Raw genomic sequence first — 115,343 nt, forward strand, 5'->3', positions numbered from 1 at the left:
GCTCGTTCCCTTCTTATGAGGTGAAAAATCTGAAGCGGCAGGCCGCCCGATGCCGATCATTGTGGGCGCGCGGGTGCACAGGCTCAATGCACATTCCTGCCGATGTCTTGCCTGTTTCTCTATCTGGCTGGAGAAATGTCACAAAAGTTTGCACACTAGAGCGGTTAAAACTGGCCGCCGGAGTGGCAAACCATGAACCGTGAAGCGATCTGCCTGCATCTGACTGAAAAAGTTAAAATACTGAAAAATAATGAAAATAGACTGAGCACGCTGCTGCCGGATATTCGTCTGCTCTATGGTACGCAGCCCGGTACCCGTACGCCGGTGATGTATCAGCCGGGGATCGTGTTTCTCTTTTCCGGCCATAAAATCGGGTATATCAACGAGCGCGTCTTTCGCTATGACACCAACGAATATTTGCTGTTAACGGTGCCGCTGCCCTTCGAGTGTGAAACCTTTGCCACGCCGGAGGTGCCGCTGGCGGGCATTCGCCTTAATGTCGACATCCTGCAATTGCAGGAGCTGCTGATGGATATCGGTGAAGATGAGCATTTTCGCCCGGAGAACGCCGCCAGCGGCATTAACTCGGCGGTGTTATCGGAGGAGATCCTCTGTGCGGCGGAGCGTCTGCTGGATGTGATGGAGCGGCCGCTGGACGCGCGCATTCTGGGTAAACAGATTATCCGCGAGATGCTCTACCACGTGCTGACCGGCCCGCGCGGCGGTGCGCTGCTGGCGCTGGTGAGCCGTCAGACCCACTTCAGCCTGATTAGCCATGTCTTAAAGCGCATTGAGAGCCAGTACACCGAAAACCTCAGCGTCGACCAGTTAGCGGCGGAAGCAAACATGAGCGTCTCGGCGTTTCACCATAACTTCAAATCGGTGACCAGCACCTCGCCGCTGCAATATCTGAAAACCTACCGGCTGCACAAAGCGCGGATACTGATGGTGCACGATGGCATGAAAGCGAGCGCGGCGGCGATGCGTGTCGGCTATGAGAGCCCATCGCAGTTCAGCCGCGAATTTAAGCGTTATTTCGGCGTGACGCCGGGAGAGGATTTGGCGCGCATTCGCACCATGCAGGGGGCATAAAACTGGCCCTCTTCATGGAAGAGGGCGGTGGCTCAGGCGTTGCTGAACTTCTTCTTTAGCACGACGGTGACGGCACCAATCAGGCCGACCACCAGCAGGAACAGCGGCAGCACCATTAAAAAGGTCATCACCTGATCTTCGTGGCGCTTCACAAATGGGATCATGCTAATGGCGTAGCCGAGCGAGATCACCACGCCGACCCACAGCAGCGCGCTCAGCCAGTTAAAGAGCTGAAAGCGGCGGTTCGACAGGCCAGAGATACCGGCCATCGTCGGCAACAGGGTGCGGATAAAGGCCAGAAAACGCCCGGCCAGCAGCGCCAGCAGGCCGTGACGGTCAAACATGCAGGTGGCGCGCTCGTGATACTTCACCGGCAGCTGTGCCAGCCAGCTTTTGACGATACGCGTATTGCCCAGCCAGCGACCCTGGACATAGCTCAGCCAGCAGCCAAGGCTGGCGGCAGAGGTGAGGATCAGCAGCGTTGAGACGAAGTCCATGCAGCCGCGCGCAATCAGCGCCCCGGCGAGCAGCAGTAAGCTGTCGCCCGGTAAAAATGAGGCAGGAAGCAGGCCGTTCTCTAAAAAGAGCGTGGCAAACATCACGAGATAGACAACGCCGACAACGTGCGGATCGGCCAGCGCAGCAAAGTCGTGATGCCAGAGCGCAGCAATAATATCTTGAATAACAGCCATGGGCTTTCCTGTGGAACCGCGTAGAGGAGGCTATTGTACTCCACTTCGCCAAAAAGACCTCGATCCGGGGCGCAACAAAGGGAGAATATTCTTACTTTTTGCCCCGTTAATCATGGTTTACACGATGCGCTGAAAGCCTGCCACTAAATCACCGATAAGATCATCAACGTTTTCTAAACCAATGTGCAATCGGATCAGCGTGCTGTCGAAGTCGACACGGCCTTCCGGGCGAATAGCGGCGATATGCTCAGGCTGGTTGGCGAGGATCAGCGATTCAAATCCGCCCCATGAATAGGCCATGCTGAAGAGCGAGAAGTTATCGAGGTAGTTCGCCAACTCTGCATCGTTTAAACGCTTGTTGAGCACAAAGGAGAAGAGGCCGCTGCTGCCGCTGAAATCCCGCTTCCAGTACTCATGCCCTTTACTGCCCGGCAACGCCGGATGATTGACCTGCGCCACCTGCGGATGCGCCTCCAGCCACTCGGCAATTTTCAGGCTGCTTTCGTGATGCTGGCGTAAACGCACCCCCAGCGTGCGCAGGCCGCGGCTGGTCATATAGGCGGTATCCGCATCCAGCATCTGCCCCATCAAATAGGCGTTTTCCCGCAACTGCTCCCAACAGCGGGCGTTTGCCACGGCGGTGCCAACCATCGCATCGGAGTGACCAATCAGGTATTTAGTGCCCGCCTGAATCGAGATATCGATATCAAACTCCAGCGCCTTAAACAGCACGCCCGCCGCCCAGGTGTTATCGATCATAATGATGGCCTCCGGCGCGACGCTGCGCACCGCCTGCACGATAGCGGGAACATCATGCACTTCCATGGTGATGGAGCCGGGCGATTCGAGGAACACCACTCTGGTATTGGGTTGCACCAGCTGCACGATGCTTGAGCCAATCATTGGATCAAACCAACTGGTGGTAACGCCCAGTTTAGCGAGAATTTTTGTGCTGAAATCTTGCGTCGGTTCGTAGGCGGTATTGGTCATCAATACATGATCGCCCTGTTCGACAAAGGCCAGGATGGTGTTTGCCACCGCCGCCGCGCCGCAGGGGAAGAGCGCACAACCCGCACCCCCTTCCAGTTCACACATCGCCTCTTGCAGCGAGAAGTGGGTTAGCGTCCCGCGACGTCCATAGAAAAGCTCGCCGTTGGCGCGGTTGCGCGTGGCGTGCTTTTTCGCTTCCACCGTTTCAAACACCAGGGAGGAGGCGCGCTGAATCACCGTATTCACCGAACCCTGAGTATACTTTTTGCTCCGCCCGGCATTTACCAGCGCGGTATCAAGATGTTTCGCCGTCATGTCTGCTCAACCTGTTTTTATACGTCTGGATGTCCAGACTACCATGATTGCGAAATGATGCATCAGAGGCGGTGAATTTTTCTATAAAACCAGCAGACGCGCCGGTTTACTGCGTCAACGCAAGGAAATAGCCGGTTGTGTTGTGCACTATGTAAATACTAATGAGAACTACTATCAATTCGACGACTTTTTGCTATTATGGCGCAGTGTTTTTTGTGATTTGCGTCCCGGAGAAACAGAGTGGGTAATAATTTGATGCAGACGGATCTTTCCGTATGGGGTATGTATCAGCACGCCGATATCGTGGTGAAAATCGTGATGATCGGTCTGATTCTGGCGTCAGTCGTCACCTGGGCGCTTTTCTTCAGTAAAAGCGTTGAGATCCTCGGGCAAAAGCGCCGTCTCAAGCGTGAACAGCAGCAACTGGCTGATGCCCGCTCGCTGGATCAGGCTACCGAGATCGCCTCGACCTTCCACGCCCGCAGCCTGAGCGCGATGTTGATCAACGAAGCGCAGAACGAGCTGGAACTCTCTGCAGGCAGCGAAGATAACGAAGGCATTAAAGAGCGCACCGGTTTCCGCCTTGAGCGACGCGTAGCGGCAACGGGCCGTCATATGGGGCGCGGCAACGGTTTCCTCGCCACCATCGGCGCGATTTCGCCCTTTATCGGTCTGTTTGGTACCGTCTGGGGCATTATGAACAGCTTTATCGGCATCGCGCAGACGCAAACCACTAACCTCGCGGTTGTCGCGCCGGGCATCGCTGAAGCACTGCTGGCAACGGCTATCGGCCTGGTCGCCGCTATCCCGGCGGTGGTGATCTACAACATCTTTGCGCGCATGATCGGTAACTACAAAGCCAACCTCGGCGATGTTGCAGCGCAGGTGCTGCTGCTGCAAAGCCGCGATCTGGATCTGGCCGCCAGCAACGCGCAGCCGGTTCGAACCACCCAGAAATTACGCGTAGGTTGATTGGCTATGGCAATGCGTCTTAATGAAAACCTCGACGATAACGGCGAAATGCACGAAATCAACGTCACGCCGTTTATCGACGTGATGCTGGTGCTGCTGATTATCTTTATGGTGGCGGCGCCGCTTGCTACCGTTGACGTTAAGGTCAATCTGCCTGCCTCTTCCAGCCAGCCGCAGCCGCGCCCGGAAAAACCGATCTATCTCTCCGTGAAGGCGGATAACAGCATGTTTATCGGCAACGATCCGGTGACGGAAGAGACGATGATCAACCAGCTGAACGCGGTGACTGAAGGGAAAAAGGATACCACCATCTTCTTCCGCGCTGATAAGACCGTCGATTACGAGACGATGATGAAAGTGATGGACAGCCTGCACCAGGCGGGCTATCTGAAGATCGGTCTGGTAGGGGAAGAGGTCGCGAAAGCGAAATAACCCGCGAACGAGATAAAAAAAGCTGGCCGAAGCCAGCTTTTTTTATGCCTGCTTAGCTAAGATGCTCGCCACCCGTCACGCCATGCACCTCCGCGGTGACATAGCTCGACTCCTGGCTTGCCAGATAGACATAAACAGGTGCCAGCTCGGCTGGCTGACCGGCGCGTTTAAGCGGCGTCTGCTGGCCAAACTCCGGCAGTTTCTCCTGCGGCTGACCACCGGAAATTTGCAGCGCGGTCCAGATTGGCCCTGGCGCAACACTATTCACGCGAATGCCTTTCTCAGCGACCTGTTTTGCCAGCCCGCGGGTGTAGTTGAGAATAGCCGCTTTGGTCGAGGCGTAATCAAGCAGGTGCGTGCTTGGCTGATAAGCCTGAATCGACGAGGTGGTAATAATGCTACCCCCGCGCGGCATCAGCGGAATCGCCTCCTGGGTGAGCCAGAAGAGCGCGAAAACGTTGACCTTATAGGTATAGATAAACTGCTCGCTGCTGAGGTCTGCAATATCCTCAATCGCGGTTTGCGTGCCCGCCACCAGCGTCAGCACATCCAGGCCGCCAAGCTGCTCTTTCGCTGTGTGCGGCAGGGAACGGGCAAAAGCTTCATCGCTCAAATCGCCCGGGATCAGCACGGCTTTGCGCCCGGCTGCTTCAATCTGCTCTTTCACCTGCTGCGCATCTTCCTCTTCGGCAGGAAGATAGTTGATAGCGACATCCGCGCCTTCTCGGGCATAGGCAATCGCCGCCGCGCGACCAATACCGGAGTCGCCGCCGGTCACTAACGCTTTACGACCTTTCAGCCGCCCGCTGCCGACATAGCTCTTTTCACCGCAATCGGGAACCGGTTCCATTTTCGCCTGCACGCCGGGGAAGGGCTGCTTCTGCTTAGGATATTCACCGGTGTAGTACTGGGTGGTCGGATCCTGGATTTTTGTCTGGTCAGTTGCCATTAAGTATCCTCCATATCGGTTGCTTAGACCTTAAGGATAGAAGTTCACGCTGACTTCGCAGACAAATTCAGGATTTTCTTGATCCGGTGGGGTGGCTTCCCTTGCTGGTCACTTTGGCAGGCTTTTCGCTCACCGCCACCGTCTGCACTGTCGAGGTGCGGTATACGCCCTCACTCAGTTTACGGCTCCAGCGCAGTGTCGCGCTTTCGCGGCTGACCAGGTGCTGATAGTTAGCCTCCAGTCGGCCCATGATCTTTTCGCGCAGCTCAGGGTGCTGTTCGATAATGGCGGCAATCGCTGCGCCGTAAATCTCCTCTTTCACCTGCAAGGGGTAAATTTCACGGCGGTTTTGCCACTTCAAACGCACCAGCGCCGCAGGAATCGAGACTAAATCCTGGGCAATGCGTTGAATGGTCTCGTTTTTACTCTGTACCAGCGCATCGATATTTTGCTTTAAGATAAATTCGTCGCTTTTGCTTTCGCTGTAATTGATATAGACGTTATTATTTTCAATTTCAGCCACGTTATTCATCCCCAAGTTTATAAAAGATTGGCTCATCTTTTTCGCGGGTAATCAGATTAAGCCAAATCTCATTACCTGCCTCGTTAATAGTTTGTGTCTTATCGGAAATTATTTTGCTCAGAGTCTGAGCATCAATCTCACCTTCGGCTTGCAAATCATTAAGTAAACGCGCAAAGGTTTCAATTTTAACGACCCGGAATAAGCGCTCTTTAATATGGCGATCGTGCTCTTCAAGCAGCATATTACGTGATTGCCCGCTGCGGCTGGCGTTGGCTAATATATTTTGCGCGTGCTCAGAAAGTGGGCCAATATCCTGAGGAAAATCAGGATCTTTTCCCTCTGGTGCTGCCCCGGTTTCAACGGCAGAAAGATGAAAGCGCGCCGGGACAAGGTTCTCGGGAAGCATTTCTATTATCCTTTACTATTTAACAGGGGAGAGAATATTAAGGGGCGAGGTTCGTTGACAATATCATGAGGCAATTTTAAAATCAAAAAAAAGGAGTCTGCCGATGGACAGTATTTTGTATTCTGTTATTACTTTATTGCTGCTAACGGGCGGCGTTTTATTATTGATGCATGAGTACAATAAAAAGACTCCCCTTAGTGAAATTAATGAGCAAGCACCACAGTTAACACCGCTGTCAAAAGAAGAGGGCGAAGATCATTTTTCGACGTTAATGAACGCGATTACCCCGGAGTGGTACTGGCGCGTTAACCATGAATATATCGATTTTTTGCAAGCGACGATTAAGCGCATGAAGATGGCGGAGATAAATAACACGCCGGGTTTATTTGAAGCCCAGCGCCGTTGCAGCGATCTCAATTCCGCGGTGTATAAGTATTACGACAACATTAAAAAACGCTGCGTTAATGGTGAAAAAGTCTCGCCGAGCGATCTGGATGTGCTCAACCTGCGCCAGTGTTTCCATGAGTTCAGCACCGAAGCTTATCCTGCGCTGGTGGTGCTGGTTTGGCCGGAGAACCAGCGTCCGTGGGTTGATCCCGCCGAGGTGTAGTTTAGTCCGTTGGAGTGTTGCAAAAGGCTGACGGTGTCAGGCTATACTGAGCGCCGGTTTAGCTATCTGACGAGACACTACGGAACATGGAACGCTTTCTGGAAAACGCAATGTACGCTTCGCGCTGGTTGCTCGCCCCGGTCTATTTTGGCCTCTCTCTTGCTCTCCTGGCGCTGGCCATCAAATTCTTCCAGGAGATTATTCACGTTATCCCTAACATCTTCTCGCTGGCAGAAGCGGATCTGATCCTCACGCTGCTGTCGCTGGTGGATATGACGCTGGTCGGCGGTCTGCTGGTGATGGTGATGTTCTCCGGCTATGAAAATTTTGTTTCGCAGCTGGATATTGGCCCGCACAAAGAGAAGCTGAGCTGGCTGGGGAAAATGGATGCCACCTCGTTAAAAAACAAAGTGGCGGCGTCGATTGTCGCCATTTCGTCGATTCACCTGCTGCGCGTCTTTATGGATGCGAAGAACGTCCCGGATAACAAGCTGATGTGGTACGTGATTATCCACCTGACGTTTGTGCTCTCCGCTTTTGTGATGGGCTATCTGGATCGTCTTACCCGCGGCAAGCATTGATTTTTGGTGGAGCCTGGGCCGGATAAGCGCAGCGCCCCCGGGCAAACTGCGCCTCCGGCACGTCACTTCTATTTATCTGACGACGCCTGCCACAGGTTCAGCTCCCCGTCGGCCACATGCTTATCAATTTGCGCCAGTTCATCGGCGCTGAAGCTCAGGTTGTTTAACGCCTGCACATTCTCCTCCAGCTGCTCCGGGCGGCTGGCCCCAATCAAGACCGATGTCACACGGCTATCTTTTAACAGCCAGCTTAACGCCATCTGCGCCATCGACTGCCCACGGCGTTCAGCCATCTCATTCAGCAGGCGCAGGCTGGCGAGATTGCTCTCGGTGAGCATCTTCTCCGTCAGGCCACGCACCTTTTTGCCTTCACGCTGCATGCGCGACCCTTCGGGAATACCGTTGAGATATTTGCCTGTCAGCAATCCCTGCGCCAGCGGCGTAAAGGCGATACAGCCGACGCCGTTCTCCTCAAGCGCGTCTAGAAGCCCGGTGTTATCGACCCAGCGATTGAGGATGTTGTAGGAGGGCTGATGGATAAGCAGCGGCACTTTCCACTCGCGCAGTAGCGCGGCCATCTGCTGCGTACGCTCCGTTGAATAAGAGGAGATGCCAACGTAGAGCGCTTTGCCGCTCTGCACCGCCTGCGCGAGCGCGGCGGCTGTCTCCTCCATCGGGGTTTTCTCATCCACGCGGTGTGAGTAGAAGATATCGACATAGTCGACGCCCAGACGCTTAAGGCTCTGATCGAGGCTGGCGAGCAGATACTTGCGCGAGCCGCCGGAGCCATACGGGCCAGGCCACATATCGTAGCCCGCTTTGGTGGAGATAATCAGTTCATCGCGGTAGGGGGCAAAATCGTCGCGCAGCAGGCGACCAAAGTTCTCCTCCGCGCTGCCGGCGGGCGGGCCATAGTTATTCGCTAAATCGAAGTGGGTGATTCCCAGATCGAACGCTTTACGCAGCAGCGCGCGCTGCGCATCGAGTGCGTTGACGTGACCAAAACTGTGCCATAAACCGAGCGACAGGGCGGGCAGTTGCAGACCGCTTTTGCCGCAGTACCGATACTGCATCTGTTCATAACGCTGAGGGTTGGCGAAGCCGGGCATGATCTCTCCTCTCGTATCTGGCGGTGCCTGATGGTTTTGAAACAACGTTTCTATCTTACGTGCGATCGCCTGTCAGCAAAAGCTTCGCTGAGCGGAAGGCAAACAGAGGCCACAAATAATGTTCTGTGTGAGCCTTACACTGCTGCTTAATTCTCTTCATGCGTGGCTTAAATCTGCGAAAATTCCTGGGGAGCGAGGGTAAAAAGCCGCAACCCTTTTTCCTGCCAGCATCGCAAAAGGCGGTGAAATATAAGAAGAAGCGATGGCATTACGCGTAATAAAAATGAGCTTAGTATCACGACGGTCAGCCCGCGTGACGGCAGGGCGCATGGTTATTAGCTTTTTGCGTTGATAACGGCGCGTAAAGTCTTGCGGGCAGGGCTCTCAGATAAGCGCCTTAAAACGCACTGTTATTAATTATTGAGTTCTTTGTGAGGCGGGTTAAATAAATTAAATTCGTCGAGAATTGTTGGTTTCTCGTTATTAATAATTTTATAAAATTCTGTCTTTTAATATTTTAAGCAAACAAACTTTTATTTTTATACCGATAAATTCAAACTGTGCCAGCTATCCCCTTTATTCTCGTTTTTCATATTATCTGTTTTTAATCAATAAGTTAGATTTGTTGTGCAAGCTCGTTTGCGCAACAAAAAGTTAGCAGAATAACCATTTAATAGGTGACAAAATTTGTGATAGCCATAAAAAAAAGAGGCCTCTTTTTTACATAAATATTTTAAACCGACCATACAACTTCCCAAAAGTGTGCCGATAAAAGTGATAACTCTCGCCCGCAGGCGAGGGTCTACCTTCACCGCAAGGATTAAAATTATGAATATGCTTCGTAACTTCACTATACGCGCTGTGTTGCTGGTGATCCTCGGGATCTTCAGCGTGCTGTGGTCTGGCGTCGGTCTGTATAGCGTTTCTTCTTTGTCAAAAGTTGCCGATGGTAATGAAATCGACCGCCAGCTGGTGACGCAAATGACGCTTCTGAGCCAGGGCAACGATCAATACTTTCGCTTTGTGACGCGCCTCAGCCGCGTGATGGAAGCCAAAGCAGCGGGGGGAACGCCGGACATGGCGCCCGCGCAACAGGCGCTGGATAACATGGCAAAACGCCTTGCCGACTTCAAAGCCGTTTCGCCAGGGCCGATGGATCCGAAAGTCTCTGAAGAGGTGATCGCTGGCTGGCAGGCGTTGCTGGAGCAGGGCGTCAACCCGCAGATGCAGCTGGCGCAGCAGGGCTCGCCGGAAGCCTATCGCGCGCAGGCCAATAATGTTACGCCTGGTTTGAGCCGCAACTTTGGCGTGGCGACCGAGAGTTTTAACAAAGCCGCTGGCGTGATGCTGGATGAAACCCGCGTGATGGTCGATCACCAGACCAGCACCACCCGCACGGCGATCATTATCGCAATAGTGCTGGGCCTGCTGATCCTGCTGTTTACGGATCGCTACCTGGTCACCATGCTGGTTAAACCGCTGACCCGTATTCGCGAGCACTTCAAACTGATGGCGCAGGGCGATCTCAGCCAGCCGCTGGAAGATATGGGGCGTAACTGCGTCGGCCAGGTGATCCCGCTGCTGTTAGCGATGCAGGATAGCCTGCGTGAAGCGGTAAGCAGTATCCGCCACGGCAGCGAAAACATCTGGCGCGGCGCAACGGAGATCTCCACCGGCAATAATGACCTCTCCTCGCGTACCGAAGAGCAGGCCGCCGCGCTGGAAGAGACGGCCGCCAGCATGGAGGAGTTAACCGCTACGGTGAAACTGAACGCCGACAACGCCAGCCAGGCGAGCGAGCTGGCGGAAGTTGCCTCGGCCACTGCCAGCAAAGGCGGTGCGCTGGTGAAAGAGGTGATCAACACAATGGACGGTATCTCCGGCAGTTCGAAGAAGATTGCCGAAATTACCACTGTTATTAACAGCATCGCTTTCCAGACCAATATTCTCGCCCTTAACGCGGCGGTAGAAGCGGCGCGAGCCGGTGAGCAGGGCCGTGGTTTTGCGGTGGTGGCCGGGGAAGTACGTAACCTCGCCAGCCGTAGCGCGGGCGCGGCAAAAGAGATTGAAACCTTGATCGCCGACTCCGTCTCGCGCGTTGAGAAAGGGGCGCAGCTGGTCAACGACACCGGCACCACGATGGAAGGCATTCTGCGCGCCGTGCGTGAAGTGACCACCATTATGAAAGAGATTGCCGCCGCCTCTGCCGAGCAGAGCAAAGGGATCTCGCAGGTGGGCGTTGCCATCACGCAGATGGATAACGTTACCCAGCAGAACGCCTCGCTGGTTGAGCAGGTGTCAGCTGCCGCCGCTGCGCTGGAGCGTCAGACCGAAGAGCTGCAACGTTCTGTGCAGAAGTTCCGCCTGACTGGTGAAGAGGAGCATAAACCCACCGCTGCCAAATTGGTGAAACCTGACATGAGCCGTGGCAGTGCCCGCAAACCCGGCGCATCGTCCGATGAGTGGGTCGCATTCTGATTCTGCAAACGTGCGCCTCAGGGATGGGGCGCGTCGGTAATCATCTGCGTCACCAGTGAAAGATTACCGATGCTGGCTTCGCTGGCCCGGTAAAATTTACTTTTATCAATCAGTAACAGCGACTGCTGCGCCCGGCGCAGCAGTGCCGCTTTAAACGCCGCGTTATGCCGTGTGGAATCCCACATCTCGCCGTTGCCATCAATCCCCTCGCAGGAAAAAATAAACAGATCGATCTCCAGCGATTTAAGCAGGCTGGCGAGCGCCGGATTGACGTAGCAACGCTCACCGCGCGCCAGCCGACCGCCGGAGCAGATAAGCTCGCTATGCTGGCGACGGGCCATCACTTCGCATACCGGCAAACTGTTGGTAAACACCGTCAGCGGGATATCCGGCAACTGCCGCGCCAGGTGAAAGCAGGTTGAGCTGGCATCCAGCGCCAGCGTCATTCCGGCTTCCACCCAGTTGAGCGCATGACGGGCGATATCGGCTTTATCCGCATAGTGGCTTTTTAAGCGGGCGCGAAAGGGTTCGCTGCCGTCCGCCAGCGTGCGGGCGCGACCATGCCGACGAATGATTTTGCCCTGCATTTGCAGAGCGTTGAGATCGCGGCGAATGGTCTCCACGCTGACGGCAAGCTCAGCGGCGAGCGCGGCAGTGGTGATTGACTGCTGGCTCTTCAGAAGCTGCACAATCGCCTGCTGGCGCGCCGTCTTGATCATTTCCTTATGCGCCGCGTTTATCTTCGGTTTGCGTATCGAAATCGCTGGCGTCGTGGCGCTCATGCAGCTGCTCATTCGCCGGGCCGAAGGCGCGGTTAACCATGCGGCCGCGCTTCACTGCCGGACGTTCAGCGATCGCTTTCGCCCAGCGCTGGACGTTTTTGTAGCTGCCCGCATCAAGGAACTCCGCCGCATCGTAGACATTGCCCAGCACCACGTTGCCGTACCACGGCCAGATCGCCATATCGGCAATGGTGTACTCATCGCCCGCGACAAATTGATGTTCCGCCAGCTGTTTATCCAGCACATCGAGCTGACGCTTGGCTTCCATGGTGAAACGGTTGATGGCGTATTCAATCTTCACCGGCGCATAGCTGTAGAAGTGACCGAAGCCGCCGCCGAGGAACGGCGCGGAGCCTTGCAGCCAGAAGAGCCAGTTCAGCGTTTCGGTGCGCGCGGCGAGATCGCGCGGCAGGAAATGACCAAACTTCTCTGCCAGATAGAGCAGGATATTGCCCGATTCAAACACGCGGGTCGGCGGGGTGGTGCTGTGGTCGCGCAGCGCCGGGATTTTCGAGTTCGGGTTGACGTCGACAAAACCGCTGGAGAATTGATCCCCTTCACCGATACGGATCAGCCACGCGTCATACTCCGCTTCAGAGACGCCTTTCGCCAGCAGCTCTTCCAGCATAATCGTCACTTTCTGGCCGTTCGGCGTACCGAGGGAGTAGAGCTGCAACGGATGTTTGCCCGTCGGCAGCGCTTTTTCATGGGTGGCACCGGAAACCGGGCGGTTGATATTGGCAAACGCGCCGCCGCCGGATTGATCCCACGTCCACACCTTCGGGGGTTGATAGTTGTCTGACATAGCGTTTCCCTCTCTGTGATGTTTGATGTTGTCGGGCTACATGCTTTGCAGTGTAGCAGTCGCCTTTGGCGAGGATACACCACAATCCGGGAGGAAAAGAGTGGCCATTGTTGTGGTTATCGGCCGCGCTATCTTTCGCTGGTTGCCGACAAAAGTTTTATTTAAATGCACTGACTTAAAATGGATTCATTATTATTCCGTCTCTTTAAGTAAAATTCTTATTGTATTAAATAAGTCTTTTCTTATTTTTAAAAAGTCTATAATTAAGCTACTGTTACCATTATTTCTTATTAATTTGTTTTCTCAGGCTGACGATAAACGTTATAGGGATATTCTTTTCGACTCATCCTGGAAGAGTCATCAGCTCATTATCTGTTAACTACACGCGGAGAGAATTATGCAGGAAATTCAGGCTATTCAGGCAAGCCCTCCGCTTGCCAACACACACGAACACGCCACCCATAAAGCGGCGATGACCACCTCTACAGAGAATGTCAAAGAGGCTCATACCTATCAGGATGAGAGCATAAAAGTGACCCTTTCCAGCAAAGCGGAGAGCCATAAAGAGAGCAAAGAGGTAAAAGCCGAAGAGCCGGTACGCCAAAAGAAAAAGCTGGAAAATCAAGAGATTGATTATGCGCTCGAGATGTCCGGTATTCCGCAGTTTGGCGGACGGCTGGTAAGCGTTGTGAAATATCCCGATGGGCGAACCGAAATGATTGATGCCTTTACCGGGAGAAAAGTAACGCAGGAGCAGTTAGCGCGTGCCCAGGAGCTTGAAGCACTCAACAAAACGGCTCAGCAGAGCAAAATAAAACAGGCGCAACAGATTGCACCCGGCGAATCTACCCCGACGGATATGCAATAATGCTTCGCCGTTTTAATTAATATATTTTATATTCTCAGTGAGTTAATTAAGAAATAACTCAAAAACAATTACTCTATTTGGCTTAAGGTAAGGCAAGCAAGATTGATTATAAGCAGGCATTCGGCTGAGAATTACTGCCGCCTGTGTACCAGGCGGCAGTAGATATCAGAAGAGAACCGAATAATTTACGCCAAATGTCCGACCACGTCCTTTGTAGGTATATAACCCCGGCGCGCCATAGGTTGGGCTATATAATCCCGGCGCACGCTGACCCCAGGCGGTGGTGTACTCCTCATCCAGCAAGTTTTCCACGCTGAAGCTCACTTTGCCCACCGGCAGGGCGTAACTGCCAAGCATATCAACCGTGTTATAGCCATCGATGCGCTTACCGTCGGCGTCGGAGAGATCGAAGCTTTGCGTGCTCTGCAAACGCAGCGTCCAGTCGCCCGGCGCCCAGTTGATCCACGCGCTCACTTTTGACGGGCTGGCGCTGTCAACGGTCAGTTTCTCCCACTTCCCGCTGACTCGCGTCTCAGATTTGATGGCGTTAAAGTTAGCCCCGGTGCTCCACTCGCTGTCGGTAAAGAAGTAATCCACCTGGCCTTCGACGCCATAAATGCGGCGCTTATCATCATCAATATTGATAGTCATATCGCTTTTATTGATGTTGATGGTTTTATCGGAGAGGGAGTAGTAGCCCGCAATCTGCGTGCGCAGGTTATCGCCGGTGTAGCGCCAGCCCAGTTCGTAGGCGTTAACTTTTACGCCATCCAGCTTCGAATCGTTCACATTGACGCTGTTCAGCAGGCGGTAGTGACCATCGACCAGTTGATAGGTACCGGCACCGTAATATTTTGCCAGGTCGGGGATCTCAAAGCCCTGCGAGAAGTTGAACCACAATTGCTGGCGATCGGTCAGATGGCCGAGGATACCGGCGTTAAACAGAAGATTGTTGTAATCCGTTTTCCCGCCCGGCACGGCATCCGCTGAAGTGGCTCTGCCGTTGGCAATCGCCTGCTGCTGCGTGTAACCGACAAAATCGTCGACGCGGTTTTCGGTGTACTGGTAACGCACGCCGCCGCTCAGGGTGATAGCGTCAATGTCATAGCTACTTTGCAGGAACGGCGCGATATTGGTGATGCTGTAGCCCGGATAGCGCTCAACCTTAAAGGCTTTATCGAGCTGCATCCCGCCACTGGCGGCGGCGCTGTTCAGGTTGAAAAACTGCTGATTGGCGTCGAACGCTTCATGTTCTGCATCGATCCCCCAGGTCAGCGTCAGGGCATCAACCGGTTTGCTGTTGATGGTCAGCTTGCCGCCATAAAAGTCGGTCTTCTGCTGCGAAGCGCCGATGCTGGTGACTCGTCCGTTAGAGAGGGTCGGGAAGGGGTAAAACGCCAGGCTCTCGTCGCGGTAGTAGATCTGCGCCACCACATCCTGGCCCCAGAAATCGGTGTTTGAGTATTGCAGGTTAATCAGGTGGCGCTCGGTGCCCGGAATCCGGTCGGCATCAAGGTTGCCTTTGTTGTAGGCGTTAGCGGTACCGGTGACTGCCGAGAAGTTTTCGCCTAAGAAGAGGCCGTGTTTCCCGTCAGACTCGCTTTTATAGTACTGAGTGGTGAGTTGCAGCTGCTGGTGCTCATCGATGTTGAGCGTGCCGGTGCCCATCACGTCCAGTCGGTCAGAGTATTGCAGGCCGGTCTGGGTGTTATCGATGATTACCTCATCGCCTTTGCCGTCATACCAGCCGCCGTAGCGCTGATAAGCAACCGACAGTCGACCGGAGGCCTTATCATTCCCGCCGCTGACCGAGGCCGCAACATTGTCGTCATGATCGTTATGGCTGTTAAAGCCGCTTTTGGTGCCGGTCTGGAACTCCACTTCCGTCTCCGGCTGCCCCTTTTTGGTCACGATATTGATCAGGCCGCCGGTGCTGCCGCCGCCATAGAGCGAGGTCGCGCCGGAGATAATCTCAATGCGCGCGATATTAAAGGGATCGATCGAATCAAGCTGGCGGCTGTCGGTGCGCGATGAGTTGAGGCGCACGCCGTCGACCATCACCATCATTGAGCGCCCGCGCATATTCATGCCGTAGTTGGTGCGCCCCTGGCTGCTGACATCCATTCCCGGAATAAGCTGCGCCAGCACCTCTTTTAACTCTTTACCACCCTGAACCTGCTGTTCAATGTCAGCCTGCTCAATGACCCAGGTGGTTTGCGCCATATCGGCGACGCTGTGATTAGCGCGGCTGGCGGCCACCACCAGCGTCTCCTCTTTTGCGTCTTGTGCTGCGGCCTGTGCGGATAACATCATCAACAAACATGGGTTAATAGCCCAAAGGTAACGATTTTTCATTCTTATAACGTTCCTGATTATGCAGGTGAAAACGACCTTAACCGGTCGCGGTAAACACCGCTCTCAAGTTGAGAGTAATTATCAAGATGATATGAATTATCGTTACCATGTAAACAGCTTATGTAAAAAAATTATACCTAAGCTTGTGATTTAGCTACCAATTTTAAGAGGTTGTTTCTTGTGCAAATTAATGAGGGGCGAGAAAAGACCGGCGCGAACGGTAATGTCGCGCGGTATTATGTGTTCTCTAAGATTTAATTACAGGAGTAAACGCGGGGCAGAAAAGCGTATTTACAGGTTTATCAGCGCCTGTTTTTGTTATTTTTTTCTTTAAAATCCGCAATCGCCTGGTTGATGTTTTCCGTGACGAAGACGTCAACTTTTTCTCCGTCCAAAAAGACTTCGTAATGTCCAGAAACATATTTAAAGGTATACATCTTATCCTGGTAGCGAAGACGCTTTTCCTTTACTGATAAGCCCCTGATGCGCATAGCGACGCGGGCCATCGTGTCTATCTTTTTATTTTTCATGATTATTTTACTTACCGTTGCAGGTTGAGTCCGCGTTCAAATATTAAAACCACGTCGGGCAATGTTAATTTTTTACCCCCTCAAAGGGAAGCAAAGGTTGCCAGAAAAGCACTCCTGAGGCCAGGTAAAATATCTTCTTCTGATTTAAGGTCTTTTTAGCCAATTAATCAACCTGCTGCCATATATAACCGCATTCAGAAACAACCTGGTCGCACAGGAATAAATTCTCTTTTTTATCGTGATAATAGTTTTGATTCTCGTTTAAGCAATGCGGTCGATAAGTTTGAGTTTGATCTCAAAACAGTGTTTTAAAATGCGCAATAGCTTTTTACTGACCTATGCTGGTGTAAAAAAATAACAGCATTACAGCCCGTTAAGCCGACTCTCTTTTCTGACTTTGGACAGAGGCCGCTATTTGCCAGTAGCAGATCCCGATTCAACCGGCGCGCAGCGCTGGCAAAGCGTCATATCTGGCAGATCTGTGCCCTGGCTGCATGAACTGCCTTTGTCCAAAAACCAAGGAGAGAACAATGAAAACCCTGCACTGCTCCGCACTGCTGCTGGTCTGCCTGAGCGCCAGCGCGCAGGCGGCCGAGTGGAACGCCGTGGTATCGCCGACGCCGCAGGCTGGTGAATTTTCCACTATCGGCCAGGCGCTGGACGCCGCGCCGCAGAGCGGCACGCCGTGGCGCATTCTGATTAAAGAGGGGCGCTGGCAAGAGCGGCTGGTGATTGAAAAGCCCGTCACGCTGATCGGGGAATCGATGGCGGGCACGGTGATTGAAGCCAATACCCCCGCAGGTGCGCTGGATGAGCAGGGGCAGAAGCTTGGCACCGGGCGTACCAGCACGGTAGAGATCCGCGCCAGCGGCGTAACGCTGGAGAATCTGACTATCCGCAATACCTTTGATTTTCCCGCCAACGCCGCGCTGCCGGAAGGCGATGCGCAGAAGCTGAAAGATACCCAGGCGGTGGCGCTGATGGTGGCAGAAGGGGCAGACAGAGCGCGTTTTCGCCACGTTCGCCTCGAAGGTTACCAGGACACTTTCTACAGCAAGCAGGGCAGCCGCAGTTACTTCACCGACTGTGCCATCAGCGGCCATGTCGATTTTATCTTCGGCCCCGGTATCGCGGTGTTCGATCGCTGCGAAATCATTGCCCGCAACCGTGATGACACCGCGCCGCCGTACGGTTATCTCACTGCGCCTGCCACCCAGGCCGGGGAGCGGTTTGGCCTGTTTATTATCAATAGTAAGTTGAGCAAAGAGCCGGGCGTGCCGGCGAAAAGCTTTGCGCTGGGCCGCCCGTGGCACCCGACCACCCAGTTTAGCGACGGGCGCTATGCCGACCCGAACGCCATTGGCCTGGCGGCAATTATCAATAGCGAGATTGATGACCATATCTACGGCTGGGACAAGATGTCCGGCAAAGATAAGCACGGCGATAAAATTTGGTTTTACCCACAGGACAGCCGTTTTTATGAGGCCAGTAACCGTGGGCCAGGCGCCGGGCAGGGCGGTGAGCGCTATCAGCTCAGCGAGGCGGACGCCGCGCAGTATAACGTAGCGGCGATCTTCGAGGGCTGGGAGAGCACCCTTCTGCAATAAACACGTTGCCCCCGTTTTGGGGGCATTTATTTACCATCGCCGAAGAAATAATTTTATTTGCTAACGATAAGTTTTCATTTTTACCGCACTTTTTTTTATAAATATTATCCTTATGGAGTATAAAAAGTAGCACGAAATAGGTTTGTGAAGATTTATCTCATCAACTTTAAATAACATTTATAAAAAATAGTCGATATTTTTTATAACAGGTATATGCTATGCAACATATGCTTCCCCCCCTTTCGGCAACAATAGTGGCTGAGATAAAAAGAGGACGAAATATGCAACGCATTGCCATACCCGCGAATTATGTCCACACCCGCACCACCCCTTTCTGGACGAAAGAAACAGCACCGGCCTCCATCTGGAAACGCCATCTTGACGCCGGGACGCGTCAGGGTGTCTACCCGCGTTTAAGCGTGCAGCGCGGCGCGATCCGCTATTACGGTTATGCCGATGAGACCAGCCCGCAGCCGGTGGAAACCCTGACCATTCACGCCGGTGAGTTCGGCGTCTTCCCGCCTGAAAAATGGCACAACATTGAGGCGCTCAGTGACGACACGGTGTTCAGCGTCGATTTCTATGTTGATCCCAAAATTCTGATTGAAGGTTGAGGTAGCAATTATGGATACAGAAAACAGAGGTTATTCACTCTCAGTTTCCCATCGGGAAAGCGGTAAAACAGAGCAGAAAGTTTATTTAAAACCAATGTCGCTCTATCTTCCTGATATTGCGAACCAGGCCGTTTCTGAACTGGTCTCGAAATTAAATCTGCCTGCTGATAATAGCGGGGAATATACGCTGACCGTCACCAATAATAATAATGGCGTCTCGGTCGATAAAGATTTTACCCGCCTCAGTGAACTGACCGATCCCCTTATTGCCGCCGACGCGGTAAAAGATCTGATTAATATCGTCCGCGGCTACGAATCGGATGAAGAGACCAACGTATGCGGCTGGTAACCGGAGGCTAATGATGACGCAGCTTATTCCACTCCATTTTCGCCATACCCGCTCGACGCCTTTCTGGACGAAAGAGACGGTGCCGCAGGCGCTTCTGACGCACCATAACACCAAAAAAGGGGTCTATGGCCGCCTGTCGGTGATGCAGGGCGCGGTGAAATACATCGGTTTTGCCAGCGAGCATGATGCCACTCCTGAGCGAGAAGTGGTGATCGAAGCGGGGCAGTTTGGCATCAGCCCGCCGGAGTACTGGCACCGGGTTGAACTGTTGACCGATGACACTTACTTCAACCTCGATTTTTTCGCCGATCCTGATGCCGCGCTTGATGGTAAAGGCATCGGTCAGGTGGTCAACACCCACCGCCGTTGAAGGCTAAGCGCCCGATCCTCCGGGCGCTTAAAAGTGATCGATAAACCGCCTGACCGCCGGTGAGCGCTCGAACTTGCGCCACGCCAGCGCAACATCGGTTTTCAATGTGTTTCCCGCCACCGAATGAAAGGTCACCATCGGATGCCCAAAGCAGGCCATCGACTGCGGAATGATGGCAAAGCCAAAACCGGCCGCCACCATGCTCAGGGATGAAGAGAACTGCGAGGCCTGATGGGCGTTATCCATCTCCACACCGGCACGCAGGCAGGCGTTGTAGATCAGCTCATACAGCCCCGGCGACACCGCTTGCGGAAAGATAATCAGCGGCGTGTTCTGCAACTCGCTGAGCGCGATATCCGCCTTCGCCGACAGCGGATGCGTGCGGTGCAGGGCAATCAACATCGGCTCCTCGTCCACCAGCTTCAGGCTAAAGGTTTTGCTGCTTTCGCAGGGCAGGCGCACGAACGCTACGTCAATCAGCCCCTCATCCAGGCCGTGGATCAGCGTCGCCATATTGTCCTCTTTCTGATAGAGCGCCACCTTCGGGTAGTCGCGCTGAAACTGGCGCAGCACCGAGAAGAAGTGGGTATGGAAAGCGTTGGAGCTGGTCACGCCAAGGTTGAGCTTGCCGTTGATCCCCCGGGCGATCCCTTTCGCTTTTTCCAGCGCCGCATCGCTCATCGCAAGGATATGGCAGGCATCTTCATAGAAGGCCTCACCGGCCTCGGTGAGCGTGACGCCACGCGTCAGGCGATGGAACAGCGGGGTGCCCACTTCCTGCTCAAGTCGACGGATCTGTTGGCTTAATGGCGGCTGCGACATACCGAGCATTTCGGCTGCCCGCGTGAAGTGTTGCGTCTGGGCAACGGCGACAAAATAACGTAAATAACGAAGTTCCATATCTAAAACATCTTAAACCCTCATGTTTTCTATATTGGAATCCCCCGCTGAAACGAGTCAATATTTAATCAGCTTTTCTAATCGTCTCTACAGTGGGGGAAAAGATGATGGGTAACGCAACTGATTGTTCTTGCGAAGAAAATCTACGAAACACAATTCGTGCTTTTTCTGAAAGCAAGCCAAACGGCGTGATATATCAAACATCGCTAATGAGTGCGCTACTTAGCGGAGTTTATGAAGGTAATACCACGATTAAGGATCTACTTAATCATGGTGATTTTGGTCTGGGTACATTTAATGAGCTTGATGGCGAATTAATTGCCTTCAACAGCGAAGTGTACCAATTACGTTCCGATGGCAGTGCCCGCGCCGCGAAGCCGGAACAGAAAACCCCCTTTGCGGTGATGACCTGGTTCAAACCGCAATACCGGCACGTGTTTGAGGAGCCGATCAGCCGCCAGGCGCTGCATGAGGTGATTGACCGGCAGATCCCGTCCGACAACCTCTTTTGCGCCCTGCGCATCGACGGCCATTTCCGCCATGCGCACACCCGCACCGTGCCGCGCCAGACACCGCCCTATCGCGCCATGACCGATGTGCTCGACGATCAGCCGGTCTTCCGTTTTAACGGCCGCGACGGCGTGCTGGTCGGTTTCCGCACCCCGCAGCATATGCAGGGGATCAATGTGGCGGGTTACCACGAGCATTTTATTACCGACGATCGCCACGGTGGCGGTCATCTCCTCGACTACCAGCTGGATCACGGCACGCTGACCTTTGGTGAAATCCATCAACTGATGATCGATCTCCCTGCCGATGAAGCCTTCCTGAAAGCGGATCTGCACCCGGATAACCTGGACGCCGCCATCCGTTCGGTTGAGAACTAAGTGATGTAAAGGAGTAGTGTATGAGCAACGAACGCCATACCCAGATGTGGGCCCACGGTGCCGACATGGTGGTGGGGCAACTGGAAGCGCAGGGTGTCAAACATGTTTTCGGCATCCCTGGCGCGAAAATCGATAAAGTGTTTGATTCTCTTCTCGATTCCTCGATTGAACTTATTCCGGTACGCCACGAAGCGAACGCCGCGTTTATGGCGGCAGCGGTCGGGCGTATTACCGGCAAAGCGGGCGTAGCGCTGGTGACCTCGGGTCCTGGCTGCTCCAACCTGATCACCGGCATGGCGACCGCCAACAGCGAAGGCGACCCGGTGGTTGCCCTCGGCGGGGCGGTGAAACGCGCCGATAAAGCCAAGCTGGTTCACCAGAGCATGGACACGGTCGCCATGTTCCAGCCGGTGACCAAATATTCCGTTGAGATCTCCTCCCCGGATGCCATCTCCGAAGTGGTTTCGAACGCCTTCCGCGCCGCCGAACAGGGCCGCCCGGGGAGCGCGTTTGTCAGCATTCCGCAGGATATCTCCGACCAGCCGGCCAGCGGCAATATTCTGCCCTCTAACGCCGTGCCGCAGCTCGGTTCCGCGCCTGACAAGATGATTGATGAGGTGGCGAAGCTGATTGCCGGGGCGAAAAACCCCATATTCCTGCTCGGCCTGATGGCCAGCCGGGAAGAGAATATCGCTGCGCTGCATCATCTGCTGGAGAAAACCCATATTCCGGTGACCAGCACCTACCAGGCGGCGGGCGCGGTTAATCAGGAGCACTTTACCCGCTTTGCCGGACGCGTAGGCCTGTTTAATAACCAGGCGGGCGACCGGCTGCTGCACCTGGCGGATCTGGTTATCTGTATCGGCTACAGCCCGGTGGAGTATGAGCCGGCAATGTGGAACACCGGCGATGCGAAGCTGGTACATATTGATGTGCTGCCCGCGTATGAAGAGCGCAACTACTCGCCGAGCGTTGAGTTGATTGGCGATATCGCCAGCACGCTCGATAAGCTGGCACACAAGATTGCCGAACCGCTGGTGCTCTCGCCGCGCGCGTCGGAGATCCTGATCGACCGTAGCAACCAGCGCGAACTGCTCAGCCGTAAAGGCGCTCAGCTTAATCAGTTTGCTATTCACCCGCTGCGCATTGTCCGCGCGATGCAGGATATCGTGAATAACGATGTCACCCTGACGGTGGATATGGGCAGTTTCCATATCTGGATTGCCCGCTATCTCTATAGCTTCCGCGCGCGCCAGGTGATGATCTCTAACGGTCAACAGACAATGGGCGTTGCCCTGCCGTGGGCAATTGGCGCATGGCTGGTCAATCCGGGGCGCAAAGTGGTCTCCGTCTCCGGCGACGGCGGTTTTTTACAATCCAGTATGGAGCTGGAAACCGCTGTGCGTCTGGGCGCCAATATCCTGCACATCATCTGGGTGGATAACGCCTACAACATGGTGGCGATTCAGGAAGAGAAAAAATATCAGCGCCTCTCCGGGGTCAACTTCGGCCCCGTCGACTTTAAAGCCTATGCCGAATCTTTCGGCGCGAAAGGGTTTGCCGTTGAAAGCACTGCCGCACTCGAGCCGACGCTGCGCGCAGCGATGGACACACAAGGCCCGGCGGTGGTCGCCATTCCGGTCGACTACAGCGATAACCCGCTGTTGATGGGCCAGCTGCACCTCAGCCAGATTCTGTAAAAACTAAGGAGTCGTTATGAAAAAAGTCGCATTTGTTACCGGTGCCGGCCAGGGTATTGGCCGCGCAATCGCTCTGCGTCTGGCAAAAGATGGTTTTGCCATTGCCGTTGCCGACTATAACAGCGAGACCGCAAAAGCGGTGGCCGAGGAGATCAACGCCAGCAACGGCAGCGCGATTGCCGTCACCGTCGACGTTTCCAACCGCGAGCAGGTGTTTGCCGCCGTTGAAGAGACGCGCAAAAAACTGAACGGCTTTGACGTGATCGTCAACAACGCCGGGGTTGCGCCCTCCACGCCGATTGAGTCCATCACCGAAGAGGTGATCGATAAGGTCTATAACATCAACGTGAAAGGCGTGATTTGGGGCATGCAGGCGGCGATTCAGGCCTTCAAAGCGGAAAAACACGGCGGCAAAATCATCAACGCCTGTTCGCAGGCTGGCCACGTCGGCAACCCGGAACTGGCGGTTTACAGCTCAAGTAAATTCGCAGTACGCGGCTTAACCCAGACTGCCGCACGCGATCTGGCCCCGCTGGGCATTACCGTTAACGGCTTCTGCCCGGGGATTGTCAAAACCCCAATGTGGGCTGAAATTGACCGTCAGGTCTCTGAAGCAGCGGGCAAACCGATCGGTTACGGCACCGAAGAGTTTGCGAAACGCATTACGCTTGGTCGCCTGTCAGAGCCGGAAGATGTCGCCGCGTGCGTCTCTTACCTCGCAAGCCCAGATTCTGACTATATGACCGGGCAATCGCTGCTGATTGATGGCGGTATGGTCTTTAACTAGTTTTACGGCTCGGACATGGCCTTGCCTCTGCCTTCGCGCAGGGGCTTTTTTTTGCCCGCGCCTTTTGCGTTTTTCGGCAAATGAGCGAAGAAATTGTCGTTTTGGTTGCTCAGCAAAGTGCGTTTTACTGACAGCATCCACCCTCTGCTGGAGAACGTGCTGATGAAACAACGGCTGCAACAATGGCTTTCACGCCTCGCCCCACCGCTGAATGTGCCGGTAGAGGAGGGGGAGTTTGATTCCGGGCGACATGTCGCGCTGCTTATCCCTTTTGGCCTGCTCTACGGTCTCGACTACCACCCCTCAATGTGGATTTACGATGAAAAGTGAGCGCTTCCACCTCGTCATGCGCTACAGCTACTGGAATGAACTGTGCGCGCTAACATGCTGCCCGTCTGTAAGCCAGCGGGCTTTCTCCGTTTCTTCAATGATGAACAAATAAGTCCCTCCTTTTCCCGCTGCTAATGCACCTCAGGCGCAATAAACTCAGCGCTGCCTCGCATTTTTTTACTTTTTAATCCCTTCTATGCCTTATTTTGCGTGGCTTATGGCGAAGCTCACAATTTTATCACCTCATCTTGTATGGTAGTAGACTTAAAATCGTTGGTAGAGATAACGTGGATGCCGTGAAACATGCGTCACCACCTGGCTGTGCGAAAAAACGGCCAGCGTTTAACGCGATAATCCTTAAATGGGGTTTATATGTCTCTGAAAACTAAAAACAGTAAGCAAAATGCGGGAGGCGATGATGAGTCGTAAACAGCGTAAAGTCACGATCCCTGTCAGCATTGGCTACGGCATGACGGATATTATGGGCGGCGGCGCCTTTACGGTTATCGGTGCCTGGCTGCTCTTCTACTACACCACGTTTGTCGGCCTCTCTCCGCTGGAAGCCGCCTCAATTGTCGCCATTGCCCGCATTGTCGACGCCATCGTCAGCCTTTTTATGGGCAGCTTTACCGACCACTTCTATAAAAACGCGTTAGGCAAAAAGTTTGGCCGCCGCCGCTTCTTTCTGTTGATCGGCGCGCCGCTGATGCTGGTCTATATCCTGCTCTGGCTCAACGGCATGAACTTCTGGTTCTATCTCGCCGTCTACCTCGCCTTTGAAATCATCGCTGCAATGGTGCTGATCCCCTGGGAGACGCTGCCATCAGAGATGACTAAAGATTTTAACGATCGCACTAAGCTCTCGACCTGCCGCATGTTTCTTTCCGCGTCCGGCACCTTTCTCGCCACCTTTATTCCGGGCTTGCTGATCGGCTGGCTGGGCGAGAAGAATGCCGATGCGTATCTCATCAACGGTATTGTCTTCGCGGTGCTGTTTATGGTCTGCGTCTTTATCTCCTGGCGCGTCACCTGGGAGCGCGAATTAACACCCGAAATGCTGGCCGAGATGGAGAGAGCAGCGCAGACGCGCAGCATGGCGCAGAAGCTCTCCGGCATTGGCGCGCTGTTTAAAGATTATGCCTCTACGCTTAAAATCCGTGCCTTTCGTAAACATCTGGCAATCTACCTCTTCTCCTTTACCGCAAAAGATGTCTACAACACGGTGTTTGTTTTCTTCTGCGTCTACTGCCTGAATGTCTCGTCATCACTGGCGGGCACGCTGCTGTCGATGAGCATTGTCGGCCTGCCGGTGACGCTGGCGGCAGGGGTGGCGATCATCAAATTTGGCCCTTCGCGCCTCTATGTGTTCGCCTATAGCCTGATGATGATCTGCCTGGCGGGCTTCTTCCTGGTCTATCAATTCCCGAGCGAGCACAAAGTGCTGATGCTGGTGATCCTCGCCGGGGTCTATCAGGTGGGGCGCTGCGTGCTGGAGTTCACGCCGTGGAACGTATTCCCGTTTATTCCCGATATTGACGAAATGGTGACGCGCCAGCGCCGCGAAGGGCTGTTCGCCGCGGTGATGACCTTCTCACGCAAAACCACGGTGGCCATCGCAACCTTTGCGGTGGGGCTGCTGCTGCAAAGCGGTGGTTTCGTAAAAGGCAGCCAGGTGCAGCCGCAGGAAGCGATCAACACCATTGTGATGCTGCTGTTTGTCGGCACCGTTGGCCTGCTGCTGGTGGCGCTATGGCAGGCACTGACCTTCCATCTCAATAAGCGCACGCACCGCATCTTCGTCGAAGAGCTCGATCGCCTGAAGGCGGGCGGCCTGAAGCAAAACGTGACGCCACAAGCGCGCCATATTGTTGAGGATCTCACCGGCCACGCTTACGACACCCTGTGGAGCGACGTACCGCAACCCGCATTAAAATCAGCCACACCCACCTCCTCGCTGAGCTAACGTTACCGCTCATCAAGGCCATGCTTGTCAGCGTGGCCTTTTTTATTTCCAGCTCCCAACGCAATCAAATAATTTAATCCTAAAAGCACTAAGGGAAGAATATTATTGTTTCGTCTTTTATAACGAATAAGTAATAACTTCTTAATATTATTAGAGAGCGATCACATCAGTCGATTTTTTTAAATGAAACCGCAGGGTCGTGGATTTATATTGAATCTGCACACGCCGCCATTTAATTCTTTTACAGAGTTTTCTTGTTGATAACGTAATTAGGTGTGTCGATCTTTCCTGCTTTCAGATAATTATTCCAGGGAGTCGCCATGATCAATATTAATAATGGTTCGCTGTTTTCACGTATGATGTTATGGGTTAATGAACGCTTTCCTTTAGCCAATACGCCGCTCTTTTTTATTCTTTGGTTTTTATCCTTCTCGGTCGCAATGCCCGCGCAAGAGAGTATTAGCCCGGTAAAAATTGCCCTCGGTTGCCTGCTTTCCCTCTCCTTTTTTCTGCTGCTGCGCGTGCTCGATGAACATAAAGATTATGCCGATGACTGCCTGCACCATCCGCAGAGAGTATTGCAGCAGGGCATTATCAGCCTGACGCACCTGAAGGTCCTCGGCGCGCTCTGTCTGCTGATCCAACTGGGCGGCATCGCTCTGTTCGCAGAGGGCAGGCCGCAGATATGGCTAAGCTGGGGGCTGCTGCTCTGCTGGACATTGCTGATGACGAAAGAGTTTTTTGTCGCCGAATGGCTTAAACGCCACTTCTCGATCTATGCGCTCTCCCACACGCTGGTAATGCCGTTTGTTATCGGCTGGCTGGCTACCCTGGCCTCACCCGCGGCGACGTTTAACCGGCCGGTTATTTTGCTGATGCTGCTCGCCTTCTTATGCGGTTTAAGTTTTGAAATTACGCGTAAATGTAAAGGACCGGATGAGGATCGCGAAGAAGTCACCACCTGGTCGCAATTATATGGTCGCCCCTTGTCGGTATTGATGATTATCGGTCTGCTTATATCGATGGTTATCGTGCAATATTTTCTTATTTTGTGCAAAACCGGCGCGGTATCTGTCTGGTTTTATGCAGCAAGTGCTTTTATTAATTTCTTTACCGTAATCCAGTTGCTGATTTTTCTGATTAATGCCAATCAGCAGAACAGAAAAAGAAATGAAGCCATGGTTGGCATGGCAATGCTGACAGGATATTTGCTGTGTATCGTTGAAATATATTTGTAGCCCAGGGAAGGGGATAGTGATGATGGAATCGTTAATTACGGCCACAATTGTCGATATACGCCCGGCCGAGTTTACACTCTTATTTGAAAGCGAAGAGCGCTGTAATGCCTTTATCACCGATCCGCGGCGCGCGTTATCTCTTTACGATCGGGCGGTTCAGCTCCCGGCGCTAAAAGTCCTGCATAAAGAGCGCCAGCAGAGCGGGCAGTGGCTGGCGACATTAACCTGCCGCTCGGCGCAGGAGAATAAGCAGTGCTACTGGCAGCTCAAACTGTGCCACCCGCGCGAGGAAAGGGGGGAAAGCGCCGTCACCTTACCCCGCCGCCATCTCTACGACTGGAGTGAAAAGGCGCGGCAGAAGAGGCTGGCCTGGCTGCGTCAGCACACGGGGCACGACTTCAACCAGATCTCTGCCACCCGCCTGCAGGCGGAAAAGCTGCAAAGTCATCTTGAGGGGTTTATCGGCTCGGTTGAAGTCCCCGTTGGCATTGCCGGGCCGCTGCTGATCAACGGCTGGCGTGCGAAGGGGATCTTTTACGCGCCGCTGGCGACCAGCGAAGGGGCGCTTGTCGCCTCCGTTTCACGTGGTGCCAGCGCTATCACCCACAGCGGCGGGGCGACGGCGCGCGTCACCGGCCAGCGGATGATGCGAGCGCCGCGCTTCGAATTTCTCTCGGTGCGCGACGCGCTCGCGTTCTGCGCCTGGGCCGAGGACTATTTCACCGACATCAGCGACATTGTGCGCCAGCATTCGCGTTTCGCGCGCCTCATCAGCCTGACGCCGCGCGTCATCGGCAATGCCGTGCATCTGACTTTCACCTATCACACCGCCGATGCCGCCGGGCAGAATATGACCACCACCTGCACCTGGCAGGCCTGCCGCTGGATCCTCGCGCAGCTTCCGCTGGCATTAACCCCCCAGCGCTACATCCTTGAAAGCAACCTCTCCAGCGATAAGAAAAGTTCGTGGAGCAGCTTTGCGCAGGGCCGGGGAACCCAGGTTATCGCCGAGGCAACGCTCACTGCCGCCGCCTGCCGCAGCCGTTTGCGCATCGAGCCTGCGCAGCTGGTCGAGGCGTTTCAGGGCTTTTGTGAAGGCTCCGTCGCCGCCGGCATGACCGGGGTGAATATCAATACCGCCAACGTCATCGCGGCGATGTTTACCGCGCTCGGTCAGGACATCGCCTGCAGCCATGAATCTTCCCTCTCGCAGCTGCAAATGCGCCTGACCCCAGAGGGTGGCGTCTATTGCAGCATGACGCTTCCGGCGCTGGTGATTGGCACCGTCGGCGGCGGGACCGCGCTTCCCGATCAGGCCGAGTGCCTGCAAATGCTGGGCTGTCAGGGGACCAACGGCAGCGAAAGGCTGGCGGAGATCATCGCCTCATTTTGTCTGGCGCTCGATATCTCAACCCTCAGCGCGCTGGCGAGCGACGAATTCGCCAAATCCCATGAGCTGCTCGGTCGAAAGCAGCGTAACGCGCCGCCAGGTAGGGCAGGAGACGATCCGCTGCGCCACTACTTTCAGTACGCCCGCTATACCGCCGCATGGGGCGAGCGACCGCCCCAGCGCGTCAGTGCGATGCACTGGCAGGGAAACAAGGACAGTATTTTAACGGCGCTCAGTTCCCACAGCGCGACGCTGCCCGTCGGCCTGTTTGCCTACCGTCTTCAGCGTGAAGATGGTACGCAGGTGGCGGCGCTGCTGAAGCACAAGCCGCCAACCGATGCGATAACCCAACTGCTGCACTCGCTGGCGGCAGGCTGCGCGCCCGAACTTGTTGAACTGCTTGAACGCCTGCTGCCTGCCAGCGAGTTCAGCCATGCGCGCGAAAGGGAGATGGCGCTTATCACGCAAAGCGATCCCGCCTTTACCCGCCATGTGCCGACGCTCTACGGCACTTACGAAGATGGCAAGCAGAGCGTCATCATTGAGGAGCTGCTCGGGGAGGAAGTGCTGCTTAACAGCCTGTCAAAGGGCGTTCGCTGGCAGCAGCCGCAGATCGATGCCGCATTGCTGGGCATCGCCGATATCCACGCGATCTGGTATCGCCGCCATGATGCCTTGCAGGCCACCTTTCGCCATATCGACTCTCCCTCTGCCGACACTATCAACAGCATGGTGCCGCTCTGGCAGGCCATCGCCGCCTTCAGCCATCGCACCGCGCCACAGCTTTTCACCACGCCGCTGCTGCACCAATGGCTGGACTGCGCCGAGAACAGCGCGGCGCAGTGGCGCGAGCTGGCGACGCTGCCGAGAACGCTGGTGCATAACGACTTTAGCCCACGCAACATCGCGCTGCGCCGGGAGGATGCACGGCTCTGCTGCTGGGACTGGGAGCTGGCGACGCTGCATGTTCCGCAGCGCGATCTGGCTGAGCTATTAACGTGGACGCTCGATGAGCGCGCCACGCTGCAAACGCTGTTACATCACGTGGAGTTCCACCGCAGCCAGCTGGCGAAGCGGCTGGGCACCGCTATCGATGCCGGGGAGTGGTATCGCGGTTTCTGCCTCGCCCTGCGCGACTTCGGCCTGCGCCGATTGTCGTTTTACCTGATGCTTCATCACGTCAAGCCCCAGCCCTGGTTCCCCGCCATTTTGCGCACCTGGGATCATCTGGTCGGGCTTAGCCAACAACGGATCTAAAAGGAGTTACCGTGAACTATCTCTACTCTGCCGCAGATGCGGTTACCCTCGATGAGCAGCAACTGGGCGGCAAGGCAGCCAACCTGTTGTGGCTCACTTCCCACGGCTATCCGGTGCCGAACTGGTGGGTGATCCCCGCCAGCGCAATGGATGAGATGCTGCGCTGCGATGCAAAAGCCGCGCAGTTGATGGCGCAACTCTCACCCTTGATGCCCGCAGATCAGATTGAAACCCTTGCCGGGAAAATCAGCGCGCGCCTCGCCCGCCTGCCGCTGCCGGAACCGCTGATGCAGGCGCTCGAAGCCCTTAGCGACGAGAGGCTCTGGGCGGTGCGATCCTCCTGCAGCGACGAGGATGCCCGCCAGGCCTCATTCGCTGGGCAGATGGACAGCTTTCTGTTTCAGCGCGGCCAGCAGCAGCTGGTTGATGCAGTAAAAGGGGTGATGATGTCGACATGGAGCGCGCGCGCCATGGCCTATCGCCTGCGCCAGGGGCTGGCGTTAAGCGCAATCCACTGTTCGGTCATTATTCAGGAGATGGTCGAAGGCGAGGCGTCAGGCGTCCTGTTTACCGCGCACCCGGTCAGCGGTTCGCGCCGAACGATGCTCATCTCCGCCGCCTGGGGCTGCGGGGAGGGGATTGTCTCCGGGCAGTGCAACACCGACGAGTTTAGCGTCCCGCTAGAGGGCAATGGCTTCACGCAGTCCCTCAGCCAGAAAACCAACGCCGTGGTTTTTGACCGCAAGCGCGGCACCGGTACCCGCGAGGTGGAGCTTGAGGCCGACCAGGCGGCGGCTCCTGCGCTAACGGCGGCGCAGATCCTCGCCCTGCGTGATATGGGCGCCGCCATCGCCCGTGCGCTGCGCGCGCCGCAGGATATTGAGTGGACGCTTAAAGATAATCATCTCTACCTGCTGCAAACCCGCCCCATCACCCATCTGCCGAAAGATAGCGGCTGCGCGAGCGAGACGCTGATCTGTGACAACGCCAATATTCAGGAGTCTTACTGCGGGGTGACGACGCCGCTCACCTTCTCCTTTGCCCGCGCCGCTTACGCCACGGTGTATGAGCAAACCCTGCAACTGGTGGGCTGCCCTGCCGGAGAGCGCGACCAGCGCCGGGACATCACTGACAATATGCTCAGCCTGGTGCGCGGGCGGGTCTATTACAACATCCAGAACTGGTATCGCGCCCTGCTACTGCTGCCCTCGTTCAGGATGAATAAGAGTGATATGGAAGCGATGATGGGGCTGGAGGAGCCGGTAGACACCATCAAGGATAAGCAGCTTTCGACGCGCGAAAAGGTCGCCGCGCTGCCAGCGATGCTAAAGATGGGCGCGCGGCTCGCCTGGGCGCTCTTCTCCCTGCAACCGCGTATCCGCGACTTCTTGCGAAACTACTCCCTCGTGCACGCCTTCGTCGATCGCGATAATCTCCACACCCTCTCCCCGGCGGAGCTTATCGGTCGGCTCAAATACCTTGATCAACACCTGCTGACGCGCTGGACCGCGCCGATTGTGAATGACTTTTACGTTGCCCGTTACAACGGCAAAGTGCAGGCGGTGCTGCGCGAACTCTGGCCCGATGAGCATCAGCAAATGAGCGGCGATCTGCTGGCGGACGAGGGGCAACTTATCAGCACCGAGCCGACCCGGCATCTGCTGGCGCTGAGCCAGTATGCCCGCCAACGCCCACAGCTGGCGGCGCTGATTCAGAGCGAGACCAGCGCCCATCTGCTTATCCGCCTGCAAGCGCTGGATGGGCATTTCTACCAGCAGTGTCTCGACTACATCGAACGCTACGGCGATCGCACCATTGGCGAGCTGAAGCTGGAGACCATCACGCTACGCCAGGATCCCCGTTTTCTGTTTAACGTGCTGCGTAACTACCTGAACGCCGAAACCGTGAAAGAGAAGCCGACGGATACGCTGCGGGCCGAAGCGGAAGAGAGGGTCTTCTCCCGGTTGCAGCAAACGCGCGGCAAGCGCGCGCTGAGACGTTTTAAACGCGATCTCGGCAGGCTGAAACGTGCGATCCACCACCGCGAAACGATGCGCTTCACCCGCACGAAAATGTTCGCCCTCTACCGCGACATCTATCTCCAACTGGGGCACCAACTGGCGCTGGAAGGCGTGCTGGAGAGCGACAGGGATATCTTCTGGCTGACCCGGGAGGAGATCTACCAGGGACTGGAGGGAACGGCAGTGCAGACGGGCTTAACCACGCTTATCGCGCAGCGGCGTGCCGAATATGCGGGCTATCAGCAGGAGTAGGAGCCGGCGAACCGCCTTTCTATCACTCAGACGCTCTACCAGCAGCAGACGCTTTACGCCGCGCAGCAGCCGACGGCGGATATGGCACACCTGCAAGGCACCGGCTGCTACCCCGGTACGGTGGAAGCGCCGGTGAGCCTGGTACTCTCGCCGGAGAAGGCAGCCAACCTGGCCGGCACCATCCTCTGCACCGTGCGCACCGATCCGGGCTGGGCACCGCTCTTTCCTGGTCTTAGCGGATTGATTGTCGAGCGCGGATCGACGCTGTCGCACTCCGCCATCGTCGCCCGCGAAATGGGCATTCCGGCCATTGTTGGCGTCCCCGGCGTGACCCGCCAGCTTCAGCAGGGCGAGGTGATCCGCATGGATGGCGCGAGCGGGCAGATTACGCGCGGCACAGAGAGAGGGGGAGTGGAAAATGAACCGACCGTTGATTGAACAGGAGTGGCAGGCGGGCGATACGCTGGATAAGGGCTTTCTGGCGATTGCACCCCACATCTATGCCCATGATCCTTTCTGGCCGGGCGAAGATGAGGCCGTGATGACACGTCAGTTCAGCGCCGCCAACCCCTTTATGCAGCAGGGGCGCGTCTGGACCGGCTACATCCGCGACTGTGCGCGCCTGGCGGGCTTCGCCACCCTCAACGCCGCCGGGGAAACGGTGGTGAACTTTGGTTTCTGGGAAACCATCAATAACCGCATTCCCAACCATCGCCTGTTTCGCGCCCTGATGCGCTGGGCGAAAGCGCAGGGCGCATCGCGGCTTATCGGGCCGATTAATTTCAGCACCTTAGGCAAATTTCGCCTGCGGCTGGACACCCCGAACAGCGCGCCGTTTGCCGGGGAGCCCTATAACCCGCCCTGGTATCAACACCTGCTTGGACAGATGGGGTTTCAGCCGCTGGCGAGCTACTTCTCGATGTTTGATGAGGCTGACGTGGTGCGCCAGCTATCCCTTCCCGCAGAGGATATCGGGCGCTGGCACGCGGCAGATTTTTCCCTTCAGCCGCTGACCCCTACACTCTGGCAGACGCACAGGCATGAGCTTTATGCGCTCATCACCCGACACTTTGCGAACAATATCGGCTGGACGGCGGGGAGCGAGGCGCTCTTCGACTGGCACTTTAACGCCAATACGCTGCAACCCTATTGTCAGTCACCCGGCTCCTGTCTCGCCTTCAGCCCGCAGGGCGATGTCGCCGGGCTGCTGTTTACGCTGGCGGATAAGCGCCAGCGGACCGGGATCTTCAAAACCATCATGATTGTGCCGCGCTACCGCCGCTCTCTGCTCTACGCCACGCTGTTGCGCCGCTTTCTCTTCAGTTTCGATACCCAGTGGACGCGCCTCGGCGCGGCGCTGCTTAACTGGAAAGGGCCGACAACCGCCACCGCGCTGCGCGCCTGTTGCAGCCCGAACAAGGTTTTTCACCACTATGGACTTTACTACAGGGACGTGCGCCATGAACTTCTGTGACAATTTGCTGCAACAGCCTCCTTCGCTGCCCGCGCTCAGCGCCGGGCATGAAACGCTCACCTATGCCCAGCTTGTCTCCCGTGCGGCGGTGTATCAACGCAGGCTGGAGCGCAGCGGCTTGCATGCGGGCCAGCGCGTACTGCTGCTGATGAGCCCGGGGATGGAGTTTTACCTGCTGCTCTACGCGATGCTGGGGATCGGGCTGATTCCGGTGCTGGTACAGAGAGATATGCTGCGCCAGCAGCTGCGCAGCTGCCTGAAACAGGCGCGTCTGAACGCGATGATCGTGGCGCAGAACGCCGGGAAGGGCTGGTATCTGCTGCCGGAGCTGTGGATGATTCGCCGCTTCACGATCGATACGCCGCGGCTCTTTACCGCCCCTTTAGCGCAGGCGGAGGGTGTTAACACCGCTTTTCGCGTAGAGAATCTTGACGACGACGCAACCGCGCTGCTGACCTTCACCAGCGGTTCGACGGGCACGCCAAAAGGCGTAGTGCGCTCCCACCACTCGCTGCTGGCGCAGTGTCAGGCGATGAGCCACTTTTTTGCGCACCGCCAGCAGCGGGATGTGACCTCTTTTCCGATCCTGACGCTGTTCAGCCATTTTCATGCGGGCTGCTGTTATCTGCTGCCCGGCTTTGATGCGCAGGGCCGCCTGCCGGTGCAGATGATTGCCGGGGCGATTAACGCTCAACAGATAACGCGACTGAGCGTCTCGCCCGCCTGGCTAAGAGAGCTTGTCGCCTATGCCGAACTCCAGCAGTGCAGCTTTCCGGCGGTAAGGGAGGTGATTATTGGCGGCGCGCCTGTTACCCGGTCGCTGTTGCTTGCTGCCCGCAGCTATTTTCCAAAAGCCGCCTGCGCGGTTAATTATGGCGCGTCAGAGGCCGATCCCATCAGCAATGTTGACGTCGACGAGCTTCTCGAAGCCTGGGATCGGCACCCTGGCTATCTTGTCGGGCGAGCGGGGCCGCAAACCGCGATTATGATCGCGCGCGAGCGGGTTCCTCAGCCTGCGGGGGAGGAGGGGGAGATTCTGGTCTGCGGGCCGCAGGTGCTGACCGGCTATCTCAATAACCCGCAGGCCGATCAGCGCACGAAAATCCGCGATTCGGAGGAGCGCATCTGGCACCGCACCGGAGACAGCGGTTTTCTCGACGCGCAGCAGCGTCTCTGGTTGACGGGCAGGATCGCCGACCAGCTGCGCACGCCGTCGGGCTTAACGCTCTCGCCCTATCCCGTGGAAAAGCAGCTTAATGGCCTGCCGGGGATCGCTGCCAGCGCGGTGGTGCAGGGGCCGCAGGGGGAGATTTGCGTGGTGCTGCAACAGGCGGCGCAGTGCCGCACCGCCGCGCCATTGCTGGCAACCCTCTTTCCCGGTGAGGCGGTCCGCTTCTGGCTCTGTGCAAAGCTGCCCGTTGATGCGCGCCACCATAGTCGTATCGACCGCGCGCGGCTGCGTTGCCTGGTAGCACGGCGAAAGCTGAAAGCGTTTTTTCCGGAGGTGCAAGGATGAACTACCCCTTTATCTGCCGTCTGTCGCTGCCGGATTGCCTGACGCTGACGGGCATGGTTACCGCCCTCGGCGGGATCTGTGCCGCGTTATCCGGCGCTGTCTGGCTCAGTATCAGCCTGCTTTATCTCGCGATGCTGGCCGATGCGCTGGATGGCAAACTGGCGCGCTGGCTCGGCTGTGAACGCCCCTTTGGTCGCTACCTTGACGGCTTTGGCGATCTGCTGCTCTACCTGGTGGCACCCGCGCTGATTTTTTATCTCAGCGGCTATCGCGGCGGCAGCGCCTTGTTTCTTGCCCTGATGGTGGTGTGCGGCGCGCTTCGCCTCTCCCGATTTAACGAAAGCGGCAATATCACCCACAATGCCGCGCTGGCGTATCTGGGCATGCCGGTCTTCTGGAGCCTGTTTATCCTTAGCGGCTGGGCGCTGCTGGCGCTCGTTTTGCCGCCCCGGCTCTGCGCCTGGCTGCTGAGCGTGGTTTTAACGCTGTTCAGCCTGGCGATGCTCCTCGACCGCCCCTTCCCGAAGTTCTCCTCACTGATGACGCTGGTTACGCTCTGTCTTAGCGGCGCGGCGCTGTTCGGCGCGCTGCATCTCGGAGGCGTGCATGGATAACTCCTCCCTGTGGGCGCTCTGGCAACTGCTGCTGCCAGTGTTTATTGCTGGCTGCGTGCATATGGCGGTGGTGACCTGCAACGCGCTGCCCTGGCTTGCGGTGCCGCTCAATGCACCTCTGTTTGGTGGCAACAAAACCTGGCGAGGAATGGTAGTGGTGCCGCTTATCAGCATGCTGGTGGCACCGCTCTGTCTGGCAAATGAGATGGCGAACCCGTGGCTGCTGGGCGCGGCGACGGGGCTGGGGTATATGCTGGGTGAGCTGCCGAATTCGGCGCTGAAAAGGGCGCTGGGGGTTGCGCCGGGCACGCTGCCCGCGCGCGGCCGGTGGCTGTTTCTCATTCTCGACCAGGCGGACTCCGGCATCGGTGTGGCGCTGGCATATGGCTGGCTGCTGGCGCTGGATGCGCGCCAGGTTGTGCTTCTGCTGGCGCTCTTTATTCTCAGCGTACCGGCCATCAAGTTAACGCTCTTTTCACTCGGCCTTAAAAAGAGCCGCTTCTGATGCAGAGATAAAAAAACCGCCCAGCAGGCGGTTTTTTTATTCCACGGAAACTTACTTCTCTTTGGCTATCCAGTCGCGGATCAGCGGCCCGGCCTGCTGCAACGCCTGCGGGCTGAACATACCGTCATGAGTGCATGGCAGGGTGTGGGTAGCGATTCTCCCCTCGACAAAGGGTGCCCACAGCTGCGCATCGAAATCCTCTTCGCCGTCGCGGCGCGTTGCCGCGCGCAGGAAGAGGATATCCCCCTGAAAGCGCGACGGCGTAAACGCGGCCAGCAGGCGCGGTGCTTCGCGAAACTCCGCAAGGATACGCTCAAACACCACCGGCTCCATCACCGCCAGCGGATGCTCCTGCGCCACTAAACGGCGGCGCAGCGCCTCGACGGTGAGCGCACTCTCCTCGGGCACGCTGCCGGTTAAGGCTTCAAACAGCGCTGAGAGGCTCTCGCTGTCCTGCCGCTCCCTGTCGCGGTAGCGCTCGCCGAGCGGGTAGCCATCGAGCAGGATCAGGGCGCTGACAACCTCACCGGCCTGCTGCAACAGGGTGGCGATTTCATGGGCCAGATGGCAGCCAAACGACCAGCCGAGCAGGGCATAAGGGCCGTGTGGCTGCACCTTTATCATCTCCGCGAGATAGCTTTTTGCCAGTGCGTTAACCGAGGATAACGACTCTCCGCTGCTCAACCGGCGCGCCTGCAGGCCAAACAGCGGCTGCGCGTCGCCAAGCCAGGGAATAAGCCCGGCGTAGGACCAGCTCAACCCGCCGCCGGGCGGCAGGCAGAAGAGGGGCGTTTCCTCCCCGCGCGGTTGCAGAGGCAGCATCACATCCAGCACGTTGCTGCGGTGGTTGCTCTCCAGCCGCTGCGCCAGCAGCGCTACCGTCGGGTACTCAAACAGATCGCGCAGCGTTAGTTTCACCTGCCACGTTTTGTCGATAGCGTTAATCAGCCGCGCCGCCAGTAACGAGTGGCCGCCAAGGGCAAAAAAGCCGCTGTCGACGGTAATGGTTTCCAGATTGAGCAGTTCGCAAAACCGTTCAGCCAGCCAGCTTTCCCGCTCGTTTTGCGGTGCGCGCCCTGGCTCAATATGGAAATCGGGCTTCGGCAACCCGGCGAGTGCCAGCTTACCGTTGGCGTTAAGCGGCAGCGCCGCCAGCGACACAACTGCCGCAGGTACCATAAAGTCCGGCAGCCGCTCGCGCGCGAACTGTTGCAGCGCCGCGCTGAGATCCGCCTCCTGCGCGGAGGGCACGATATAGGCGACAAGCTGCTTATTGCCGCTGCGATCCTCAAGGGCCACTACCGCCGCTTGCTGAACCGCAGCGTGCTGTTTCAGCACCATCTCCACTTCGCCGGGTTCAATGCGGAAACCGCGAATTTTCACCTGCTGATCGCGGCGGCTGACAAAACAGAGCGCGCCATCGCGCCGCCATTTGACGATATCGCCGGTGCGGTACATCCGGCTTCCTGCGGGGCCAAAGGGATCGGCGATAAAGTGTGCCGCGCTCAGCGCCGGGTGGTTGATATAGCCGCGCGCCACTCCGCGCCCGGCGATATAGAGCTCCGCCGCTACGCCCGGCGGCACCGGCTGAAGATGGCTATCAAGCACGTAGAGGCGGGTGTTATCGAACGCTCTGCCAATCGGCACGTCAAGATAGGGCGCATCGGCCTGAGTGATGGGGTAGTCCGTCGCATAGGTGGTGATCTCCGTCGGGCCATAAATATTCAGCAGTTCGAGATGCGGCCAGCGCTCGCGCACCGCCTGAACCGCGCTGGCGGAGATCTTCTCCCCGCCGGTATAAACGCGGCGTAAGCCTGCAAGGCAGTCGCTCGCCTCCTCGGCGATCAGGCGGAACAACCCGGAGGTTAAAAAGGCGATCGTCACCTCACCCGCAACAATAGTGTCGGCAAGCAGGGGCAGATCCAGCGTCTCGCCGGGAACGATCACAGCATGGTGACCATTGAGCAGCGTCCCCCAAAGCTCCCAGGTGGAAGCGTCAAAGGCATAGGCCGAGTGCAGCAGAATGCGCTGGCCGCTCTCCGCTTGCCAGCGGCGGTCGCGGGCCAACGCCAGCACGTTATCCTGGGTGGTGGCAATGCCTTTCGGTTTTCCGGTCGAGCCGGAGGTAAACATCACATAGGCAAGATGGTGCGGCGTTGCCGTTGTTGCAACCTCCGCCGCCGTGGCGTGGGTTGCTGAGTCATCGACGATAAGCCGCGCTATGCCCGGCGGCAGCGCCGCCTGGCTATGGCTCTCATCCAAAAGCACGCTGCGCAGATCCAGCTCATCAATACAATGTTGCCAGCGTTCAGCAGGATCGCTTGCCCGCAGCGGCACATAGAAACCGCCCGCTTTCACCACTGCGAGAAGGGCAATCACCAGCGAAAGGGAGCGCGTCATCAACACCGCCACGCCCTGCCCGGTGTTCACGCCCTGTTGTTGCAGACGCCGGGCGAGAGCGTTAGCGCAGGCATCCAACTGCTGGTAGCTCAGCTGCTCGTGCCCGCAGCTGGCGGCGATACGCTGCGGTGTGGCGGCGACCTGGCGGGCAAACTGTGCGGCGAGGGTAACCGGCGGCACATCGCAACGGGTTTCATTCCACACCTCAAGCATCTCGTTACGCTGCTGGTCGCTGAGCAGCGGCAGCGTCATCACCGCGCTATCTGGCGCGTCCACCATGCCCTGCAACAGGTGAATAAAGTAGTCCGCCAGCGCAGTAATGGTCTGCCCATCAAAGCGATCGACCGGGTAGTCGATTTGCACCTCCAGCGCGCTAACGTCGCCGCGCTCGTCGTGGATCTGCTCAACGTTGAAGGTCAAATCGAACCTGGTGGTCACCAGCCCGACCGGCTGCGGCAAAAGCGTCAGATCCGCGAACTCCGGCGGCGTGGCGTCATTATTTTGCAGCACCATCATCACCTGGAAGAGCGGATGCCTGCCAGAGACGCGCTCGGGGTTAAGGCTTTTCACCACCCAGTCAAAAGGAACCTCCTGGTTAACCCAGGCGGAGAGCATAAACTCGCGCACCTGGGCCAGCGCCTCAGCCACCGTGGGGTTTGCCGTCAGATCAACGCGAAGGACCAGGGTATTAACGAAGAAGCCGACCAGATCCCGCATCGCTTCATCTGAACGCCCGGCGATGGCGGTGCCGAGCGTAATATCCTCCCCGGCCCCCATTCTGCCAAAGAGGATCGCGGCGGCGGTTTGCAGCACCATAAAGGGTGTCGCCCCCTCATGGCGCGCCAGCTGGGTAATCTGCTGATAGAGCTTCTCATCAATGCGTAACCTGACCTGCTCGCCAACATAACTGGTTGCGGCCGTCGGATGACGATCGGCGGGCAGCGCCATCGCTTCCGGCACGCCGGAGAGGGCTTTACGCCAGAATGCGAGCTGCCGGACGGCGGTTTCGCTCTGGCTCTCAATTTCGCCCAGCCTCTCGCGTTGCCAGAGGGCGTAATCGGCATACTGCACCGGCAGCGGCGTCCACTCCGGGGCTTGCATGGCGCAGCGCGCGGTGTAGGCGCAGGCGAGATCGCGAAACAGCGGTGCCAGCGAGCCGCCATCGCAGGCGATATGGTGGATAACCAGCAGCAGCACATGCTCCCGGGTTTGCGAAAGATGGAACAGGCTGGCGCGCAGCGGGATCTCGCAGGCCAGATCAAACGGGTAGGCTGCGGCGTGATTAAGGGCGTCGGTCAGCGACGAGGCGGCGATATCACTCACCTCGAACGGCACCTCGAGCGCATCGGCGGTGAGGATCTCCTGCCAGGGCTGCCCCTGATGGAGCGGGTAGCGCGTGCGCAGGATCTCATGGCGCGCAACCACATCCCGTACGGCTTCACGCAGCGCGGTGTCGTTCAGCGCCCCCTGTAAGCGGATGGCGAGCGGCATGTTATAGGCCGCATGGTTGTTATCGAGGTTTTTCAAAAGCCACATGCGCTGCTGGGCAAAAGAGAGCGGCAGCCTGGCGCTGCGCGGCTGTGGGCAGAGAGGTTCAGCGGGCCGGTTTCCCTGTTTCGCCAGTTGCCCGGCAAGCTGCGCGACCGTTGGATAGTCAAACAGCGTGCGGATCGGCACCTCAACCTCCAGCGCGCGGGTGATGCGGCTCACCAGACGCATCGCCAGCAGCGAATGGCCGCCGAGGGCAAAGAAGTCGTCATCAATGCCGGGGGCGTCTGACTGCAACACCTCGGCAAACAGCCCCAGCAAAATCTCCTCCTGCAAGGTGCGCGGCGCGCGTCGTTCGCTTCTGTTTGCCAGGTCGGGGCGCGGCAGGGCGCGCTTATCCAGCTTGCCGTTGAGGGTCAGCGGGAACTGTTCGATCTGCATAATCGCCGTCGGCACCATATACCCCGGCAGTTTTGCCGCGGCCAGGCCGCGCAGCGCGGCAATATCGAGCGGCGCGTGCGAGTCGGCGGTGACGTAGGCCACCAGCTGCGGCTGAGTGTCGGCATCAAGCAGCACCACTTCTGCATGAGTAACCTGCGGCGCGCTTCGCAGGACGGCGGCAATTTCGCCCAGCTCAATACGAAAACCGCGCAGTTTCACCTGCTGATCCGCGCGCCCCAGGTAGTGCAGGTCTCCCTCTGCGCTCCTGATGGCGATATCGCCGGAGCGATACATGTGTGAGCCCGGCGCCCCCCAGGGATCGGCAACAAAGCGTTGGCTGGAGAGTTCGACCCGGTTCAGATAGCCGCGCGCCAGCCCGGCACCGCTGATATACATTTCGCCCTCAACGCCCGGCGGCACCGGGCGCAGCGCATCATCCAGCAGATGGATATGCAGATCGGGGATCGCGATGCCAATAAGGCTGCCCGTGGCCTCGCGCGCCCGCGCCGCGGTTAACGGCTGATAGCTCACATGCACGGTAGTTTCCGTGATGCCGTACATATTGATAAGTTCCGGCGCACTTTCCGGGTGGCGCTGATACCAGCGCTCGAGTTGGCTGAGATCCAGCGCTTCGCCGCCAAATATCACCTTGCGCAGCGCCAGCGGCAGCGCGTTGTGCCCGAGGGCGCGCTCGGCTTCAATCAGCTGATAAAAAGCCGACGGCGTCTGGTTGAGGATGGTCACTTTTTTATCGCTTAACAGCCGCAAAAAGGCCTGCGGATCGCGGCTGACCATAAAGGGCACCACCACCAGCTCGCCGCCATAGAGCAGCGCACCCCATATTTCCCAGACCGAGAAATCAAACGAGCAGGAGTGAAACAGCGTCCAGATATCGTGGTGCGAGAAGTTAAACCACGTCTCTGTTGCGGCGAAAAGACGCAGCACATTGCTGTGCGGGATCATCACCCCCTTCGGGTTGCCGGTGGAGCCGGAGGTGTAAATGATATAGGCGAGGTTATGCGCATGCACCGGGCGCAGCCGCTCGCCTGGCTTAAGATCCGCGCCGCTCTGCTGCGCCAGCCGCTGCTGGCTTTCGGCGCTATCAAGGAGCAGCAGTTGCGATCCGTCAAACAGCTCCGCGTACTCCTGGAGTGACACGATCAGCGCTGGCCTGGCGTCGGAAAGAATGTAGGCCAGCCGCTCCGGCGGGTTATGCACATCCAGCGGCAGCCAGGCCGCACCCGCTTTCAGCACCGCAAGAATAGCCACCAGTGCGTCAAGCGTGCGCGGCAGCGCCAGCGCCACAATATCTTCACTGCCGATGCCGCAGCTCACCAGATGACGGGCAAGTTGGTTCGCCCGCTGGTTCAGCCCGGCGTAGCGCAGCACGTTATCGCCAAGCGAGAGGGCAATGGCATCCGGATATTGCGCGGCACGTTGTTCAAACACCTCATGGAGCGTGGTTTGCGTCCTCTCATCGAACGATGTCGGCACGGGAAGCAGCGCCTGCGCCTCCTGCGGCAGTAACAGCGAAGCATGGCCGATAAGGCTCTCAGGGCGGTCGATGATGGTGTAAAGCAGATGCAGGAAGCGGTCTGCCAGCCTCTCGACCTCTTCATCAGGAAAAATATCGGCCAGCGCGCTAAAGCGCAGCGCGAGGGATTCACCGGGGACGGCGATAAGCCCCAGCGGATAGTGAGAGGCATCGCCGCCGCGGTGCGAGTCGAGCGAAACCGTTAATTTTTCGCTCGCTTCGGCGCTTGCGCTGTGCGGATAGTTCTCAAACACCATCAGCGTATCAAACAGCGGCTCGCCGCCGGCGTCAGCCTGGATGGTGGTGAGATCGAGATACTGGCTGTCGAGCAGGCGCGTCTGCTCTGCCTGCAGCCGTTGCAGCAGCGTGGCGAAACTCTCCTCCATGCGCCAGCTGAGGCGAAGCGGCAGCGTATTGATCAGTAACCCGACCATCCTTTCGATGCCGCTAAGCTCCGCCGGTCTGCCGGAAACGGTAATGCCGAATACAACGTCGCAGCGCCCGGTGAGCGCGCCAAGCAGTATGCCCCAGGCGCACTGCAACAGCGTATTGACCGTCACGCCAAGCTCGCGGGCGCAGCGGTTAAGCTGCCGGGTACGGTCGGCATCCACCGTTCTGTGGAGCAGGTGCGGCTGCAAATTGTCGGTGGTGCGCCCTTTGGCGAGATGGGTGGGCGCTTGCAGGCCGCGCAATGCTTCGCGCCAGGCATCGCGCATCTTCCCGGTGTCACGCCCGGCAAGCCAATACAAATAGTCGCGGTAGGGCACGGCTGGCGGCAGCGGCTCCGCGAGGTATAAACGAAACAGCTCATCCAGCAGAACCGGAATCGACCAGCCGTCCAGCAACAGGTGGTGATTGGTAAAGATCAGCTTATGCTGCGTCGGCGAGCACTTCACGAGGGTAAAGCGCAGCAGGGGCGGCGTGTCGGCGGCGAAGCGGGTGTTGTAGTCCGTTTCCAGCAGCGCACCATAAGCCGACGCCTGCTGAGGCGTTGACAGGATACTTAAATCCACCTCCTGCCAGGGGAGCGGCAGGCCGGAGAGGATCAGCTGAACCGGCGTGTCGACCTCTTCATATTCAAACCCGGCGCAGAGATGGGGATGGCGCGCCAGCAACTGCCCGACGGCCCGTTTGAGCCTGGCGACATCAAGCTCCCCTTCAAGCTGATAAACCTGCTGCACCTGATAGGCATCGCTGCCGCGCGTATCAAGCAGCATATGGAACAGCAGACCTTTCTGTAACGGGGATAACGGCAGTATCTCTTTAATATCCATACTCATTTTTTCTTCTTCCATTTTGCCTGAAGTTTTGACAGCCCCGCTTGTTGCAGCGCGACCAGGGGCACATCTGAAGGGGTGAAACCGCCGATATCGTCGACTTGCGTAAGCTGCGACAGCGCTTTCAGCCAGCTAAACCACCCCGTAGCCAGGCGGCTGACGCGATCTTCAGCGTAAAGCTCAGTCGCCCAGCTCCAGTTCGCCACCAGCACCGGGCCGTTTGCCCGTGCTTCCACCACGGCATTGAGTGAGAGAGCATGGGGCAGCGCGAAGCTGTGGTGCGCGCGGGTATCAAGCTGGTGGGCTTCAGCGGCAAGCTGCCAGTCGCGCGCCTCTTCGACGCTGAGGCGGCCCAGATAGTTAAAGCTGAGTTGCGGCTGTGGCAGCGCGGCAAGCTGCGGGCGCGTTTGCGGGTTGAGGTAGCGCAGCAGGCCATAACCGAGCCCGTTGCCCGGCACCTGGCGCAGCTGCTCTTTAACGCTCTTCAGCGCGCTACCGAGCGAGTGGGGATGGGTTAACTGCGCGCGACCCGGAGCAAGACGCACCGGATAGAGCGTGGTAAACCAGCCCACGGTGTGCGACAGCGCGGTGCCCGCTAACTCTTCGCGCCCGTGCCCTTCGACATCCAGCAGCACATCCGTTTGCCCATCCTCGCGCCATGCCGTGATGGCGAGCGCAAAGGCGCAGAGCAGCACATCGTTGATACCGGCGTGAAAGCGCGCTGGCAGAGTGGCCAGCAGAGGCTGGGTGAATTCGCTGCCAAGCTCCATCTGCAAAGAGGCGCTGGTAGCGAGCGTGTCGCGCGCGCCTGCCAGAGGTCGTGTGGTTAATAAGCTGTCCGGCTGGCTGAGCACGCTCTGCCAGTGCGCCAGCTCATCGCCACGGCGTTGCGCCTCCTGCTCAAGGCGCAGCGCCCAGGCGCGAAAGGAGGTGCCCGCGTCCGTCAGCCGCGCGTTTTTCCCGGTAGCGCGGGCGCGCCAGAGGGCGAGCAGATCCGACGCGAGTATCCGCCAGGAGACGCCATCCACCACCAGGTGATGTAACACCAGCATCAGCTGACCCGGTTCTCCACACGCGGCGCGGAACCAGACGGCCTGCACCATCTTGCCGCGTGCAGGATCGAGCCGCTGTTTCGCCCGGCGACACGCCTCCTGAATCTGCTGTTGCCGCTGCTCAGGCGAGAGGGGCTGGTGATCGATAATCTCCAGCATCTCACTCTCGTCCATGGCAGGTGGCACAGAGAGATGGATCTCGCCGCTGGCCTCGCGGCGGGCTGTTAAGCGCAGCGCATCGTGGTGCCTGAACAGTTCGGCGAGTATCTCGCGTAGCGCCTGTTCATCCAGTTCTGCGGGCGTTTGCAGCAGCGTCGCCTGACAGAAGGCGTTGATATCGCCTGGGTTCTCCATCAGCCAGTGCATAATCGGCGTCGCGGGCAGATCGCCGACGGCAGCAATCTGCGGGGCGGTATCCTGCTCTGCAACGGCGGTCATGATGCCAGCCAGCCCGGCGACCGATTTATGCTCAAACACATCGCGCGGGGTGAACAGCCAGCCCGCCTGACGGGCGCGCGCCACCAGCTGTATCGCCGTGATGCTGTCGCCGCCCAGCTCGAAGAAGCTTGTCGTGCGGTCGATCTCCCCCAGGTTGAGCAGCTCGGTGAACAGCGTGCTGAGCAACTGCTCCTGTGCGTTACTCGGTGGGATGTGCTGCGCGCGGGCAAACTGCGGCGCAGGCAGCGCCCTGCGGTCGACTTTGCCGTTAGGCGTGACCGGTATCGCCGGTAGCAGGACAACGGCCACCGGCACCATATAGTCCGGCAGAAAGTCGCGTAAAAAGTCGCGGATCTCCCCGCCCTGCGCCTGCTCATCGCGGGCAACGGCGTAAGCCACCAGCTGGCGTAAACCGGGCTTATCTTCGCGGACAATCACCGTCGCCTGCGTAATCTGCGGATGTTTTCGCAGCTGTGACTCAATCTCGCCCAGCTCAATACGAAAGCCGCGGATTTTGACCTGGTGATCGACGCGCCCGGCGAACATCAGCTCGCCCTCACGGCTCCAGCTTGCCATATCGCCGGTGCGGTACATCCGGCTGCCCGGCGCGCCAAAGGGGTTGGCGACGAAGCGTTCTGCCGTTAAATCGGGCCGTTTCAGGTAGCCCCGCGCCAGGCTTTCACCGGCAATATAGAGCTCGCCTTTTACCCCCGGCGGAACGGGTTGCAGATGCGCATCCAGCACATAAGCCTGCATATTGAAAATCGGTCTGCCAATTGGCGGCAGGCGATCGGCCTGCAACGGCTGGCTGATGGTGGCGCAGACGGTCGATTCGCTCGGGCCATAGGCATTGATCATTCGCCGCCCGGCGCCCCAGAAGGCAATCAGTTCCGGCGGGCAGGCCTCGCCAGCGACGATGAGGGTTGCCAGTTCGGGCAGCGGTTCGCGCGGCATCACCGCTAGCCCAACTGGCGGCAGCGTGGCGTGTGTTACCGCGCGATCGCGCATCAGGGTATAGAGCGGTTTGCCGGGCGTCAGCGCCTCTTTTTCCGCCACAACCAGCGCCGCGCCGCTCAGCAGCGCCATGCTGATATCCCAGAACGAGGCGTCGAAGCTCGGCGAGGCGAACTGCAATATACGGCTTTGCGGTGTGACGTGCAGGCGCTCAACCATGCTGGCGACCAGATGACCAATCCCGCGATGGGTGACCAGCACCCCTTTGGGCGTGCCGGTGGAGCCAGAGGTGTAGATGAGGTAGGCGGCGTTATCGCACTGGAGTTTGCGCGGCAGCGTAATCTCTTCGGCACTGTGGTCGGCAAGCTGCCCGCGCAGGGCCGGGTGGTCAAGGCGCAGCGCGGCATACTCCGGTGCCAGCCGGTCGGCGAATGCCGCCTGGCTTATCACCAGCCCCGGCTGTGCGTGGCTTAACATATACTCCACCCGCTCGGGAGGGTAATCAGGATCGAGAGGCAAATAGGCGGCACCCGTTTTCATCGTGGCAATGATGGTCACGATCAGCGCAACGGATCGCGGCAGCGCGATGGCGACAATCTGCTCTGCGCCAATGCCCCGCGCCAGCATCAGATTCGCCAGGCGGTTTGCCCGCCGATCCAGCTGCGCGTAGGTCAATGTCTCCTCGTCGGCAATCAGCGCCATTGCCTGCGGCGTGGCGCGTACGATGGCTTCAAACTGTTCAGCAAAGGTCGCGGCGGGCACGTCGCGTGCGGTGTTGTTCCACGCCTGCATGATTTCATGCCGCTCAGCGTCGCTGAAGATCGGCAGTTTGCTCACGCGACGCGAGGCATCGGCCGCGATGCCCGCCAGCAGGTGGGTGAAGTAGCCCGCCATGCGCCCGACGGTCGCCTCGTCAAACAGATCCACGGCGTACTCCACCATGCCGCGCAACCCCTCCGGCGTCTCTTCGAGGTTGAAGGTGAGATCGAATTTCGCCACCGGTAACGACGGCGTGCCGATAACGGTTTCCAGCTTGTCGAACAGCGCGTCGCTGCGCGCGACGTTTTGCAGCACCAGCATCACCTGGAAGAGCGGATGCCGCGCCAGCGAACGGGCAGGATTTAACGCCTCGACCAGGCTCTCGAACGGGATATCCTGGTGCTCCCAGGCCGCCAGCGCGCGCTCGCGAACGCGCTCAAGCAGCGTTATAAAGGTCGGATCGCCGCTGAGATCGGTCCGCATCACCAGGGTATTGATAAAAAAGCCGACCAGCGGTTCGAGCGCCTCATCGCTACGCCCCTCGATCGCCGTGCCGAGCGGGATATCCTCGCCCGCGCCGCAGCGGCAAAGCAGCACCGCCAGCGCGGCCTGTAACACCATAAACAGGCTGGCGTTATGCTGGCGTGCCAGCGCCCCTAATGCTGCGGTTGTCGGGGCATCAATGGCGAAGTGGCACTGTTTACCCACATAGCTGGTGCGCAGCGGACGCGGCCGGTCAGTGGGCAACTGAAGCTCGTCAGGCAGGTCATGCAGCGTATCGCGCCACCAGGCCAGCTGACGGTTAAAGAGGCTGTCGCTCTCCTCCGGCGCGCCGAGCAGCGCCTGTTGCCACAGCGTGTAGTCGGCATATTGCACCGCAAGCGGTGTCCAGGCGGGCACCCGATCCTGCGTGCGGGCGTTATAGGCCTCTGCCAGATCGCGCAGCAGCGGGGCAATCGAGCCGCCATCGCTGGCGATATGGTGCATCAGGATAAGCAACAGATGGTGGTCGTCATCCACCTTAAACAGCCAGGCGCGACAGGGATCTTCCTGCGCCAGATCGAAGGTGTATTGTGCGGCGGTCTGCACGGCGTGGGACAGATCGTCGGCGGAAACCGTGAGCAGAGTCAGCGGGCAACACGCCATCGACGCCGGGGTGATCTTCTGGCAAACCGTCCCATCGTCAAGCTGATGAAAGCGCGTGCGCAGGCTTTCATGGCGCAGGACGATATCGTCCAGCGCCGTCATCAGAGCGGAAACGACGATATCTCCCCGTAAGGTGATCGTGACGGGCATGTTATAGGTGAATTTACCCTGCTCAATGCGGTCGATCATCCACAGGCGGCGCTGCGGTGATGAGAGCGGCAGAAGCGGTGGCCGCTCGCCCTGGCACAGGCGCGGGCGCGTCGGCTGGCTGCTCTGCAACCGCCCGGCAAACAGCGCCACCGTCGGTGCTTCAAACAGATCGCGGATCGCCGGGTTGAGATTGAGCGCCCGGCGAATTTTGCTCACCAGGCGGGAGGCCATCAGCGAGTGGCCGCCGAGGGCAAAGAAGTCATCGTCAATGCCCACCTCCGGCACACCTAATACCGCGGCGAAGAGCGTACAGAGAGTGCGCTCAAGATCATTGCGCGGCGCACGGTGTGTGGCGCTGGCAAAGTGCGGCGCGGGCAGGGCGCGCTGATCGACTTTGCCATTCGCTGTCAGAGGGAAGTGCTCAAGCGGGATGATCATCGCGGGCACCATAAAGTCCGGCAGTTGCGCGCCCAGCGCCTGGCGCAGCGCATCGGCATCGCAGCTTTCGCCAGGTTTTGCCGTTACCCACGCAATAAGCTGCCTGCTTCCCGGGCTGCTCTCCCGGGGGCTCACCAGCGCCTGGGCCACCGTTGCCTGCTTCTGCAGGGCCGCTTCCACTTCAGCCAGCTCAATGCGGAAGCCGCGAATTTTGACCTGCTGATCGCCACGGTTCAGGTACTCCAGCACGCCATCCTCGCGCCAGCGCACCTGGTCGCCGGAGCGATACATACGCGCGCCGTGGGCGGAGAAGGGGTTAGCAACAAAATGCGCCGCGGTCAGGCAGGGGTTGCGATGATATCCGCGCGCCAGCCCAATCCCGGCAATATAGAGTTCACCGGGCATGCCGACCGGCACCGGGTTGAGGTAAGCATCAAGGACATAAAGCTGCGTATTGTCGAGCGGTGTGCCGACAGGCACCGTCACGCCCTCCGGGATCTGCACCATGGGCCATGTGGTGGCGAAGGTGGTGGTTTCCGTCGGCCCGAAGCCGTTCATCATCACAAGCGCGGGGTTATGCGTCATCACCTCGCGAATCGCGTGTATGGAGAGCACATCGCCGCCCGCAATCAGTAAACGCACGCCCTTCAGCGCCTCAGGATGCACTTCTGCCATCAGGTGAAATAGCCCGGCGGTGAGCCACAGCGCGGTGACCTTTTCATCGACGATACTCTGCGCCAGCGTATCGATATCCAGCTCGCCCGGCGGCGCGACGGTAACGCTACCACCGCACAGCAACGGCACCCACAGCTCATAAGTTGAGGCATCAAAGGCTGACGGAGAGTGCAGCAGCACCCGCTGGTGATCCTCTGCCCGCCAGCGGCGATCCAGCGCCAGCGCGGCCACGCTCTGCTGTTCGACCGCAATCCCTTTTGGCTTTCCGGTTGAGCCGGAGGTGAACATGATATAGGCCAGGCTACCGGGCGCGGAGAGAAGCGGTGGGTTGCTTAGCGGCCAGTCGCCCTCAGGCTCCTCACTCATAAGCACGACGTTGTCGACCGTGGGCAGCGGCAGGGTGGCATCGGCCAGCAGTAGCGTTGCGCCAGCCTCGTTCACGATCAACTGCTGGCGCTCCAGCGGATCGGTGATGCGCAGCGGCAGGTAAGCACCGCCAGCCTTGATAACGGCGAGCACGGCGATAACTTCGTTAATCGAGTGCTGCATCAGTAGGCCAGCGCAGAACGGCGCGCCCCCGGTTTGCGCCATCAGGCGGTGCGCAAGCTGGTTTGCTGCCTCATTGAGATGGCGATAGCTCAGCGTTTTCTCACCCTCTTTCACCGCGATGGCGTCGGGCGAGCGCTGCACCTGCGTTTCAAACAGCCCGGCCAGCGACAGCGGCGGCAAAGTAACCTCCGTTGCGTTCCAGCGCTTTAGCACGGTTTCACGCTGCGCGGCGCTTAATAGCGAGATCTGCGCAAGGTGGGCTTCGGGACGCTGCGCAATAGCCTCGATAACCCGGATTAACTGCTCGGCAAAGCCTGCAACCGTGGAGCCATCATAGAGGGCGGTGGCATATTCAATATGCCCGCTCAGACGCTGCTGTGCGTCATCCACATCAAAATGAAACAGCAGATCGAATTTGGCAGTGGTGGTCGGAAGCTGACGTTGCGCCACGACGATCTGCGGGAAGGCGATCGCCTGCGGCCACGGTGTATCGACCACCATCATCACCTGAAAGAGCGGGTGACGGGCTAAGGTGCGATCGGGTGCCAGCGCCTCGACGATCTGCTCAAAGGGGAGATCCTGATGCTGGTTGGCTTCCAGCACCGCCGATTTCGCCTGGGCAACGATAGCGTTTAGCGTCGGGTTGCCTCCCATATCCGTTCGCAGCACCGCCGTGTTGGCGAAATAACCGATCAGCGGGAGCAGGGCGGCGTCGCTGCGGGCGAAGAGCGGTGTGCCGATCACGATATCATCGCCCGCGCCGAGACGGTGCAGCAGCGTCGCCAGCGCCGCATGAAGCAGCATAAACAGGCTGACGCCCATCTCATCGCCCCGTTTTTTCAGGCGCGATAACAGCTCACTGGGGAGCGCGAAGTCGACGCGATCGCCGCGGTAATCCGCCTGCGCGGGGCGAGGCCGGTCGGCGGGCAGCGTCACCTCTTCCGGCACGTCCGCCAGCTGTTGACGCCAGTAATCCAGCTGTTGGCTATGGCGCGCGTTCGCGCCGGGCGCTTCGCTCAGCAACGCGCGCTGCCAGAGTGCATAATCGGCGTACTGGACGGTCAGTGGCGGCAGCTGCGGGCTTTGGCCTGCGGCACGCGCCTGCCAGCAGAGACGCAAATCCTCCAGCAGCGGCAGCAGGGAGCCGCCGTCCCCTGCGGTATGGTGAATAAGCAGCAGTAGAACATGTTGCTCCGCCGACAGTTGATAGAGCCAGGCTTTGACAGGCAGTTCGCTATCCAGCGCAAAGAGATGCTGGCACTCCATTACTAGTTGCTCTTCAAGACGCTCGGGCGAGATGGCGAGAGTCGGCAGTGCAAAATCGACGTCGTGGGCAGGGATGATCTGCTGGCAGGGCATCTCTTCCTGCTGTGTTAACAGGGTGCGCAGGCTCTCATGGCGGGCGATAACGTCAGAGAGCGCCTGCTCCAGCACCGCCGCATCCAGCGGGCCGCTCAGGGTCAGCGCCAGCGGCATATTGTAGGCGCTGCTGGGGGCGATTTGCTGCTGCAACCACAAGCGCTGCTGGGCAAACGACATCGGTAGCTGCGCCGGGCGTGGTTGCGCGACCAGCGCAGGGCGTACTGCCTGGCTGTGCGTCATGGCTATCTGCTCGCTCAGTCCGGCAACGGTCGGGGCATCAAACAGGGTTTTCAGCGACAGCTCCACGCCGAAGCGCTGGCGCAGGCGGCTCAGTAATTGCAGTGCTAACAGTGAGTGCCCGCCGAGGCTAAAAAAGTTGTCATCAATACCGGGCGGATCGATAGCCAGGCACTCGGCAAACAGCTGGCATAGCTCCCGCTGCTGCGCCGTGGCTGGCGGCACCGGGGCGAGAGAGGTAAAGGTTGGTTGCGGCAGCGCCCGGCGGTCGATTTTGCCATTCGCTGTCAGGGGAAAATGCGCCAGCACCACTACCAACGCGGGCACCATATAGTCGGGCAGTTTTTGCGCGGATGCCGCACGCAGCGCTTCCGGCGTACAGGCTGCATCATCGTGCGCCACGACGTATGCCACCAGCCGTTTCTGCCCGCTCTCTTTCCCCTCATGGGCGACGACCAGCGCCTGTTTAACCTCGGGAAGGGCAGTGAGCGCGTTTTCAATCTCCCCGAGTTCAATGCGATAGCCGCGGATCTTGACCTGATTGTCCACCCGGCCAAGGAAAACGATGGTCTGCTCTTCACTCCAGCAGGCCATATCGCCGGTGCGATACATCCGTTTACCCTCCTCATCAAAGGGGCTGGCAACAAAGCGCTCGCTGGTTAAATCTGCGCGGTTGAGGTAGCCGAGCGCCAGCCCGTCACCGGCGATATAGAGTTCGCCAGGCTGCCCAACCGGCACCGGTTTCAGGGCGGCATCAAGGATATGGATGCGGGTATTAAAGAGCGGTTTACCGATAACCGATGGTGAAGGTTGCGCGGCGGACAGCTCGCTCAGGGTCGACCAGATGGTGGTTTCGGTGGGGCCATAGAGCTGAATGACGCGCTCAGAGAGGGCGATCATATGCTCTGCGAGCGTTGTGGGTAGCGCATCGCCGCCGACCAGCGCCGTCAGGCCAGCGAGCGAATCGGGTTGATAGGCCACTAACCCATGCCACAGCGCGGGGGTGCCCTGCATATGCGTGATCTGATTTTCAGCGATCGCCTGCGCCAGCAGACGCGGGTCGCGCGCGCACTCCCGCGAGGCGATGATGACCGACGCGCCGGTTATTAGCGGCAATAAAAGCTCCAGCGCGGCGATATCAAAACTGAGGGTGGTCACGGCTAACAGCCGATGCTGCGCCGTCAGCTGCACCGTGTGCTGCATGGCGGTGAGGAAGTTGGTTAACGCACCGTGGGAGACCAGTACCCCTTTCGGCGCGCCTGTGGAGCCGGAGGTGAAGAGCACATACGCCGGTTGCTGCGGCTGCGGCAACGTGGTTGGGTTATCGTCGTTCTGTGCCGCAATGGCCGCGAGCGCCGCGTCGCTGTCGATCTGCTGCTGGCGGTAACCCGAAATTACCCCCGCGGTTTGCGTTGAGGAGAGGATCAGTTTTGGTTGGGCGGTGGCGAGAATATGGTGCAGGCGCGCCGCAGGGTGATCGGCATCAAGCGGCAGATAAACGGCCTGCGTCTTGGCGACCGCCAGCATGGCAATGACCATATCCACCGTGCGCGGCAGGAGCAGCGCGACGCTGTCGCCAGGGCGCACGCCCTGATCCTGTAAATAGTGGCTAAGCCGGTTCGCCTGGCGATTAAGCTGGCTGTAGCTCAGTTGAGTGTGGCGATCGTCAAGCGCAGGCGCGTGCGGCGTGCTTCTGGCCTTGCGTTCAAACAGCGCCGCAAAGGAGAGGGGCGGCACGGGCGCGCAGGTATCATTCGCCCGGGCAAAAAGCTGCTCCTCTTCTGCACTTAGCAGCGAGGGTGCGCCAATCGCAGCGTGCGGGTGGCCGATTAACGCGCTAAACAGCGCCAGCATGCGCTGGTGATGAACGGATAAGCTCTCCGGGCTGTAGAGGGCGCTATTGGCATCAAAGCCGACGACCAGCGTGTGTTCGTCGCCGTAACCAAAGAAGAAGATCGCCAGATCGTCAACCGGCCCGTTGCTGGTATTTACCGGGAAGGTTTTCGCGCCGTTGAACGCCAGATCGTCGCCAAATAACTCGACGTTGATGGTGGTGTGGTAGAGCGGGCGGTCGAGTTTAAGATCGCGGGTCAACGCTTCCTGGGGATACTGCTGATGGCGTAACGCGGACATCATCTCTTTTGCGACCAGGCTCAGCACATCATCAAGGGTCAGCGCGGGTGAAAGCGGCAGGCGTATCGGCATGATGTTGGACATCATCGCGGGCGTGGTGCGCTGCACACGGCCGACGCGCGCCGCCATCGGTAGCCCAATCACCACCTCCTGCTGGCCCGTCATGCGGTAGAGGTAAACAGCGGCTAACGCCGTAAGCAGCTGCGGGAGCGTGCAGCCTGCGGCTTCGGCATGGCGATGCAGGGCCTGATGCAGCGCTAAATCGATATTGTTGCGCTGGCGGATGATTGGCGCATCCGGCGCGCTGCGGCCAGCAAGGCTTGTTGGCGCTGGCGTATCCTGAAAGCGCGCCATCCAGTATTCGCGATCGCGGCTGAAGCGGTTTGAGTTTCTGTAGGCGGTATCTTCGGCAATCAAGTCACGAAAGTTGCCGAACGGCGCGGGCGCGACGGGTTTATCCAGCACCAGCGCGTTGTAGATATCAACCGTGCGACGAAGGATCAGCGAAGCGCCAAAACCGTCCAGCAGGATGTGGTGGCAGCAGTGGTAATAGAGATATTTTTCCGGGCTGAGCTTGATGAGAAAAAAGGTAAACGCGTTTCCTTCTGTAAGGGAGAAGTGTTGATTTGTCTGCTCGCTCATAAAGGCCAGTGCGGCTTCCCAGGCATTCGGGCGCGCGCTGAAATCGTAAAAGGCAGCATCATAATTATCGATGGCGGGCAGTTGCTGCTTTACCGTGTTGTCTATCTGGTAAAACCGGCCGTGCATGGTTTCGGCTTCAGCGATCATTTTTCTGACCGCCGCTTTAAATAATATTGGGCTTACTTCGCCATCGATAATTAAATATTCACTAATGGTATTATTTCCCGGATTCAGGGCGACTTCATTCGCTAACCACATTCCCATTTGTGCGGATGTTAAAGCGACATACTCCTTGTCAATTAGCGCGGACATAAGCAGAACCTCAATATTAGAAAGCGGCAGGGGGGTAAGAGTAATTGGCGCAACTACATGTTTTGCAGGCTTTTTGGCTTAATGTCCTGCCAGTTCTCCTCAATATAGCGCAGGCACTCAGCCCGGCTTGCTGGCCCAAATACTGGCTCCCAGCCATCCGGGACCGGAATAAACTCGGGCCATAATGAGTGTTGGTTTTCCTGGTTCACTAACACGATGAATATAAGGTTCTCATTTTCGAAGGGATTGCTCATCTATTTTTCCTTTTTATAGGGAGAGGCTTTTTTTTCTATAGAAAACTCTCTTTTAAAGCAATCGAGATGGTTTTGCTTTTGCGTTTTTAAGAATTTGAACGCTCGAAATAACGGCATAAAAATATTTTTATCTATGCGAAATTATAAATGGTGGGGTGTTTGAAGTTGCTGGTGAATATTATTTTGTTAGTTGATATGTAATTGCCGTGAATTAATAGAAGTTAAAAAAGAAGAAATAAGAGAGGCAAGGCGTGGTATGAAAAAAGGTTATTGCCAGCCTCACGTGATTAAACAGCATGCTGGCAAAATCATGGTTATCGCTGCTGATCCCTCAGGCAATAAGCGTAATGAGATGATCCTCTGCGAGGGAGTAGTAACTCGTCAGCCGACTCCCCGTCTTTCTCTCCACCGTCAGGGTTTGCGTCAGTTCAAGGGTGATGCGCTGCGTCGTTGTATCAATCTCACATACCCGTGCGGCATCAAAGTCAAAAAAACGGCGCACTTCGGGGTAGAGGGCTTTAAACAGGCTCTCTTTGGCGGAGAAAGCGATCAGGAGCGCACTCTCATAAGGAAGCGGGCAGCCCGCGAGCAGCGCTTGCTCCTGCGCTGAGGTGAACATATCAGCGGTTTCGCGCATGGCTTCGGGTGCCAGCATTTCAATATCCACGCCCGGCGTCAGGCCTGCGCCGCTGGGCGCAATAATGGCTATCGCCCGGTCATGGGTATGGGAAAGGCTGCCGCACCAGCCCGCAGGCCAGATGGGCGCACGATCCGCCGCCGAGCCAACGCTGGCGTCGCAGCCGTGGTGCGCAAGCAGCAGCTTTGCACCGTAGCGCGCCGCCAGATACTCCGCCCGGCGCTTTACGCCCGCCGCATGCAGGCGCGGGGGAAACGGGATCGCGTAGTGGGTAAATAGCTCGTCCTGCCAGGCGTGGCGATCAAAACAGAGCTGGCAGTAGGCGAGCCCCGGAATGGCCGCTATCGTGCCCATCTCAAGATGAGGGATAAAAGGCGGCAGTGCGTGATGGGTCAATGGAGTTAACATGTCGCTCACTATCAACAGGTAAAAAAAACCGCCATGACGGCGGTTTTATCAACATAACGATCGATCCGCTCAGTGGCTCTCAAGCCAGCGCTGAATCACCGGGCCGATGGTTTTCAACGCCTCCGGGCTGAACATACCATTATGGGTGCTCGGCACAGGGTGGACGATGATATTGCCATCAACATGGTTTGCCCAGAGCAGAGGATCGAAATCCTCGTCATCCGCATTGCGCTGCGTTGCTTTGAAGAAGAGCATATCACCGCGATAGCACGCTGGCGTCGAGGCGGCCAGCAGCAGCGGCGCATCACGAAGCTCGGCAAAGATGCGTTCGAAAATCACCGGCTCCACGTCCGCGAGAGGGTGTTCCATCGCCTGCAACTTACGCTTTAGCCCCTCAACGGAGAACAATGCCTGGTCATCCGGAACGCCACCAACCAGCGCTTCGAACAGCACTTTCAGCCCCTCTTCGTCGCTCATTATCGTCTCGAGATAACGCTCCCCGAGCGGATAGCCATCCACCAGCACCAGCGTGCTGACCTCATGCCCCTCTTTTTGTAACAGCGTGGCGACCTCATGGGCCAGATGGCAGCCAAAAGACCAGCCGAGGAGAGCATAAGGGCCTTCTGGCTGGACTTTGTAGATCTCCGCCAGATAGGTTTTCGCCAGTACCTCTACCGAGGCCGCGGGTTCGCCGGTGCTGATCCTGCTCGCTTGCAGACCGTAGATCGGCTGCCGATCGCCGAGGTAGCCAATAAGCCCGGAGTAGGACCAGCTCAGGCCGCCGCCGGGAGGGAGACAGAACAGCGCGGCTTTATCGCCCAGCGGTTGCAGCGGCAGCATCACATCCAGCATGCTGCTGTAGCGGTTGCTCTCCAGCCGCTGCGCCAGCATTGCAACCGTCGGCGATTCAAACAGATCGCGGATGGTCAGCTTCACTTGCAGTTCGCGGTCAATCTGCGTAATCAGGCGCGCCGCCAGCAGGGAGTGGCCGCCCATGGCGAAGAAGCTGCTGTCGATGCTGACGTTCTCAACCTTGAGCAGCGTACTGAATTTCTCCGCCAGCCAGATCTCCCGCTTGCTTTGCGGTTGCCGACCGGCCTGGGTGCTGAAATCCGGCTTCGGCAGCGACTTAATCGCCAGTTTACCGTTGGCATTGAGCGGCAGCGCCTCCAGCAGCACGACCGCCGCAGGCACCATAAAGTCCGGCAGACGTTCACGGGCAAACTGTTGCAGAGCCTCAGGTAGCGTCTCTTGCGGCTCGCTTGCCACCACATAGGCGACCAGCTGTTTATGGCCCGCCGCATCTTCAAGCGGAATAACCGCCACCTGCTGCACGGCGTCATGCTGCTTCAGCACGATCTCGATTTCACCCGGCTCGATCCTGAAGCCGCGAATTTTCACCTGCTGATCGCCGCGGCTGACAAAGCTGATTGCGCCATCGCGGCGGCGTTTGACCCTATCTCCGGTGCGGTACATACGGCTTCCCGCAGGCCCATAAGGATCGGCGACAAAGTGCGCCGCGCTGAGGCCCGGATGGTTCACATAGCCGCGCGCCAGCCCGCGCCCGGCGATGTAAAGCTCGCCTGCAACGCCCTCCGGCTGTGGTTGTAAGTACTCATCCAGCACATATAAGCGGGTGTTATCCAACGCATAGCCGATCGGCACATCCACATAGGGCGCATCCGCCTGCGTAATCGGGTAATCCGTGGTGTAGGTCGTCGCCTCTGTCGGGCCATAGATGTTCATCAGCTCAAGATCCGGCAAGTGCTCGCGCACTGACTGTACTGCGCTTGCGGAGATCTTCTCGCCGCCGGTATAGACCTTGCTGACCCCCGCCAGGCACTGCCACGCCTCTTCGGCAATCAGGCGGAACAGCCCGGAGGTTAAAAACAGCGCCGTCACGTTGCGATCGGTAATCGTCGAGGTGATCAGCGGCAGATCCAGCGCTTCTCCCGGCACAATCACCGCCTGGTGGCCGTTAAGCAGCGCCGCCCAGATCTCATAGGTTGAGGCATCAAAGGCATACGGAGAGTGCAGCAGGATGCGCTGATGATGCTCCCCCTGCCAGCGGCGATCGCGCGCCAGCGCAACGACGTTATCCTGGGTAATGGCAATCCCTTTCGGTTGACCGGTGGAGCCGGAGGTAAACATCACATAAGCGATATGGTCAGGATTAAGCGGCGTCGCGATGGTCGGCGCTTCTTCCTGCGTATGCGCATTGTTGACCGTCAGCACCGTAATGCCCTCCGGCAGCGGCGTCGCGCTGTGCTGCTCATCCACAACCGCGATGCGCACATCCAGCGTATGGGTAATATGCTGCCAGCGCTCAAACGGATCGCTGGTGCGCAGCGGCACATAGAAGCCGCCCGCTTTCACCACGGCGAGCACGCCAATCACCAGCGAGAGGGAGCGCTCCAGCAGTAACGCCACGCCCTGTTCCGCTTTCACCCCATGCTGTTGCAGGCTATGGGCTAAAGCATTGGCGCGCGCATCCAGCTCCCGGTAGGTAAGCTGCTCGTCGCCACAGCTGATGGCGATGTGGTGCGGCGTTTTCGCCACCTGGCAGGCAAACTTCTGCGCTAACGTTGTCGGCGGCAGATCCACAAAGGTGTCATTGCCGACATGAATAAGCGCGTCGCGCTGTTCGCTACTCAGTAACGGCAGGTTTTTCACTGGCCTATCCGGCGCGTCGACCGCCGCCTGCAATAGCTGCACAAAGTAACCGGCCAGCGCGGTGACGGTTGAGCGATCAAACAGCTCCACAGGGAAGTCAATTTGCGCATCAAGCGCGCAGACTTCGCCATTTTCGCCGCTAATCTCATCAAAGTTAAACAGCAGATCAAACTTGGTTGTCACCAGACCGACCGGCTGGTGGGCTGCCTGCACACCCATCAGCTGCGGCGGCGTATTGGCGTTGTTTTGCAGCACCATCATCACCTGGAAGAGGGGATGTCTGGCAGAGGAGCGCCCAGGATTCAACGCCTTGACCACCCAGTCGAACGGTACATCCTGGTTGACGTAGGCAGAGAGCATATAGTCGCGAACGCTGGCAAGGGCTGCGCGGAAGCTGGGGTTTTCTGCCAGATCGACGCGCAGCACCAGCGTATTGACGAAAAAGCCCACCAGATCGCCGATGGCTTCATCCGAGCGTCCCGCTGCGGCGGTACCAAGCGTAATATCGTCGCCTGCGCCCATGCGGCTAAAGAGGATAGCGGCGGTTGCTTGCAGCAGCATAAAGGGCGTTACCCCTTCCTGTTGCGTCAGGGTTTTAATCCGCTGATAGAGCGCCTCGTCGATATGGAAATGGACCCGCTCGCCCACATAGCTCGGTGACGCCGGGTGCGGACGGTCGACGGGCAGCAGCATCTCTTCAGGCGCGTCCGCCAGCGCGCTGCGCCAGAAGGCGATCTGCTGCGCGCAGAGCGGCGTGTTCTCCTCGATTTCGCCGAGCAGGTTGCGCTGCCACAGCGCATAGTCGGCATACTGCACCGCAAGCGGTGCCCACGTCGGCACCTGCTGCTGGCAGCGCGCGTTGTAAGCGCAGGAGATATCGTGGAACAGCGGTGCCAGCGAGCCGCCATCGCAGGCGATATGGTGAATGACAATCAGCAACACCTGTTCATGCATCTGCGGCAAACGGAACAGCGTACAGCGCAGCGGAATTTCCCGCGCCAGGTCAAAGGCATAGATTGATGCCTCATCCAGCGCGCTGGCGAGCGCTTCTTCAGTCACCGACTTCAATGCCAGCGTCATTTCGACCGAATCAGCGGCGAGAATATGCTGGTAAGGCTGCTCCTGATGGAGCGGATAGAGGGTACGCAACACCTCATGGCGCGCCACCACATCACGCAGCGCCTGGCCCAGCGCCTCTTCATTCAGCGGCCCGCTGAAGCGCACGGCGAGCGGCATGTTATAGGCCGCGTGGTTATCGTCGAGGTTCTTCAACAGCCACATGCGCTGCTGGGCAAAGGAGAGCGGTAAATACTCGCCGCCCTGCTGCGGGGTCAGCGCCACTTTCGGGGCGATCTCCGCCTGCGCCAGCTGGCTGGCGAGCTGTGCCACGGTGGGGTAGTCAAACAGCGTGCGGATGGGCACATTTTTGCCCAGCTCGCTGCTGATGCGGCTTATCAGGCGCATCGCTAACAGCGAATGGCCGCCGAGCATAAAGAAGTTGTCATCAATGCCCGGCGCTTCCAGCTGCAACACCTCCGCGAACAGGCGCGCTAACATCTCCTCCTGCGCGTTACGCGGCTGGCGACGGGTCGGACTCTGCATAATTTGCGGTTTCGGTAATGCGCGCTTATCCAGCTTGCCATTGATGGTCAGCGGGAATTTCTCCATCTGCACAATGGCGGCAGGCACCATATATTCCGGCAGTTTATCCGCCGCATGATGGCGCAGCGCCGCCATGTCGACAGGGCTATTACCGTCACTGAGGATATAGGCCACCAGCTGCGGGTTGCCGGGGTTATCGTTTTGCAGGATCACCTCGGCCTGGGTCACATGCGGATAGCTCGCCAGCGCGGCGGCAATCTCGCCCAGCTCGATGCGGAACCCGCGCAGTTTCACCTGCTGATCGGCGCGACCTAAGTAGTTCAGCTCGCCTTTGCGGGTGCGGATCGCCACATCGCCGGAGCGATACATGCGCGCACCGGGTTCGCCATACGGGTCGGCAACAAAGCGTTCGCTGCTTAGCACCACGCGGTTCAGGTAGCCGCGTGCCAGGCCTGCGCCGCTGATATACATCTCGCCCTCCACGCCCACCGGAACAGGTTGCAGCGCATCGTCTAACAGATGGATATGCAGATCGGGGATCGCCACGCCAATCAGGCTACCGGAGGCGTTGCGCGCCCCCTCCGCCGTCAGCGGCTGATAGCTCACATGGACGGTGGTTTCGGTGATGCCGTACATGTTGATCAGCTCCGGCGCAGCGTCATCATGGCGCTGATACCAGCGCTCAAGCTGGCTCAGATCGAGCGCTTCACCGCCAAACACCACTTTGCGCAGCGTTAATGGACAGCTTGCTGGCGCAACCGCGTTTTCCGCTTCAATCAACTGATAGAAGGCGGATGGCGTCTGGTTGAGGATGGTGACCCGTTTGTCGCTCAGCAGTTGTAAAAAGGCCTGCGGATCGCGGCTGACGATAAATGGCACCACCACCAGCTCGCCGCCATAAAGCAGCGGGCCCCAGATCTCCCAGACGGAGAAGTCGAAGGAGCAGGAGTGGAACAGCGTCCAGATGTCGGTGCGGGCAAAGTTAAACCAGCCCTCTGTGGCGGCAAAGAGGCGCAGCACATTGCTGTGGTGGATCATCACCCCTTTCGGTTTACCGGTGGAGCCGGAGGTGTAGATGATGTACGCCAGGTTATCCGGCGTGACGGGGCGCAGGCGCTCGTCGTCACTGAGATCGTCGGCGCTCAGCCCTGCAAGCTGCTGCTGGCACTGCGGCGTATCGAGCAGCAGTTCGGGCAGCGTGCTGCTTAGCGTACCGGCATACTCCGCGAGGGTGATAATCAACGCCGGTCTGGCGTCATCAACAATGTAGGCCAGACGATCCGCCGGGTTATGCACATCCAGCGGCAGGTAGGCTGCGCCCGCTTTAACGATGGCGAGCAGCGCCACCAGCGTCTCCATGGTGCGCGGCAGCGCCAGCGCGACGCTATCTTCCGTGCCGATACCGCGGCTTACCAGATAGCGTGCCAGCTGGTTGGCGCGCTGGTTCAGCTCGCCGTAGCTCATCGTCTCATCGCCGAGGCTCAGCGCCGTCGCCTGCGGAGTTTCACGCACGCGCTGTTCGAAAACCTCGTGCAGCGTGGCGTTAGCCCACTGGTTAAAAGCGGTGCAAGCCGGCACGGCGGCCTGGCACTCCTCCGCCAGCAGCAGCGGAACGCTGCCAACGCGCCGTTGCGGCTCGGCCATCACGGCGTTCAGTACCAGCACGAAACGCTCGGCCAGCGCTTCGGCGGTGGCATCGTCAAACAGATCGGTGGAGTATTCGAGAATGCCGTTAAGCGCCGTGGGTGTCTCTTCGATATTAAAGGTCAGATCGAATTTCGCCACCGGCAGCAGCGGTGTGGCAACGTTGGTTTGCAGATGGTCAAAGCGCGCCTCGCTGTAGGCCATATTTTGCAGTACCAGCATTACCTGGAAGAGGGGATGGCGCGCCAGTGAACGCTCAGGGTTTAGCGCTTCGACCAGGTTATCAAAGGGGAGATCCTGGTGCTCGTAGGCTTGCAGCGCATAGTCGCGAACCCTCTCCAGCAGGGCGCTGAAGGTGAGGTTGTCATCAATTGTCGTGCGCATCACCAGCGTGTTGATAAAGAAGCCGACCAGCGGTTCAAGCGCCTCATCGCTGCGCCCGGCAATGGCGGTACCGACGGGAATGTCGTCACCTGCGCCCATGCGGTGCAGCAGCACGGCCAGCGCTGCCTGCAACACCATAAACAGGCTGGCATTGTGCGCTTTTGCCACCTCCAGCAGGCGTGCGTGCAGCGCTTCATCGATGATAAAGCGACACTGCTTGCCTCTGTAACTTGCGCGCGCCGGGCGCGGACGGTCGAGGGGCAGCTTCAGCTCGTCGGGAAGATCGGCGAGCGTGTTGCGCCACCAGGCGAGCTGGCGGCCCGCCAGAGTGTCGTCGGCGTTGAGTTCGCCCAGCCAGTCGTTCTGCCAGAGCGCATAATCGCCATAGTTCACCGCAAGCGGCGCAAAGGCCGGAGCCTCGCCCTGCGCGCGGGCGTTATAGGCCGCAGCCAGATCCTGGAGTAGCGGAGAGAGCGAACTGCCATCACTGGCGATATGGTGCATTAAAAACAGCAGCAGATGGCGCTCTTCATTGACGGTAAAGAGCCACGCGCGGCAGGGATCTTCCCCGGCTAAATCGAAGGTATATTGCGCGGCGCTCAGCATCCGGCTTTGCAGATCGTCAGACGCAACGTGTTCGGTAATCAGGGTGCAGGCTGCCTCCTCGTCCCCGGTAACGTATTGATAAACGCTGCCGTCGGGCTGCTGCAAAAAGCGTGTGCGCAGCGTTTCATGGCGCAGCTTCACATCGTTCAATGCCGCAGCCAGCGCCGCGACGTTTACCGCGCCCGTGAGCTCCAGCGTCAGCGGCATATTGTAGGTGGCGGTTTGCCCCTCGATACGATCGATCATCCATAGCCGACGCTGCGCGGCGGAAAGCGGCAGATGGGCCGGCTTTTCACGCGCCTGTAGCAGCAAACGCGAAGGCGCGGCGGTGCGTAAACGCTCGGCAAACTGTGCCACCGTCGGCGCTTCAAAGAGATCGCGGATCGCAGGATCAACTCGCATTTCGCGGCGCACCTTGCTGACCAGACGCGAAGCCAGCAGCGAGTGGCCGCCGAGGGCAAAGAAGTTGTCGTCAATGCCGATATCGTCCAGGCCGAGCACCCCGGCGAAGAGTGCGCAGAGCGTGCTCTCGCGCTCATTGCGCGCGCTGCGACGCTGCGCGGCGGTAAAGAGCGGCGCGGGCAGGGCGCGCATATCCACTTTACCGTTGGCGTTTAGCGGGAAGGTCTCCAGCGTGATAATCATCGCTGGCACCATAAAGTCCGGCAACTGCGCGCTTAGCGCCGTGCGCAGTGGTTCCGCATCGAAGTCCACCTCTTTGCGCGGGATAACATACGCGACAATCTGCTTATTGCCTGCGTTTGGCTCGACGATGCAGGCCAGCGCCTGCGCCACGGCAGGCTGCTGTTGCAGCGCGGTTTCCACTTCCGCCAGCTCAATACGGAAGCCGCGAATTTTCACCTGCTGATCGCCGCGGCTGAGGTATTCGAGCACGCCATCTTCACGCCAGCGCGCCCAGTCCCCGGAGCGGTACATGCGCTCGCCGGGCTGCGCAAACGGATTGGCGACAAAGTGCGTTGCCGTGAGCACCGGCTGGTTCTGATACCCGCGCGCCAGGCCGAGACCGGCGATATACAACTCGCCGGGAACGCCGACCGGCACCGGATTGAGATAACCATCCAGCACGTAGGCCTGCATGTTATCGATGGGCGCGCCGATGGGCACCGTCATCTCCGTCGGGATGCCCGGCATCAGGTGCGTGGTGGCAAAAGTCGTGGTTTCCGTCGGGCCGTAGCCATTCATCATCTTCAGTTCAGGGCAGTGCGTCATGACCTTCCTGATCGCCGCCACCGGCAGCACATCGCCCCCGGCAATCAGCAGGCGCACCGCTTTCAGGGCGCTGGCATGCTCCTCGGCCATCAGGCGGAACAGACCGGCGGTAAGCCACAGCGCGGTCACGTTTTCCGTCATGACGATCTGCGCCAGCGCATCGATATCCAGCTCACCGGCCGGAGCGACAATCAGCTGACCGCCGCACAGCAGCGGCACCCACAGTTCATAAGTGGAGGCATCAAAGGCTGACGGGGAGTGCAGCAATACGCGCTTGTGATCCTCCGGTGACCAGCGGCGGTCGAGGGCAAGGGCCGCCACGCTCTGCTGGTTGACGGCAATTCCTTTTGGTTTACCGGTCGAGCCGGAGGTGTACATGATGTAAGCGAGGCTCTGCGCCGCACCCGCCAATTCAGGGTTGGCCTCTGTTCCTGCCAGCTGCGTCTCGTCAGCCAGGTGAATGATATGCGCGGCATCCGGGAGTGGCAGCCCCGCGTCGGCGATAAGCAGTGTGGAACCTGCGTCATCCAGCATCATCTGCTGGCGCTCAAGGGGATCGCGCGGGCGCAGCGGCAGGTAAGCACCGCCCGCTTTGATCACCGCAAGCGTGGCAATCACTTCATCAATGGAGTGCTGCATCAGCAGCCCGGCGCAGAAGGTTTTCCCGCCGTTTCGCGCGATCAGCCGGTGCGCCAGACGATTCGCCGCCTGGTTTAGCTGGCTGTAGGTCACCGTTTTGCTGCCTTGCTTAACGGCAATGGCGTCCGGCGTGCGCAGCACCTGCTGTTCAAACAGCGCGGCTAAACGCACTTCAGGCAGCGCGACACGGGTGTTATTCCAGTCGCTAAGCAGCGTTTCGCGCTGGGAAGAAGTTAACAGCGCCAGCTCGCCTACACGGGTAGTCGGCGCGCTCACCAGTGTCTCAATCACGTGGACTAAACGTTCGGCAACGCCCTCGATGGTGCGCGCGTTATAGAGATCGGTGGCGTATTCGATATACCCGCTTACGCGCCCGTGCTGCTCATCAATGTTGAAATTAAACAGCAGATCAAATTTCGCGCTGCTGGTGGGCAGCTCCAGCTGTTCAAGCTGTAACCCTTCGAAGCTGACGGCCTGCGGCCACGGCGTATCGACTGCCAGCATCACCTGGAACAGCGGATGTTTTGCCAGCGAGCGGTCTGGTGCCAGGGCTTCGACAAGGCGTTCGAAAGGAACATCCTGGTGCTCATTGGCTTCCAGCACTGCGCTGCGCGCCAGCTCAATAAGCGTACGTAATTCCGGGTTGCCGGACGCCTGGGTGCGCAGCACCGCAGTATTCGCAAAGTAACCAATCATCGGCAGCTGTGCGATATCGGTACGGCCATAGATCGGCGTACCGATCGCAATGTCGTCGCCCGCGCCCATGCGGTGCAGCAATGCTACCAGGCCTGCGTGCAGCAGCATAAACAGGCTGGCTCCCGTTTGCGCGCTCAACGCCGCAAGCCTGGTAAACACCCCATCCGGCAGCGTAAAGGCGACGCGATCGCCCGCAGAGGTGGCGCGCGCCGGACGCGGGCGATCGCCTGCCAGCGTGATCTCTTCCGCCAGCCCCTGCAGTTGATTGCGCCAGTAGGCCATCTGCCGGGCGAAGAGGGCATTCTCATCCTGCTCTTCACTAAGCAGCGCGCGTTGCCAGAGGGCGTAATCTGCATACTGCACGGCAAGCGGCGCAAGATCGGGAGCGTGGCCTGCCTGGCGTGCATGCCAGCAGAGGCTCAGATCCTGCAACAGCGGGAAGAGGGAGCCACCATCGCCTGCGGTGTGGTGGATCACCAGCAGCAGAACATGCTGCTCGGGTGCTAGCTGATAGAGCCACCCTTTGATCGGCAGTTCGCGATCGAGGGCGAAAACATGCGCGCTATGTTGCATCAGTTGGGCGGTCAGATCGTCTGGCGCAATGGTCTGTTGTTGCAGGGTAAATGCCGCCTCTTCCGGCGTCAGCACCTGCTGGCAAGGGGTATCGTCCTGCTGGGTTAAGCGCGTACGCAGGCTTTCATGGCGGGCGATAACATCCGCCAGCGCCTGGGTCAGCATTGCGGCATCCAGTTTGCCGTTAAGCCTGATGGCGAGCGGCATATTGTAAGCGCTGCCCGGCGCGATCTGCTCCTGTAGCCACAGACGCTGCTGGGCAAACGACATCGGCAGAATGGCGGGGCGCGGTTGTGCCACCAGCGCAGGGCGCACGGTAGCGCCGCGTCCGGCCTCAATTAGCACGCTCAGCTCCGCGACGGTGGGCGCATCGAAGATCGCCTTCAGCGAGATCTCACTGTTGAACTCTTCGCGGATGCGGCTCAGTAGTTTCAGCGCCAGCAGTGAATGGCCGCCAAGGCTGAAGAAGTTGTCATCGATTCCCGGTAACGCGCTGTCCAGGCATTCGGCAAAGAGCTGACATAGTTTTTCCTGCTGCGGCGTGGAAGGGAGCACGCGGGCGGGCGCGGTGAAGGCCGGAACGGGCAGCGCGCGGCGGTCAATTTTGCCATTCGCCGTGAGGGGGAACTGTTCCAGCACCATCATCACTGACGGCACCATATAATCCGGCAGTTGTTTGCCTAAGTCGGCGCGCAGCGTTTCCGGCGAACAGTGCGCGCCGTCGTGCGGCACCACGTAGGCCACCAGCCGTTTTTGCCCGGAGGCTTTTTCATCATGCGCGAGCACCAGCGCCTGCTTGATCGCCTTTGATCCAAGCAGCGCATTTTCGATATCGCCAAGCTCAATGCGGTAGCCGCGGATCTTCACCTGGTTATCCGCGCGCCCGAGGAAGCCGATCTGCATATCGTGCTCCCAGAAGGCGATATCCCCGGTGCGGTACATGCGCGAACCCTCAGGGCCAAACGGGTTAGCGACAAAGCGCTCGCTGGTGAGATCGGCGCGTTTCAGGTAGCCAAACGCCAGGCCGTCGCCAGCGATATAGAGCTCGCCTGGCTGGCCCACCGGCACCGGTTGCAGCGCGCTGTCGAGGATATAAACCTGGGTGTTGTTGATCGGCAGACCAATGATCGAAGGAGCCACGCGATCGGTGGTCAGCTCGCGCAGGGTTGACCAGATCGTCGTCTCCGTCGGCCCGTAAACCTGAATCACTCTCGATGCCAGCGCCACCATCTGTTCGGCCAGATTGGCCGCCAGCGCGTCGCCGCCCACCAGCGCGGTGAGCCCTGCCAGCGCCTGCGGTTGATAGCTGACTAAGCCCTGCCATAAGGCTGGCGTGCCTTGCAGGTGGGTGATGTTCCAGCGATTAATCTCGTTTGCTAGCAAGTGCGGGTCACGCGCTGCTTCGCGAGAAGCAATCACCACCGCTGCACCGTTGAGCAGCGGCAGGAAAAGCTCCAGCGCGGCAATATCAAACCCGACCGTGGTGACGGCCATTAAACGATGTTCCGCCGAGAGCTGAACATGCTCCTGCATCGCCACCATAAAATTGGTCAAAGCGTGATGGGGGATCAGCACCCCTTTCGGCGCACCGGTCGAGCCGGAGGTGAAGAGCACATACGCCGCCTGCTGCCGCTGGGCGGGCGATACGACAGGGTCTGTTTCTGGCTGCGAAATAATACCGGCAATAATGTCGTTATCATCTATTTGATATTGCGGGAATTGAGCAACCAGCGCAGACGTTTTGGAGGTGGTTAACAGGCAGGTCGGCGCGGCGGTGGCGAGAATATGTTTTATCCGCTCGCCGGGGTGATCGGGATCGAGTGGCATATAGACCGCACCGGCTTTCATAATCGCCAGCATGGCGATCACCAAATTATCCGTGCGCGGCAGCAGCAGCCCGACAATGTCGCCCGGCCGTACCCCCTGCTGACGCAGATAGTGGCTCATCTGGTTGACCAGACTATTTAGCTGGGCATAGCTCAGCACGCTCTCCTCGTAAAAGATGGCTGGGGCATCGGGTGTGAGGTGAACCTGCTTTTCAAAGCACTCCGCCAGCGTAAGGGAGGGCGTCGGCGCGGCGGTTTTATCATTCAGCAGGGCAATCTGCTGGCACTCACTGGCGCTCAGTAAAGCGGGAACGCCGATCGCCATCTCAGGGTTAGCAATCAGTTCACTGAATAGCGCCGTCATTCTTTCATAATGGGCAAGCAGCTCCTGTTCGCTATAGAGCGCGCTGTTGGCATCGAAGCCAAGCACCATTGTGCGTTCATTGCCATAGCCAAAGAAGAAGATGCTTAAGTCTTCCACCGGGCCGTTGGAGAGATTAACAGATAAGGTTTTCGCCCCTGTCAGCGCCAGGTTTTCGCCGAAGAGTTCAACGTTAATTGCCGTGTTGAACAGCGGGCGCGTGACGTTAAGCTCGCGGAGCAGATCTTCATGGCGGTATTGCTGATGGCGCAACGAGGAGATCATCTCTTTCATCGCCTGCGCCATCACGTCGTTGAGGGTAAGCGCCGGTGATAAGTTTAAGCGCAGCGGCATAATATTCGACATTAAGCCAGGAATGCTGCGCTGTACTCGTCCAACGCGTGCCGCCATCGGAAAGCCAATCACTAAATCTTCATTACCGCTAATGCGGTAGAGGTAGATCGCGCTCAGGGCGGTGAGCAGCTGTGGCAGCGTAAAGCCGGAGTCGCTGGCCCGCTGCATAATGGCGTCGTGGAAAGGTTTTTCCAGCGAGATGCGCTGGCGAATAAGCTGGTTGCAGGGAGCGGCGCGCCCGGCGAGGCTCACCGGTTCTGGCAGATCGCTAAAGCGCGATACCCAGTATTCCCTGTCGCGCGCAAAACGCTTTGAGTGGCGATACTCAATATCATCTGCCATCAATGTTTTAAAGCTGCCTAAAGGGGAGGGGGAGACCGGCTCGCCGGCGATTAAACAGTTGTAGATCTCGATGGTGCGGCTGAGCAGCATCGCGGCACCAAAACCATCGGAAATAATGTGATGGCTGCACTGATAATAGAGATGTTTGTTTTCGGCGATCTTAATCAGGTAAAAGGTAAACAGATACTTTTCGGAGAGCGAGTATGCTCTGTTTGTCTGCGCCGTCATATATTCAATGGCGGTTGCCCACGGGTCATCCATCATACTGAAATCACAAAAGCCTGTTTCATAATCATTAACAGGCGTCAATGATTGCCTGACAACGTTATTTACATGAAAAAAACGGCCATGTATGGCATCAGTTTCAGCAATCATTGTTTTTATAGCGTCTTTAAATAGTGATGGATCAATTGTGCCATCAATAATTAAATACTCACTAATATTATTGTTTGCTTGATTCAGTGCGACTTCATTCGCTAACCACATGCCCATCTGAGCCGACGTTAAAGCGAAATATTCCATGTCTTCTGGTTCGGACATATAAAACCTCAATATTAAAGCGAAATAGGATAACGAGTGGGCAACAAGGGGTTATAGATTTTGTAAACTTTTCGGCTTGATATCCTTCCAGTTTTCCTCAATGTACTGAACGCACTCCTTGCGACTGGCGGGCCCGCACACCACCTCCCAGCCATCGGGGACAACCATAAATTCCGGCCATAAAGAGTGCTGATTCTCTGCGTTTACTAATACTAAAAAAGTAATGTTTTCATTTTCGAATGGATTGCTCATTTACTTGCCCCTGTAATAATAATAACGAGGGTAATATTTATAGAATAAAGATCTTTAAGGCAATCTGTAATAGAAGGCTGTAAAAGGGAGAACTCCTTGTTGTGATCTATCTCACGTTTTATCGTGAATTAATAATAGCGTGAATAAATAAGAATTTTATTGTCGCGTTAATGTTTAAATACTATAGATAAAATAAATAGCATTTCCCTTTTTTGAATAATATTAATTTTTAAAATGCACTCATAGGTATTAATTAATATGAAGCGCGGTGTGTGGCGAATAATCGAACGAAATTTGATGAAGAGCCCATGCTCCAGAAACGAAAAACCCCCGCCGAAGGCGAGGGTTAAGAATTAGTGGTGCCCGGACCCGGACTAACGCCGAAGGCGTTGAACAGCGCGCTTGTCGCGCTGGCCCCGAAGGGGTGAGCCGCTTGCGGCGAATAATCGAACGAAGTTCGATGGAGAGTCCGTACGCCAGAAAGCAAAAAACCAGCCCGTAGGCTGGTTTCTTTGAAATAGTGGTGCCCGGACTCTGAATCGAACCAAGGACACGGGGATTTTCAATGCCTTTAAAACTGCTGTGAAAAGCAGCAAGACAAAGTGCCAAAGTGGCTAGTTTTTATCTAAGCCCCTTGCTTTTGGGTCAAAAACGGCCACATGCTAGTATGTTTCTAAACGATTGGCCATGCTTATGTCTGAACTTCTACTGTGATGGTTCTACCAAGATGCTACCTTTTCAATATATGAAGTGAAGGGTACTTTTTGAACGTAAGAATTATGATAAACTTTCGGGCATTAGAATTGTATGTTCTCTAAACCTTCAAGGACGGACACTACCCATGAGCAAAAGAGAGTTTGTCGGTACAACAAACATTACTCATGCTGGTATCAAGAAACTTTTTACTCGCTGGAAGGATGAACCTTCGCAGGCGGTTGTCGAACTAGTAGCAAATGGATTCGATGCAGGAGCCAGTAAGGTTGATGTCCAAATCAAACGGAATGATCTTGGAGGGCTGGAATCTGTATCGGTGTTAGATAATGGTTCCGGCATTAATATTGATAAATGTGAAGAACATTTTTCAAGATTTAATGAGTCCCTTAAACAAGGAAATGATGATTTACAAGGTGCTCATGGTAAGGGACGCTTATCTTTTCATTTGTTTAGCCAGGAAGCAATTTGGTTTACCCGTTATCAAGGGCACGACTTTAAGATTACGATAAATAGCGAAAGCCTTCGAGATTTTAAGGTTGTAGAACTTCTTGAATCAGAACAACATGCATCCTTAAGAAATTTGCAAAATGGAACATGTGTTGTTTTACGGCATTTTACCAAAAATTTGCCTGGTAATGATCCTATCATCAAGAAACTGCAAAATAATTTCGGCTGGCGACTGTCATTAAATAAAAATAGAAAACTTTTTCTAAATGATGTTGAAATCAGTGTTCCGCTGAATGTATCTATTGAAAAAAATATTGAATTTGATAATTTCACCTTTAATGTCTTGTTTATTCGCTGGGTAAGTAAGCCTGGTGTTGAAAAATCATATAATTATCTTGTTAATAATCAAGGTAGAATTGTTTTTCGAGAGTTAAGTAGTTTTAACCATAAGCCAAATTTTTATCTTAGTACCTATACTCGTTCTGAGTGGGTGGAGCTTTTTGATATTCATGATTCTAGTTTGAATTTTAGTGACGAGCAAAAAATCAGTATTAGTTCTGATGAATATAGAAGATTGAAATCAGAAATTCAAAAAATAGGAAAGGAAATTTATGATAATTTCTTAAAAGAGTTTGTGGATGAAAAAATATTTGAGTATGAAGAAAAAGGATATTTTCCATCTTATTCTAATCTTTTAGAAGTGGATGCTCAATGGAGAATGCAGACCATAAAAAACACAATAAGTAGTATTTATTATGCTGATCCATCGATCTTCTCAAATTTAAAATCCAAACAAGCTAAGATTCTTATACATCTTATCGATAAATTAATGGTATCTAATGAAAATGGCGAGCTTTTTGATGTATTAGAAAGCATCCTTGAATTAGATCATAAAAGCCTGTGTGAATTACAATCTCAAATAGAGAAAACATCACTTCAGAATATAGTTTCTACTATTGAAGTTTTGCAGCGTAGAGAGTCTGCTGTTCAGAAATTAAAGGAAGTTGTAGTAAGTCATTATGATAAGGTAAGAGAAACACCTGACCTACAACTTGTCATCGAGAATAATACATGGTTATTCGGCAATAAATATACCATGTTAGGTGCTGAGGAAGATGATTTTCAGAGAATAGCCTATAATTTGAGAAATCACGTTAAGGGCATAGATACGCTTACATCAGATGATTTTGATCAAAATGATCTTGCTGATGGACTGGATATTGATGGAGTCCGCAGACAGGTAGATCTCTTTCTTGCAAGACGACGAGTTGAGTTTAATGGCCGTGGTGAAAGCTACTTCCAATGTACGATTATAGAGATAAAAAAACCGAGTGTTTCTTTAAATGAAAAACATCTTAAGCAATTGAAAGATTACGCAAAAATAATCCTTCAACACCCTGGTTTTTCGATGGAAAATATGAGGTTTGAGTTGATTCTTGTTGGCAGAAAAATATCCAGCTCTGATTTTGAAATTGGTGCTGCGTTAGAAACTGCGGAAGCACGAAATGAACCAGGCTTAGTGTTTGATGTGAAAAATGGTCGTATAAAAGGATATGTTAAAACTTGGGGTACTATATTCTCAGAGTTCGAGTTGTCTAATAATTATTTGCTTAATAAACTAAAGCTTAGAAGAGAGTATTTAGATGGTTTTGATGCAGAGGAGCTAATACAAGACCTGCATGAACCGACTCAATAATTTTAATTGGTGATGTAATTAAATGGAAATTAAAGACAGTGATTACTACAGCATCAAAAAAGAGATAAGATTTTACGCCAGAGATATGAATCAATGGTGGAAGGATCTACAAAAAGACTCTGTGGCAGAATGGTTATTGCTTACAACTATTGGTTGCTGGGGGATACCTAACCACTTATTCCAAATGTTGGCATTCATTCTTACAATTTTATTTTTTACTGGTAAGCTCAAAGTTCTTCAGCGAAAGTATTCATTTGTTAAGTCAGAGAGGGTGATTTTAGGAAAGATCATGAAAGATAATATTCCTGAAAAAGAAAGAGAGATGCTTATTTATCGTTTAGGTAAAATAAAGAAATTCAGGCGTAACAGAAATATCATTTTCGTTCTCAAGAGAAATTGGCGTTTTATCTTTGGATATACTTTCTTGATGGTTTCTTTTGTCTATAATTTATAAGTAAATATAATAATTGGAATTTTAGATTGAAAAATAGACCAGTCAAATATATTGCATTGACTGGTCGTTATTATAATGTCATATTCTAAAACGGGTCGTTTTCTGTGTCGGTTACGTTATTTATGCATCTGAAAAGCTGACGGCGAAGCTTGTGTTTTTCATTCTGGTAGAATCGCATTGCGGATGCGCAAAGTGATGAAATCAACTTCACTATGTGTTTACCAAAGTTAACAAGAAGACCATGCTTTATCTTTTCGCTGGCTGTTCTGAATTTAATGATAAAACTGAACTGATATGCGATTATGTTAGTAAGATCATAAGTATATTTAAACACACCCCCCTAATTTTAAATTAAGAGGAGGGGTTAATTATTTAAAGGTGCTTTCTAATTTCAACCACTCAATCCCTCAACCGAGCCATCTGTATCAATTGGACTTTCGGCCGTAATAGTTGATGAGAGATGTTCATTATAGAAAAAAACACCTGAATTCAACAGGAACCTATAACACTCATTTTGACTAATCGGGTTTTGGTTCGATATTGGTTGAAACCATTCTTTTGCAAGCATCTCATAGACAAACATCCACATATCGCCTGACAGTTCTTCCATAACCATCATTTCTTCATAAATAGAGAAGTCAGGTATGAAGTTCATGAGCCCTTTTTGCCAGCAATCGCATAATAAAATTGCAACAAATGGATCTCTCATTGGCACTACATTTTTAACAACGACTTCTGGTACAGATATACCTAGTACCAAATAAAGCCATAAGCAATAAGCAACCTCGTTTCCATGGCCAAGTGAGCTTTCAGTTATTGATAATTGCTTCAAAATATGAGAAATATTTTCAATGTTCTGAATATAACCTATTCTTTTATATTTTATAAGCTGATTGACGGTGTATTTCAATGTGCTGCTATCAGCTGTAACGCATTGCAATATAAAGTTTTCAAAGACTGGGTAGTTTTCAGTGGTAACATTCACTTCAAATGTTCTTGATACTGCATATTTTAATATTGATTCCGTTGGTAAATCTTTTGCTGCCTTGAATGCTATGTTGAAGTAATGGATTAAATCTGATTTCTGACCTCCAATTGTATCTCTAAAGGAGAATGCTCTTAGTTCTGAAATTGCTAATGGCTCGAATTCAATCGGTAGTTGTATGATTTCCGTTTTCAAGGGGTTCAATGCTAACTCATATTCGTTTAACAGTTCCTGCATTGTTGTTAATGCAGATTCTGCTTCCCCAATTGTATTAAATCCTAAGAAATAATCATCTATATATCGTAAGCCACTGCTAATTCCTTTTTCACTAAGCTTAAGATCAATATTTGCTAACAGAGACTCTGCAATGATGAGTGATGTGTCTGGACCAATAGGGATTCCTATTGTTTGTCCATCTTGCGAATCTTGTAAATGCTTATCTAATAAATTCCCAAATAAACCATTACTTCTGTTTTTTTTTGCAATGTCTTTTGTATGGTAAGTCCATGCAATGCTATGAGTATAGATCGAATGGTAAAATCTGCTTATATCTGTTTTAAGTATGTATTTATGCTTACTTCTAAGTTTTGCATGGATGTCTGGCAGTTCATTTAGTGAACACCTTGGATTAAATGCTCTGTTGCCATTACTAGCAGTGTCTGGAGTTGTCAACGATATTGTTGATTTACTTGCGCATTCGAGTATGTCGTGCCAGTTTTCAGTTATTGTTTCACTTAATCTAAAGAAGTTGACGGGATTTGGTATCCCGAGCTTTCTCCGTAGTGTTCCTTTTCTGGAGATATTATGAATGGCACACTTACTTATGAATTTTCCGGTTCTAAATAATGGAGGTAGATTATCGTATCCATTAGCAATTGCTCGTGCATATTTTTCCGTAGAGAAAGGAGATAGAGCCTCTTTAGGAAAATATCCTTTTGATAATAATTTCTCTAATAAAGTCATTTTTGTATTTCTCAACTCAATGTCATTATGGTTCTAATCGCAGTGGACTAGCTATGTTGTCGATACATCAAAATGCTAATAATGTTGTACCTTATATAATGCCGCCAGAATCAGTTTATTAATCGCCTTTCGCCCACATTCTCAGTGCAGCATTCCCCAGCAACTCGCTTCGGGCGAGAATTTGCTCCTCATCCCATTTATCCATAGCGATCAGTGGCACGTTCAAGCGCAGGCTGGTATGGGTAATAAGACCATCCCGTTTCTTAAGGAACGCAGAGTGTTGGGCCGAACGATTCACGCTGAGGTTGAGCAAGGTTAGATTTCCCAGCGTTGCGATAGCTTGTTGCCGTTTCCAGACAAGTTGCTGCTCGTGTGTAAGCTCAGCGCCGGCCAGAACTATCTGATTCACTGACGTCGCGTCTGAATTTGTCACGGTATGCCCATTTTCGAGAGGCCAATGGGAGTACCAGTTTTGAGGCATGAGGTGATCAATATCGAGACTGGAAAGGTTTGGAACAACTGGCTCCTCAGTTTTCACCGAGCGACGAAGTTCCCCCTCAAGCTCGGTTAGCATTGAGCGCATCTTCTGCGCATCAAGCCTGCCAGGGTAAAGTCGTGCAGAGGTGCAAGCATTGAGGAATTCTGAGTCAGTTGGCCAACGGGAGGCCTCACCATTTAAGCTATTAAGGGTGCTGCGTAACTCAATACTGGAAATGCCGGTTTTAGCTAAGTGACGCACGACATTCATAAAGACGTTGTTATAGTTCTTGGGCGTCAGGCCACACACCGCTCTTCGTACCACATACGAGACAAGATCGTTGTACATGGTTGTCTTTTCAGCATCAGAGATGTCAGCAACTGAAATGAGCAATGCAAGAGGATAAATCGTGGTCACGTCATAGGCTGAGATGCGTCGACCAAGGCACGCGATAGGAGTTGTGCCCAAACCACCGATCAGTTCTTTGTATTGAAGAGCATATCTATTGAGGAGTTCAACCTGCTGATCGGCTCGGTGTGAAGGCGAGCCCTTAGTTACATAGTCCCGATATTCATTGTAAAGGCGAGAAAGGTCTACTTCACGTTGCTTTTCTGCTTGCAGTGTTGCGTGAATTAGCCACTCTAGGCGAGGTTTGTTTATACGACCACGGCGTTGTTTTTCAGTCCAGTACGAATCTTCAAAGGGTTTCCAGTTATTTTCATACAACGTAGCGGCATTGATGCCATCATGTTCAGCGCGCATAAAAATATAGTTGCGAATGAGGTCCGTCGCATGAAGTTCAGCGCCCCGGCCATTTAACGTTTCAAAAATGATTTGAGCGTCGTCTTCTGCCTCAAGAGATATGCTGACCAGTTTCAGGTCTGCCATGACAGCTTCAATCAACGCCTCTGCATTTTGTTGTAAGGAGTGACCCTCCGGGCGAATCCACTTGATAAAGTTGCCACTAAAGAACCACAGCGCCTCCAGTGACGGAGGATGGCTGAAATGCTTACGCAGTGTGCCATGCAATGTAAAGCTATCAGAGAAAAGCTTACGGAGGTCATCGACATTATCAACGTTAAGACTTTGAATAAAGTGAGCTTGATCGCGAAATGTTGGCCACAGCTTGAAGCGTTCGACCTCTTTATTTCGCATTGTTGCTTCGTTTGTGTTTTGCAAGCAAGGCAGCACTAGCATCTCTAAATCGGAAAGGCCAGTTGCACGCAAGGCCAGTCGGATGGACGCCAGAATATATTGAAGCGTAGTCAGTCGTTGCTGACCATCGATAATGTGCAGAGTGTCCACACCCATCAAGCCGTTCTTGAGTTGTGGTTCCAGCACTACCGCGCCAAGAAAATGGGGAGTTGGTTTTGTACCCGAGAGCCGGATCTGTGCTTTTTCGGTTATATCTTCCAGCAAAGCAGTCCACTGATTTCGTTGTGTCCATACATAAGCTCGCTGGTAGAAGGGAACGCAATATTGTCGGCGATCCTGGAATATTTGCTGGACGGTTAGTGTCTCGGATTTCATTGGTTACCTTTATGCGGCATGAAAACAGTGAGAGATTTATGAGCGTCAGAAACGGCATCAGCTAGCCGCTATTCTTCGCTCATATTTTGTGAGTACACTGGTTTAATTGATTAAATTACACATATTCGATTTACAATCTGCCTATAATTAACTGATTTTATTAACTTCATTTGAATAATACAAACGAATAGTACTGCATGTAATGTAGAGATTGTGTGGCTCCTATTGAGGTTTATTAAGGATATAAAAATGTCCTAGTACTTTCGGGGGGAGGCATTCCAGTGGCCTTGTAAAATTGTCTATCTAAACAATGGCGTAAAATGTCCGCTTATGGCTGTGAGTTCAACGGATCTATCCAGCGATAGCCTCAATATCACTTACTGAAGGCTTAGCAGTGGCTGGGAAAAGTTGGTTGAAGGAGTGCTCATAACAAATTTTATTGAGAACAGTGAACAACGTCGGGAATTCTTTCCGGGATTGTGAGGGATTGAGCAAACCTACCGTGCGGTAGTGTTTTGCACATATCAGAATCAAGCGATGATACTTTCCTATCCTAGACCGGACAAAGACCGGATTCTGCCTTGCTGTGATGAGTCTATCAAAGAGGTATACAAGTTTGACATAGTGTTTACTGTCCGTTTGAAGCTGAACTGACAACGACACTGTGACCGGAAGGGCAGGGAGTAGCTAAAGAGAAATGCTCATGCTGGAGAGAAGGAACAGGGAAGTGTCATTAGCGGCCATCACGACCAGAAATCTACCGGAACCGTAGAAAAGCAAAAACCCGCCTTTTGGGCGGGTTCTTTAAATAGTGGTGCCCGGACTCGGAATCGAACCAAGGACACGGGGATTTTCAATCCCCTGCTCTACCGACTGAGCTATCCGGGCAACGGGGCGCATTAAACCTGATTCAATTCGCTCCGTCAACGAAATTTCTTCATTTCGTCACAGAGTGCACAATCTATCACCACTTTCTGCCCATTGCACGCGCACTCAGGCAAAAAAGGCCGTCCAGAGGGCGGAAATCGGCATCGCCAGCACCAGCGCCGGCAGCATATTCGCCACGGCAAACATCTTTATCCCGCAGATGCGCAGCCCGGTCGCCAGCAGCAGGATCCCGCCGACGGCGGTAAAATCCCCCATCATCGCCGGTGTGGTGAGCGGCAGAATCAGCGTCGCGCAGGTGGCGAGCGTCAACTGAATAATCAGCATCGGAACCGAGATGATCGCCACGGCGAAACCGAGCGAGGTGGCAAAGATCAGCGCGGTAAAGAAATCGAGAAACGCTTTAGCAATCAGAATGCTGGGATCGCCGGTCATCCCTTCGCGCATGGCGCCGAAAATCCCGGTCCCGCTGGCGCAAAAAAGAATAATGATCGCCACCAGGCTCTGAATAAACGACTCATGGGCGCTGGACGCTGACTCAACCGCCTTGCGCTTCTGCGCCAGCTTGCGCAGGGCGTTAACGCCGCCGCCGATGCCGCGCTCAACATAACAGAGCTCGCCGATAAGTGTGCCGAGTAGCGTCGCCAGCACCATCACCGGCAGGTTGACGCATTTGACCACCAGTAAAATGCCGATGCCCAGCGAAGCGAGGCCAAAAATGGAGGGCATTGATGAGCGCACGCGCTCCGGTAAACGGTGGCTCATCAGCGCACCGAGCGTGCCGCCGATCAGCACGGCAGCCGCGTTAATAAAAGGACCTGTCAGCACGTTCACACTCCTGAAGTGCCATAAAAATGAATAAGAAGGCGCATACCATAGCATTTTTATGCGCGGCGAAGTGCCACCCAGGTTGCGCCTGCGGGTTAAAAATGACATGATTGCGCGAATTTTCATCCATCTGACGGGGCCGCCTGATGCTGTACATTTCAGCCGCTGACACTGCGTTTCACGCCCGTGCCAAGGCCATTCGCCCCCGCTTATCGTCACTCTTTCTCACCATGCGGTGAGGGTAGCGCACGCTCACCGCAGGACAACAGTAAGATCAGCGGTTTTCTGCTTTTACTGATGTCTGGCGTCCGGAGCTGATCCCAGCCAGACATTTTCGTTGGGCGAAGCCACCGCTTCGTCCGGGGCTTTTTACTCCCCTGAAACGGGTATTCGTGCTTATGAACTCACTGAAAATTGCCGTCAGCCGCGAGCTGCTCTCCACACTCTCAACCCACCGCGAGGTGATCTCCCTTGAGAGTACCGATTTCACGGATGTGGCGGCAGTCGTCATGACGGTAGCGGAGAGCCGCAGCGGCATTCTCGCGCTGCTCAAACGCACTGGTTTTAATCTGCCGGTCTTTCTCTTCTCCCGCGAACCGGTTACCGCGCCCGAAGGCGTGACGGCGGTGATTAGCGGGCGCGATCAGGAGTGGCTGGAGCTGGAAGCCGCCGCCTGTGATTATGAAGCGACGCTGCTGCCGCCGTTCTTCGATACGCTGCGTCAATATGTCGAGATGAAGAACAGCACCTTCGCCTGTCCCGGCCACCAGCACGGCGCATTCTTTAAAAAGCACCCGGCAGGCCGCCAGTTTTATGACTTTTTCGGTGAGAACGTCTTTCGCGCCGATATGTGTAACGCCGACGTGAAACTTGGCGATTTGCTGATCCACGAAGGCTCCGCCAAGCACGCGCAGAAGTTTGCCGCCAAAGTGTTTAACGCCGACAAAACCTACTTTGTGCTTAACGGCACCTCCGCTGCTAATAAAGTGGTGACCAATGCGTTGCTGACGCGCGGCGATCTGGTGCTCTTCGATCGTAATAACCATAAATCCAACCACCACGGCGCGCTGATTCAGGCCGGGGCGACGCCGGTCTATCTGGAAGCGGCGCGCAATCCGTTTGGCTTTATCGGCGGCATTGACGATCACTGTTTTGATGAAACTTATCTGCGCACATTAATTAACGATGTCGCGCCCGATAAGGCCAAACAGCCGCGCCCGTTCCGCCTGGCGGTGATCCAGCTTGGTACTTATGACGGCACGATCTACAACGCCCGCCAGGTGATCGATAAGATCGGCCACCTGTGCGACTACATCCTGTTTGATTCGGCGTGGGTCGGTTATGAGCAGTTTATCCCGATGATGGCCGACTGCTCGCCGCTGCTGCTCGATCTGAATGAGAACGATCCGGGGATCTTCGTCACCCAGTCGGTGCATAAGCAGCAGGCGGGCTTCTCGCAAACCTCGCAGATCCACAAAAAAGATAACCACCTGCGCGGCCAGGCGCGCTTCTGCCCGCACAAGCGGCTGAATAACGCTTTTATGCTGCACGCCTCCACCAGCCCGTTTTATCCGCTGTTTGCCGCGCTGGATATCAACGCCAAAATTCACCAGGGCGAGAGCGGGCGCAGGCTGTGGGCCGAGTGCGTAGAGCTGGGCATTGAGGCGCGCAAAGCGATCATCGCCAACTGCAAAATGATCCAGCCCTTTGTGCCGCCGGTGATCGGCGGTCGCCCGTGGCAGGATCATCCTACCGAGCTTATCGCCCGCAAGCGGCGCTTCTTCAGCTTTGAGCCGGGCGACAAGTGGCACGGTTTTGCCGGCTACGCCCAGGATCAATACTTTGTCGATCCCTGCAAGTTGCTGCTGACCACGCCGGGCATTGATGCGGAAACGGGTGAATACACCGATTTCGGCATTCCGGCGACCATTCTGGCGCACTATCTGCGTGAAAACGGCATTGTGCCGGAGAAGTGCGATCTCAACTCGATCCTCTTCCTGCTGACGCCTGCCGAAAGCGCAGAGAAGATGGCGCAGCTGGTGGCGATGATCGCCCAGTTTGAGCAGCATATTGAAGATGACACGCCGCTGGCCGACGTGCTGCCGACCATCTTTAACAAGTACCCGGTGCGCTACCGCGATTACACCCTGCGCGAGCTATGCCAGGAGATGCACGATCTCTACGTCAGCTTTGACGTTAAAGATCTGCAAAAAGCGATGTTCCGCAAAGAGAGCTTCCCGGCGGTGGCGATGAATCCGCAAGATGCCAACAGCGAGTTTATTCGCGGCAACGTCGAGCTGGTGCGCATCAGCGAGGCGGAAGGGCGCATTGCGGCAGAGGGCGCGTTGCCCTATCCGCCGGGCGTGCTCTGTGTGGTGCCGGGTGAAGTGTGGGGTGGAGCGGTGCAGCGCTACTTCCTCGCGCTGGAGGAGGGGGTTAACCTGCTGCCCGGCTTTTCGCCGGAGCTACAGGGCGTCTACTCGGAAACCGATGCCGATGGCATCAAGCGCCTTTACGGCTACGTACTGAAGTAATCACCGTGCCGCCTGGGATGCTTCTCAGGCGGCCGCACGGCGGTAAATGCGCCGCGGGTGACCAATCTTGCCATACTGCATCTCCACCGCCAGAAAGCCCGCTTCGACACAGTGTTCAAGGTAGCGACGGGTGGTGGTTTTGCTCAGCCCCGTTTCGCTTACCACCTCATCAACGGAAAAACAGCGCGCCTCGTCGTCGGCGAACAGCTTCTGCACCAGCGCCAGCGTGCTCTCTTCAATCCCTTTGCTGCCGTTATCCTGGCGGTAATTTTTCGACTGCAACTGATAGAGGGTGTCGACGTTCTGCTGGTCGACAATCTTCCACACCCTCTGCTGCTCGGTGAACTGCACAAAGCGCTCCAGCGACTGGCTTAAGCGCTTCCACGACACCGGTTTGAGAATGTAGTCGAAAGCACCGTTGCGGATCGCCTGGCTACAGGTGTCCATATCGCTGGCGGCGGTAATAAAGATCACCGAACAGTTAGCGTTGATAATCTCGGGGTCGCTAATCAGCGTGATGCCTTTGCCATCCGGCAGGTAGTTATCCAGCAGGATGAGCTGCGGCTGTCGCTGGCTAAGAAGTGTTTTCGCTTCCGCCAGCGATGACGCCATCCCCACCAGCCGCAGGCGCGGATGTTTACTCACCAGTTCAGCGTTGAGCTGCGCCAGCGTCTCTTCATCTTCGACGATCAGCACGTCTATCGGTTCATGTTGCATACATCTCATCCACGGTGGCGACGGGGCGCTGCGCGCTGCCCGTTTCAGGTATAAACAGAGAAAAGACCGTACCGCGCGGGGCGTTGGCCGAGACCTCGATCGAGCCGCCCGCCTGGGTGACATAGCTGGCGATCAGATAGAGGCCAATGCCGTGATCGCCGCGGCGTTTGGTGGTCACCCCGCGCTCAAAAATGCGATCGGCAATCGCCGGATCGATCCCAATGCCGCGATCCGCCACTTCAATGATCAGCTCCCGCTCGTTAAGCAGGATCAGTACATCAACCGGATCGTGCGGCAGGGTGGCGCGCTGGGTCGCTTCAATGGCGTTATCCAGCAGGTTGCCGATGATGGAGATCAGCTCCGCTTCCGCCAGCCCCCGGCATGGGCGATCCATGTGGCTTAAAGGATCGAAGTTTAGCTCCACGCCCTTCTCCCGCGCGCGCGCCGCTTTGCCCAGCAGCAGGCCGCAAATGGTCGGCGAGGTGAAGCGCGAAGAGATAAAGTCCAGCAGCTCCTGAGCGTGTTCCGACTGGGCCTGAATATAGTTCACCGCTTCGTCGTAACGCTCCATATGCAGCAGGCCGGAAAGGGTGGTCATGCGGTTAAGCTGCTCGTGGCGCATAATGCGCAGGTTGTCGGCATAGCGCTTCACCTGGCTTAACTGCGCGCTCAGGCTGTCGATCTCATTGCGATCGCGAAAGGTGATCACCCACCCTTGCAGGCTATCTTCGAGCATAATGCGCACCCGGCTGGCGATCACCGTCAGGTGGTTGAAGCGGCAAATCTCATCATGGGTGTCGCTCTCCAGCATCGTCCCGGCGGCAAAAAAGGGCACCGGCGCAATCACATCGCTAATCGCATGGCCCCGCAGGGCGCGGGTCGGCTGGCTCAGCCCGAGCAGCTTACGCGCCGCCTGGTTGATCACTTCAATGCGTGACTCGCTATCAATGGCAATCACCCCTTCGTAGATCGACTCCATCATCGCCTTCTGCTGGCGCACCAGCAGGCCAATCTCGCGCGGCTCAAGGGAGAAGATCTGCTTTTTAATGCTGCGGGTAAAAAACCAGGAGAAGACAAACAGCGCGACGAGCAGCAGCACGGCGGCAATAAAAATATTAATCACTTTGCCGAGGGTGATGGCATCCAGATAGCTGGTCAGATACCCAACCGAGACAATGCCAATCACCCGGCCATTATCATCAAAAATCGGCGCTTTACTGCGTAGCGAAATGCCCAGCCCGCCTTTGCGAATAGTGGTGGTGCTTTTGCCCTGTAATACTTCCGCGTTATCGCCGCCGACCAGCGTTTTTCCCACCACATCTTCATGTACGGAGTGAAATAGGTGCAGGCCTTTATTATCACCAATCACAATAAAGCTGGCGTCGCTGTGGGAAACCACTTTATGCATAAACTGATTAATGGCTGGAATATTCTTATCGGCAACGGAACGGCGTAAATTCGGAATAATCGCGATCTCTTCCGCCTGTATTTTCGCGCGTGCGCTCATCTCCTGATAGAGCTGGCGGCCGACGTCCTTGTAATAATAAACGCCCAGCAGGACGAACAGGCCGGAGAAGAAAAGCACCAGCGAGATAAACAGTTTGATTTGAAAGGAGACTTTCATAACGACACGCGCAGCAATAAGGAAAGGCTCAATGTACCACTTTTCCCACTATGCGTGAGCAGTTTGCGGGAAACTTGTGATCCCTTACACAGCGCATGTTGCTGTTGAAAAACAAGCCGTTACAACCTCCTGTTACGATTTGTTATTAAGTTGTATTTCCTTTTAAAAAAACCATAAAAACCACGGCAATAAATAAGAGCCGGCTCACGCAAAATAGAAGAAACCATAAAAACCATAGATGCCTTAAAAACTCTGGTTTTATTATGCTTGCCCTCACATAAAGTGCGTATTTAGCCCACTACGCTGTAAGCACAAAATAACGAAGGGGCTTAATTATGAGCACAACTGACGATTCATTCTCTGTACCCGGAAAGTCGCGAACGCTTGATAAGACATCACTGAAAGATAAGTGGTGGCACATTATGGATAGCTGGAAAGTCGGGATTATTCCGCTGCCGCTGTTTCTGCTGGCGGGGGCATTAATTGCCGTCGACTGCCTGGGCGGTAAATTGCCGAGCGATATCGTAGTCATGGTCGCTACGCTGGCCTTCTTTGGCTTCGCCTGCGGCGAGTTTGGTAAGCGGCTGCCGATTGTTGGCAAGCTGGGTGCGGCGGCGATTTGCGCCACCTTTATCCCCTCGGCAATGGTCTATTACGGCCTGCTGCCGGATGTGGTGGTCGAGTCCACCACCAAGTTCTACAAATCGACCAACATTCTCTATCTCTACATCTGCTGCATTATTGTCGGCAGCATTATGAGCATGAATCGCACCACGCTCATTCAGGGCTTCCTGCGCATCTTCTTCCCGATGCTGTGCGGTGAAATCGTCGGCATGCTGGTCGGCATGGGCGTTGGCATGGCGCTCGGCATGGAGCCGTTCCAGGTCTTCTTCTTTATCATTCTGCCGATCATGGCAGGCGGTGTGGGCGAAGGCGCGATCCCGCTGTCGATTGGTTACGCCACGCTGCTGCATATGGATCAGGGCGTTGCGCTGGGGCGCGTGCTGCCGATGGTGATGCTCGGCGGGCTGACAGCGATCATTATCTCCGGCTGCCTGAACCAGCTCGGTAAACGCTTCCCGCACCTGACCGGTGAAGGCCAGCTGATGCCTAACCGCAGTAACGGCGACGAACCGGCCTCTGCGACCCCGGCCTTCTCCGGTAAAACCGATGTCACGACCATTGCTGCAGGCGCGCTGCTCGCCGTGCTGCTCTATATGATCGGTATGCTCGGCCACAAACTGATTGGCCTGCCCGCACCGGTCGGCATGCTGTTTGTCGCAGTGCTGATTAAGCTCGCCCACGGCGTCTCGCCGCGCCTGCTGGAAGGTTCGCAGGTGGTCTACAAATTCTTCCAGACCTCGGTCACTTACCCGATCCTCTTCGCCGTTGGCGTGGCTATTACGCCGTGGGAAGAGCTGGTTCACGCCTTCACCATCAACAACCTCCTGGTGATTGTCAGCACCGTCTCCGCGCTGGTCGCGACCGGCTTCTTCGTCGGTAAAAAGATCGGTATGCACCCGATTGATGTCGCCATCGTCTCCTGCTGCCAGAGCGGGCAGGGCGGCACCGGCGACGTCGCCATTCTTACCGCAGGTAACCGTATGAGCCTGATGCCGTTCGCACAGATCGCTACCCGCATCGGTGGGGCAATTAACGTCTCCATCTCGCTGCTGGTGCTCGGCAACTTCCTCGTCTGATTCAGGAATTACAGGAACTGATATGAAACTCGCAAGCTTTGTTCACCAGGGTATCCGCAGCTACGGCATCGTCAGCGCGGAAGGCATCGTCAACCTCGGCCAGCGCCTGGGTGACCGCTACGCTGATTTAAAAGCGCTGCTCGCCGCCGACGATGGTCTGGCGCAGGCCGCGCGCTACAGCGAAGAAGCCGCCGATCTACGTTTCGATGAGATCGCCTTTCTGCCGGTGATTGATAACCCGGGGAAAATCCTCTGTGTCGGGATGAACTACGCCGAAAAGCGCAAAGAGTTCGACCAGCACAACCCGGCACCGACGCTGTTTGTGCGCTTCGCCGATTCGCAAACCGGCCATAACGCGCCGGTGGTGAAACCGCGCCACTCCAGCGAGTTCGATTACGAAGGCGAACTGGCGGTGATTATCGGTAAAGGCGGGGAGAATATTGCCCGCGAAACGGCCTTAAGCCATGTGGCGGGTTACAGCTGCTATATGGATGGCTCCGCGCGGGACTGGCAGCACAGCTGGTTTACCGCCGGGAAAAACTGGCGGCAGACCGGGGCATTTGGCCCGTGGATGACCACCGCCGATGAGATCCCCGACCCGCACACACTCGCCATCCGCACCTGGCTCAATGGCCGTATGGTGCAGGATGACACCACCGCCAGCATGATCCACAAAGTTGCCGAGCTTATCGAATACATCAGCACCTTCACCAGCCTGACGCCGGGCGATGTGATCATCACCGGTTCACCGGGGGGCGTCGGGAAAAAGCGCACCCCGCCGCTGTTTATGAAGGCGGGCGATCGCATCGAAGTGGAGATCGAGAAGATCGGGCATCTCAGCAATGTGATCGTGGAAGCGCCGGAGCAGGCGCTGGCGGCAGCGCACTAAGGACGAAGGCCATCTGATGCACACACGACCCTCCATCGACTTCCGCATTGCGGAAGTCAACGGTAACACGCCCCGGCTTGAGCGCATCCGCTCGCTGTTAGCCGACAGCGGATTAGGCATGGACAGCGACATCACGACCTTCGTTGAAGCCTGGTCGGGAGAGCAACTGGTGGGGTGTGCAGGCCTTGCCGCGAACGTCATCAAATGCGTGGCGGTTGATGCGCAGCTTCGCGGCGAAAACCTCAGCGCCCGGCTGCTGGCGGAAGTGGAGAACCTGGCGCTGGCGCGCGGCCACTTCCACCTCTTTCTCTGCACGCGCCCCTGCAACCGGGAGCGCTTTCAGCACAGCGGCTTCTGGCCCATCGTCCAGAGCGGCAATAATGCGGTGCTGATGGAGAACACGCCGTCGGGCATTGAGCGCTACTGCCGCTCGCTGCGGGCAAAGCGGCTGGCGGGTAAGCGCATTGGCGCCATCGTCATGAACGCCAACCCCTTTACCCTCGGCCACCGCCATCTGGTGGAGCAGGCGGCAAAAGCCTGCGATGCCCTGCATCTGTTTGTGGTGCGCGAAGATGCCTCGTTTTTCCCCTTCGCCGCGCGGCTGAAGATGGTGAAAGCGGGCGTGGCGCATCTGGCAAATGTCACGGTGCATGAGGGCTCACAGTACATCATCTCCCGCGCCACCTTTCCGGCCTACTTTCTGAAAGAGACCGGCAAAGTGCAGCAGGCGTGGAGCGAAATCGACCTGCTGATCTTTCGTAACCACATCGCCCCGGCGCTCGGCATTACCCACCGCTTTATTGGCAGCGAACCCTTTTGCGCGGTGACCCGCCAGTACAACAACACCATGCACCAGATGCTGGCGGGCGCGGTTGAGGTGGTGGAGATCCCACGCATTAAAGCCGCAGGCACGGCGATTTCGGCGTCCGAAGTGCGCCGTTTATTAAAAACACACCAGTTTTCCCGCATTCGGGAAATCGTACCGGATACCACTTTCGCGCACCTTGAAGCTCATTACAGCGTGGAAGTCGCTTAAAAATCAGGACTAATAACTATGAAAATTGTACGGGAGGCGCTGGCGGGAACCCTCGAATCCAGCGACCTGATGGTGAAAATCGCCCCTACCGACGGTGAGCTGGAGGTGGTGGTGCGCAGTGAAGTGATCAAGCAGTTTGGCGATCAGATCCGCCGCGTGGTGAATGAGACGCTGCGCGCGATGGAGATCCGCCAGGGCTTAATCATCATTGAAGATAAAGGCGCGCTGGATTGCGTGATCCGCGCCCGTCTGCAAAGCGCCTTGTTGCGCGCTGCGGAAGAGAAGGAGATCGCGTGGGGGACATTGTTGTGAAAAAACTTCGTCGTAGCATGCTGTTTCTGCCGGGCGCTAACGCCGCCATGCTTTCCACCGCCTTTATCTACCGCCCCGATTCAATCATGTTTGACCTCGAAGATGCGGTGGCGCTACGCGAGAAAGACACCGCGCGCCTGCTGGTCTTTCATGCTCTGCAACATCCGATGTATCAGGATATTGAAACCGTGGTACGCATCAACCCGCTGAATACCCCGTTTGGCCTGCCGGATCTCGAAGCGGTAGTGCGCGCCGGCGTTGATGTGGTACGCCTGCCGAAAACCGACAGCCCGGAGGATATTTACGAACTCGAACGTCACCTGGAGCGCATCGAGCTTGCCTGCGGGCGGGAAGTGGGATCAACCCGCGTGATGGCGGCGATTGAGTCGGCGATTGGCGTGATTAACGCCGTGGCAATTGCCCGCAGTTCGCAGCGGCTGATCGGTATTGCGCTGGCGGCCTTCGATTACGTAATGGATATGCAGACCGAGCGCGGCGACGGCACCGAACTCTTCTATGCGCGCTGCGCGGTGCTGCACGCCGCCCGCGCTGCCGGTATCGACGCTTTCGACGTGGTGTGGTCAGACGTCAATGATGAAGCCGGGTTCATGCGCGAAGTGGAGCTGGTGCGCAAGATGGGCTTTAACGGCAAATCGCTGATTAACCCGCGCCAGATTGACCTGCTGCATAACGCCTATGCGCCGACGCAGCAGGAGGTCGATCACGCCAAAGTCGTGATTGAAGCGGCAGAGGAGGGGGAGCGCAACGGCCTTGGCGTCGTCTCCCTGAACGGCAAAATGATCGACGCCCCCATTATTAACCATGCGCAGATGGTGCTGGAACGCGCGGCGGCGTCCGGCGTGCGTCGTTAAGGAGAAAACCATGAACCAAACCGAGCTGCTTCACGTCAACTTTCCCCATCTGCGTGAATTAAAACCCTTCGATACCGCTCACAGCGCCACGCCGTGGCTGGCGGATGATGACGCCAGGCTAAACCGTAAACTCTGCGCCTCGCTGGAAGAGGCGATTGCGCGCAGCGGCCTGCGCGATGGTATGACCATCTCTTTCCATCACGCCTTTCGCGAAGGCGACCGGGTGATCAATACCGTGGTGGCAACCCTTGCGCGCCTCGGCTTCAAAAACCTGACCCTCGCCTCCAGTTCGCTGATGACCTGTAACGATGAGCTGATTGAGCATATTCAGAGCGGCGTGATCGGCAAAATTTACACCTCCGGCATGCGCGGCAAGCTGGCGGATGCCATCTCCCACGGGCTGATGAAGGAGCCTGTGCAGATCCACTCCCACGGCGGGCGGGTAAAACTGTTGCAGGATGGCGAGCTGAGGATCGATGTCGCCTTTCTCGGCGTGCCGTGCAGCGATGCCTTCGGTAACGCCAACGGTACGCAGGGGAGATCCTGCTGCGGCTCGCTCGGCTACGCGATGGTTGACGCTGAATTTGCCGATAAAGTGGTGCTGCTGACCGAAGAAGTGGTGCCGTTTCCCAATATGCCCGCCAGTTTGAGCCAGGATCGGGTGGATCTGATTGTCAAAGTGGAGAGCGTGGGCGATCCGGCGAAAATCAGCGTCGGTGCCGCGCGCGTCACTAGCAACCCAAGAGAGTTGATGATTGCCCGCTATGCGGCGGATGTGATTGAGCACTCCGGTTACTTCCGCGACGGCTTTTCAATGCAGACCGGCTCCGGTGCGGCATCGACTGCGGCGACCCGCTTTATGGCCGAGAAGATGGAGCGCCACGGCGTAAAAGCCCGTTTCGCCCTCGGCGGCATTACCGGCAGCCTGGTCGAACTGCATGAGAAGGGGCTGGTTGAGAAGCTGCTCGATACCCAGTGCTTTGACGGCGAAGCGGCGGCTTCGCTACGCCGTAATCCCAATCATGTGGAGATCTCGACCAACGTTTACGCCAACCCCGGCGGTAAAGCGGCAAGCTGCGACCAGCTGGACGTGGTGATCCTCAGCGCGCTGGAGATCGATATCGATTTTAACGTCAACGTGATTACCGGTTCGGATGGCGTGATGCGCGGCGCGTCCGGCGGCCACTGCGATGTGGCAGCGGCGGCAAATCTGACCATTGTGGTTGCCCCACTGCTGCGCAGCCGCATTCCGACGGTGGTGAAGCGCGTGACCACCCGCCTGACGCCGGGGGAGAGCATTGACGTGCTGGTCACCGACCACGGCATTGCGGTCAACCCGGCGCGCCCGGAAGTTCGCGAACGTTTAGTGGCGGCAGGGCTGAAAGTGGTCGATATCGAGACGCTCTATCAGCGGGCGATTTCGCTTACCGGCGAGCCAAAACCGATCGCCTTTACCGACCGGATTGTCGGGGTGATCCGCTATCGCGACGGCAGCGTGATTGACGTTGTGCGCCAGGTAAAAGAGGAGGAGCTATGACCACGATGACTCCCGAGCGTACCGGTGTCAGCCTGGAGGCGCTGCTGGCGGCGAAAGAGAACCGCGCCGCGCGGCAGGCTGACTGGCTTCGCCACTATCAACAACCGATTATCTCCCTGACGCTGGTTACCCCGGGCGCGGTGAAAGATACGATGCGCTATCGCAACACTATGGGCGTGGCGTTACAGGCCTGCGACCAGATGCTGTGGCAGCGCGGCTGGCAGATGCTCGACCGCCAGGTGCTCTGGCTGCCAACCGGGGCAGAAGCGATGTGGTGCGTGGCCCATCCGGCGGCGGAGTTGAAAGCGCAGTGCATTGAGCTGGAGCAGACCCATCCGCTCGGCAGGCTGTGGGATTTTGATATCTTCTGCCCGCAAAACGGCCAGGTTGGCCGCCATTCACTGGATCGCAGCACCCGCCGCTGTCTGGTGTGCGATGAACCGGCGCACAGCTGCGCCCGCTCCCGCCGTCATCCGCTGGATGAGGTAGTGAGCCGCGTTGAGGAGCTGATCAATGGCTGGTTTACCCGCGACTAAACCCGTGGTGGCTTTTGTGCCTGCGCTGGCGGCGCGGGCGCTGCGCATGGAGCTGGATCTCACCCCGAAGCCGGGGCTGGTGGACAGGGCAAACAGCGGCGCGCACCGCGATATGGATTACGCGCTGTTTCTCGCCAGTATCGACGCCATTACGCCGTGGTTTGCCCGCTTCGAGCAGGCGGGTTTTGATAATGCCCATAAACCGGCGGCGGCGCAGTTACGGCTGATTCGACCGATGGGGATTGCTTGTGAGCAGGCGATGTTTGCCGCCACCCACGGAGTGAACACCCATAAAGGCGGCATCTTCTCACTCGGGCTGCTGTCGTTTGCGGCCGGGCGGCTGCGGAGGCTGGATTGGCAACTGAGCGCGGATGCGCTTTGTGATGAGGTAAGCGCGATTTGCCGCGGGCTGGTGGCGCGCGAGCTTGCCGGGCGGGCGCAGGCGATCACGGCCGGGGAAAAGCAGTTTCGCGACTATGGCCTGACCGGCGCGCGCGGCGAGGCGGAGCAGGGGTTTATTACCGTGCGCCGTGCGGTGTTGCCCTTCTGGCAGCAGGAGCAGGGGGAGCGGCGCTTGCAGCACGCGCTGCTCAGGCTGATGGCGGTTAACCGCGACAGCAACCTGGTGTCGCGCGGCGGCCTGGCGGGGCTGCGTTATGTGCAGGCTTATGCGCAGCAGCTATTAGCCACCGGATGGGAGAAAGATGATTTACGCCAAATGGATCAGGCGTTGATTGCGCGACATTTAAGCCCCGGCGGTAGCGCCGATCTGCTGGCGGTAGCGTATGTGCTGGCGATGATCCCGTAACCCGCCAAGGTATCCGATGGTTCCGTAGGCCGGATAAGGCAACGCCGCCATCCGGCAAAATGGCACCGTGCCGGAAGATGTGGTTTCGTAGGCCGGATAAGGCATCGCCGCCATCCGGCAATGGGTACAAATGCCTGATGGCGCTGCGCTTATCAGGCCTACGGACGTGCATCGATTATGTGTCAGCGCCGACATACCTGAAGAGGCTGTTTCGTAGGCCGGATAAGGCAGCCGCCAACCGGCAATGGGTACAAATGCCGGATGGCGCTGCGCTTATCAGGCCTACAAAACTTCGCTTATCAGGCCCACAAAATGATACCCATAAAAAACCCGGCGCTCAGGCCGGGTTTTCTGTTTACGCTTTCTGCGTCACGCCAGATGGCTCGCGCACATGCTTGTACTTAAACAGCATCACGAAGGCGACGGCCAGCACCAGCGAGTAACCGGCGAAGATCAGCCATACGGTTTTCCAGTCGGTAAGACCGGCGGTGGTGTACATCTCCACCACTTTGCCGCTCACCATCCCGCCGAGGATACAGCCGAAACCGTTGGTCATCATCAGCAGCATACCCTGCGCGCTGGCGCGGATTTCCGGGTTTACCTCTTTCTCAACAAACACCGAGCCGGAGATGTTGAAGAAGTCGAAGGCGCAACCGTACACGATCATCGACAGCACCAGCAGCACGGTGCCGAACGGCGTTGGGTCGCCGTAAGCGAACAGACCAAAGCGCAGCACCCAGGCGAGGATACTGATCATCATCACGTTCTTAATGCCGTAACGGCTAAGGAAGAACGGAATGGCGAGGATAAAGACGGTTTCTGAAATCTGCGAAATCGACATCATCACCGACGCGTGGGTAACGATAAAGCTGTTAGCGAACAGCGGATTCGAGTCGAAGCTGTGCAGGAAGGTGTTGCCGAACATATTGGTGATCTGCAACTCCGCGCCCAGCAGCATGGAGAAGATAAAGAAGATCGCCATACGTTTGTTTTTATACAGCGCAAAGGCATTCAGGCCGAGCATCTCCACCCAGGTCTGCTTCTGCTTGCTGTTAGCTACCGGAATGTGCGGCAGCGTCAGCGCAAACACGCTCAGCAACAGCGACAGCGCCGCGCCAATGTAGAGCTGCATATGGCTTAACTCAAAGCCGGAGAAGCTCACCGCCCACATGGCGAGGATAAAGCCGATGGTGCCCCAGATACGAATCGGCGGGAAATCGGTGACGATATCGTGCCCGGCAGATTTAAGACGGAAATAGGAGATGGAGTTCACCAGGCTCAGCGTCGGCATATAGGCCAGCGAGTTGAGCAGAATAATGGCAAACATCGCGCCCGGCGTGGTGACGCCTGCGGCGATAAACAGCGTGATCGCACCGACCAGATGACAGAGGGCATAAACCCATTTTGCGCTGAGCCACTTATCGGCGACGATGCCTAAAAGGGTTGGCATAAACAGCGAGGCGATACCGAGGGAGCTGTAGACCGCGCCGACTTCCGCGCCCTGGAATTTCAGGGTCACGATCATGTAAGAGCCAAGTGTCGTCAGCCAACTGCCCCACAGGCAGAACTGCAGAAAGATGATCACTTTCAGCTGCAGCTTAAGATTCATGCTTTTTTCCTCGCAAAGGAGACGGTTGTCGTTGTAATGGGCAGATATACTGCGATTTGTGGCGGCACTTTATCACTTTGCGGCGGCGTTGTTTGTTACGTACGACAGAAAAATGCAATCTTCGTCTGATTGCATTCTTATTAAGTGATCTTGATCACGCTTTTACGCAACCGATTGCGAGGGCCAGAAGGCGGGCTTATGCCCTTTTACCTGCAAAGGTAAAAAGGCATAAACCACAAGGGGCGTTAATTACGACGGTAGGTTTTCTGTGCGGCGTTCACTTTGTAGAGATAGCGGCGTGATTCAGCAGAAGGGTGGCGCGTGGTAAGCGTTTCATACACATCGCCCGGCGACATGGTATTGATGATATTCGCCGCCTGCACTTTATCCGCCGAGAAGACGCGTAGCACGCTGCCCGCGCCGCCGTTATAGGCGGTGATCACCGCATAGCGCCGTGAGGTCGGGTTGCTGATACCGCCAAGATAGATATTGTTAAGCATCGCCAGATAAGCGGTGCCGGTATCAATATTGCTCTGCGGATCGAAGAGATAGCTGCGGTCCGGCGTGCCGGATTTACCCTGCGCGCGGAAGACATCTTTCCCGGCGCTGTGCTGCACCACCTGCATCAAACCGAGCGCATCGGAGCGGCTCACCGCATAGGGGTTGAAGGAGGATTCCGTCTGCATAATTGCCAGAATCAATGACTCTTCGACGCCATACTTATGCGACGCTTTGCGCACCATGCCCATATATTTATGCGCACGTTTATCGAGGTGGTTCGGCACCAGGTTAATGGTGATGCTGGAGATCACGCGGATGCCGCTGGTGCGGGTTTTCAGCCGCGTTTGCAGCAGATAGTCGGCATATTTTTCCGCGCGCCACTGCCAGCGAATCGCTTCGCCGTTGTTATCCAGCACCTGGCCATAGAGGAAGGGCTGTTTGGAGATGGTAATGTCGTCGGTGTCGGAGTAGAGATCGATAGAGCCGGGATCGTCGCCCATCAGCAGCGTTTTAACGATCGCCGCGCGCAGGTGCGCCGCCGGATCGGTCGCCGAGATGGTCTCAACCGTAATCGTCCCTTCATCAAAGTTGATGTGGCTTCGCGTCTGGTACTGATCGGTATACTTAACGTAATCCTTAGGGCCTGCGATCAGTACTTCGTTAAAGCCCCATAAATTCTCAATATTGTGGGCGAACTGGCCCATCAAAATGTCAAAACCGTTGGTGTCTTTGATCCAGGCTTCGTTGTAGTCTTCGCCGGATTTATTAGAGCTGGAACAAGAGATCAGCAACGGCGCGATCATCGCTAGCGCTAAAAATTTTTTCATCATTCCGGATGCAGTTGTGTTTGATTACAGCGCCTGAGACGCTCGCGAACCGGCAATGCCTTCCCTGGATTTATGGCACTGCCGGCGGGTTTAAACCACGACGCCTATTTTTTTTCTTGTGGCGTGTAGCCTTCAATGTGCACGTCTTTGCCTTCAAACAGGAAATTGACCATCTCCTCTTCCAGCAATTTACGGTGCTCGACGTTCATCATGTTGAGTTTCTTCTCATTGATCAGCATCGTCTGCTTCTGCTGCCACTGCTTCCAGGCCTCTTTCGAGATCTCGTTATAGATGCGTTTACCCAGGTCGCCCGGATAGAGCTGGAAGTCTTGCCCTTCCGCTTCGCGTTGCAGGAAGGTACAAAAAATGGTTCTGCTCATAATCATTCCTCTTTTTGCGCGCCACTAAGATGCTGCTTCGGCGCGTAATTGCTGTATCAGGCGTTCCACCGGAGCCGCCAGACCGACGGATGGCGGTTGCGCTAAGTTATACCAAAGACCTGCGCCTTCATCCATGCACGCGGCAAAGGAGGACACAGGAAGCCACATCGGCACAATATCGAGGTGGAAATGGCTAAAAGTGTGGCGGAACGCGACAAGTTGGCTGAGAGTATCCGCGCTAATCCCTCTTTGCGCCAGCCAGTCGCGCAGCGCCGCTTCATCGCCAAACTGCGGGAAGCAGAAGAGGCCGCCCCACAGGCCGCTCGGCGGGCGCTGTTCAAGATAGACCGCGCCCTCATGCTCCATCAGCAGCAGATAACCGGTGCGCTCGGGCAGGATCTGCTTCGGCTTTTTACCCGGGTAGCTGCTCCAGCTGTGCGTGGCGTAAGCGATACAGCCGCTTTGCAGCGGGCAGAGTTCGCACTTCGGTTTTGAGCGGGTGCAGACCATGGCGCCAAGATCCATCATCGCCTGGTTAAAGCGCTCGACGCCTTTCGCCGGTGTCACCTGTTCGCTTATCTCCCATAGCCGTTTCTCAACCTCTTTCTTACCTGGCCAGCCAGCCACCGCATAACAGCGGGCCAGCACGCGCTTAACGTTGCCATCGAGAATCGGAAAGTGCTTGCCGAGGGATAAAGAGAGAATCGCGCCCGCCGTCGAGCGGCCAACGCCTGGCAGCGCGGCAACTTCTTCGAAGGTTTCAGGAAAACGGCCATTGTGCTGCGTGGCGATCTGCTGCGCGGCTTTATGCAGATTGCGCGCGCGGGCGTAGTAACCGAGCCCGGTCCACAGATGCAGCACTTCATCCAGCGGCGCGTTGGCTAAATCGGTCACCGTCGGGAAGCGCGCCATAAAGCGCTCGAAATAGGGGATCACCGTTGCGACCTGGGTTTGTTGCAACATCACTTCTGACAGCCATACTTTGTAGGGCGTCTTTTCAATTTGCCAGGGCAGGGTTTTCCGCCCAAATTTGTCGTACCAGTCCAGAACCTGGGCTGAGAATTGAGACGCTTGCATGGTCACCAGAATCGCTTTATCAGGGGCGAAGATTGCAGCACAGCGGCGATGCACTGTAAACCGGAACTTTCCGGTGCTTGCATCATGCCATGAACTTTGGATAATGCCCGTTTCCTGAACACTCTCACGAGCAGAAAACTTTATGAATAACGACGTCATTTCACCGGAATTTGATGAAAATGGCCGCCCGCTGCGCCGCATTCGTAGCTTTGTCCGTCGCCAGGGGCGTCTGACGAAGGGTCAGCAGCACGCGCTGGACAATTACTGGCCGGTGATGGGCGTTGAGTTTACCGAACAGCCGCTCGATTTTACCGCGCTGTTTGGCCGTAGCGCGCCGGTAACGCTGGAGATCGGTTTCGGCATGGGCGCTTCGCTGGTCGAAATGGCGAAAACTCGCCCGGAGCAGGATTTCCTCGGCATTGAAGTGCACTCGCCGGGCGTCGGTGCCTGCCTCTCTTCCGCTCACGAAGAGGGCGTCGAGAACCTGCGCGTAATGTGTCACGACGCGGTAGAAGTTCTGCACACCATGATCCCGGATAACTCCTTAAACATGGTGCAACTCTTTTTCCCGGACCCGTGGCACAAAGCGCGTCATAATAAGCGCCGTATTGTGCAGGTACCCTTTGCCGAGCTGGTGAAGAGCAAGCTCAAGCTGGGCGGCGTGTTCCACATGGCGACCGACTGGGAAGCCTATGCAGAACATATGCTGGAGGTGATGAACTCCATCGACGGGTATAAGAACCTGTCGGCCAGCAACGACTATGTGCCGCGCCCGGAATCGCGCCCGGTAACGAAATTTGAACAGCGTGGCCATCGTCTTGGTCACGGTGTATGGGACTTAATGTTCGAGAGGGTGAAATAATGGCAAAGAACCGCAGCCGTCGCTTGCGTAAAAAAATGCATATCGACGAATTCCAGGAAGTGGGTTTCTCCGTCGCGTGGCGTTTCCCGGAAGGTACCACCGAAGAGCAGATCGACAGCACCGTTGATAACTTCATTAAGCAGGTGATTGCGCCGAATAAACTGGCGTTTGATGGCAGCGGCTATCTGGCGTGGGAAGGGTTAATCTGCCTGCAAGAGATTGGCAAATGCACCGAAGAGCATCAGGCCCTTGTGCGTAAGTGGCTGGAGGAGCAGAAGCTCGAAGCGGTACGCACCAGCGAACTTTTCGACGTCTGGTGGGACTAAACAAACATAAGGGCCAGCATCTGCTGGCCCATTTTGTCTCTACAGGAGTTAATAGAATGCGTAAAACGCTGCTGGCGGCAACGCTCACCCTTACAGCTTTCGCGGCGCAGGCAGATTATCAGTGCAGCGTCACGCCGCGCGACGATGTGATTATCAGCCCGCAAACCGTGCAGGTGAAGGGCGAAAACGGCAATCTGGTGATCACGCCAGAGGGCAATGTGATGTTTAACGGCAAACAGCCGTCCCTTAGCGCTGCCCAGCGTGAGCAGGCAAAAGATTATCAGGCCGAGTTACGCAGCGCCCTGCCGTGGATCGACAACGGCGCGCTGACTCGCGTGGAGAAAAACCGCATTGCGCTGGATAAGATCATCGTCAAAGAGGTGGGGGAGAGCAGCAGCATGCGTAACCGCCTCACCAAACTCGACGCGCAGCTCAAAGAGCAGATGAATCGTATTATCGAGCATCGCAGCGACGGCCTGACGTTCCACTACAAGGCCATTGAACAGGTGCGCGCCGACGGTCAGCAGCTAGTCAACCAGGCGATGGGCGGCATTCTGCAGGACAGCATTAACGAAATGGGCGCGAAAGCGGTGATGAAGAGCGGCGGCAACCCGTTGCAGAATGTGCTCGGCAATCTCGGCGGCTTACAAACCTCTATCCAGAACGAATGGAAAAATCAGGAAGCTGACTTCCAGCAGTTTGGCAAAGATGTCTGTCAGCGCGTGGTTTCACTCGAAGAGAGCCGCAAAGCGTTAACCTCCTCCCTGAAGTAACTTTTCACGGCGGCTTTTTTCTGCATCCACAAAAAAGTCGCCGTTTCGCGAAATATATTCTTAGTTGTTTAACTTCTGTTTATTTTTATCCCTCGCGCTATCCCATTGCGCAATAATCTAATTACGCTGATGTTTTATACACGCCGTCGCTACTAATAAATGGTTTAAGATAAAAGCAACTACTAACGCTCTCTTTCTACCTACCATATCTTGGGGTTTTACTTAAGATATAAATCTTTTTCGTGAACAGCGTACCATTTTCATACTTTCAGAATGTTCTTGTTGATGCTAATATCGCCGCCTCAATTACGGATATCTCTCCTGCATAAGTAATCTATGTCATCAATAAACTTACAGCCGCGAAGCGACGCTTCGTTTTATGAAGACTCTGCTCTTAACCTTAAAAAGAATGAGGTTGATCTGCTTTATCTCTTCAGCCTTTTATGGCGAGGCAAAAAATTCATTATTGCGACCGTGATACTTTTCGCCGTCTGTGGCTTCTTTATTAGCGCGTTATTGCCGCAAAAATGGACCAGCCAGGCCGAGATTACGCCGGCGGAAAAGATTCAGTGGGCTGAACTGCAGCGCGCGTTAATGACCCTGCAAGTGCTTGATGTGAAGAGCTCCGTTTCGCCGGATGATGTCTATAACCTCTTCCTGAAGAAATTTGCTTCACAGTCGTTGAAAGAGGAGTTCCTGGCGACATCTCCGCTGGTGCTGGGCCAACTTGAGCAGAGCAATCTCGATCAGTATGATTTGCGGCGCGCACTGGCGCTGGTGGCTGGCAATCTCAAAATTACCAATAACGATAAATCGGGAAGTCCTACAGATACCCCGTACGCCTCATGGTCGCTCAGTTTCACCGCGCCAAAGGCCGTTGAAGCGCAGCAGGTGCTGACAGATTACATCAACTTCATTACCGCCAAAGTGGTGAGCGAAACGCTTGAAACCGTGCGTAACGATATTGAGTTGAGGAAAAACGTCGAGAAAAATGTGCTGGAGATGGATCGCGCCCGCATTGCCAACGTTCACGAGGCAAAATTAAAGCGTCTGAATTACTCGCTTGAAGTGGCGAATGCTGCTGGCATCAAACGTCCGGTCTACAGCAATGGCCAGGCGGTACAGGATGATCCGGACTTCTCTATTGCGCTGGGTGCTGACGGTATCTCTGAAAAACTGCGCATCGAGCAGTCGATGAAAGATTTTACCGAGCTGAATGCAGACTTCCGTAACCGTGAGTATCATCTGGCACAGCTTGAGAAAGTGAATATTAAAGATGTAGAGTTCTCTCCTTTTAAATATCAACTTTCACCGTCGTTCCCGATGAAAAAAGATGGCCCGGGTAAAGCCATTGTTATCGCGCTGGCGATCATTCTTGGCGGCATTATCTCCTCGGGCATCGTCTTATTGCGCCACGGGATGCAGCAGCGACAATTGCTGTAATCTTGTTCTGTAAATAATCACACCGCTAAAATAATTAAGGGGAAATAATATTTCCCCTTAATTTTGTGTCTCAGTTCATGTTACTCATTAAGAAACAACTCAAGCAATGAATTGAGGAACAGCTTACCGTGCTCGGTAATCTGCCAGTGCGTTGCGCTCTCGGTCAGATAATTGAGCGCCAGTGCCTGCTCAATTTGCGGACGAATGATCTCTTCATCCAGCCCGGTATATGCGGAAAACTCTGCCCGCGGGGCTGCCTCCAGCAGGCGGAAACGGTTCATAAAGAATTCGAACGGTTTATCCTGCTCTTCTACATCATGCTGCTTATCAAGGTAATTTCCCTGCATATAGCCGCGTGGATGACGCGTTTTCGCCGTACGCAAAATGCGCCCATCCGCGAAGGTCACTTTGCCGTGCGCACCGCAGCCGATACCGAGATAGTCGCCAAAGCGCCAGTAGTTCAGGTTGTGCTGGCACTGATAGCCCGGTTTGGCATAGGCCGAGGTTTCATACTGCTGATAACCGGCGGCCGTCAGGATCTGGTGTCCCTGCTCGAAGATATCCCACAGCGCGTCGTCATCCGGCAGCACCGGCGGGCGCGAGCTGAAGAGCGTATTGGGTTCGATAGTAAGCTGATACCACGACAGATGCGGCGGGTTTAAGGCGATGGCCTGGCGCAGGTCGTCGAGCGCTTCGTCAACGGATTGATCCGGCAAGCCGTGCATTAAATCGAGGTTGAAGCTGCGCAGCCCCAGCCCGCTTGCCAGACGTGCGGCACGCCTGGCTTCTTCGGGGCCGTGAATACGCCCGAGGCGCTGCAACTTGGTTTCGCTGAAACTCTGCACGCCTATTGAGATACGGTTCACACCGGCGCGCTGGTAGTCGGCGAAGCGGTCAGCCTCAACGGTGCCGGGGTTCGCCTCCATGGTAATTTCCGCATCACTCGCCAGCGGCAGACGCGCGCGAACGCCGTCAAGCAGGGTCTGCATCGCCGGGCCGGAGAGCAGACTTGGCGTACCGCCGCCGATAAAGATGGTCTTTATTTCCCGTCCCTGGGCGTAGGCGGCATCACGATCCAGATCCGCAAGCAGATGCTGGACATAGTCGTCGTGCGGCACTTCACCCTTCAGCGCGTGGGAGTTGAAGTCGCAGTAGGGGCACTTCTGCACGCACCAGGGAATGTGGATATAGAGACTCAGAGGCGGCAAATCAGCCATTACGCATTGCTTCCAGTAACAGGGTTAACGCCTGACCGCGATGGGAGAGGGCACGCTTCTCGTCGCGCGTCAGCTCCGCGGCGGTTTTGCCTTCGGAGGGGACGAAAAAGATAGGATCGTAACCAAAGCCGCCGCTGCCCGCAGGCGCGTGGGCTATAACGCCAGGCCAGCTACCGTGGCACACCAGCGGTGTCGGATCGTCGGCGTGGCGCATATAGACCAGTACACAGTGGAACTGCGCCTGGCGCTCGCCGTCCGGCACGTTTTGCAGCGCATCAAGCAGCTTTTCCAGGTTCTGTTGATCGCTGGCTTCAAGGCCAGCGTAGCGTGCGGAGTAGATCCCCGGCGCGCCGCCCAGCGCATCGACTGCCAGCCCCGAATCATCGGCAATGGCCGGTAAGCCGGTCACTTTTGCCGCATGGCGGGCTTTCAGAATGGCATTTTCAATAAAGGTCAGCCCGGTCTCTTCAACGGATTCGACGCCCAGCTCGGTTTGTGCGACCACATCGAGGCCGAAATCATTGAGCAGCGAGGCAAGCTCGCGCACTTTACCGGCATTACCGGTGGCGAGGACAACTTTTTGCATAGCGGATCCTAATTTATCAGCGCCGCGACTTCCGTCGGGATCTGTTGCGGATGAACGATTTTAATCTGTTTATGGCGGCCCAGTTCGCCCTTTTCGATCAGCACCTGGCTTTTCGCGACGCGGAACTGTTTAGCGAGAAATTTCACCAGGTGCGCATTGGCCTGGCCATCCACTGGCGGGGCGGTGATGGCGACTTTTACTTCGTCGCCATGCAAACCGATAATTGCGTCGCGGCTGGCTTTCGGCTGAATATAAAGCCGTAAAACCAGCCCGTCCTGAAAGGATTCAACGGCACTCATAGTGCCATCCACAGCCCCGGCAGCAGCATATCACCGGTGGATTGCAGCAGTTCAGCAATCCCCATATTGAGCACATAGAGCAGCAGTACGAGGATCATCGGCGAGAAGTCGATGCCGCCCATTGCCGGCAGCAAGTTGCGGATCGGGCGCAGCAGCGGCTCGGTCAGCTGAACCAGTGCGTACTCAACCGGGCTGCGACCCTGGCTGACCCAGCTCATGATTGCCATTACCAGCAGCACCCAGAAAATCATCAGGCCGATGGTTTTGACCAGAATAAGCAGAGCGGATATCCAGATAATCGGCTGCAAGGTGACCACCATAAACAGCACGATCGCCTTGATAAAACTCAGCACAAAAGCGACCAGCAGCGACGCGCTGTCGAGCGGCCCCATCGCCGGGATAATGCGGCGCAGCGGCCCGACAATCGGCTGGGTGGCTTTAACGACAAATTGCGAAAAAGGGTTATAAAAATCACAGCGTGCCCACTGCATCCAGACGCGCAACAGCAGAACCATGGTGTAGAGTTCAAGCACTGTTGAGAGCAGGAAAGTCAACGTCTTCATGGCGTTCCTCAGTTTCTCTTACTTTTTTGTGTAATCGCGCGCACCAAAAATGGCGGTACCAATGCGCACCATCGTACTGCCCGCCGCGATGGCTGCGGACATATCATCCGTCATGCCCAACGACAGGGTATCGACTGTTGAATAGCGCGTTTTAAGCGCCTCAAATGCTACAGCCATTTGCCGTGCCACGGCAAACTGCCGTTCGTACTCCGCTTCCGGTGCCGGGATCGCCATCAACCCGCGCAGGCAGATGCCCGGCAGTTCAGCGAGTTGCGCGGCAAGCTCATCCAGTTCGCTCAGGGCGATACCGGACTTGCTCTGCTCATCGCTGATGTTGATTTGAATAAGAACATTTAGCGGCGCGCGCGTTGCCGGGCGCTGCTCGCTAAGGCGGCTGGCGATGCGCAGACGGTCGACAGTGTGGCACCAGTCGAAGTGCTCCGCTACCAGACGGCTTTTGTTGGACTGCAACGGGCCGATAAAGTGCCACTCCAGCCCGCTGATGCCCGCCTGCTGGAAGTGCTGGATCTTCTCCACCCCCTCCTGCACATAGTTTTCGCCAAACGCACGTTGTCCGGCGTCGATCGCTTCTGCGACGTCGCTCGCAGGCTTGGTTTTACTCACTGCAAGTAACGTAACTTCTTCTGAAGCCCGGCCGCAGCGTGCCGCCGCGGCGGAGATTTTGTCCCGGACCTGTGCCAGGTTATGCGCGATATCGTTCATGATTCCAGGATGGCGTAATGGATATAGAAGAAATAGTGGCGCTTAGTGTAAAGCATAATGTCTCGGATCTACACCTGTGCAGTGGTTGTCCACCGCGCTGGCGACAGCACGGACAGCTTACCGCTGCGCCTTTTGACCAGCCCGACATCAGTGCACTGCTCAGCGGGCAGCTGACCTCCCTGCAACAGCAGCAGTGGCGCGAGTCGAGGCAGGTGGATTTTGCGCTCACCACCGCGAGCGGCAGGCGGCTGCGCGCAGGCGCGTTTGCCCGCCACGGCGGCATATCATTAGCGCTGCGCCTGTTGCCACAGCGCTGCCCGCAGCTTAGCGATATCTCTGCTCCGGCGGCGCTGACTGAACTGCTGGCGCGGGAGAACGGCCTGATCCTCGTTACCGGCGCGACCGGCAGCGGTAAATCGACAACCCTTGCGGCGATGGTGCAGCACCTCAATCATCAGGCCGGGGGGCATATTGTGACGCTGGAAGATCCCATTGAGTTTGTACACCAGAGCGGCAACAGCCTGATCCAGCAGCGCGAGATAGGTCAACACTGCGCCTCGTTTGCCGACGGTCTGCGCGCGGCGCTGCGCCAGGATCCGGATGTGATCCTGCTTGGCGAGTTGCGCGATAGCGAGACGATCCGCCTGGCGCTGACCGCCGCCGAAACCGGGCATCTGGTGCTGGCGACCCTGCATACGCGCGGTGCGGCACAGGCCGTCGAGCGGCTGGTGGACAGCTTCCCGGCGCAGGAGAAGGAGCCGGTGCGCAGCCAGTTGGCGGGGAGTTTACAGGCGGTGCTGGCACAGAGGCTAGAGGCGGATAAGCAGGGCGGGCGCGTGGCGCTGTTTGAGTTGCTGATTAATACTCCGGCGGTGGCGAACCTTATCCGCGAAGGCAAAACGCATCAGCTGCCCGGCGTGATGCAAACTGGGCAGCAGCAGGGGATGCAGACCTTCGCGCAGAGCCACCAGCAGCGGGTGCGCGAAGGGCATCTTTAGTGAAGATGTAGCGCGTAAACCGCGGGCAGCGCGCCCGCGGTAGCGATGATCTCCAGCCTGATGCTGCTCGCCGTAATGGGGCGGGTGAAACGGTGCTGGCAGACGGAGTGGTGATTATCATGCACCTCTGCCAGCAGCCACTCGTCGGCCCACAGGCGATAGTGCGTAATGCAGTGCGGCGTAACGGCGAGCGGGTGTCCCATCTGTACGGACTCCATGGCGTTATCGAAGTCGTTATCCTGCACCAGCGTCAACTGGCTAATCGTCTGCGGGCTCTCCCAGCGCCAGACGATCTCCGGCGCGGCGTCATCCAGCGCCGGGGACCAGGCGTTGATCTGCTGCTCGGGGCGCAGGCGGCCATTGAGCACATTCTGCATGCTCCAGGCGGCAATCGGCGGATCGCAGCGCAGGGCGGGCATGATCTGCGCAGGGTGGCGGCGAGGCAGCCAGAAGTCGAATTCGTCGACGCCGTAATCGCCATCGGCGACCTGGCGGGTGTGTTTAGCAACGCGCGCATTAAGGCTGTTAAACACCGTCATGATGCCCGGCAGACGCGTATCGGTAAGCGCGATCTCAACCTCTTCATGGGCGGCGAAGGCGAGAAAAACATACTGGTTGCGTTCGCTCTGCCACTGGAAGGTGATGGTCTGCTCGCCTTCGCCAGCGACGCTCAGTACCTGCTCCTCAAAGTGGCAATCGGGCGTGAAGTTACCGGCCCGCACGCTGCCGAGCAGCGAGACCGCAAGCGTCGTCGGCCGCTTTGCCCGCAGCCGCAGGGTGATGGAGGGCACGGTATGGCCCGCCGGGACAGGCAGCAGCAGTGCCATCCTCTCCGCCAGCGGATGCCAGTTGCCGTTGGGCGCGAGCGCCGTCAGGCTGTACTCGCTGCTGGCAGTGACGCTGGCACCTGCCGCCGGGTCGTTGAGCCACTGGCGCGGGATATAGCAGCCGTTAAGCTGCAACTGCTGTTGCAGCGCACCGATATGCTCACGCTGCGCCAGGGCCTGGGGTGTGAGGCCCCGCGCATGGCACAGCGCGGCGGCACGGCCCACCACCTCGCCGAGCAGGCCGCAGGTGCACATCACGCGGGCGCTACCGAAGGCGACGTGCGATGCGGAGATAATCCGCCCGGTCAGCAACAGGTTATCCAGCGAGCGGCTGTAGAGGCTGCGAAACGGGATAGTGTAGGTGCCTTTGCTGTGAAACTGACGGCAGCCGTCATGGGGGCTGTAGACGCCGTCCGCCGGATGCAGATCGATCGACCAGCCGCCATAGCCCACGGCGTCATAGTGGTCGCGCTGCTCGATAATATCCTGCTGGCTCAGCAGATGGTCGCCCACGAAGCGGCGGCTTTCGCGCTTGCCGGGGATCGCGCCGACCCACTCGATGGTCATCTTTTCCGCTTCCGGGAAGTGGCCGGAGTTTTTGATGTGATCCCACACGCCCCAGACGATCTTCCACAGCTCCCATTTGATCTCTTCGCTCTCATGCACGGTATCAAGACGCCCGCCCCACTCAAGCCACCAGAGATCGCAGCCGTTAAGGGTGGAGGTGAGGCGTTTATAACGTGGGATGGCGGTAATATCTTTCAGCGCGAAGGAGGGGGGAACAAAGTTAACCGGCCCGTCAGTCTGTTTGGTATAGAAATAGATGGAGTGGCCGAGCTTGTGGCCGAAGTTGTCGCCGGGTGCCATTTTCTCCCCGAGTTCCTCCGCTTCTTCTGCGCCCTCACGATATTCGGCACCCGCCAGATAGCCGAGCACGCCGTCGCCAGTGGCATCACAAAACTGTGCGCCGCTGACGGTATAAAAAGTCTCGTTGATCGGGTTAAAAGCCTTCACCTGAGTGATGGTCTGCGCCTCTTTTTCCACCTCAAACACGGCGGTATTAAGTAGCAGTGTCAGCCCCGGCTGGCTTCTGGCAAGGTCGAGCAGCACCAGGTCAAACATCACCGGGTTGCCCTCTTTGTTGCGCCAGAGGTTCTCCTCCATGATCTCGCCCATAATGCCGCCTTCTCGCGCCCAGCGGTTGTTGTTGCCCATATGCGATGTCGCGCCGTTTGCCCACAGGCGCACTTCGCTGGAGGCGTTGCCGCCGAGTACTGGCCTGTCCTGGATTAGCACGACCTCTAAACCGTCGCGCGCTGCCGCCAGCGCGGCGCAAAGCCCTGCCAGCCCGCCGCCCGCGACGACCAGATCGGCGTGCAGCTGCCGGGTCGGAAAAGCTCTGGCATCGGTGTGAGGAAAGATTTTCATTATCTTGTTTCCTTTTTGACTGACGGTAGAATCGTTTTTTCCAGCCAACTGAAAAGCGAACCCTGCAATGTCTTCTCAACCGAACCAAAGTCTGATTGATGGCATTCGCTGCCTGCAGTACCTCGTCTCCAGCGATCGCGCCATTGGCTGTCGTGAGCTGTCGCGTCTGATGGGCATTAACACCACCCGCGTAAACCGATTATTGATGACCATGGCTTCCATTGGCCTGACCATGCAGGATGCGCAGCGTCGCTACCTTCCCGGCCCCGGCATTCATGCGCTGGCGGCGCAGGCCATTCGCGGTTCGGCGCTCTTCTCCCACGCGCTGCCGCTGCTGGAAAACTACGCCCCGAAAGATATCGTCGTGGCGATGGGCGTGCTGTGGGAGGATCAGGTGATCTATATCTACCACTCTGAACCCGGCAGCCAGGTGAGCCAGGCGCTGGCCGGTTTCCATATGCTGCCTGCCTGGCAGTCGGTCATCGGCATGTCGCTGCTGGCGGCAGAGAGCGACGAGGCGCTGCAACAGCGCTTTACGCCGGAGCAGTGGCAGCAGCTTGGCCCGCATGTCGCCCAGCAGCGCGCGCAGGGGCATGTGGTGTGGCATCACGACGACGGTGAAGTGTCGATGGCGAAACCGCTTGGCGCCCACTCCGCAGCGCTCGCGTTTGCCGGTCTGTGGCAGGTTGACGATGCGGTTGTTGAGACGCGCTTAGACGCCCTGCACGAACTGGCTCAGCGCTTAACAGAAAAACCCTGATGGCCTTTATGTTTCTTTTATAGAAACATTTGCGGGAATGCAAAAAGCCTGGCTGGAAAGTGTGAGAAGGATCGGCAGAAAGCCGCGAGGCGATCGCGGCTAAGAGAAAAGAGAGGGGAGAACGGGCAGGGTTACGGGTGCAGCTCGAAGTAGCTTTCGAGAATAATCACCGCCGACGCTGAGTCGACGCTGCCTTTATCAAGGGCGCGGAATCCGCCGCGTTCAAACAGCCCAGAGCGCGCTTCAACGGTGCTTAACCGTTCATCATGCAGGATCACTTTTGCGCCAAAACGGCCGTGTATTTTATTGGCAAAGTTGCGGGCGCGGGCGGTGAGTAGCTGCTCGGTGCCATCCATATTAAGCGGCAAACCAACCACCACCGCTTCCGGCTGCCACTCTTTGAGCAGGTTTTCGATCCGCTTCCACTCCGGCGTGCCGTCCTGCGCTTTTAGCGCCGTCAGCGCGCGCGCCGTCCCGGTAATGCGCTGCCCGATGGCCACGCCAATGCTTTTGGTGCCAAAATCAAACGCCAGCAGTGTGCCGCTCATCAGGCGTGCCCCGCGACGCCCGGCATGGTCGAAATATCGATGCCGATAAGCTTTGCCGCTTCGCGCCAGCGATCGGCGATGGGGGTTTTAAACAGGATGTTGAGATCCGCCGGCGCGGTAAGCCATGCGTTATCAAGGATCTCCTCTTCGAGCTGCCCCTTATCCCACGACGAGTAGCCCAGCGCGACCATCACCTCAGCAGGCTGTTCGCCGGTGCCGAGCGTCTCCAGCACGTCACGCGAAGTGGTGACCACGGTGTTGTCCGAGACGCGAATGCTGGAGGCAAAACCGCCTGGCGGGGTGTGCAGGATAAAGCCGCGATCTTCCGCCAGCGGGCCGCCAAGCAGCACCGGTTTATCAAGACGGATCGCCGGGTCGCGATCGACGGCCTCGATTTTCAGTTTTTCAAGCACGCCCTCTACCGTCAGGTTTTCCAGCGGCTTATTGATGATAAGCCCCATCGCCCCTTCCTCGCTGTGCTCGCAGATATAGACAACGGAGCGCCGGAAGAGGGGATCCTGGAGAGCAGGCATGGCAATAAGAAAGTGATGCTGTAAATTCATTGTCAGAGGTTCTGTTCCTGGTTCAAAAAAGCGACAACGTAGTATGGGGGGAAAGCAGGGTGCTGTCACGAGATAAAGCGGGAAGGGCGCGGGCTCTCGCTCGCACCCTGTGTGGCACTTATTTAGCCAGACGTTTTTCGATAGCGTCCATCAGCATACCGGTGATGGAGACCGGGAATTCGGCTTCGATTTCACGGATGCAGGTCGGGCTGGTGACGTTAATTTCCGTCAGGCGATCGCCGATGATATCGAGACCGACGAAGATAAGCCCTTTGGCTTTCAGCACCGGCGCGACTTTACGCGCAATCTCCCAGTCGCTCTCGGTCAGCGGACGCGGTTCGCCGCGACCACCGGCCGCCAGGTTGCCACGGGTTTCTCCGCCCTGCGGCACGCGCGCCAGGCAGTAAGGCACCGGTTCGCCATCGACTACCAGCACACGTTTGTCGCCCTCTTTAATGGCTGGCAGGTAGTTCTGCGCCATGCAGTAGCGCGTGCCCAGTTCGGTCAGAGTTTCGGTGATAACCGAGAGGTTTGGGTCGCCCTCTTTGACGCGGAAAATGGAGGTGCCGCCCATGCCGTCCAGCGGCTTGAGAATAATATCGGTGTGCTTCTGCCAGAAGGCTTTCAGCCGCGCTTTATCGCGGGTAACCAGTGTTTCCGGCGTCAGATCCGGGAACCAGGCGGTAAAGAGCTTTTCGTTACAGTCGCGCAGGCTCTGCGGTTTGTTAACAATCAGCGTGCCTTTCTCTTCCGCGCGCTCAAGGATATAGGTCGCGTAGATATACTCGGTATCGAACGGCGGATCTTTACGCATCAGCACGGTATCGAGATCCGCCAGCGCGATATCCTGCTCGCTGCCAAATTCATACCATTTGTCGTAGTTCTGCTCGACGGAGAGGGTACGCGTGCGGGCGCGGGCTTCACCGTTAATCAGGTAGAGATCGGCCATCTCCATATAGTGCAGCTCGTAGCCGCGGCGCTGTGCTTCCAGCAGCATGGCGAAGCTGGAGTCTTTCTTGATGTTAATGTCCGCGATGGGATCCATCACGATGCCGAGCTTAATCATTCTGCTTCTCCTTTCAACCCAGGTCGCCGAAGCGAACCTGAAGCGCGGTGATGGCGGTAAGCGCCGTTGTCTCGGTGCGTAGCACGCGGGGACCTAACAAAATATCCGTAAACTGGTAGCGCGCGGTCATGGCGATCTCATCGGCGGATAGACCGCCTTCCGGGCCAATCAGCAGACGCACGCGCTCGACGGGCAGAGGCAAGGTGTTAATGCTCTGGCTGGCGCGCGGATGGAGGTTGAGCTTCAGACCGCTCTCCTCTTCGGCGCACCAGGCTTCGAGATCCATGGCCGGGCGGATCTCCGGAACACGGTTGCGCCCGCACTGTTCACAGGCGGCAATGGCGATCTTTTGCCACTGCTGCAGCTTCTTGTTCAGGCGTTCGGCGTCCAGTTTAACGCCGCAGCGCTCAGAAAAAAGTGGCGTAATGAGGCTTACGCCCAGTTCGATCGATTTCTGGATGGTGAATTCCATCTTTTCACCGCGCGACATCACCTGGCCCAGGTGAATGTGCAGTGGCGATTCTCGATCGTCCACTTCGCCGCGCAGCACGCTGACGCGCACGCTTTTTTTATCGGCATGGGTGATTTCTGCCTCGAAAACCTGGTTGGAGCCGTCGAAAAGCTGCACCGCCTGGCCCGGGCCCATACGCAGCACGCGGCCGACGTGGTTGGCGGCATCCTCGCTAAGGGCAATTTCACTGCCCGGCTGAATACATTCTGGGTGATGGATGCGGGGAATGCGCATGTTTTAGATCCGTTCAGATTACCGCCCCGCACGGCAGGGCGGATGTTAACAATGGCGCTAGTGTAGGTTAGCTCTTTCGCGCCATGCAAGCGCGCTGCACATACGGGTTATGGTTGCCCTGAACGGCCGCGATACGCTCATCGCGCGTGCACTCCCACGCAGTGACCGGATAGAGCTTATCCCACGCGGTGAAAAGCTGGGTTTGCTGGCGTGAGAGCGGTAGCTGGTATTGATCGCGCATATAGAAGTAGGTGCGGGCAATTGCGCCACGCGCGCGCGCCGGTGGTTCAGCCAGCTTCGCTTTAAAATCGACCTTCATCTCGCACTGGCCATACTGCCCTTCACCGCCGTTCCACTGGCTGTACATGAAGTTGCCGCGATCGCCATTCACCTCGCCCACGGCGGGTTGCAGGTTATGCATATCGCTCTCAATCTTGCGGTAGCCCGGATCCTTGGCGCACTGTTTGCGCCCGCCATCTTGCCAGCACTGACGCAGGTGGCCGAACTGCCAGGCCGGCATCACATGCTCCCACTCGATGCGGCTGGCGCGGTTCTCATTTTTTCGCACTTTATAGCCGCAGGAGGCGAGATCGACGACCCCTTTTTTGCCCTGCCAGTTGATTTTACAGCCGCAGTAAAAATCACCCGGCGCGTCAGCATTCACTTTCACACCGGCCGCTTTGGCCTGGGAAAAGTTGTTGATACCGTTGGCGGCCAGGGCAGGCACTGCCAGCAACGTGAAGAGAAAAGGTATAAAACGGAACATAGCGAACTCCCTGTCAAAACGAGCTCGCAACGTAGCGGAAGGTGCTTCCTGATGCAATCAGTTAGCGCATAAAACTTCTTAATGGATTCAGTTAGCCGCTTCAGCCATTAACGGCTCGCCGCAGCGCACGCAGCGGTAGATCGCCTCGCCGCGCACTACCCGATTATGGCGACGCAGGGTCAGCTGATGCTGCTGGCATTTACAGCGGTAGGGGAAGGTGTTGCGCCGCACCGATTCCAGTTCAAACTGATGCGTTCGTCGCGCAGGCACGCCGAGCACGCTCTCCATCATCCACTTCCACTCTTTGCCGTGCGGCGCAACGCGCCCGAACTCTTTCCACACCAGCAGATGCGCCAGCTCATGCGGAACCACTTCGTCAATAAAAGCTTGCTGGTTTTCCAGCAGCAGCACCGGGTTGAGGCGAATTTCGTAGTCGGCAAGCCACGCCGTACCGGCGGCAGTGCCGCGCTGTTGATAGACCAGTTTCGGTTCGGGGTACTCACGCTCCAGCTTCTGGTTAGCGAGGGCGAGTTTATCCCGCAGGCTACGCATAACAGCTTGCTGGAGGGCGATAGGGAGACGGGGTGTTTTCATAACTGCAGAGAATAGGATGGGCGGGACGGGAGTGCAATAAGCAAAAAAGGCTTCCTCCGCAGAGGAAGCCTGAAGGGTGTTAATCAGTCACGGGAACCAATTTCACGCAGCGGACGGCCACGCATCAGGTTGCGCTCGATGTGCTCCAGCGAAACGTGTTTGGTTTCCGGCACCAGCCACAGGGTGAGGAGGATGAACAGCACGTTCAGACCGCCGTACACCCAGAAGGTGTTGGCGTTGCCCAGCGTGTTCAGCATCGTCAGGAAGGTCGCGCCGACAATCATGTTGGCGATCCAGTTAGTGGCGGTGGAGAGGGTGATACCAAAATCGCGGCCTTTCAGCGGCTGGATTTCGGAGCAGAGTACCCAAATCAGCGGACCGGCGCTCATGGCGAAGCCGATGATAAACATCAGCAGCATGGCGACAGCGAAGTACTGCGCAGACGGCGAGTGGATGCCCATATGCAGCATCGTGCCGAGAATACCCATACCGGCGGCCATCACCATAAAGCCCAGCACCAGCGTCGGTTTACGGCCCCAGCGGTCCACCAGACCGATAGCGATAAAGGTGGCCAGCACGTTGGTCAGACCGACGATTACCGTTCCCCACATCTGTTCGGTGGTGTTGGTGTAACCCGCCAGTTCAAAGATTTTCGGCGCGTAATACATGATGACGTTCATGCCGGTGAACTGTTGCATGATCTGCAGCAGTACGCCGAGGAAGACCGCGCGGCGGAAGTTGCTGTTCTCTTTAAACAGCGCCCAGCCGGTCTGCTTCACTTTCAGGCTTTCGCGGATCTCATCCAGCTCGTTTTTCGCTTCGGCGCTGGTATCACGCAGGCGCAGCAGCACCCGTTCAGCATCGTTGAAGCGGCGTTTCGCGGCGAACCAGCGCGGGCTGTCCGGAAGGAAGAAGACGCCAATCAGCAGCAGCACCGCCGGAATGATGATCACGCCCAGCATCCAGCGCCATGCGCCGCTGTAGCTGAACGCAGTATCAGAAAGGTACGCGCCGAGAATACCGATGGTGATCATCAACTGATACATCGAAATCATACTGCCGCGGATTTTTTCCGGTGCGATCTCAGAGAGGTAGAGCGGAGCGGTATAAGAGGCGATACCAACCGCCAGGCCGAGCAGCACGCGTGAAACGATCAGGAACTCGACGTTCGGTGCGGCGGCAGAGCAGAGAGAGCCGATAACAAACAGCACCGCGCCGATCATCAGGCTCTTTTTACGCCCGAGACGCCAGGAGAGCCAGCCGCTGCCGACTGCGCCGACGGCAGCACCAAACATCATTGAGCTCACCACCCACTCCTGAGTGTGCGAGCTGATTTGAAAATCTTCCGTGATGAAGGGCAGTGCGCCCGCAATCACGCCAATATCCAGGCCAAAAAGTAATCCTGCCAGTGCTGCGAGGAAGCAGACAAAAAAGGTCATGGCCTTGTTGGAATGCTTCTGTTTCTTATTGTCAGGCATTATGCCCTCCATTCATGTCATTAATTTTTCGTGATAAACGTTAGGTCACTCATAAGCGAAAAGTCGTGATATGCATCACATGAGTGTAATCGGTTACATTTCGGGCAGGCCACGAATGTAAATAAAAGTGTTGAGGATTATAGGATTCTTGACAATGAATGGTTAATTGCAGGCCGTTATTTCAGACTAAACCGAAGCGTAATGTAACAATTATGACGCGTGACCGTTTCAACCGGTGAGAGAAGGGGAGGATTTCGTTGAGCGCCTGATGTAATCGCTTTCAAATGAAATAGTTACGGGCAGAGTGAGTATAGCTGTACAAATGGCATTGGATGGTCATAACATGCATAAAAACGAAAAAGGCCAGCGCGAGGCTGGCCTTGATAGCGGTGCGGTCAGTGGATTATTTCAGGCCGGCAGCATCGCGCAGCAGCGCGGCTTTGTCGGTTTTTTCCCACGGGAAAGATTCGCGACCGAAGTGACCGTATGCAGCGGTCTCTTTGTAGATCGGGTGCAGCAGATCCAGCATCTGAATCAGGCCGTACGGACGCAAGTCGAAGAACTCACGCACCAGCAGCGTTAACTGCTCGGTGGAGACCTTCTCAGTACCGAAGGTTTCAACCATGATCGAAGTCGGTTCTGCCACGCCAATGGCGTAGGAGACCTGGATTTCACAGCGGTCGGCAAGGCCAGCAGCAACGATGTTTTTCGCCACATAACGCGCTGCGTACGCTGCGGAACGGTCAACTTTCGACGGATCTTTACCGGAGAATGCACCGCCGCCGTGACGGGCCATGCCGCCGTAGGTATCAACGATGATTTTACGGCCGGTCAGACCACAGTCGCCCATCGGGCCGCCGATAACAAAACGGCCGGTCGGGTTGATAAAGAATTTGGTAGAGGCGTTCAGCCACTCGGTCGGCAGGATCGGCTTGATGATCTCTTCCATCACCGCTTCCTGCAGCGATTTCTGGTCGATATCTTCTGAGTGCTGGGTAGAGAGCACTACAGCATCAATGCCAACGATTTTGCCATCGTCGTACTGGAAAGTGACCTGGCTCTTCGCATCCGGACGCAGCCACGGCAGGGTGCCGTTTTTGCGCACTTCTGCCTGGCGTTCAACCAGACGGTGAGCGTAGGTGATCGGGGCTGGCATCAGCACGTCGGTTTCGTTGGTCGCATAGCCAAACATCAGGCCCTGGTCGCCCGCACCCTGCTCCAGCGGATCGGCACGGTCAACGCCCTGGTTGATATCCGGAGACTGCTTACCGATTGCGCTCAGTACGGCGCAAGAGTTGGCGTCAAAGCCCATGTCAGAGTGAACATAGCCGATATCACGCACGGTATTACGGGTGATCTCTTCGATATCCACCCATGCGCTGGTGGTGATTTCGCCACCGACCAGCACCATGCCGGTTTTCACGTACGTTTCACAAGCGACGCGCGCTTTAGGGTCCTGCTCGAGGATTGCATCCAGCACAGCGTCGGAAATTTGGTCAGCGATTTTGTCAGGATGCCCTTCAGAGACGGACTCGGACGTAAAAAGGTGTTTTGCCATAATAAATTTTCACCTGGTGTAATTCGGTTAGATCGAATTCTGTGTTCGGCTCTCTTCGCGGTGGCTACGCAAAGATGACACAAGAAGTCTGAGTGTTAATCGGTCTGGACGGATTAACATCTGGACGGCTATTTTAGGTTACTTATTCATCCCATTGCCAGCGTTTTTTGATGTATTCCATAACCTGAGGTCTATAGTGACGGAAAATTTTCCCGGCAAAGGGCTAATAACAGCTTTTTTATTTTGCTTTTTCACCCGGTTATCGGTATAAAACGCCGCGCGCGGCTCATCAAAAAAGCGCACGGCATCGCTGCTGTGTCGCCACTTCCAGCCGGGTTAAGCAGTGTATTTAATGGCTTTGGCTTGTCGCGGGTCGTCATGGCTTGCGTGGAGGTGATACGAAATAATGAACCGTCGTTTTCTGAATATTCTGCCGCGTCGTTCTGACGTGCACGCACTTCCCGTCATTCGCATCTCTAATCTGCAAACCAGCCGATGTTATCCCCATTTCGGCGCTTCTCAGGACTCCAGGGCCGGTAAGGCATTGTGATAACTGAACAAGGGCTCTCCTGAGTATCAGGAGTTTTCTCGTGGTTTCGCCGGGCTGTCATACTCGGGTCCGGACAGATGTTTTACTATCATATGAACCAGAAACCGGTCGCGCAGTCGGTGCTTTGGCATGTTATGCCGAAAATCATGGCTGTTTATGGGTTGTTATCGCTATGTGTCACTGCGATAGTAGTCAACTATTTCATCCCCGTGTCGCTTCGCCTTGCCAATGAGCAGCGTGACGTTCACAGGGTATACACTTTGCTTAAGTGAGGTTCGCAATGTCTGACGACATCTCTTCAGTTTCGCCTTCGTCAGCAGGCGAACACGGTGCACTACGTTCCATGCAGGAGGTAGCGATGAGCTCCCAGGAAGCCAGCAAGATGCTACGGACTTACAATATTGCCTGGTGGGGCAATAACTACTACGACGTCAACGAGCTGGGCCACATCAGCGTGTGCCCCGATCCGGATGTCCCCGAGGCGCGTGTCGATCTGGCACAGCTGGTGAAAGCGCGTGAAGCGCAGGGCCAGCGTTTACCGGCGCTCTTCTGCTTCCCGCAGATCCTGCAACACCGTTTGCGCTCGATTAATGCCGCCTTCAAACGCGCGCGTGAATCCTATGGCTATAACGGCGACTACTTCCTGGTTTACCCGATCAAGGTTAACCAGCACCGTCGCGTCATCGAATCCCTGATCCACTCCGGCGAACCGCTGGGGCTGGAAGCGGGTTCCAAAGCTGAGCTGATGGCGGTACTCGCCCATGCGGGTATGACCCGTTCGGTGATCGTCTGTAACGGCTATAAAGACCGTGAATACATCCGCCTGGCGCTGATTGGCGAGAAGATGGGCCATAAAGTCTATCTGGTGATCGAGAAGATGAGCGAAATCGCCATCGTGCTGGAAGAAGCCGAGCGCCTGAACGTTATTCCGCGCCTTGGCGTGCGAGCGCGTCTGGCATCGCAAGGCTCCGGAAAATGGCAATCCTCCGGCGGTGAAAAGTCGAAGTTTGGCCTGGCGGCGACGCAGGTGCTGCAACTGGTTGAGATCCTGCGTGAGCGCGGTCGTCTGGACAGCATTCAGCTGCTGCACTTCCACCTCGGTTCGCAGATGGCCAATATTCGCGATATCGCCACCGGCGTGCGTGAATCAGCCCGTTTCTATGTTGAACTGCACAAGCTTGGCGTAAATATTCAGTGCTTCGATGTCGGCGGTGGCCTGGGCGTGGATTATGAAGGTACCCGTTCGCAATCCGACTGCTCCGTTAACTACGGCCTGAACGAGTACGCCAACAACATTATCTGGGCGATTGGCGATGCCTGCGAAGAGCACGGTTTGCCGCACCCGACGGTGATCACCGAATCGGGCCGCGCGGTCACCGCGCACCATACGGTGCTGGTCTCTAATATCATTGGCGTTGAGCGCAACGAATACACCCCGGCTATTCCGCCAGCGGAAGACG

General features: G+C 56.5%; 84 protein-coding genes and 1 tRNA gene (1 of these 85 cut by a window edge). 44 read left to right on the forward strand and 41 right to left on the reverse strand.

Going from position 1 to position 115,343, the window contains the following annotated elements:
* The first annotated feature begins 192 nt into the window (after positions 1–192).
* Entirely contained in the window at positions 193–1,092 is a 900-nt protein-coding gene (locus ACWPW2_RS17750; RefSeq protein WP_454124439.1) for an AraC family transcriptional regulator, read from the forward strand.
* A gap of 32 nt (positions 1,093–1,124) precedes the next feature.
* On the opposite strand, the gene ACWPW2_RS17755 is transcribed toward ACWPW2_RS17750, so the two are convergent.
* Together ACWPW2_RS17755 and metC are read right to left on the reverse strand one after the other, a co-directional pair.
* On the reverse strand, positions 1,125–1,784 hold the full coding sequence (locus tag ACWPW2_RS17755; RefSeq protein WP_042718012.1) for a DedA family protein: 660 nt from the start codon (positions 1,782–1,784) through the stop codon (positions 1,125–1,127).
* Between the two features lie 117 nt (positions 1,785–1,901).
* Positions 1,902–3,089 (reverse strand): cystathionine beta-lyase, encoded by a 1,188-nt coding sequence (metC, locus tag ACWPW2_RS17760; RefSeq protein WP_454124441.1) that lies wholly within the window; start codon positions 3,087–3,089, stop codon positions 1,902–1,904.
* Positions 3,090–3,329: 240 nt separating this feature from the next.
* Between metC and exbB the strand changes: the two genes are divergently transcribed.
* Together exbB and exbD are read left to right on the forward strand one after the other, a co-directional pair.
* Complete coding sequence (exbB, locus tag ACWPW2_RS17765) at positions 3,330–4,061, forward strand: tol-pal system-associated acyl-CoA thioesterase (RefSeq protein WP_023480942.1); 732 nt, start codon at positions 3,330–3,332, stop codon at positions 4,059–4,061.
* Between the two features lie 6 nt (positions 4,062–4,067).
* Positions 4,068–4,493, forward strand: coding sequence for a TonB system transport protein ExbD (gene exbD, locus ACWPW2_RS17770; protein WP_042718016.1), 426 nt, complete (start codon positions 4,068–4,070; stop codon positions 4,491–4,493).
* A 52-nt stretch (positions 4,494–4,545) separates the two neighbouring features.
* On the opposite strand, the gene ACWPW2_RS17775 is transcribed toward exbD, so the two are convergent.
* The 3 genes from ACWPW2_RS17775 to ACWPW2_RS17785 all read right to left on the reverse strand — a co-directional run bounded on the left by ACWPW2_RS17775 (position 4,546) and on the right by ACWPW2_RS17785 (position 6,371).
* A complete protein-coding gene (locus ACWPW2_RS17775) occupies positions 4,546–5,442 on the reverse strand; it encodes an SDR family oxidoreductase (protein WP_454124443.1) in 897 nt (298 codons plus the stop codon).
* A 67-nt stretch (positions 5,443–5,509) separates the two neighbouring features.
* A complete protein-coding gene (locus ACWPW2_RS17780; RefSeq protein WP_023481016.1) occupies positions 5,510–5,965 on the reverse strand; it encodes a hypothetical protein in 456 nt (151 codons plus the stop codon).
* A 1-nt stretch (position 5,966) separates the two neighbouring features.
* Positions 5,967–6,371: a hypothetical protein gene (locus ACWPW2_RS17785; protein ID WP_454124445.1), complete on the reverse strand. Its 405-nt coding sequence runs from the start codon at positions 6,369–6,371 to the stop codon at positions 5,967–5,969.
* A 103-nt stretch (positions 6,372–6,474) separates the two neighbouring features.
* Between ACWPW2_RS17785 and ACWPW2_RS17790 the strand changes: the two genes are divergently transcribed.
* Together ACWPW2_RS17790 and ACWPW2_RS17795 are read left to right on the forward strand one after the other, a co-directional pair.
* A complete protein-coding gene (locus tag ACWPW2_RS17790) occupies positions 6,475–6,981 on the forward strand; it encodes an ESA_00282 family adhesion-associated protein (RefSeq protein WP_454124447.1) in 507 nt (168 codons plus the stop codon).
* Positions 6,982–7,067: 86 nt separating this feature from the next.
* Complete coding sequence (locus ACWPW2_RS17795; protein WP_124967260.1) at positions 7,068–7,562, forward strand: TIGR00645 family protein; 495 nt, start codon at positions 7,068–7,070, stop codon at positions 7,560–7,562.
* A 68-nt stretch (positions 7,563–7,630) separates the two neighbouring features.
* On the opposite strand, the gene ACWPW2_RS17800 is transcribed toward ACWPW2_RS17795, so the two are convergent.
* On the reverse strand, positions 7,631–8,671 hold the full coding sequence (locus ACWPW2_RS17800) for an aldo/keto reductase (protein ID WP_023480944.1): 1,041 nt from the start codon (positions 8,669–8,671) through the stop codon (positions 7,631–7,633).
* An 828-nt stretch (positions 8,672–9,499) separates the two neighbouring features.
* On the opposite strand from ACWPW2_RS17800, the gene ACWPW2_RS17805 reads away from it, so the two are divergent.
* Entirely contained in the window at positions 9,500–11,149 is a 1,650-nt protein-coding gene (locus ACWPW2_RS17805) for a methyl-accepting chemotaxis protein (protein ID WP_454124450.1), read from the forward strand.
* Positions 11,150–11,166: 17 nt separating this feature from the next.
* Here ACWPW2_RS17805 and fucR read toward each other — a convergent pair whose 3' ends face one another.
* Positions 11,167–11,865, reverse strand: a complete 699-nt coding sequence (gene fucR / locus ACWPW2_RS17810; protein ID WP_124971235.1) for an L-fucose operon activator — start codon at positions 11,863–11,865, stop codon at positions 11,167–11,169.
* A gap of 7 nt (positions 11,866–11,872) precedes the next feature.
* Positions 11,873–12,736: a glutathione-dependent disulfide-bond oxidoreductase gene (gene yghU / locus ACWPW2_RS17815; RefSeq protein WP_454124452.1), complete on the reverse strand. Its 864-nt coding sequence runs from the start codon at positions 12,734–12,736 to the stop codon at positions 11,873–11,875.
* A 397-nt stretch (positions 12,737–13,133) separates the two neighbouring features.
* Here yghU and ACWPW2_RS17820 point away from each other — a divergent pair, with 397 nt between their 5' ends.
* Entirely contained in the window at positions 13,134–13,604 is a 471-nt protein-coding gene (locus ACWPW2_RS17820; protein WP_454124454.1) for a hypothetical protein, read from the forward strand.
* A gap of 165 nt (positions 13,605–13,769) precedes the next feature.
* Here ACWPW2_RS17820 and ACWPW2_RS17825 read toward each other — a convergent pair whose 3' ends face one another.
* Together ACWPW2_RS17825 and ACWPW2_RS17830 are read right to left on the reverse strand one after the other, a co-directional pair.
* Entirely contained in the window at positions 13,770–15,959 is a 2,190-nt protein-coding gene (locus ACWPW2_RS17825; RefSeq protein WP_454124456.1) for a TonB-dependent siderophore receptor, read from the reverse strand.
* A 302-nt stretch (positions 15,960–16,261) separates the two neighbouring features.
* Positions 16,262–16,489, reverse strand: a complete 228-nt coding sequence (locus tag ACWPW2_RS17830) for a hypothetical protein (protein ID WP_023481066.1) — start codon at positions 16,487–16,489, stop codon at positions 16,262–16,264.
* Positions 16,490–17,019: 530 nt separating this feature from the next.
* Between ACWPW2_RS17830 and ACWPW2_RS17835 the strand changes: the two genes are divergently transcribed.
* From ACWPW2_RS17835 to ACWPW2_RS17850, 4 genes are all read left to right on the forward strand, one after another.
* The gene (locus tag ACWPW2_RS17835; protein ID WP_454124459.1) at positions 17,020–18,096 is read left to right on the forward strand and encodes a pectinesterase family protein; all 1,077 of its coding nucleotides are present in this window, start codon (positions 17,020–17,022) and stop codon (positions 18,094–18,096) included.
* Between the two features lie 281 nt (positions 18,097–18,377).
* Positions 18,378–18,710: a DUF1971 domain-containing protein gene (locus ACWPW2_RS17840; protein WP_124967268.1), complete on the forward strand. Its 333-nt coding sequence runs from the start codon at positions 18,378–18,380 to the stop codon at positions 18,708–18,710.
* Between the two features lie 10 nt (positions 18,711–18,720).
* On the forward strand, positions 18,721–19,059 hold the full coding sequence (locus ACWPW2_RS17845) for a DUF1869 domain-containing protein (RefSeq protein WP_270221524.1): 339 nt from the start codon (positions 18,721–18,723) through the stop codon (positions 19,057–19,059).
* Positions 19,060–19,072: 13 nt separating this feature from the next.
* Entirely contained in the window at positions 19,073–19,429 is a 357-nt protein-coding gene (locus ACWPW2_RS17850) for a DUF1971 domain-containing protein (RefSeq protein WP_454125264.1), read from the forward strand.
* Between the two features lie 27 nt (positions 19,430–19,456).
* On the opposite strand, the gene ACWPW2_RS17855 is transcribed toward ACWPW2_RS17850, so the two are convergent.
* Positions 19,457–20,329: a LysR family transcriptional regulator gene (locus ACWPW2_RS17855; RefSeq protein WP_023480780.1), complete on the reverse strand. Its 873-nt coding sequence runs from the start codon at positions 20,327–20,329 to the stop codon at positions 19,457–19,459.
* Positions 20,330–20,436: 107 nt separating this feature from the next.
* Here ACWPW2_RS17855 and budA point away from each other — a divergent pair, with 107 nt between their 5' ends.
* The 13 genes from budA (at position 20,437) to ACWPW2_RS17920 (ending at position 36,263) form a co-directional block, all read left to right on the forward strand.
* Positions 20,437–21,216 (forward strand): acetolactate decarboxylase, encoded by a 780-nt coding sequence (budA, locus tag ACWPW2_RS17860; protein WP_034813652.1) that lies wholly within the window; start codon positions 20,437–20,439, stop codon positions 21,214–21,216.
* Between the two features lie 20 nt (positions 21,217–21,236).
* Complete coding sequence (gene alsS / locus ACWPW2_RS17865; RefSeq protein ID WP_454124462.1) at positions 21,237–22,916, forward strand: acetolactate synthase AlsS; 1,680 nt, start codon at positions 21,237–21,239, stop codon at positions 22,914–22,916.
* Between the two features lie 16 nt (positions 22,917–22,932).
* Positions 22,933–23,703 carry a (S)-acetoin forming diacetyl reductase gene (locus tag ACWPW2_RS17870; RefSeq protein ID WP_023480984.1) on the forward strand — a complete coding sequence of 257 codons (771 nt, stop codon included), beginning with the start codon at positions 22,933–22,935 and terminating at the stop codon, positions 23,701–23,703.
* A gap of 93 nt (positions 23,704–23,796) precedes the next feature.
* Entirely contained in the window at positions 23,797–24,033 is a 237-nt protein-coding gene (locus tag ACWPW2_RS17875; protein WP_454124464.1) for a hypothetical protein, read from the forward strand.
* Positions 24,034–24,451: 418 nt separating this feature from the next.
* On the forward strand, positions 24,452–25,996 hold the full coding sequence (locus tag ACWPW2_RS17880; RefSeq protein ID WP_454125267.1) for an MFS transporter: 1,545 nt from the start codon (positions 24,452–24,454) through the stop codon (positions 25,994–25,996).
* A 320-nt stretch (positions 25,997–26,316) separates the two neighbouring features.
* Positions 26,317–27,234: a prenyltransferase gene (locus ACWPW2_RS17885; RefSeq protein ID WP_454124466.1), complete on the forward strand. Its 918-nt coding sequence runs from the start codon at positions 26,317–26,319 to the stop codon at positions 27,232–27,234.
* A 19-nt stretch (positions 27,235–27,253) separates the two neighbouring features.
* Positions 27,254–29,881 (forward strand): phosphotransferase, encoded by a 2,628-nt coding sequence (locus ACWPW2_RS17890; protein WP_454124468.1) that lies wholly within the window; start codon positions 27,254–27,256, stop codon positions 29,879–29,881.
* 11 nt (positions 29,882–29,892) lie between these two features.
* The gene (locus tag ACWPW2_RS17895) at positions 29,893–32,154 is read left to right on the forward strand and encodes a PEP/pyruvate-binding domain-containing protein (RefSeq protein WP_454124470.1); all 2,262 of its coding nucleotides are present in this window, start codon (positions 29,893–29,895) and stop codon (positions 32,152–32,154) included.
* Positions 32,155–32,235: 81 nt separating this feature from the next.
* Positions 32,236–32,592, forward strand: coding sequence for a PEP-utilizing enzyme (locus tag ACWPW2_RS17900; protein WP_454124472.1), 357 nt, complete (start codon positions 32,236–32,238; stop codon positions 32,590–32,592).
* Positions 32,573–33,628, forward strand: a complete 1,056-nt coding sequence (locus ACWPW2_RS17905) for a hypothetical protein (protein WP_454124474.1) — start codon at positions 32,573–32,575, stop codon at positions 33,626–33,628. Before ACWPW2_RS17900 ends, ACWPW2_RS17905 begins: the two co-directional genes overlap by 20 nt.
* Positions 33,615–35,144: an AMP-binding protein gene (locus tag ACWPW2_RS17910; RefSeq protein WP_454124476.1), complete on the forward strand. Its 1,530-nt coding sequence runs from the start codon at positions 33,615–33,617 to the stop codon at positions 35,142–35,144. The genes ACWPW2_RS17905 and ACWPW2_RS17910 overlap by 14 nt, the downstream gene beginning before the upstream one ends.
* A complete protein-coding gene (locus tag ACWPW2_RS17915; RefSeq protein ID WP_454124478.1) occupies positions 35,141–35,758 on the forward strand; it encodes a CDP-alcohol phosphatidyltransferase family protein in 618 nt (205 codons plus the stop codon). The genes ACWPW2_RS17910 and ACWPW2_RS17915 overlap by 4 nt, the downstream gene beginning before the upstream one ends.
* Positions 35,751–36,263 (forward strand): hypothetical protein, encoded by a 513-nt coding sequence (locus ACWPW2_RS17920; protein ID WP_454124480.1) that lies wholly within the window; start codon positions 35,751–35,753, stop codon positions 36,261–36,263. Before ACWPW2_RS17915 ends, ACWPW2_RS17920 begins: the two co-directional genes overlap by 8 nt.
* Positions 36,264–36,314: 51 nt before the next feature.
* On the opposite strand, the gene ACWPW2_RS17925 is transcribed toward ACWPW2_RS17920, so the two are convergent.
* From ACWPW2_RS17925 to ACWPW2_RS17950, 6 genes are all read right to left on the reverse strand, one after another.
* The gene (locus ACWPW2_RS17925) at positions 36,315–43,406 is read right to left on the reverse strand and encodes an amino acid adenylation domain-containing protein (protein ID WP_454124482.1); all 7,092 of its coding nucleotides are present in this window, start codon (positions 43,404–43,406) and stop codon (positions 36,315–36,317) included.
* The gene (locus ACWPW2_RS17930; protein WP_454124484.1) at positions 43,403–54,250 is read right to left on the reverse strand and encodes an amino acid adenylation domain-containing protein; all 10,848 of its coding nucleotides are present in this window, start codon (positions 54,248–54,250) and stop codon (positions 43,403–43,405) included. Before ACWPW2_RS17930 ends, ACWPW2_RS17925 begins: the two co-directional genes overlap by 4 nt.
* A gap of 53 nt (positions 54,251–54,303) precedes the next feature.
* Positions 54,304–54,504, reverse strand: coding sequence for an MbtH family protein (locus tag ACWPW2_RS17935; RefSeq protein ID WP_454124486.1), 201 nt, complete (start codon positions 54,502–54,504; stop codon positions 54,304–54,306).
* 331 nt (positions 54,505–54,835) lie between these two features.
* On the reverse strand, positions 54,836–55,549 hold the full coding sequence (locus ACWPW2_RS17940) for a 4'-phosphopantetheinyl transferase family protein (RefSeq protein WP_454124488.1): 714 nt from the start codon (positions 55,547–55,549) through the stop codon (positions 54,836–54,838).
* Positions 55,550–55,618: 69 nt separating this feature from the next.
* Entirely contained in the window at positions 55,619–69,019 is a 13,401-nt protein-coding gene (locus ACWPW2_RS17945) for an amino acid adenylation domain-containing protein (RefSeq protein ID WP_454124490.1), read from the reverse strand.
* 51 nt (positions 69,020–69,070) lie between these two features.
* Complete coding sequence (locus tag ACWPW2_RS17950) at positions 69,071–69,271, reverse strand: MbtH family protein (protein ID WP_279794173.1); 201 nt, start codon at positions 69,269–69,271, stop codon at positions 69,071–69,073.
* A gap of 841 nt (positions 69,272–70,112) precedes the next feature.
* Here ACWPW2_RS17950 and ACWPW2_RS17955 point away from each other — a divergent pair.
* Both ACWPW2_RS17955 and ACWPW2_RS17960 read left to right on the forward strand, forming a co-directional pair.
* Entirely contained in the window at positions 70,113–72,128 is a 2,016-nt protein-coding gene (locus tag ACWPW2_RS17955) for an ATP-binding protein (RefSeq protein WP_454124493.1), read from the forward strand.
* A 22-nt stretch (positions 72,129–72,150) separates the two neighbouring features.
* Entirely contained in the window at positions 72,151–72,582 is a 432-nt protein-coding gene (locus ACWPW2_RS17960; protein WP_454124495.1) for a hypothetical protein, read from the forward strand.
* Between the two features lie 391 nt (positions 72,583–72,973).
* Here ACWPW2_RS17960 and ACWPW2_RS17965 read toward each other — a convergent pair whose 3' ends face one another.
* From ACWPW2_RS17965 to ACWPW2_RS17980, 4 genes are all read right to left on the reverse strand, one after another.
* On the reverse strand, positions 72,974–74,530 hold the full coding sequence (locus ACWPW2_RS17965) for an RNA-directed DNA polymerase (protein WP_454124497.1): 1,557 nt from the start codon (positions 74,528–74,530) through the stop codon (positions 72,974–72,976).
* 118 nt (positions 74,531–74,648) lie between these two features.
* A complete protein-coding gene (locus tag ACWPW2_RS17970) occupies positions 74,649–76,538 on the reverse strand; it encodes a DUF262 domain-containing protein (protein WP_454124499.1) in 1,890 nt (629 codons plus the stop codon).
* 812 nt (positions 76,539–77,350) lie between these two features.
* Positions 77,351–77,426 (reverse strand) — tRNA-Phe (locus ACWPW2_RS17975).
* A 105-nt stretch (positions 77,427–77,531) separates the two neighbouring features.
* Positions 77,532–78,251, reverse strand: a complete 720-nt coding sequence (locus ACWPW2_RS17980) for a DUF554 domain-containing protein (protein ID WP_279794174.1) — start codon at positions 78,249–78,251, stop codon at positions 77,532–77,534.
* A gap of 398 nt (positions 78,252–78,649) precedes the next feature.
* On the opposite strand from ACWPW2_RS17980, the gene ACWPW2_RS17985 reads away from it, so the two are divergent.
* The gene (locus ACWPW2_RS17985) at positions 78,650–80,785 is read left to right on the forward strand and encodes an ornithine decarboxylase (protein WP_023480980.1); all 2,136 of its coding nucleotides are present in this window, start codon (positions 78,650–78,652) and stop codon (positions 80,783–80,785) included.
* 24 nt (positions 80,786–80,809) lie between these two features.
* Here the strand turns inward: ACWPW2_RS17985 and ACWPW2_RS17990 are convergent, their stop codons facing one another.
* Positions 80,810–81,502 carry a response regulator gene (locus tag ACWPW2_RS17990; RefSeq protein WP_042716834.1) on the reverse strand — a complete coding sequence of 231 codons (693 nt, stop codon included), beginning with the start codon at positions 81,500–81,502 and terminating at the stop codon, positions 80,810–80,812.
* Positions 81,492–83,126 (reverse strand): ATP-binding protein, encoded by a 1,635-nt coding sequence (locus ACWPW2_RS17995; RefSeq protein WP_454124502.1) that lies wholly within the window; start codon positions 83,124–83,126, stop codon positions 81,492–81,494. Before ACWPW2_RS17995 ends, ACWPW2_RS17990 begins: the two co-directional genes overlap by 11 nt.
* 335 nt (positions 83,127–83,461) lie before the next feature.
* Here ACWPW2_RS17995 and ACWPW2_RS18000 point away from each other — a divergent pair, with 335 nt between their 5' ends.
* The 8 genes from ACWPW2_RS18000 to citG are packed head-to-tail and all read left to right on the forward strand — an operon-like array spanning position 83,462 to position 90,816.
* Positions 83,462–84,826, forward strand: coding sequence for a 2-hydroxycarboxylate transporter family protein (locus ACWPW2_RS18000; RefSeq protein WP_454124504.1), 1,365 nt, complete (start codon positions 83,462–83,464; stop codon positions 84,824–84,826).
* A gap of 22 nt (positions 84,827–84,848) precedes the next feature.
* A complete protein-coding gene (locus ACWPW2_RS18005) occupies positions 84,849–85,715 on the forward strand; it encodes a fumarylacetoacetate hydrolase family protein (protein WP_454124506.1) in 867 nt (288 codons plus the stop codon).
* A 16-nt stretch (positions 85,716–85,731) separates the two neighbouring features.
* Positions 85,732–86,751, forward strand: coding sequence for a [citrate (pro-3S)-lyase] ligase (gene citC, locus ACWPW2_RS18010; RefSeq protein ID WP_042716828.1), 1,020 nt, complete (start codon positions 85,732–85,734; stop codon positions 86,749–86,751).
* Between the two features lie 18 nt (positions 86,752–86,769).
* Complete coding sequence (gene citD / locus ACWPW2_RS18015) at positions 86,770–87,063, forward strand: citrate lyase acyl carrier protein (RefSeq protein ID WP_313275496.1); 294 nt, start codon at positions 86,770–86,772, stop codon at positions 87,061–87,063.
* Positions 87,060–87,935 (forward strand): citrate (pro-3S)-lyase subunit beta, encoded by an 876-nt coding sequence (citE, locus tag ACWPW2_RS18020; protein ID WP_128483982.1) that lies wholly within the window; start codon positions 87,060–87,062, stop codon positions 87,933–87,935. Before citD ends, citE begins: the two co-directional genes overlap by 4 nt.
* Before the next feature lie 10 nt (positions 87,936–87,945).
* Complete coding sequence (gene citF / locus ACWPW2_RS18025; protein WP_454124509.1) at positions 87,946–89,472, forward strand: citrate lyase subunit alpha; 1,527 nt, start codon at positions 87,946–87,948, stop codon at positions 89,470–89,472.
* Positions 89,469–90,008: a citrate lyase holo-[acyl-carrier protein] synthase gene (citX, locus tag ACWPW2_RS18030; protein WP_454124511.1), complete on the forward strand. Its 540-nt coding sequence runs from the start codon at positions 89,469–89,471 to the stop codon at positions 90,006–90,008. Before citF ends, citX begins: the two co-directional genes overlap by 4 nt.
* Positions 89,986–90,816: a triphosphoribosyl-dephospho-CoA synthase CitG gene (gene citG, locus ACWPW2_RS18035; RefSeq protein WP_454124513.1), complete on the forward strand. Its 831-nt coding sequence runs from the start codon at positions 89,986–89,988 to the stop codon at positions 90,814–90,816. The genes citX and citG overlap by 23 nt, the downstream gene beginning before the upstream one ends.
* Positions 90,817–91,171: 355 nt before the next feature.
* Here citG and ACWPW2_RS18040 read toward each other — a convergent pair whose 3' ends face one another.
* From ACWPW2_RS18040 to mutY, 4 genes are all read right to left on the reverse strand, one after another.
* The gene (locus tag ACWPW2_RS18040; RefSeq protein WP_279794185.1) at positions 91,172–92,425 is read right to left on the reverse strand and encodes a nucleoside permease; all 1,254 of its coding nucleotides are present in this window, start codon (positions 92,423–92,425) and stop codon (positions 91,172–91,174) included.
* A 245-nt stretch (positions 92,426–92,670) separates the two neighbouring features.
* Positions 92,671–93,753, reverse strand: coding sequence for a membrane-bound lytic murein transglycosylase MltC (mltC, locus tag ACWPW2_RS18045; RefSeq protein ID WP_023480727.1), 1,083 nt, complete (start codon positions 93,751–93,753; stop codon positions 92,671–92,673).
* 104 nt (positions 93,754–93,857) lie between these two features.
* Positions 93,858–94,133 (reverse strand): oxidative damage protection protein, encoded by a 276-nt coding sequence (locus ACWPW2_RS18050; protein WP_020455176.1) that lies wholly within the window; start codon positions 94,131–94,133, stop codon positions 93,858–93,860.
* A gap of 24 nt (positions 94,134–94,157) precedes the next feature.
* Positions 94,158–95,210, reverse strand: a complete 1,053-nt coding sequence (mutY, locus tag ACWPW2_RS18055) for an A/G-specific adenine glycosylase (protein ID WP_454124516.1) — start codon at positions 95,208–95,210, stop codon at positions 94,158–94,160.
* A 142-nt stretch (positions 95,211–95,352) separates the two neighbouring features.
* On the opposite strand from mutY, the gene trmB reads away from it, so the two are divergent.
* The 4 genes from trmB (at position 95,353) to wzz(fepE) (ending at position 98,614) form a co-directional block, all read left to right on the forward strand.
* Positions 95,353–96,072 carry a tRNA (guanosine(46)-N7)-methyltransferase TrmB gene (gene trmB, locus ACWPW2_RS18060; RefSeq protein WP_279794187.1) on the forward strand — a complete coding sequence of 240 codons (720 nt, stop codon included), beginning with the start codon at positions 95,353–95,355 and terminating at the stop codon, positions 96,070–96,072.
* Entirely contained in the window at positions 96,072–96,398 is a 327-nt protein-coding gene (locus ACWPW2_RS18065; protein ID WP_023480838.1) for a YggL family protein, read from the forward strand. The genes trmB and ACWPW2_RS18065 overlap by 1 nt, the downstream gene beginning before the upstream one ends.
* 56 nt (positions 96,399–96,454) lie before the next feature.
* Entirely contained in the window at positions 96,455–97,171 is a 717-nt protein-coding gene (locus ACWPW2_RS18070; protein ID WP_023480977.1) for a YggN family protein, read from the forward strand.
* Between the two features lie 336 nt (positions 97,172–97,507).
* Positions 97,508–98,614, forward strand: a complete 1,107-nt coding sequence (wzz(fepE), locus tag ACWPW2_RS18075; RefSeq protein WP_454124519.1) for an LPS O-antigen length regulator Wzz(fepE) — start codon at positions 97,508–97,510, stop codon at positions 98,612–98,614.
* A gap of 80 nt (positions 98,615–98,694) precedes the next feature.
* On the opposite strand, the gene hemW is transcribed toward wzz(fepE), so the two are convergent.
* From hemW to ACWPW2_RS18100, 5 genes are read right to left on the reverse strand one after another with little or no spacing between them, the layout of a single operon-like run.
* Positions 98,695–99,831, reverse strand: coding sequence for a radical SAM family heme chaperone HemW (gene hemW, locus ACWPW2_RS18080; RefSeq protein WP_454124521.1), 1,137 nt, complete (start codon positions 99,829–99,831; stop codon positions 98,695–98,697).
* Positions 99,824–100,417, reverse strand: a complete 594-nt coding sequence (locus tag ACWPW2_RS18085) for an XTP/dITP diphosphatase (protein WP_124967300.1) — start codon at positions 100,415–100,417, stop codon at positions 99,824–99,826. Before ACWPW2_RS18085 ends, hemW begins: the two co-directional genes overlap by 8 nt.
* Before the next feature lie 8 nt (positions 100,418–100,425).
* Positions 100,426–100,716, reverse strand: coding sequence for a DUF167 family protein YggU (yggU, locus tag ACWPW2_RS18090; protein ID WP_454124523.1), 291 nt, complete (start codon positions 100,714–100,716; stop codon positions 100,426–100,428).
* Positions 100,713–101,279: a YggT family protein gene (locus ACWPW2_RS18095; RefSeq protein WP_454124524.1), complete on the reverse strand. Its 567-nt coding sequence runs from the start codon at positions 101,277–101,279 to the stop codon at positions 100,713–100,715. The genes yggU and ACWPW2_RS18095 overlap by 4 nt, the downstream gene beginning before the upstream one ends.
* Before the next feature lie 18 nt (positions 101,280–101,297).
* Positions 101,298–102,002, reverse strand: coding sequence for a YggS family pyridoxal phosphate-dependent enzyme (locus ACWPW2_RS18100; protein ID WP_124967302.1), 705 nt, complete (start codon positions 102,000–102,002; stop codon positions 101,298–101,300).
* Between the two features lie 17 nt (positions 102,003–102,019).
* Between ACWPW2_RS18100 and ACWPW2_RS18105 the strand changes: the two genes are divergently transcribed.
* Positions 102,020–103,000 carry a type IV pilus twitching motility protein PilT gene (locus ACWPW2_RS18105; protein ID WP_454124525.1) on the forward strand — a complete coding sequence of 327 codons (981 nt, stop codon included), beginning with the start codon at positions 102,020–102,022 and terminating at the stop codon, positions 102,998–103,000.
* Here the strand turns inward: ACWPW2_RS18105 and ACWPW2_RS18110 are convergent.
* Positions 102,997–105,255: an FAD-dependent oxidoreductase gene (locus ACWPW2_RS18110; protein ID WP_454124527.1), complete on the reverse strand. Its 2,259-nt coding sequence runs from the start codon at positions 105,253–105,255 to the stop codon at positions 102,997–102,999. The two genes, ACWPW2_RS18105 and ACWPW2_RS18110, sit on opposite strands and share 4 nt — an antisense overlap.
* A 67-nt stretch (positions 105,256–105,322) precedes the next feature.
* On the opposite strand from ACWPW2_RS18110, the gene ACWPW2_RS18115 reads away from it, so the two are divergent.
* The gene (locus ACWPW2_RS18115) at positions 105,323–106,015 is read left to right on the forward strand and encodes an IclR family transcriptional regulator domain-containing protein (RefSeq protein WP_454124529.1); all 693 of its coding nucleotides are present in this window, start codon (positions 105,323–105,325) and stop codon (positions 106,013–106,015) included.
* Positions 106,016–106,146: 131 nt separating this feature from the next.
* On the opposite strand, the gene ruvX is transcribed toward ACWPW2_RS18115, so the two are convergent.
* The 8 genes from ruvX to metK all read right to left on the reverse strand — a co-directional run bounded on the left by ruvX (position 106,147) and on the right by metK (position 113,333).
* Positions 106,147–106,563, reverse strand: a complete 417-nt coding sequence (gene ruvX / locus ACWPW2_RS18120; RefSeq protein WP_023480823.1) for a Holliday junction resolvase RuvX — start codon at positions 106,561–106,563, stop codon at positions 106,147–106,149.
* Entirely contained in the window at positions 106,563–107,126 is a 564-nt protein-coding gene (locus ACWPW2_RS18125) for a YqgE/AlgH family protein (protein ID WP_124967306.1), read from the reverse strand. Before ACWPW2_RS18125 ends, ruvX begins: the two co-directional genes overlap by 1 nt.
* Positions 107,127–107,244: 118 nt before the next feature.
* The gene (gene gshB, locus ACWPW2_RS18130; protein WP_270221498.1) at positions 107,245–108,192 is read right to left on the reverse strand and encodes a glutathione synthase; all 948 of its coding nucleotides are present in this window, start codon (positions 108,190–108,192) and stop codon (positions 107,245–107,247) included.
* Between the two features lie 13 nt (positions 108,193–108,205).
* Positions 108,206–108,937: a 16S rRNA (uracil(1498)-N(3))-methyltransferase gene (rsmE, locus tag ACWPW2_RS18135; RefSeq protein ID WP_023480745.1), complete on the reverse strand. Its 732-nt coding sequence runs from the start codon at positions 108,935–108,937 to the stop codon at positions 108,206–108,208.
* A gap of 67 nt (positions 108,938–109,004) precedes the next feature.
* Complete coding sequence (endA, locus tag ACWPW2_RS18140) at positions 109,005–109,703, reverse strand: deoxyribonuclease I (protein ID WP_312119079.1); 699 nt, start codon at positions 109,701–109,703, stop codon at positions 109,005–109,007.
* A gap of 87 nt (positions 109,704–109,790) precedes the next feature.
* Positions 109,791–110,297 (reverse strand): SprT family zinc-dependent metalloprotease, encoded by a 507-nt coding sequence (locus ACWPW2_RS18145; RefSeq protein ID WP_454124533.1) that lies wholly within the window; start codon positions 110,295–110,297, stop codon positions 109,791–109,793.
* 83 nt (positions 110,298–110,380) lie between these two features.
* On the reverse strand, positions 110,381–111,775 hold the full coding sequence (locus tag ACWPW2_RS18150) for a sugar porter family MFS transporter (protein WP_076769185.1): 1,395 nt from the start codon (positions 111,773–111,775) through the stop codon (positions 110,381–110,383).
* Between the two features lie 403 nt (positions 111,776–112,178).
* Positions 112,179–113,333, reverse strand: a complete 1,155-nt coding sequence (gene metK / locus ACWPW2_RS18155) for a methionine adenosyltransferase (RefSeq protein ID WP_023480766.1) — start codon at positions 113,331–113,333, stop codon at positions 112,179–112,181.
* A gap of 406 nt (positions 113,334–113,739) precedes the next feature.
* On the opposite strand from metK, the gene ACWPW2_RS18160 reads away from it, so the two are divergent.
* The 3 genes from ACWPW2_RS18160 to speA all read left to right on the forward strand — a co-directional run.
* On the forward strand, positions 113,740–113,883 hold the full coding sequence (locus ACWPW2_RS18160; protein ID WP_454124535.1) for a hypothetical protein: 144 nt from the start codon (positions 113,740–113,742) through the stop codon (positions 113,881–113,883).
* A 92-nt stretch (positions 113,884–113,975) separates the two neighbouring features.
* The gene (yqgB, locus tag ACWPW2_RS18165; RefSeq protein ID WP_152526142.1) at positions 113,976–114,155 is read left to right on the forward strand and encodes an acid stress response protein YqgB; all 180 of its coding nucleotides are present in this window, start codon (positions 113,976–113,978) and stop codon (positions 114,153–114,155) included.
* Positions 114,156–114,163: 8 nt separating this feature from the next.
* Positions 114,164–115,343: the 5' portion of a biosynthetic arginine decarboxylase gene (gene speA / locus ACWPW2_RS18170; protein ID WP_071789546.1), read on the forward strand. It continues 797 nt past the right edge of the window; the window shows 1,180 of its 1,977 coding nt (coding positions 1–1,180); its start codon is at positions 114,164–114,166; the stop codon falls past the right edge of the window.

The sequence above is a fragment of the Kosakonia sp. Marseille-Q7440 genome (assembly GCF_965119485.1).

Excerpts from the sequence above, each read along its gene's own strand:
- ACWPW2_RS17905 (WP_454124474.1), top strand. The coding sequence starts at position 32,573 with ATGAACCGACCGTTGATTGAACAGGAGTGGCAGGCGGGCGATACGCTG.
- ACWPW2_RS17795 (WP_124967260.1), top strand. The coding sequence starts at position 7,068 with ATGGAACGCTTTCTGGAAAACGCAATGTACGCTTCGCGCTGGTTGCTC.
- mutY (WP_454124516.1), bottom strand. The coding sequence starts at position 95,210 with ATGCAAGCGTCTCAATTCTCAGCCCAGGTTCTGGACTGGTACGACAAA.
- ACWPW2_RS17915 (WP_454124478.1), top strand. The coding sequence starts at position 35,141 with ATGAACTACCCCTTTATCTGCCGTCTGTCGCTGCCGGATTGCCTGACG.
- ACWPW2_RS18085 (WP_124967300.1), bottom strand. The coding sequence starts at position 100,417 with ATGCAAAAAGTTGTCCTCGCCACCGGTAATGCCGGTAAAGTGCGCGAG.
- ACWPW2_RS17785 (WP_454124445.1), bottom strand. The coding sequence starts at position 6,371 with ATGCTTCCCGAGAACCTTGTCCCGGCGCGCTTTCATCTTTCTGCCGTT.
- ACWPW2_RS18005 (WP_454124506.1), top strand. The coding sequence starts at position 84,849 with ATGAAACTCGCAAGCTTTGTTCACCAGGGTATCCGCAGCTACGGCATC.
- ACWPW2_RS18145 (WP_454124533.1), bottom strand. The coding sequence starts at position 110,297 with ATGAAAACACCCCGTCTCCCTATCGCCCTCCAGCAAGCTGTTATGCGT.
- ACWPW2_RS17755 (WP_042718012.1), bottom strand. The coding sequence starts at position 1,784 with ATGGCTGTTATTCAAGATATTATTGCTGCGCTCTGGCATCACGACTTT.
- yghU (WP_454124452.1), bottom strand. The coding sequence starts at position 12,736 with ATGTCAGACAACTATCAACCCCCGAAGGTGTGGACGTGGGATCAATCC.
- ACWPW2_RS17855 (WP_023480780.1), bottom strand. The coding sequence starts at position 20,329 with ATGGAACTTCGTTATTTACGTTATTTTGTCGCCGTTGCCCAGACGCAA.
- ACWPW2_RS18125 (WP_124967306.1), bottom strand. The coding sequence starts at position 107,126 with ATGAATTTACAGCATCACTTTCTTATTGCCATGCCTGCTCTCCAGGAT.
- ACWPW2_RS17800 (WP_023480944.1), bottom strand. The coding sequence starts at position 8,671 with ATGCCCGGCTTCGCCAACCCTCAGCGTTATGAACAGATGCAGTATCGG.
- ACWPW2_RS18065 (WP_023480838.1), top strand. The coding sequence starts at position 96,072 with ATGGCAAAGAACCGCAGCCGTCGCTTGCGTAAAAAAATGCATATCGAC.
- metK (WP_023480766.1), bottom strand. The coding sequence starts at position 113,333 with ATGGCAAAACACCTTTTTACGTCCGAGTCCGTCTCTGAAGGGCATCCT.
- ACWPW2_RS17790 (WP_454124447.1), top strand. The coding sequence starts at position 6,475 with ATGGACAGTATTTTGTATTCTGTTATTACTTTATTGCTGCTAACGGGC.
- ACWPW2_RS17950 (WP_279794173.1), bottom strand. The coding sequence starts at position 69,271 with ATGAGCAATCCATTCGAAAATGAAAACATTACTTTTTTAGTATTAGTA.
- budA (WP_034813652.1), top strand. The coding sequence starts at position 20,437 with ATGGGTAACGCAACTGATTGTTCTTGCGAAGAAAATCTACGAAACACA.
- ACWPW2_RS18160 (WP_454124535.1), top strand. The coding sequence starts at position 113,740 with ATGAACCGTCGTTTTCTGAATATTCTGCCGCGTCGTTCTGACGTGCAC.
- gshB (WP_270221498.1), bottom strand. The coding sequence starts at position 108,192 with ATGATTAAGCTCGGCATCGTGATGGATCCCATCGCGGACATTAACATC.
- ACWPW2_RS17835 (WP_454124459.1), top strand. The coding sequence starts at position 17,020 with ATGAAAACCCTGCACTGCTCCGCACTGCTGCTGGTCTGCCTGAGCGCC.
- ACWPW2_RS17990 (WP_042716834.1), bottom strand. The coding sequence starts at position 81,502 with ATGCAACATGAACCGATAGACGTGCTGATCGTCGAAGATGAAGAGACG.
- ACWPW2_RS18105 (WP_454124525.1), top strand. The coding sequence starts at position 102,020 with ATGGATATAGAAGAAATAGTGGCGCTTAGTGTAAAGCATAATGTCTCG.
- endA (WP_312119079.1), bottom strand. The coding sequence starts at position 109,703 with ATGTTCCGTTTTATACCTTTTCTCTTCACGTTGCTGGCAGTGCCTGCC.
- citX (WP_454124511.1), top strand. The coding sequence starts at position 89,469 with ATGACCACGATGACTCCCGAGCGTACCGGTGTCAGCCTGGAGGCGCTG.
- citG (WP_454124513.1), top strand. The coding sequence starts at position 89,986 with ATGGCTGGTTTACCCGCGACTAAACCCGTGGTGGCTTTTGTGCCTGCG.
- yqgB (WP_152526142.1), top strand. The coding sequence starts at position 113,976 with ATGAACCAGAAACCGGTCGCGCAGTCGGTGCTTTGGCATGTTATGCCG.
- ACWPW2_RS18040 (WP_279794185.1), bottom strand. The coding sequence starts at position 92,425 with ATGAATCTTAAGCTGCAGCTGAAAGTGATCATCTTTCTGCAGTTCTGC.
- ACWPW2_RS18110 (WP_454124527.1), bottom strand. The coding sequence starts at position 105,255 with ATGAAAATCTTTCCTCACACCGATGCCAGAGCTTTTCCGACCCGGCAG.
- ACWPW2_RS17960 (WP_454124495.1), top strand. The coding sequence starts at position 72,151 with ATGGAAATTAAAGACAGTGATTACTACAGCATCAAAAAAGAGATAAGA.
- ACWPW2_RS17805 (WP_454124450.1), top strand. The coding sequence starts at position 9,500 with ATGAATATGCTTCGTAACTTCACTATACGCGCTGTGTTGCTGGTGATC.
- ACWPW2_RS17985 (WP_023480980.1), top strand. The coding sequence starts at position 78,650 with ATGAACTCACTGAAAATTGCCGTCAGCCGCGAGCTGCTCTCCACACTC.
- ACWPW2_RS17825 (WP_454124456.1), bottom strand. The coding sequence starts at position 15,959 with ATGAAAAATCGTTACCTTTGGGCTATTAACCCATGTTTGTTGATGATG.
- ACWPW2_RS17965 (WP_454124497.1), bottom strand. The coding sequence starts at position 74,530 with ATGACTTTATTAGAGAAATTATTATCAAAAGGATATTTTCCTAAAGAG.
- ACWPW2_RS18050 (WP_020455176.1), bottom strand. The coding sequence starts at position 94,133 with ATGAGCAGAACCATTTTTTGTACCTTCCTGCAACGCGAAGCGGAAGGG.
- exbD (WP_042718016.1), top strand. The coding sequence starts at position 4,068 with ATGGCAATGCGTCTTAATGAAAACCTCGACGATAACGGCGAAATGCAC.
- alsS (WP_454124462.1), top strand. The coding sequence starts at position 21,237 with ATGAGCAACGAACGCCATACCCAGATGTGGGCCCACGGTGCCGACATG.
- ACWPW2_RS17940 (WP_454124488.1), bottom strand. The coding sequence starts at position 55,549 with ATGTTAACTCCATTGACCCATCACGCACTGCCGCCTTTTATCCCTCAT.
- ACWPW2_RS17930 (WP_454124484.1), bottom strand. The coding sequence starts at position 54,250 with ATGTCCGCGCTAATTGACAAGGAGTATGTCGCTTTAACATCCGCACAA.
- ACWPW2_RS17900 (WP_454124472.1), top strand. The coding sequence starts at position 32,236 with ATGGCACACCTGCAAGGCACCGGCTGCTACCCCGGTACGGTGGAAGCG.
- ACWPW2_RS17850 (WP_454125264.1), top strand. The coding sequence starts at position 19,073 with ATGACGCAGCTTATTCCACTCCATTTTCGCCATACCCGCTCGACGCCT.
- yggU (WP_454124523.1), bottom strand. The coding sequence starts at position 100,716 with ATGAGTGCCGTTGAATCCTTTCAGGACGGGCTGGTTTTACGGCTTTAT.
- ACWPW2_RS17845 (WP_270221524.1), top strand. The coding sequence starts at position 18,721 with ATGGATACAGAAAACAGAGGTTATTCACTCTCAGTTTCCCATCGGGAA.
- rsmE (WP_023480745.1), bottom strand. The coding sequence starts at position 108,937 with ATGCGCATTCCCCGCATCCATCACCCAGAATGTATTCAGCCGGGCAGT.
- citF (WP_454124509.1), top strand. The coding sequence starts at position 87,946 with ATGAACCAAACCGAGCTGCTTCACGTCAACTTTCCCCATCTGCGTGAA.
- ACWPW2_RS17750 (WP_454124439.1), top strand. The coding sequence starts at position 193 with ATGAACCGTGAAGCGATCTGCCTGCATCTGACTGAAAAAGTTAAAATA.
- ACWPW2_RS17880 (WP_454125267.1), top strand. The coding sequence starts at position 24,452 with ATGAGTCGTAAACAGCGTAAAGTCACGATCCCTGTCAGCATTGGCTAC.
- citC (WP_042716828.1), top strand. The coding sequence starts at position 85,732 with ATGCACACACGACCCTCCATCGACTTCCGCATTGCGGAAGTCAACGGT.
- ACWPW2_RS17995 (WP_454124502.1), bottom strand. The coding sequence starts at position 83,126 with ATGAAAGTCTCCTTTCAAATCAAACTGTTTATCTCGCTGGTGCTTTTC.
- ACWPW2_RS17920 (WP_454124480.1), top strand. The coding sequence starts at position 35,751 with ATGGATAACTCCTCCCTGTGGGCGCTCTGGCAACTGCTGCTGCCAGTG.
- ACWPW2_RS17925 (WP_454124482.1), bottom strand. The coding sequence starts at position 43,406 with ATGAGTATGGATATTAAAGAGATACTGCCGTTATCCCCGTTACAGAAA.
- ruvX (WP_023480823.1), bottom strand. The coding sequence starts at position 106,563 with ATGAGCGGCACACTGCTGGCGTTTGATTTTGGCACCAAAAGCATTGGC.
- ACWPW2_RS17820 (WP_454124454.1), top strand. The coding sequence starts at position 13,134 with ATGCAGGAAATTCAGGCTATTCAGGCAAGCCCTCCGCTTGCCAACACA.
- ACWPW2_RS17910 (WP_454124476.1), top strand. The coding sequence starts at position 33,615 with ATGAACTTCTGTGACAATTTGCTGCAACAGCCTCCTTCGCTGCCCGCG.
- ACWPW2_RS17945 (WP_454124490.1), bottom strand. The coding sequence starts at position 69,019 with ATGTCCGAACCAGAAGACATGGAATATTTCGCTTTAACGTCGGCTCAG.
- ACWPW2_RS18100 (WP_124967302.1), bottom strand. The coding sequence starts at position 102,002 with ATGAACGATATCGCGCATAACCTGGCACAGGTCCGGGACAAAATCTCC.
- mltC (WP_023480727.1), bottom strand. The coding sequence starts at position 93,753 with ATGAAAAAATTTTTAGCGCTAGCGATGATCGCGCCGTTGCTGATCTCT.
- ACWPW2_RS17890 (WP_454124468.1), top strand. The coding sequence starts at position 27,254 with ATGATGGAATCGTTAATTACGGCCACAATTGTCGATATACGCCCGGCC.
- hemW (WP_454124521.1), bottom strand. The coding sequence starts at position 99,831 with ATGGCTGATTTGCCGCCTCTGAGTCTCTATATCCACATTCCCTGGTGC.
- citD (WP_313275496.1), top strand. The coding sequence starts at position 86,770 with ATGAAAATTGTACGGGAGGCGCTGGCGGGAACCCTCGAATCCAGCGAC.
- ACWPW2_RS18150 (WP_076769185.1), bottom strand. The coding sequence starts at position 111,775 with ATGCCTGACAATAAGAAACAGAAGCATTCCAACAAGGCCATGACCTTT.
- ACWPW2_RS18115 (WP_454124529.1), top strand. The coding sequence starts at position 105,323 with ATGTCTTCTCAACCGAACCAAAGTCTGATTGATGGCATTCGCTGCCTG.
- ACWPW2_RS18000 (WP_454124504.1), top strand. The coding sequence starts at position 83,462 with ATGAGCACAACTGACGATTCATTCTCTGTACCCGGAAAGTCGCGAACG.
- ACWPW2_RS17840 (WP_124967268.1), top strand. The coding sequence starts at position 18,378 with ATGCAACGCATTGCCATACCCGCGAATTATGTCCACACCCGCACCACC.
- ACWPW2_RS17830 (WP_023481066.1), bottom strand. The coding sequence starts at position 16,489 with ATGAAAAATAAAAAGATAGACACGATGGCCCGCGTCGCTATGCGCATC.
- ACWPW2_RS17955 (WP_454124493.1), top strand. The coding sequence starts at position 70,113 with ATGAGCAAAAGAGAGTTTGTCGGTACAACAAACATTACTCATGCTGGT.
- ACWPW2_RS18095 (WP_454124524.1), bottom strand. The coding sequence starts at position 101,279 with ATGAAGACGTTGACTTTCCTGCTCTCAACAGTGCTTGAACTCTACACC.
- ACWPW2_RS17870 (WP_023480984.1), top strand. The coding sequence starts at position 22,933 with ATGAAAAAAGTCGCATTTGTTACCGGTGCCGGCCAGGGTATTGGCCGC.
- ACWPW2_RS18070 (WP_023480977.1), top strand. The coding sequence starts at position 96,455 with ATGCGTAAAACGCTGCTGGCGGCAACGCTCACCCTTACAGCTTTCGCG.
- ACWPW2_RS17970 (WP_454124499.1), bottom strand. The coding sequence starts at position 76,538 with ATGAAATCCGAGACACTAACCGTCCAGCAAATATTCCAGGATCGCCGA.
- ACWPW2_RS17935 (WP_454124486.1), bottom strand. The coding sequence starts at position 54,504 with ATGAGCAATCCCTTCGAAAATGAGAACCTTATATTCATCGTGTTAGTG.
- ACWPW2_RS17885 (WP_454124466.1), top strand. The coding sequence starts at position 26,317 with ATGATCAATATTAATAATGGTTCGCTGTTTTCACGTATGATGTTATGG.
- trmB (WP_279794187.1), top strand. The coding sequence starts at position 95,353 with ATGAATAACGACGTCATTTCACCGGAATTTGATGAAAATGGCCGCCCG.
- ACWPW2_RS17775 (WP_454124443.1), bottom strand. The coding sequence starts at position 5,442 with ATGGCAACTGACCAGACAAAAATCCAGGATCCGACCACCCAGTACTAC.
- metC (WP_454124441.1), bottom strand. The coding sequence starts at position 3,089 with ATGACGGCGAAACATCTTGATACCGCGCTGGTAAATGCCGGGCGGAGC.